Source organism: Pseudoduganella sp. R-43 (assembly GCF_049913255.1).
Classification (GTDB): Bacteria; Pseudomonadota; Gammaproteobacteria; order Burkholderiales; family Burkholderiaceae_D; genus Rugamonas.
In genome coordinates, this window is record NZ_CP183988.1 from 4,076,169 (window position 1) to 4,190,435 (window position 114,267).

Sequence of the window (114,267 nt, forward strand, 5' to 3'; positions counted from 1 at the left end):
GCACACCGCTACCTTCAGCGCAAATCTCGCGCTGTCGAATGATTATGTGGAGGACGGCCTGCTGTTCCATTTCAACGGTTCGGCCAACAACAACCAGTGCGGCTATGCCGGCATCAACTGCTATGACCAGCCATCGGACCTCAGTCCCTGGTTTTCGGGGAATTACATGTCGACATCGGGGAACAATGCCTACATCAGCATCAGGCGGGCAGACGGCAGCGATTTCCGCAGCATCGCCTTCGCCGCGGCGTCCGGCTACCTGACCGTGAACGGCTACTGGAGTACATGGAACGACAATGTGCGCACCGGCGCCGGCAATTTCACGCAGGCTGGCGGCACCCTGCTTGGGCTCTATGATGCGACGGGGTTCGACGAAGTGCGCTACTACGCCTTCTCCGGCGCCAACCGCAGCAGCGGCTGGAGCAGCCCGGCCATCGATGCAGTCCAGGCAGACATACCGGAACCCGGCGGCGCTTTGCTGCTGGGCGCCGGCCTGTTTGCCCTGGCCACGGTGCGCCGCAAGCGCGCCTAGAGCACGTCCAGCGGCGTGGCGCGCGTGGGCGGGGCGAACGCCTTGTCCAGCGAAGCCAGGTCCTCTTGGTCCAGGCGCAGCGTCATCGCGGCCGCGTTGGCGCGCACATGCGCTTCGCTTCTTGCTTTCGGAATCGGCATCACGCCGTCCTGCCGCAGCAGCCATGCCAGCGCAATCTGCGCGGGCGTAGCATGGTGACGCGACGCGATGGCCTGCAGCGCCGGTTCGGCCAGCAGGCGTTCCTGTTCCTTACGGTTGGATTCAAGCGGCGAGTAGGCCATCAGCAATATGCCGCGCTCCTGGCACCAGGGCAGCAGGTCCCACTCGATACCGCGACGACGCAGGTTATACAGCACCTGGTTCGCCTCAATGGCTTCGCCGCCGGCCAGCGCAGTCGCCTTTTTCATGTCCGACAGGTCGAAATTGCTGACGCCGAATTCATGGATCTTGCCGGCCTGCTTCAGGGCTATCAGCCCTTCCAGGGTCTCGGCGAAAGGCACGCTGCCTTGCCAGTGAAGCAAGTACAAGTCGATGTGGTCGACCTTCATGCGCTTCAGGCTCTTCTCGCACGCCGCCACCACGCCCTTGCGCGAAGCGTTCTGCGGCAGCACCTTGCTGACCAGGTAAGCCTCGCTGCGGCGGCCGGCAATCGCTTCGCCGACCGCTTTCTCGGCGCCGCCATCGGCATACATTTCCGCCGTGTCGATGACGGTCATGCCGAGGTCCAGTCCCAGTTGCAGGGCGCGCACCTCGGCAGCCTTGTCGGCTGCCCGCTCGCCCATATTCCAAGTGCCCTGCCCGATCCTCGACAGCGTCATGGCGACCTCCGGAAGTGTTGCGTCAAGCCTCGATGGCGCTGGCCGACTTCGCGGACCAGCGGTACAGCCCTACGACCACGGCGCCAGCAACGGCCAGCGCGATCAGCATGGTGGTTGCCTCGCTCATGCTGTTGGCAATTGCCAGCGGTTCGCCCTTGTTGGTCAGCACGATCAGGCCAGCCAGGGCAACGTTGAACAGCGATTCACCGACAATAAAGCCGGACATCACCAGCACGCCCAGGCGGGAAGCTGCTTCGCCATGCTTCTTGTTGCGCATTGCTTTCTCGAAGAAGTAACCGGCGATTGCGCCCACCACCACCGGCGAGGTAACCGCCGACGGCAAGTAGATGGCCAGGCCGACGCCGAGCGGCGCACAGCTGTATTTGCGGTTGCTGGACTTCTTCAGGATGAAGTCGAGTGCAACCAGTGCCAGGCCGATCAGGGCGCCATAGCCGATCAGGTCCCATTTCAGGTCGCCGCCGATCACGCCTTTGGCCAGCGTGGAAATCAGGGTCGCTTGCGGGGCCGCCAGCGGCTGGTCGGAAATGGCATTGGCATTCGGTGCGCCCGCGAAGCCGTTCGCGTGGTTCAGCAGCTCCAGCACCGGCGGCACCACGCAGGAACCGGCGAACACGCCGATGATCAGGGCGACCTGCTGCTTCCAGGGCGTCGCGCCGACCAGCTGGCCGGTCTTCAGGTCCTGCAGGTTGTCGTTGCCGATCACGGCTACTGCCAGCACCACGGTGGTGACGAACAGTGCGAAAGCGATCAGCGCCTGGGCGGTATCCGGCCCCATGATTTCGCGGCCCACCCAGCCTACCGAGGTGGCGGCACCCAGGATCGACAGGATGGCCAGGCCGGATACCGGCGAATTGGAAGAGCCGATCAGGCCGGCCATGTAGCCGCACACCGCGGCAGCCAGCATGCCGGCAATCAGGATGTAGCCGATGCCCACCACGATCAGAGGGGTCGAGATCGAGGACAGCGGGCCGCCCGACAGGAAGGACGACAGCAGCCAGCCTGCCGGCACCATAGACAGAAGGGTCACCAGGCCGACGATGAAGATCGGCAGGTCCTTGTCTTCGCGCGGCACGTCGCCGCCGCCGGCCTTGGCGCGGCGTGCAGACTCCATCGCGGACTTCAGGCCGCCCACGACCGGCTTGGCCAGTGTCGCCAGCGTCACGATCGCGGCAGCGCCAATGGTGCCGGCGCCCATCATGCGCACCTGGCTGCTCCAGATGCCCAGGGCGTGGTCGGCCACCGATACGCCGGGAGCCGCCGGATTGGCCATGGTCAGCAACGGGACCAGGATACCCCATGCAATCACCAGGCCGACCAGCATGGCCATGCCGACCGCGATACCCATCAGGTGGCCGGCGCCCACCAGGGCCAGCGAGCTCGATGCTCCCAGGCCGGTGGCGCCGTTGCCGAATTTGACGAAATGCGCCACTTCAGCGGCAACCAGCTTGGCAGCGCCGAGGAAAGCGAAAATGGCGGAAGCCACGGAACCCCAGATCACCGCCCACAGTCCAGCCTTGCCCTCCTGCGCGCCGGCACGCGATTGGGTGCCGACTTTCAGCACTTCCGCCGCGGCCACGCCTTCCGGATACGGGAGGTCGGACTGCGACACCAGTGCGCGACGCAGCGGCATGGTGTACATCACGCCCAGCACGCCGCCGATGGCGCAGGCGCCAAAGGTTGGCCAGAAAGGAATTTTTGCCCACCAGCCGATCATCAGCAGGCCAGGCAGCACGAAAATCACAGACGCCAGCGTGCCCGCGGCCGACGCGATGGTCTGCACGATATTGTTTTCCTGGATCGTCGCATCCTTGAATGCGCTGAGCAGGGCCATGGAAATCACGGCAGCGGGAATCGAGGTGGCGAAGGTCAAGCCGACTTTCAGGCCAAGATAGACCTGCGCCGCGGTAAAGACCAGTGTAATGAGAATGCCGAGGGCGATGCCGCGGACACTGAATTCGAGCGGGTTGTTCTGCGACTGGTTGCTCATCTGGGTAATCCGTTGTGTTGATAAGGATGCAAAGTGGCCGGGATATTACGCCAGATTCGCGGCGCCGCCAAACAAATCAGTCGTCGTCGCCGGGATCGAGGTCGGGGAACAACACCGAGGTAAAGCCGAACTTGGAGAAGTCGCGGATCCGTGCTGGATACAGGATCCCCAGCAAATGATCGACCTCATGCTGTACCACGCGGGCATGGAATCCCTCGGCATCGCGCACGATGCGTTCGCCGAACTGGTCGTAGCCCTCATAGTGCAGGCGCGTATAGCGCGGCACAGAGCCGCGCAGGCCCGGCACCGACAGGCAGCCTTCAAAGGCCTCTACCATCTCTTCGCCGAGCGGCGTCAGCACAGGGTTGATCAGCACCGTTTCCGGCACTTGCGGCGCATCGGGATAACGCGTGTTGGCCTTGAAGCCGTAGATCACCAGTTGCAGGTTGACGCCAATCTGCGGCGCCGCCAGGCCGGCGCCGTTCGCCGCATGCATGGTGTCGAACATGTCCACGATCAGCGCATGCAGCTCTTTCGTGTTGAACTCGCGCACCGGCTCGGCAACGCGCAACAGCCGCGGATCGCCCATTTTCAGGATTTCACGCACGGCCATGCTTAGCCTCCCAGCAGCGCGAGCAAGCCCGCTTCATCAAGAATCGTCACGCCCAGCTCTTCGGCCTTGGCCAGTTTGCTGCCCGCCTCCGCGCCGGCGACGACATACGAGGTTTTCTTCGACACCGAACCCGACACCTTGCCGCCGGCACCTTCGATCAGGGCTTGCGCCTGGTCGCGGCTCATGGTCGGCAGCGTCCCGGTGAGGACGAAGGTCCTGCCGCTCATGGCGCCTTCCGCCTCGGCCACCTCGGGCAGTTGTGCCAGCAGCGCTTCGCGCAGCTCGTGCAGGGCCACCAGGCATTCGCGGTTGGCCCGTTCGCGCAGCCAGGCTTCAAGGCCCTGTTCCACGGTCGCCGGCAGGCCGAACACGTTATACACCGTCAAGTGCGACAGTGCCTCCAGCGTCATGCCCTGCTCTACCAGCTGGCGCGCGCGCGGCTCGGTCAGTTTCGGAATGCCGACGGCAGCCAGCAGCGCAACCGTGTCCAGCTTTTCGCGCAGCGCGGCCTTTGGAGCATGCTCCCCTTTCGGCGCCACGCCAGCGGCCAGCAGCGCATCCAGCGCCTCCTGGTTGCGCTCTTCGGCGAAGAAATCGGCAATCGATTCGGCTACCGTACCGCCGATATCAGGCAGCACGCGCAGCAGCGCCACGGGCGCCTTGCGGATCAATTCCAGCTTGCCCAGCCAGTCGGCCAGCGTCTTGGCGGTCGACTCGCCGACGTGGCGGATGCCCAGTGCGAACAGCAGGCGCTCCAGGGGCGGGTTCTTGCTGGCGGAGATGGCGTCCAGCAGGTTTTCCGCCCACTTGGTCGGGACCTTGCCCTGGGCGACAGTTTCCGGCGTGGTGCCGTCTCGCTCGTCGGCCAGGCGCTTCATTTTCAGCAGGTCATCCAGGGTCAGGCGGTACAGGTCCGCCACGCCATGCACCAGGTTGCACTCGACCAGGTTGTCGATGTAGCGGTCGCCCAGGCCTTCGATATCCATCATGCGGCGGCCGCAGAAGTGGCGGATCGCCTCCTTGCGCTGGGCGGAGCAGAACAGGCCGCCGGAGCAGCGCGCGACCGCTTCGTCGGCCTCACGCACCACGTGCGAACCGCATACGGGACATTCGGCCGGCAGCGCCCACATCAGCGGTTCCGGCGCTGGGCGCTTCTCCAGCACCACGGACAGCACTTCCGGAATCACGTCGCCCGCGCGGCGCACGATGACCGTATCGCCAACACGTACGTCCTTGCGGCGCACTTCGTCCTCGTTATGCAGCGTTGCATTGGTGACAGTCACGCCGCCGACGAAGACCGGCGCCAGGCGCGCCACCGGCGTAATCGCGCCGGTACGGCCAACCTGTACCTCGATCGCCTGCACGGTCGTCAGCGCTTCTTCCGCCGGGAATTTATGCGCCAGCGCAAAACGCGGGGCGCGCGAAACGAAGCCCAGCGCACGCTGGTCTTCGAAGCGGTTGGTCTTGTACACCACGCCGTCGATCTCGTACGGCAGCGAGGGACGCGCTTTCCCGATGCGCTCGTAGTAGCCCAGCAAGCCATCCTTGCCGCGCACCACCTCGCGTTCGGCGCATACGGGCAGGCCAAGTTCGGCGTACCAGTCCAGCAGCGCGCTGTGCGTTGCCGGCAGTTCGGCGCCGGTCAGTTCGCCGATGCCATAGGCATAGAAGCTCAGCTTGCGCTGCGCGGTGATGCGCGAGTCGAGCTGGCGCAGCGCGCCGGCGGCAGCGTTGCGCGGGTTGACGAACTCTTTCTGGCCCAGTTCACGCTGGCGCGCGTTCAGGGCGGCAAAATCGGCCTTGAACATCAGCACTTCGCCGCGTACTTCCAGCACCGGCGGCGGCGCATCGGTATTCAGGCGCAGCGGGATGCCCTTGATGGTACGGATGTTGGCAGTGACGTCCTCGCCGGTGTAGCCGTCGCCGCGCGTTGCCGCCTGCACGAAGACGCCGTCTTCGTAGCGCAGGTTGATGGCCAGGCCGTCGAACTTGGCCTCGGTTGCGTATTCGACCAGTTGCACTGCGTCGAGTCCTTCGCGCACGCGGCGGTCGAAGTTCTCGATATCCTCGTCGTTGAAACCGTTATTCAGCGACAGCATCGGCACCGCATGCGTCACGGCGGCGAATTCCGCCAGGGGCGGCGCGCCCACGCGCAGGGTTGGCGAGTCGGGAGCCTGCAGCTCGGGGTGCGCCGCTTCAATCGACTGCAGTTCGACGAACAGCTTGTCGTATTCGGCATCGGGGATGGTCGGCGCATCCAGCACGTGGTAGGCGTGCAGGTGGCGGTTCAGCTCCGCGTTCAACCAGGCTGCGCGTTCGGCGGGTGTTGCGTGTTGGGTATTGCTCATGTTTCCGGTTAGCTGAACAGGCGCAGTGCGCGGGTGGAACCAGCAGGAATATCCGATGCAGCCATGTCGTCGTAGAACTCGCGCACCTGGCCGGCAATGCTGGCCAGGGTTTCGTCGGCCAGCGGCTGGTTGGCGTCATCGACAATGGTCGCATCCAGGCGCGCCATCAGGTTCTTGGCACAGCCGATCATCGAGCCAAAGCCGTCGCGTGCCGGAGCGACGCAAGGCACGTCCAGCAACAAGGTCAGGCGCGAAGTGGTTTCCTCGGCCAGCGTGACGTTGGTCGACAACGAGAACAAGTAGCCGCCCTCGCCGTCCGGCATGGCATAGCGGCCGTCCGGGCGCATGTCGAAGCCCAGCTTCTCCAATGCGCCGAGCAGGGTCGCTATGTTCCATGGAGCACCGTTGGAAGCGAGGTTCACGCCCAGCTGCGCATCGTGGTTGGCTACGAAGCGATGCAGGTTTTTCGCATCCTGCATGACTTCGATCATGTCCGGGATTTGCGGCTCGGCGCCGATTTCGTCGGACACGCTGCGCAGGCGCGTCACCAGTTCGGAGTATTCCAGTTCATTCAATGCGGTGCTGCGGCTGGCCAGCTGCACCCCGCCTTGCAATTTGGTGTACACCACGCCGTGGCGCACCGGTTCCCAGTCGCCGCTCACGGCCAGGCCAATGAAGTGGACAGGCTTGTTGCCGACAAAGCGCAGCTTCTGCAGGGCCGGCAGCAGTTTTTCGCCGCGGGCCGGCGCTTCCAGTTCCAGCGGCAGCAGGCAATCGATCAGCGGATCGACCAGGCAGGTGGCCAGTTCTTCGGCAGGCACGCCGGCATCGGCGGCGCGTACCGGCAGCACCGGCTCATTGCTGTCCGGTGCGATATTGGGCCCGGCGACGTTGCCGACATGGCCTCCGACATGTTCCGGCACGCCGTAGGCGCCCGAACCGGCGTCCGGCATCGGCACGTCGTCGAGGTGGAAGCGCGGTTCGGCGCGCACGCCGTCATCGCTGCGCATCAGGACATCGTCGTGCTGGCCGTCGAAGGCGCGCTCGACACGTTTCTTCAGCTTGTACTCCTGCCACTTGTTGTAGCTTATGACGCCAACGACGAACACGCCGCCGGCGGCAATCAAACTCATTTGGAAATCTGTAATCATGCGGCTTGAGCCTCTGTAGCAAATGATGCGGCGGATTCCATGTCCACCGCTACGATGCGCGACACACCTTGTTCCTGCATCGTCACACCGATCAGTTGATTGGCCATCTCCATCGCAATCTTGTTGTGCGAGATGAAGAGGAATTGGGTCTGTTCGGACATGCGCTTGACCATGCGGCAGAAGCGCTCGGTATTGGCATCGTCCAACGGCGCGTCCACCTCGTCCAGCAGGCAGAATGGCGCGGGATTCAAACGGAACATCGAGAACACCAGGGCCGTTGCGGTCAGCGCCTTTTCGCCGCCGGACAGCAGATGGATGGTGGCGTTCTTCTTGCCTGGCGGTTGCGCCATGACCTGCACGCCGGAGTCGAGGATTTCCTCGCCGGTCATGATCAGCTTGGCCTGGCCGCCGCCGAACAGGATCGGGAACAGTTCGGAGAAGCTCTGGTTAACGCGGTCGAAGGTGTCCTGCAGCAGGTCGCGCGTTTCCTTGTCGATCTTGGTGATCGCATCTTCCAGGGTCGCAATCGCTTCGGTCAGGTCGCGGTTTTGCGCGTCCAGGAAATTCTTGCGCTCCGACGCGGTAGCCAGTTCGTCCAGCGCGGCCAGGTTGACGGCGCCCAGCGCGGTAATGGCGTTGGTCAGGCGGGTTACCTCGCCCTGCAGGTAGGAGGCCTTCATGTCCGGGTGCAGTTTTTCGGCCAGCGCGGCTTCGTCGGCCTGCACTTCGGCCAGTTGCTGCGCGAACTGTTCCTGGTTCAGGCGCGCGGCCTGCTCCTTCAGCTGCATTTCGGTGATCTTGTCGCGCTGCGGCTGCAAGCTGCGCTCGGACTGCATGCGCGAGTCTTCGAACTGGCGCAGTTGCTGCGTGATCTGGTCCAGTTCATGGCGGGCGTCGGCCAGCGCGCGCTCCTGCTGCGTGCGCCGGTCCAGCAGGTCCTGCAGGCCTTCGTTGGCGGTGCCGGCCTCCAGCCCTTCCAGCTCCAGCTTGCCGGCCTGCAGGCTTTCCGTCACCTGCGCGACTTGCGAAGTAGCGGTCGCAATATTTCGACGCAGCTCGTCGATGCGGTTGCGCCCCGATTTCTCGGCAAATTCAGCTTCCTGCGCCTTGCGTTCCAGTTCGCGCAGAGCTTCGCGGGCGTCGGCCAGGCGCTGCTCTTTCTGCATGAAGGCAGTCTGGCCGTCTTCATGCTCGCCTTGCAGGTTGCCCAGCTCCATATCGAGCTGCTCGAACTTTTCTTCCGATTCCAGCTTTACCTGCATCTGCTCTTCTTCTTGCGCGGCGATTTCGGCGAGGTCGGTTTCGATCTGGTTGCTGCGCTGGTTGAAGCGGGCTTCGATCTCGGACAGCTTGACCACTTCCAGCTGCAGCGTATGCACGCTGGCGGTCAGGCTTTGCACCTTGGCGCGCAGTTCGGTGAGCAGGCGGCCATGGTTGCCAAGCGCCGCATCGGCACGCACGGCGCGGCTGCGGGCTTCTTCAGCCAGCATCGATTGCGCGCGCAACTGCTTGGTGATGTTGTCGATTTCGTGCTGGCGGCCCAGCATGCCGGCCTGTTCGTCGTCCGCCGCATAGAAGCGCACCGACGATTGCGTAATGATGTGGCCCTGCTTCGTCACGAAGCAGCCGCCCGCCGGCAGCGTGCCGCGCGCGGCAAAGGCGCTGGCGTTGTCGTCGGCCAGGAACACATTGTGCAGCCAGTCCTGCAGCACGCCACGCAAGCCAGGATCGTTCAGCTTCAGCAGGTCGAGGAATGGACGCAGCGTCGCATCGCCCGATGCCGCAGGCGCAGCGGCGGCAACCGCAGGCGCGAACAGCGCCAGCTTGGCCGGCGGCGCATCGTTGAAGAAGTGCTTGGCCCATTCGATATTCGATACCTGTAACGCCGAAGTCCGTTCGCGCAGCACAGCCTCCAGGGCAGTTTCCCAGCCTTGCTCGATGTCGAGCTTTTGCCACAGGCGCGGCAGCTCGTTCAGTTCGTGCTTTTGCAGCCATGGCGTGATCTTGCCCTCGGTCTGGACGCGCTCCTGCAACTGGCGCAGCGCATTCAGCCGCGCTTCCAGCTGGTGGGTCGCGGCGGACTCGGATTGCACGGCTGCCTGCGCAGCCTGCCGTTCTTCCTCGAGCTTTGGCTGCTGCTCCAGCGCTTCCTCGAGCATCATGTTCTGCTCTTCCAGCGACTGCTGCTTTTCTTCGAGCTGCATCTTCAGGTTCGACAGGTGCGATGAATCCGGCATCGCCAGCCCGCCCTTCTCCTGCTGCAGGCGCTCCTTGCGCGTCGCCAGGCCGGCCAGGATGTTGGAAGCATTGCGCTGGTGCGCAGATTCCAGTTCCAGTTGCTGCTGCGCCTGCATGATGCGCGCGCGCGACTCCGTGCTCCGGGTCTGCGCCTCGCGCCATTCCTGCTCCAGCACCGGCAGCAACTCGCCCTTCTGCTCGGCCAGCATGCGCGCCTCTTCCACGCGCGCCGACAATTCCTCCAGGTTGATTTCCGCTTCGGCGACCTGGCCGCCGTATTCCTCCGCCTGCTGCGACCACTGGTCGCGCTGCGCGGTCAGCGTAGCCAACTGCTGCTGCAGGCGGGTGCGCGACTCGATCACGAACTTGATCTGCGCCTCAAGGCTGCCGATTTCTGCATTGGTCTGGTACAGGTGGCCCTGCGCCTGGTGCAGGCGGTCGCCGACAGCGAAGTGCGCCTGGCGCATCTGCTCCAGCGTCAATTCCACGTTGCGCAGCTTCGCGGTCTGTTCTTCCAGGTCGTTTTGCGCCTGCTCCATTTCGCGGAAATACTTCGCCTGCTCGGCCTGCGCCTCGTTCTTGCGCAGCAGCCAAAGCAGCTTCTGTTTTTCCTCCTGGTCGGATTGCAGCTGGTGGAACTTGGTCGCCACCGCAGCCTGGCCTTCCAGCTTTTCCAGGTTGTTAGTCAGCTCGCGCAGGATATCTTCCACGCGCAGCAGGTTTTCCCGCGTATCGTGCAGGCGGTTTTCTGTTTCGCGGCGGCGTTCCTTGTACTTCGAGACCCCGGCCGCCTCTTCCAGGAACACGCGCAGTTCTTCCGGGCGCGACTCGATGATGCGCGAGATCATGCCCTGGCCGATGATCGCGTAGGCGCGCGGCCCCAGGCCGGTGCCGAGGAAGATATCGGTGATATCGCGCCGGCGCACCGGCTGGCCGTTGATGTAATAGGTGGACGTGCCATCGCGCGTCAGCGTGCGCTTGACCGCGATTTCGGCGTACTGCCCCCATTGGCCCGACGCCTTGCCCTCGTTGTTGTCGAACACCAGCTCGACGGAAGCGCGGCCGGCCGGCTTGCGATGGGTGGAACCGTTGAAAATCACGTCCTGCATCGATTCGCCGCGCAGCTCGGAAGCCTTCGACTCACCCAGGACCCAGCGCACCGCGTCGATAATATTGGACTTGCCGCAACCGTTAGGACCAACCACGCCGACCAACTGCCCGGGTACCTGGAAATTGGTGGGATCGACGAACGACTTAAATCCCGACAATTTAATGGAAGATAGACGCACGTTTTATCTGTACTTCGCCCGCTGGGACGTGTTAAAAAAGTGGCTAATCATACCATTTTCCCTGTATAGCAAGAACAAAATGAAGACCAGAACCGCCATCCTGTTTGTATGCATGGGTAACATTTGTCGCTCCCCGACCGCAGAGGGTGTATTCCGGACCCGCGCCCAGGCTGCCGGGCTCGATTTGCACATCGATTCAGCAGGCACCCACGCATACCATATTGGCAACCCGCCAGACCCGCGCTCGACCCGGCATGCCGCTGCCCGCGGCTATGACCTGAGCGCACAACGCGCCCGCAAGGTGGCCGCGGAGGACTTCGAGCGCTTCGATTACGTGCTGGCCATGGACCACGACAACCTGGAGATGCTGCAGCGGGCCTGCCCCGCGCAACATCGCCACAAGGTCAGGCTGTTCATGGAGTTCGCCTCACGCTCCGGCTCGGACGTGGTGCCCGATCCCTATTACGGCGGCGCGAATGGCTTCGATACGGTGCTGGATTACATCGAGGACGCATCGGACGGCCTGCTGGCCGCCCTGCGCAAAACCTAGGCAGAAGTGCCGTTGGCCGGCAAATCGTGGTGATCGTCGTTGACGGCGGCGACACCGCCCATTGCCACCGACAGCGCTGCAGCCACCACGCCTTCGGTACGGATCAGGCGCACAGTGCCCTTGCGGAACTGCTCCGCCATCGCCTCGCCCGTGATCGAGAACGCCTCCTGGCGGCCCGTGGTGGAGAAGATGTAAAGCGTCTTGAGTGGACTGATCCAGGCCAGCTTGACCTTGCGCTGGCTGCCATCTTCCTGGTCGAATTCAAGCCACATGCCGCGCGTCAGGCTATCCACCTCGATCGCCGCATCGTCGTCCGGAGGCGGCGCCTCTTCCGCTTTTACTTCGGCTACAGCCTGCAGCTGCATGCGGCGCTCGGCATCCTTCTTCGCCACTTCCATTGCAAGTTCAACCTGGCGCTCGGGCGACATTTCAATCGGCGCACGAACGATCGAGGCATGGCACTCAGCCAGTTCGGCGAAGAATTGCAGGCGATCCGCATCCTGCCACTTGATCACGTCCAGCCATTTGTTCAGGGTGGACAGCAAGGTAGGCAGCTTGGCAATCAGGGTCTTGCGCTCGTCCTGGGTGATCTTCGGACGCACGCTCCAGATCAGGTCATCCATGGTCTGGGTAGCGTTGTTGACCGCGCCCGGCTTTTCGCCTTCGACGCTATAGGCAATGGTCAACACGGACACCCACTTGTTCTCCAGGAAGGCCTCGACGATCGCCACCACTTCGCCAGTGCCGATGCGCAGTGCCACGGCATCCTTGGCCGACTTGGCGGCCACCGACATCTTTTCCTGCTTCAGCGCCTTGGCGATCGGCTCCGCCATGGCGGCTGCAGCTGCCGCCTCCTCAGCCTTGATGGAGGCTTCCAGTTCATTGACCGCCTCGGTGAAGACGGTCATTTCCTCCTCGTGGTCCTCGCTTACCTTCTCCACGCTGCGCTGCATGGCCTTGTAGAGAGGATCGTCCGGGTCCTTGCGATTCTCCCAGCCCATGCGCGACAGCAGGTCGATCATGCGGCGTGCAGGATGCGCTTCCTGGAAGAAGAAATTCTTGTCAACCAGCGCGGCCTTCAGCACCGGGATCTGCAGGAAGCGGATCAGGTTGCGAATCTCGGGCGAAATGCTTTCGTCGCGGAACACCGTCTCGAACACTGCCGACAGCAGGTCGATCGTGCCTTCGTCGGCGCGAGTCAGGCTGCCGGCAGGCGCCTGCTCTTTAATCTGCGGCAGCAAGAACACATTGCTCATCGAGCCGCCACCAGTAACAAAGCCGGGGGCCGGCATCGCGCCGCCGCCGGCCTGCACGGGCCCCATAGCGAATCCTGGAGCCAGGCCCGCCGGCATGCCCGGCGCCGGCATCGCACTGCTATCGGCGCTGGCAAACACGGCGCCCTGCGGCACGCCGCGCTGCAACTGCGCCAGGAAATTCATCAGCGGCTCTTTGGCGCTGACCAGCGATGCGCGCTGGGCCGCTTCGTTATTGGCCCCGCCGTGGAAGCCCTGGGCCGGCCCCTGAACCCAGCCTCCCGCAGGCACTGCCACGCCACCCGGCACGCCCGGCACGGCGACGCCGCCCAGCATTCCGCCCGGGACGGCCGCTCCCGCACCTGCAACTGCTGGGCCGCTCGCCAGCGGCATGCCCGGCAGGCCACCACCGGGTACAACACCGCCGGCAGGAATCATCATGCCGCCCACGGCCGGCACGCCAGGGACGCCGGCCATCATTGGCGCGGCACCAGTTGCAACGCCCGGCGCCATGCCAACGCCACCAGGCATTGCCATGCCAGGCGCCGCGCCGGCCACATAGCCTGGCGCAGGCATTGGCTGCCCCGGCGCTGCCATTGGCGCTGCTGTCCCGGCACTTGCCGGCGCGGCAGCTGCCAGCGCCTCCGCTGTATGCGCAGGCGTACCATACAGCCCCGGCGTCACGCTCAGAGTAGGCAGTGACAGGTCGAGGTCGCCCAGTTGGTCAAATCCGGTCGGCGCTGCCTTGCCGCCCGGCGCATCGCCCGCACCAGAGAAGAATTGGCGCAATTGCTCCGCCAGCGCGGCCTGCTGGTTTTTCTTGCGAGATGACGCTTGCGACGCATCGTGCGAATCAGCGCGGCGTGACTTGTGTTTTTCGACCGAGCCCGGCCCCACGCCCTTGCGCTCGAGCGCTGAACTCAGCTCCTGCAGCATGGCGCCAAAATCGAAGAACTCTTCCGGACGCAGGAATGGCTTCATCAGCTCATTCGCCTCCTCATCCTTGATGAAATCGATCCACGCCTGCTGGAAGGCGCCGAGGAAGACTTCCGGCCGGAAGGGGTTCTGGTTAATGCGCAGGATATCGCGGTCCAACAGGAAGGCCAGGCGCACATTCAGGGTGGCGAGGCCATCGGAATACTTGGCTTCAAACGGCTTGCTGAAGCTGCCCAAGGTCACCTTGGTATCCATTTCCTCCATGGACACCAGGGACAGGGACTCAGCCACCTTGCGCACCGGCGCCTTCTGCCCTGGCGCCAGTTGCGCGATTTCCAGCCGCAGGTCGTTTTCCAGTTGCCTGGCGAAGATGCCGAGGAAGGCGTAGTGATCGGTGCGCAGCCGGTTGCCGGCGCGCAAGCGCGCTTGCAGTGTCTTGACGTCGACTGCCTCGCCCGCGTCCACCAAGCTGCCCGCCCATTGGGTGGACAACTCATTGAACTGATCACTGATGTGCTTATTGACCAGGCTAATCAGGTTTTCCAACAAGGCATGCCGCGGCGTGACCGCTTTTTGGGGCGCCGAAGATGTGTGGTTTTCTGGAAGCATGGTCTGGCCTGACTTTGGTGGTTATTCACATTGTCGCAGATTCTTTCCACATGGCAATAGGCAAATCAAAAGAATCTGCAAATATTTTCGGCGATGTGGTCAAACGGTTGGGTTTGCACCACAATGGTGCAAGGTCATGTCCTACACGCCGGTCAGTTGTATTCCGATTCACCTTTACTATTGCAGAAAGCATGATGAAGTTCCGATCCTTCAGAAAGGAACTGTCATGAAATCCAGGCAAAAATCCAGCAAGCAGAGTTCGAGCTCGGGCACACGCCAAAGCGCCGACCAGGGTTCCCGTTCGGGAGCCCAGCCGGCCAGCCAGCAGTCCGATACCGGCCGTCAGAGCAAGACGGACAAGAAGACACCTGCCAGCCGTAGCGGCAATCGCTAGATGACGGGCGCGGCATAGGGGGCCTGGGAGTTCGCTTCCAGGCCCTGTCGTTTCAGATATTGCGCTTCAGATGTTCGTTACGCGCTTGCCCTTGGGCGGCTTGAAGTCGGCCACGTCGTTGACGAGACCGACCTTGGCAGCTTCCTGGGCAGTCAGGTGCAGGTCTGAATAGGCGTGGATATTCCAATGTTCGTCGGTCAGACGGACATGTTTGCGCAAGATCGATTCGGTGCGGGCGTCGTCCGCCTGCAAGCCTTCCACAATGATGCGCAGCGCATCTGGCCGCGCTCCGTGCGGCGCACTTGCATGCGACTTGTGCACCATGAAACGCGCGGTTTCGCTGGCAAAGCGTTCGTCGCCGGACAGGAACAGGATGACGGCAATGGAAGCCACCGCTCCGCCGTTATACGTGACGATCTTGATCGGCAAGTTGCGCAGGTAATTGTGCAGGCACAAGCCGTCGCTCACGTAGCCGCCGTTGGACTGGATCAGGATGTGGGCGGTTTCGATCCCATCCTCTGTCATGTCCGCCACCGCATCGAACATGCGGTGCACCATATCGCTGTTCACGTCGCCGGACAGGGTGAACCAGGCCTCGGTATCGCGTTTTTGCTTTTCTTCGCTCATGGTCGCTCCACTCTGTAAATGGATGTCCGGTCATTCTAGCGCAGACCGCCATCCAGGCGTGCCCTCCTCAGTCATTAGCCAGCACATCCTCCAGGCATCGCGCCACCAGCAGCTTCGCCGAGCAGCGTGACAACTCGGGCTCAACTACCGCCTTGATCCGCTCCCGCAAAGGGCTCGACAGTAGCCCGAAGCGCTGCTCCAGCAACTCCAGCAACATTTGCCGTCGCCCCATCAATTGCCCTTGCTCCAAACCTTGCTCCAAACCTTGCTCCAGTCCTCGCACCCGTCCTTGCGCCTCACCACGCTCGACAGCGTCCCTCACCATGGAATTAACGTACGGCATATTCAACCGCCTTTCCAGCTCACCTAACGCCGCCTCATAGCGAGCTTTCTGCGGCTCAGGCAAGTACATTCTTTCGGCGGCGGATCGAAGTCGAGCAATTTGATTGTTGTAAATTCAATCGACTGACGCGTTCCCCAAGCCTCACAAACGAAGGAATTCGGGCGCCAGCCCTGGCCTTGCGTCACGGCTTACTTTGCCCAATTCCTGGTCGTGAAACTGCGGGTTCACGGCCCAATCGATTGCCGCCTCCAGCCAGGGGCAGAAGATGGCAAGAAATTCCCTGTAATAGCGTTCAACCGCGGCTTTCCAGGGATTGTCATAGTCGTCGTTTGGCGTTTTCATGACCATTGGACCAACGGCCCAGCGGCAAGTTCCCCGGGGCCGCAAGATTGACTTTATTGCCCTCCTGTCATATAGTCGCAAGTCTTGATCGGGAGAGACCAGCTGCCGCTGGCGCCGAAGGGGCATTACCCAGAAACTCTCAGGCAAAAGGACCGAACAAGGGCCCCATGGGCTAAAACTCTGGAGAGCGGTCCGCCATGGCGCAGGGCCCACCGAAGGGGCGTGCGGGATTACCTTCCCGTTATCTCTCAGGTACCAAGGACAGAGGGGTAGGCGTATTCATGTTTACGTTTATTAACCCCTATTCTCTGCCCCGAGGTATCAATGACGCTCAAAGCAACCCCACTCAACAACGCTCATCGTGCCCTCGGCGCCCGCATGGTCGACTTCGGCGGCTGGGACATGCCGGTCAACTACGGCTCCCAGATCGAAGAGCACCATGCCGTGCGCACCGACGTCGGCATGTTCGACGTGGCCCATATGTGCGTGGTTGACATCAAGGGCGCCAACGTGCGTTCCTTCCTGCGCGGCCTGGTCGCCAACAACGTCGACAAGCTGCAGGTATCGGGCAAGGCCCTGTACTCCTGCATGCTGACCCCGGAAGGCACCGTCATCGACGACCTGATCATCTACTTCATCAACGAAGAGTGGTTCCGCCTGGTGGTCAACGCCGGTACCGCGGAAAAAGACATCGCGTGGATGAACAAGCAGAACGAAGCCACCAATGCCGGCCTGACCATCACCCAACGCCGCGACGGCGCCAACGCCATGGCCCTGATCGCCGTGCAAGGCCCGAACGCCCGCGCAAAAGTGTGGGAAGTGATCCCGCAAGCCAAGGAAGCCACCGCTGAAATGAAGCCATTCAACGTGGCGCTGGTGCCAGGCACCGCCTTTGGCGAAGCCATGGTGGCCCGCACCGGCTACACCGGTGAAGATGGCTTCGAAATCGGTGTCGCCGCGGAACAAGCTGAAAACCTGTGGAATGCACTGAACGCGGCAGGCGTCAAGCCGGCCGGCCTGGGCGCGCGCGACACCCTGCGCCTGGAAGCCGGCATGAACCTGTACGGCCAGGACATGGACGAAACCGTGAACCCGCTGGACGCCGGCCTGGCATGGACCATCGACCTGGTCTCCGAGCGCGACTTCATCGGCAAGGCGGCCCTGCAAGCGAAAGGCCAGAACGCCCAGTTCGTCGGCCTGATCCTGCGCGAAAAAGGCGGCGTGCTGCGCGCCCACCAGAAAGTCATCGCCCCCAACGGCGACACTGGCGAAATCACCTCCGGCACCTTCTCCCCTACCATGCAGCAGGCCATCGCGCTGGCGCGCGTGCCGATGGGCGTGAACGTGGGCGACACCGTGCACGTGGAAATCCGCGACAAGAAGCTGGCCGCCACCGTCGTGAAGCTGCCTTTCGTCCGTAACGGTAAAATCCTGGTTGCTTAAGCCAGACCCGCAAAACCAAACAATAACCTTAGCCTTGGAGCCAACATGAGCAACATTCCAGCAGACCTGAAGTACACCGAGTCCCACGAGTGGGTACGCGCTGAAACGGACGGCACCGTGACCGTCGGCATCACCGAATTCGCGCAAGACGCCCTGGGCGACATCGTGTTCGTCGAGCTGCCAAAAGTCGGCGCATCGTTCACCGCCGGCGACGACGCTGCCGTGGTGGAATCGGTGAAAGCCGCTTCCGACATCTACGCGCCGGTCTCGGGCGAAGTGGTTGCCGTGAACGACGCCGTAGTCGGCGCGCCTGAATCGATCAACGCCGACGCCTATGCGAACTGGCTGTTCAAGATCAAGCCAAGCGACGCCAACGCCATCAACGGCCTGCTGGACGCCGCTGCTTACGGCAACGTAGCGCACTAATTACCGCATTACCGGGCCCGCTGCGTGCGGGCCTTTTCACATTCTGGCCAAGAGATTTCCCACCATGACCCGCACCAGCCTGACCCAACTTGAAGCCCGCGATGCCTTCATCGCCCGCCACATCGGCCCGGAAGCCGCAGAACAGCAGCAAATGCTGGACGTGCTCGGCTACGCAACCCGCGCCGCCCTGATCGATGCCATCGTCCCGCCGGGCATCCGCAACAAGAATGACCTGCCGCTGGGCCAGTTCTTCCAGCCGCTGCCGGAGAACGAAGCACTGGCCAAGCTGAAAGGCATCGCTTCCAAGAACAAGGTGCTGAAATCCCTGATCGGCCAAGGTTACTACAACGCCCACACCCCGGGCGTTATCCTGCGTAACATCTTCGAAAACCCAGCCTGGTACACCGCTTACACCCCGTACCAGCCGGAGATCTCCCAGGGCCGCCTGGAAGCGATCCTGAACTTCCAGCAGGTGCTGATCGACCTGACCGGCATGGCCATCGCCAACTCGTCCATGCTGGACGAAGGCACCGCCGCTGCCGAAGCCATGACCCTGATCCAGCGCGTCGGCAAGTCCAAGTCGAACACCTTCTACGTCGCCAACGACGTGCTGCCGCAGACCCTGGAAGTAGTGCAGACCCGCGCCGAGCCGCTGGGCATCACCGTCAAGACCTTCGACCCGTCCGAGCTGGCCGGCGTGACCGATGCTTTCGGCGTGCTGCTGCAATACCCGGGCGTGAACGGCGTTGTGCGCGACTACCGCGCTGCCGTCGAAACGGTCAAAGCTTCCGGTGCCATGGTGATCGTTGCCGCCGACCTGCTGGCCCTGACCATGCTGACCCCTCCGGGCGAATGGGGCGCCGACGTTGTGGTCGGCAACTCGCAGCGCTTCGGCGTGCCGCTGGGCTTCGGCGGCCCGCACGCCGGCTATATGGCCACCCGCGACGAATACAAGCGCTCCATGCCAGGCCGCCTGGTTGGCGTGACCATCGACCAGAACGGCAACAAGGCTTACCGCCTGGCCCTGCAGACCCGCGAACAGCACATCCGCCGCGAAAAAGCGACCTCTAATATCTGTACCGCACAGGTGCTGCTGGCCGTGATGGCTTCGATGTACGCCGTCTACCACGGCCCGAAAGGCCTGAAGCAGATCGCCGAGCGCACCCACCGCTACACCGGCATCCTGGCCGCCAACCTGAAGTCCCTGGGCTACTCGGTCAACGACACCTTCTTCGACACCCTGACCGTCGCCACCGACAAGGCCAACGAACTGCACGCAGCCGCTGTTGCCGCCGGCATCAACCTGCGCAAGATCGACGCCAAGCACGTTGGCGTGTCGCTCGACGAAACCTGCGACCGCGACACCCTGGCAGCGCTGTGGAACGTGTTCAGCGGCGGCAAGGCTGCGCCGGACTTCGACGCAGTTGAAGCATCGGTCGGCGCCAGCTTCCCTGAAGCGCTGGCACGTACCTCCGCTTACCTGGAGCACCCAACCTTCAACCGCTACCACAGCGAAACCGAAATGCTGCGCTACCTGCGCTCCCTGGCCGACAAGGACCTGGCGCTGGACCGCACCATGATCCCGCTGGGCTCCTGCACCATGAAGCTGAACGCCACCAGCGAAATGATCCCGGTGACCTGGCCTGAGTTCTCGTCGATCCACCCGTTCGCACCGAACGACCAGACCGTCGGCTACCGCGAAATGATCGCCCAGCTGGAAGAAATGCTGTGCGCCGTGACCGGCTACGCCGCTGTCTCGCTGCAGCCTAACGCCGGCTCGCAGGGCGAATACGCCGGCCTGCTGGTGATCAAGAAGTACCACGAATCGCGCGGCGAAGGCCACCGCAACATCTGCCTGATTCCGTCGTCGGCACACGGTACCAACCCTGCTTCCGCCGCCATGGTGGGCATGCAGGTTGTGGTGACCGCCTGCGACGACAAGGGCAACGTTGACCTGGTGGACCTGAAAGCCAAGGCCGAACAGCACTCGAAGAACCTGGCCTGCGTGATGGTGACCTACCCATCGACCCACGGCGTGTTCGAAGACGGCATCACCGAACTGTGCGAAATCATCCACTCCCACGGCGGCCAGGTTTACGTGGACGGCGCCAATATGAACGCACTGGTTGGCGTGGCCGGCCCGGGCGCGTTCGGCGGCGACGTATCGCACCTGAACCTGCACAAGACCTTCTGCATCCCGCACGGCGGTGGCGGCCCAGGCGTCGGCCCGATCGGCGTTGGCGCACACCTGGCCAAGTTCCTGCCGAACCAGCGCTCCAACGGCTACGTGCGCAGCGAGGACGGCATCGGTTCGATCTCGGCCGCACCGTTCGGCTCCGCATCGATCCTGCCGATCTCCTGGATGTATATCGCCATGATGGGCGGCGAAGGCCTGACCGCGGCCACCGAAACCGCGATCCTGAACGCCAACTACGTCGCGCGCCGCCTGGCGCCGCACTTCCCTGTGCTGTACTCGGGCCACGACGGCCTGGTGGCACACGAGTGCATCCTGGACCTGCGTCCGCTGACCGATGCCACCGGCATCAGCAACGAAGACGTGGCCAAGCGCCTGATGGACTTCGGCTTCCACGCACCGACCATGAGCTTCCCGGTTCCAGGCACGCTGATGATCGAGCCGACCGAATCCGAGTCCAAGGTTGAACTGGACCGCTTCATTGACGCCATGATCGCCATCCGCGCCGAAATCGCCAAAGTGGAATCGGGCGAATTCGACAAGCTGGACAACCCGCTGAAGTTTGCCCCGCACACCGCTGAAGTGCTGCTGGCAGACAAGTGGGACCGCAAGTACAGCCGCGAAGTGGCCGCCTACCCTGTGCCGTCGCTGCGCAAGCAGAAGTACTGGCCGCCGGTTGGCCGCGCCGACAACGTATACGGCGACCGCAACCTGTTCTGCGCCTGCATTCCAGTCAGCGATTACGCATAAGCGCGCTTGCCGGAAACCGGTGAATCCGGGTCAGACCCAAGGGTCTGACCCGGATTCACCGGTCTTGAAGGAAACTGAATGAAGCAATCTACCAAAGCAGCCCTGATTTCCGGCCTCGGCTTCCCCGGCCTTGGCCAAATGCTGGTACTGAAGCGCACAGTGCGCGGCCTGGCTTTCATGCTGCCGGCGCTGGCGGTCTTCGGCTGGCTGATGTACGGCGTCTGGAAAGCCACCGCGGTCCTGATGGACCAAGCGCTGAGCGGCGCCCTGCCGCCCGACCCGATCCTCATCGCCCAGCGGCTAACCAAGGCCAGCATCATGCCCGGCACCTCCACGGCAGGCTGGATCCTGCTGGCCTGCTGGGTCGCCAGCATCGTCGACGCGCTCCTGACGCGCGACAAGCCTTAAGCCACGCTGCGCGCCACCCGGGCTGCGCGCTGCACATCCTGTGCTTCGTCATCCCACACCGCGGCCTGGGTAATTTCCTCCGCCCCCACCTGCGCGCCATCGGCGTTAAAACGCAGCCATGCCAACGCCCCGCCTGGCGTCACGCCGATCGCATGCACGCCGCCGTGATTCGGCGCCGCCATCAGCGCCGCCATCACCAGCGTCGTTGCGATGGGCACAGGCATGCCCCAATGCCCGCCCTGCTTCCGGCACACCAGCCACAGGCCGCCCGCACCGTCGCCATAAGCGAGGTACTCGCCCACCGGGCTCGACTCGCTCCACACCACGCATGCTCCGCCGATATTGGCGACCGGTTGCGGCACGGACTGCCCGCCGCGATAGACGACGATGCTCTCGCCTGCCACAAACACGTCAGGCACGTTCGGAACGTTGGACGGCGCCAGGTGCAGGCTGGACGCTCGGCGCGGCAGGCCCTGGTAGTCGATCGCGATCCCCCAGGAGGCCGCGCGGGAAAAGCTGTTGAAACGCAGGGTGCGGCCGCAAGGCGTATCACTCAGGCGCCAGGCACCCGGCACCCTGTAGCTGCCGATTGCCGACGCTAGCGAGTCAACGCCCTCCTGTTCTTCCCAGGCACTCAACGGACCTTCCATCGCTGCGTTGAAGTACCATGTCTTCGCCGCAGTCACCAGCACCATCGGCACGGCGCCCGACTGCAGCAGGCCAAAGGAGATACGCGTGACATCATCCTGCATTTCCGGCACATGGCGCGGCGCCAGGCCGCGCATGGCCTCCACCCATGCTGCCTCGTCGAGGTGATTGGGAATGCCGACTGCCACATGCAAGGTCGGCCCGCCGCCGCTGGCCCATGGAGCAACCGCAAGCGCCAGCGCAATGGTGCCATCCGGCGCCTGCTGGACGTCGAGTGCCTGCACCTTGCCGGGCTGGTTCAAAGGCAGCATGCCGCTCAGGTCCGTCTGCGACCAACGGCCGAACGGCGTGCGGCGGAACATATATAGCGAACGATTGGCGCCGACCGTAAACACCAGCGGCAAGCCTGATGCGTCACGCACCACGAACAGGGGCGAACGGGCCAGGGCCGGTGCTGCGCAAGGGCTGGAACGGTAGCCCGTTTCATACAGCGGCACCAGTTCCTGCCGCACCAGCGCAGGCAGTTCGCGGCCAGCCGTCACCTGGCTGCGCCAATAAGGCATGTCGGCCGGCTGCGACGTGTCGTAGCGGTCGAACACCGCGTTGTAGGCGCGCAGCAGGCGCTCTTTCACGTCCAGTTCCGCCAGTTCAGGGCGCGCCAGCAAATGCAGCGCCAGCTCCGCGCGGCCGCGCACAGCCTCGCCCTGGCAGCTATACAGGGTAGTCCACGACAGCGCCTCGCTCGCCATCGGTTCACGTTGCAGCACAATGCGCGCCACGCGCGCTGCGGCATAACTCAAGGCGCCCGACGCACTGGCGCCGCCCCACTTCCGTACCTGTGCCACCGGCACAGATGTCATCAGCACAGACATGCTTCACTCCCCCAGTTCAATTTCTATGTCACCAGACTCATTGATGCGCAAGTCACGGCACCCCAGCTTGCGCCCTGGGGCCAGCCCCTCGGCAACGGCGGCGAACATGTCGCCGGTAGCCGTTGCCAGGAAACCGGCAATATCCTGTTGAACCGAGGCCAGGCTGGCAGCATTGCCTTCCCACCACAGGTTGATGCGCTGCACATTCAGCAGGTGCGGCAGCGGGTCGGACACCACGTAAATTCCGGTAGTCCCAGCGTCGGTGGCCGGCACACTCTTGCGTGCGAGCGACGCCACGCCCACCCGGCCGTTTTCGACCTGCCACTGCAGTCGCAGCGACCATTGCAGCGTCGCGCGCGCCCAGGCCTTGCCCATATAGCTGCGCTGGCGCGACAGCGGCAGTTCCTGCTTCACGCTGTCCCACTCATAACGGCCCAGCACACTGCTGATGTCGATGGTCGGACGCGGCACGCCATCCGGCCCGGCCTGGCGGCCCATGGTTACCATGCATTGCAGGTCCTGCTCCGACTCGCGGTCATGCAAGGTACGGTTGGCTTCCTGCCAGTTCAGCAGAACGTGGTCGCGATAGGTCCAGCCATTGCTGTTGCGGATGAAGCGCGCGCGCTCGCCGTTGCAGAGCGTCGCCTCGACGCCCGACTTCTCGTTCTGGCATTCCTGCGGATTGACCTGCGCCACGCCATCGCGCGACGCCACATAGTCGGGCAGCGAATCCAGGCGGCGTTGCAGCTTCTCCACCACCATTGGGTAGATGTACTGGCGCAGGAAGCTCTCGCGCCCGATCACGGCGCGGCGCATTGCTGTCTTATTGAGCACCGCCGGAGCCAGGCTGCGCAGCCAGTTTCCAACCGCAGTGATAAAGAATTCCTTCAACGGGCCGTTGTCACACGGCAAATGAGATTTATCCACGTCACATAAAGCCGCCTGGAGCACCAGGCCGCCATATTCGTTGACCGCGGCCGTGAACTCAAGGCGCCAGCCGGCCACCGGCTGACGCAGGATGTCGCGCCGGCCGTAAGCGTTGTAAAAGCGCAAATTCCCTGATGCAAGCGTCAATGTCAGTTGGGCAGTAGTTGGTGCCGCGGAGTCATATCGGATCTCGACAGGACGCAACTCGGCACGGTCCTCGCCTTCGCCGCCGAGGGCCAGGCTGCCCACTTCCATGCTCCCGTAACGGATGTCATTAGGAAACTCTCCGGCGGCCCGCATGGCGTCAATCGTACTCTCTAGCAACTTTCCGGAAGTAAACCAGCTGGCGGACAGCTGTTGCACCGAAGTCGTGGTGTCGGAACCGATTTCGAAAAATACCGCTTTAGTTGTGACCATTTTTGCTTTTAAGAATGTTAAGATTTGGCCGTTTGGCAATGACTGCACTGTAAGAAAAAAAGTCTTCCCTCGCCTTCCGGCAACCTTCCGGAGGCCGGAAGAAAACCTTCCGGACCGGAAGAAATGCTCCGGAAGGTTTCTAAGTCATTGATTTATAAGAGACAGATAAAAAGAAGGTTGAACAGGCCATGGAGTTTCAATTCGGCGACTGGTTGGTCAGTCCAGAAGCCAATATCGTCACCAACGGGGACGCGAAGACGCCGCTCGAGCCGCGCGTAATGGCGGTTCTGCGCTATCTTTGCCGCCACCCCGGGGCGGTAATTCCAGCGGAAGAGATCCTGCAGGCTTGTTGGGGAAGCAACGAGTTGGGCGACAATCCGGTCCACAAAGCCATCACCCAGCTGCGCCGCGCCTTCGGTGATTCGAGCAGCGAACCGCGGTATATCGAGACCATCCGCAAGCGCGGCTATCGCGCAATTGCCCCGGTCTTGCCCCTGGCCGCGCCACCCGCGACCACGTGGGAGGGTGGATCGCCGTTCAGGGGTCTGGAAGCATTCCAGGAAAATCACGCCGCCATCTTCTTCGGTCGCGTGCAAGCGACTGCCCAGCTGCGCGAACTGGTCTTGACCCAAGCTGCCCATGGCTGCCCAATGGGGTTGGTGCTCGGCCCTTCCGGGTCCGGCAAGACTTCCCTGGTCCGTGCTGGCCTGCTGCCACAATTAATGGCAGGCGCCATTCGATCAGATGAACCGATCGGCCTATCCAGCACGGTCTACCTCGACTGCGCCGACCTCGGCAGCGGCACCTTGTTCCAGGCCTTGGCCTGCGTCCTGATCGATGCCGAGATCAACGGTGAGCCACTATTCCCCGGTGCCAGCGCTGACGGCCTCGGCAGTCGCTTGGCTTCCGAGCCTGAGGCCGTCGCAGCAGAACTGCGCGAACGCGCCTGTCAGCGCACGGCCGTTGGCGTGTTTGTCGACCGCCTCGAGGCCATTTTCCGTGCGCAACCAGGCGAAGCTGACCGCTTTATGGAAGTGATTGAATCGTTAGCGAAATCAAATTGTCTGCTGTTGCTAATGGCTTGCCGCAATGACTTCTATCCGGAAGTGATGGCCCAGCCAGTACTGCTTGCGTTGAAATCGCGCGGAGGCCACTTTGACGTTTTGCCGCCTGAAGGTGCCGACATCGCGCAGATCGTCCGCCAACCCGCCCTGGCGGCGAATCTGACCTTTGAAAAAGACCTGTCGACAGGGGCGAGCCTTGATGACGTGCTTTGTGATGCCGCGCGCGGCAACCCCGATACGCTCCCTTTGCTCCAATACTGTTTGAATGAGCTATATCGTCAAAGAAGCGAAGAAGCACAACTAAGGTTTGCAGTCTACCAAGAATTAGGAGGGATCGATGGGGCCGTTGGCGTACGTGCGGAGCAAGTTGTTGGCCGCCTTTCAGAAGCGCAACTCGATGCACTGCCACGCGTTTTATCGTTGTTGGTAAGTATCGGCGAAGATCAAACTACTGTCACCTCACGCCGTAGCCCACTTTCCATGCTTCGGACTGAGGATGAGCGCGAATTGGTACGGGTTATGGTTGAGGCCCGACTTTTTGTCAGCGAATTGGCTGGCCAAGTTCCGAGCTTTGGCGTTGCCCATGAAGCGCTTCTGCGGCGCTGGCCACGTGTATCTATGTGGATCGATGGACATCGCCAGGCATTGCAGTTGCGCACTCGCTTGCGCGGCCAGGCGGAGCGCTGGCTGCAAGGGGGCCACCGGACCGATCTGCTAATTCCACAAGGGATTCAAACACACCAGGCGGCAGAATTGCTGCGCTTGCCGGACTTCGCCCTCGCACCACTTGAGCTTGAATTTATCCGGCAATCGATCTCGCGCGCGAAGATCCGCGAGCGCATCAACGTCACAGTGCTTACTGTCATTGCATTACTGGCTATCCTCTCCGCAGTCCTGGGTGTTAGTGCTCGAAATTCACAACGCGAGTCGGAAGAGCATCGAATTGAAGCCGAAGGGCTAATGGGCTACATGCTGGGTGAATTTGTCGAAAAAGTTCGGCCGCTAGGGCGACTTGAACTCTTAGATGACGTTAGCGGTCGGGCACTTCAGTATTTGACCACAACCAAACATTCAGCGGCAACATCTGAATCTGTAGTTCAAAGAGTCAAGGCCTTGCAAGTTATCGCTGAAGTTAATCTAGCTCGGGCCAATCCGGCAAAAGCGAAAGAAGCTTTGCTGACAGCACGGGAGCTCTTGCATTCGCGGGGAATGGCTGGGAGCGACGACAAATTGCACCTTAAGAATATCGGTGCCAATGCCTACTGGCTCGGCTTGGTGCACCTCAGGCAGCGGGAATTTGAGGCTGCAGAACGTTATTTCCATGAATACAAAGCTGCCAGCGAAAAATGGCAGGCAATCGCGCCGGAAGACTTGGATGCTATCACTGAACTAGCCTATAGCCATAGCAACCTAGGTACTGTCGCGCTGCGACAAGGCAATCTCGAGCGTGCCTCCTTATTTTTCACCACGTCGGTCCGACTTAAAGAGAAGGCGCTAGTCAACCACAGAACCGCGGAGCTTTCGGCAGGCCTCGCCAACAGTATCGTTGGGCTTGCTGCGGTGAAGGTTCGCCTTGGCCACCTTTCGGAAGCTTATGACTTGTACAAACAATCAGAACAATTGCTTCAGGAGCTCCTCCTCCAAACCCCTAATAACGCCACGTGGCAATTTAGGTTGAGCAATACACTGCGCTATCAGGGCGAACTAAATATTGCTATGGGGCAATCAGCTATTGGCACAGACAAGTACCGTCAAGCAAATGTCATTCTTACTCGACTCGTTGAACAAGACTCGAGTAACCAAGATTGGTTCTACACGTTAGCGGAAAACCAATTCCGCATAATTCGTGAAGAGTCGGCATCGAAAGATTTGGCTTCAACAATAACTAGACTCGACATCCTGCTTAAGGGTATCGCCAGCACCCGTACTGCTGCACCACAGTTGTCGGTCGCAGGCGCGCTTAAGGGTCGCATCGACAATATGAAGGGCGAGGTATTTTTGGCTGCTAAACAACCACATGCAGCGAAAGAGCGCTTTGACGCAGCGGCCCTTGAATTAGGAGGTTTGCTCGACAAGAACAAGTCCGATCCTTTGCTGCTTGAAAACTATACCCTCGCGTTGCTCGGACGTGCACGGGCTCGGGGCTGGAACTCTCCAGACTCGCAGGAGGATTGTGCTCGAGCCCTGAATGTTCTAAAGACGTCGAACGGCGACCTCCGCGATTTCCATTTCATTATTCCAACTGCACTGGCAAATCGTTGCCTCGGAAATAGCGCCAAACTCGCAGAGGAAAAAGGAAAATTAAGCCAAATAGCGTATCGTGACGAGCGCTACCTTCGTATGATTTCGTCACAATAATGATAGAAAAGAGGACTCCCATGTCAAAACTTCAAAACGCGCCTGAAACTTCACCAGTAATTCAAGTTCAAGTAACTGCAATTCCATCCATTGATCCAGCTACAAAGAAGGTGAAGTACGACACCACCTTTACACCAGAATCGATCAAGGTGACTAAACCTGACACTATCCTTAGCTACGAGTTGGTAGCACCAACGCCTGCTGGAGTGCAATTCAAATCAGTGAAGGTAAAAGGCAAAAAGCCTGAACAGATCAGCGCGCCTACCATCAGCCAAAGCGGAAAAGTGATGGTAATGACTGACGCTAACTCATTTAAGGAAGTATTAAATCTCACAATCCGCTTCAAGGATTCAGACGCCCTTGAATTTGATGTCGATCCTGAGGTAGAAAACGATCCAGGACATGACATGTCGGATGCGCCAATCGCCATGGTGATGTTAGAGCCGGAAGAAGGCAACGACCCCGGGCACTGAGACTGCCCGAGCGCAAACATTTCAGCGGGACTATGATCTAGAAAGTCCCGCCGCATCTGCGCATTTTTCCCGACCACGATGGCCCCATTGAGGAGATCACTCGCCAGCATCGCCGGCAAGATGATCCACCTACCGCAACAACAACTGTGTAGAAACAAATTGGGGATAACTCGCCATGATTCCACCTGTCACTTTTTTGCCAACTATCAGCGATCTTGCCGATGGTGTCCTTCCAGGTAACCAATCCAACATCTAAGCCAGCGTGCATGGATCGGCCATCGACAACAATTCGGAAGGCAAAGGGTCAGCGCATATTGTCCAAAGCACCACGAACACTGCCAGTCCGGGGCGCCGCATCGCTTGCGTTTTTGGCTGCACAGCGTCGAATTACAGCCCAATAGGATGGGGCCAAGCAGTCATTGTCTTCAAAGTAGCCGCGCTCACGTAACAGTTTGTGCAACGCTGGCAGTTTATAGCCAGGCACAGTTGCAGCCATGTGGTGTTCAACGTGGTAATTGACGAAGTTGGGGGCGACCAGCAAACGCGCGAGCGGACCGGCCAACGTGGTCGCTGTGTTGCGGCGCGGGTCTCGGTCCATATGATCGGGCACGCCGCCATGCTCGCCCATCACGCGCAAGCGCAGCAACAGCGGAAAGACGAAGAGCTGGCCAAGCCACCAGCATGCGTAAACCTCTGGCACACCCAATGCCCACAGCACGGCGATGATCAGCCCATGCATAACGAATACCGGATACAGCGCACCGCGATCGCTCGGCTGGAATTGGTAGACGATCCCCTTCACGCCGTTCACGCCGGAGATGTCGCGCAATAGTTTTCGGAGCAGGCTGGCGCGCGTAGCGGGGTAACCGGCGACAAAAGCAAGGTCCGGATCAGCGCCCGTGCCTGCAGCACGATGGTGTTCCAAATGCCCGCGACGATATGCCGCATAAGGCACGTTTGGCAGGGCGCCGAAAACCCACTTTCCCATCCATTGGTTCACTTTGCGAGAAGTGAAGAAATTCAGATGCGCGGCATCGTGCGTAAGAATCGCGAAGCCGAGCGCTCGGCCGGCGAGCAGCACACTAGCGATTATCCAGGCGATCGGGTGATGCCAAGCGGCGGGTAGCGCGAATCCGGCTGCGACCAGCGCCACGTTGACAAGCATGACGTAGGAAGCTCGCCAGTTGTCGGCAGTAGTGAAGGCCCGAAGCTCTTGCTTATCGATGTAGGAGAGGATGTTCATGTGGCCATCCTAGCGCTGCACGCAGCAGATCATGGTACATTATTCGTCATGCAACGCACTTTTTCCGCCACACCGACAAGCATCTACATCGACCACAACTGCTGGGCTGGCGGCGTCATGCTAATTCGCGAGTTGCTCGCGGTCGCAGGGACGTTGAACGCGCGTCAGGTCGATTTGCATGCCGCCGCGATGTTCGATGTGGCTCTCGTCGGTCCTACCTTGCAGCCAGTCCGTTCCTTCACGGGGCCGCCACTGCTACCGGAGCGCAGCTTGCGCAATGCCAAAATAGCCGGCGTTCTGGTGCTGCCCTCCTTCTACGGCGACGTGCCAACCAGCCCTTCCCTACTGCGCTGGATCGTCAGGCACTACGAAGCAGGCGGCTGCGTCCTCGCTTCGGCCAGTGGCGTGCGATTGCTGGCGGCAACTGGCTTGCTCGATGGGCGTGATGCCACGTGCAACCTGGCGGACCGGCGCCTGATCGCTGCCTCGCGGCCGGCGGTGCGCCTGACGCCGCAATCGCCGCTCGTGGTCGACGGCAGACTGATTACAGCGGCCAGCATCACGCCAACCATCGACGCTTGCGCCCACTTGGTAAAGCGTTTCCATGGCGAGAAAGCTGCGCTGAAGTTTGCCCGCTATGCCAACTCGGCGCGCCAGTTGGCAGATGTCGGCCTGGCTAGCGGGCACCATGAACACGGCGATGTCCGCATCCAGGCCGCGCAACGGTATATTGAACAACATAGCTGCGCTGGCATCACACCCGACGACGTGGCGCGCCATATCGCCATGAGCCAGCGCAACCTGGCGCGGCGTTTCGGCGCGGCGCTCGGCGTCACGCCGGTGCAGTACATTCTTCGATGCCGAATCGAGCAGGCCAAGCGCCTGTTGGCAAAACCAAGCGCTGGTTTGCGACGCGTTGCGATTGAAACCGGTTTCAGCGACGAGGCCGTTTTCCGCCGCGCGTTCAAGCAGGTGACGGGCCAGGCGCCCAGTGCCTGGCGAACGTTGCTCGGCAATTAACGGATGTTGTTTATCAGTGCTGATGGTGCCCGTTGCACTGTACATTCCCGCAGGGCAATGCCACCATGTGAACACACCTAGAAAACAAACCATCGGGATGAGAATCACAGCACTGCAAGGCCTGCGCACCAGGCCGCTGGCAGTCTTGCTGCTCGCGGCGGCAAACGCATGCGCGCAAGATGCCGACTTGACCACCTTGCCGCTTGAGCAATTGATGTCGATGGAGGTCTTTAGCGCCTCCCGCTTTAACCAAAAAGCGACGCAAGCTCCTTCGAATGTAACCGTCCTTACTTCGGCCGACATCCGTGCCTACGGCTGGCGCACGCTCGCCGATGCGTTGCGCAGTATTCGCGGGCTGTACACCAGCAACGACCGCAGCTACAGCTATCTCGGGGCGCGTGGCTTCTTGCGGCCGGGCGACCTGAATACGCGCTTCCTTCTGCAAATTGATGGCACGCGCATCAACGATCCGGTTTTCGACCAGGCGCAGCTTGGCGCTGAATTCCCGCTTGATCTTGAACTGGTCGATCGCATCGAATTTGTGCCGGGGCCGGGATCGTCGATCTACGGCACCAACGCATTCTTCGGCGTGATCAATGTGATCACCCGCCGCGCGCCCGACATCGAGGGGACGCGCGCCACGCTGGAAGCTGGCCAGGCCGGCACTCGCTCCGGCAGCGCAAGCTACGGCTGGCGCAACGGCGATGCCGAATTGCTGCTGGCAGCAAACCGTGGCCTCAGTGATGGCCGTGACCTCTACTTCCCCGAATTCGGCGGTACCGCGCACGGGCTGGATTGGGAACGTTACTCGCGCTTCTTTGCGCGCGGCCAGGTTGGTGCATGGTCCCTGACCCTGATCGACGGCAAGCGGACCAAGGGCATGCCTACGGCTTCTTACGGCCAGCCATTCGACGTCGCGGGCGGACTGACGGTCGACGAATTGCGGATGGCGGAAGTCGGCTATCGCACTACGATGCTGCCGATGCACGGTGAGCTTTCGGCCCGCCTTTACCATTCCGAGTATCTTTATGACGGGCACTTCGTCAACCAAGAACCCTTCGGCACCATCAACATGGACCGGACCCGCGCCAAGTGGTGGGGAGCGGACGTCAACCTTTTCCTGCAGCTGCTCGAATCCCACAAGCTGGTCGTCGGTGCGGATTACCAGTACAACCACGATGTGCTGCAGCAGAACTTCGACACCGAGCCTTTCGTCAGCTACCTGAATGACCGCTCACAAAGCAAGCGTTTCGGCATCTATATGCAGGATGAAATCACGCTGGCCAAAGGCATCCTGCTCAACGCCGGCCTGCGCTACGACCGTGAAACCAGCACTGGCGGCGTATTCAATCCGCGCCTGGCCCTGATTGCCGAACTGTCGCCGGAAACAACGGTCAAAGCCATCTATGGCAGCGCATTCCGCACGCCTAACAGCTATGAACTGTTCTACGGTATCGACACCGAAGGCGGTCAATTGGCAAACCCCGATCTTGGCCGCGAGCGCATTCGCAGCCATGAACTCTCCTTGGTCCGGCAATTGGGCGCCAACGCGCGCTTCACGCTGAGCGCTTATGCCAATGAGGCTTCCGGCCTGGTAACCGAAGTCGAGGACGAGGAATTCGGCTTGCCGATCTTCCGCAACCTGGGCCGGGCGCGTGCGCGCGGTATCGAACTTGAATATGAACGCTCCTTCAGGAACGGTGCGAGGCTGCGAAGCAGTATTTCGCGCCAGACCGTCACGGGCGGCATCAGCGAGGTCAATTCACCGCGCTGGCTGGCCAAGTTCAATGCCACTGGGCGGCTGGCCGGCGTCTGGCATGTCGGTGTCGAGGGCCAGTACATGGGCGCGCGCAGGCTGCTCGATGGCGGCGAGACGGCAGGCTTCGTGCTTGCCAACATCAACTTCTTCACCATCGGGCTGACCCGCCACTTCGACGCCTCGCTTGGCGTACAAAACCTGTTCGACCGGCGCTATGCGGATCCGTCTTCGCTGGGACTGCTGCAGCACTCCATCGAGCAAGACGGCCGCCGCGTCTATCTCAGGCTGAAGGCGGCCTACTGATGATGCGCCAACTCTTCGCCCTGCTGCTTCTGCTGGTCACCGCGAGCGAATACGCGCGCGCCCAGCTTCCTGCGGGCGCAGACGAGGCGGAACTGAAGGCGGCCATCCTGTACAATTTCGCCCTGTTTACCGAATGGCCTGCGGACACCCTGCCCGCCAGCGCGCCGTTGCGCCTGTGCGTCTTCCAGGGCAACGCCTTGCTGGCCGCGTTGACCGGGCTGCAGGAAAAGCAGGTCAACGGGCACCGTGTTTCAGTGCGCACGCTGCCTGCATCGCCGGGCGGCGCGCAGCTGGCGGCCTGCCACCTTCTGGTGCTGGATGCACGGGACCGCGAACGGTGGTCCCTGCTCAAGAATGACCTGGCGACCAGCAGCGTGCTGACGGTTGCGGATGACAGGATCATTGGCGCCAACGGCGCCATGATTTCTTTTGGTATCGACAATCGCCGCGTGGGCTTCGACGTGGACCTGGTGCCTGTGCGCCAGGCGCGCCTGACCCTCAGTTCCAAGCTATTGCGGCTGGCAAGGAGTGTGCAATGAAGTCGCGCGCCAAAACCGCGCTGCTGCCGATTGGCAGCAAGGTAGTGCGTTCCACCATGCTGGCGGCGGGTGCCGCCCTGTGCCTGGCCGGCATGCTGATGGTGGTATTCCAGTTCATGGCCTTGCGCAGTACCCTCCTGCGCGATATGCAGGTGCAGGCCCGCATCGTTGGCAACAACAGCACGGCCGCCCTCCTCTTCAGCGATGCCCGTGCGGCGGAAGAGATCCTCAGCGGCCTGTCGGCATCACCCGACGTACAAAGCGCGAATATCATCGTCGGCAGCACGCCGCTGGCCCAGTTCCGCCGTAATAACGCACCGGTGCCCGAACTTGCGATCAGCGAGACCGGCCAGTCGCTGCACGAATACGGCATGGACTATATTGAGGTGCAGGAACCGATCAGCGTCGACCATAAGCTGATTGGCAGCGTCTCCATCCGGGCCACCCTGCTGCCGCTTTACCGGCGTTCGCTGGCTTTTGCCACCTTTACAGCGTTCGCGACCCTGGGTTCGTTTGCACTGGCGTGGTTGCTGGTGCGGCGTATGCGCGCGGCGGTGGCACTGGCCGAGCAGAACCTGCACTTGCTGGCGCACGTCGATCCGGTCACTTGCCTGCCCAACCGAAATGCCTTCAACGACCGGCTGGCACACGCGCTGAAGCGAGCGGACCGCCAGGAGACCAGCGTCAGCATGCTGCTGCTCGATCTCGACAACTTCAAGATCGTCAACGATACGCTGGGACACGACATCGGCGACATGCTGTTGCGCCAGGTGGCGGAGCGCCTGGGGCAAACCCTGCGCAGCACGGATGTCATCTGCCGTATCGGCGGCGATGAGTTCGTGGTGATCGTCGAGCCGGCAGAGGATGACGCGGAGCCGGACCAGGTGGCGCGCAAGATCCTGCGTGCACTGGCCGACCCGTTCATGGTCGAAACCCACCAGCTCTTCGTCAGCGCGAGTATTGGCGTCAGCGTCTATCCGCAGGATGCTCCCGACGCGGCAGCCGTGGTGCGCTGCGCCGACATTGCCATGTACCACGCCAAGAACAAGGGCAAGAATGCCTATGAAGTCTTCCATGCGGAGATGGCGCAGCGGGCCAGCAAGCGCCTGGCGCTGGAGGCCAACCTGCGCAAGGCTTTGCAGAATCATGAGCTGTCCTTGCACTACCAGCCGCAGATAGACACGCGCACCGGGCGCATGCGCGGCATGGAGGTTCTGGTACGCTGGCACTGCGAAGCATTGGGCGGCATGGTGAGCCCGGCGGAGTTCATTCCGGTGGCGGAGGAAAGCGGCGTGATCGTGCCGTTGGGCCGCTGGGTGCTGCAGACCGCGATCCGCCAGGCGGCAACCTGGCGCAAGGCGGGACTGATGGAGGACATCGAGCACGTGGCGGTGAATGTTTCGGCGTGCCAGACCAAGGATGCGCAGCTGATGTACGAGGTGCAGGGATTGCTGATGGAGACGGGCTTGCCGCCCCGCCTGCTGGAACTGGAGATTACCGAGGGCGTGCTGATGGAGAATGTGAATGCCAATATCGCCTTGCTGCACAAGATACAGGCGGCAGGCATCCATCTTTCCATCGACGACTTCGGGACCGGGTATTCCTCGATGGCCTATTTGAAGCGCTTCCCGATCGACCAGCTCAAGATCGACCGCAGCTTTATCCATGCGGTGCCTGGTGATGGCGCGGCGATCGCGAAGGCGATCATTGCGATGGCGCATTCGCTGAACATGACCGTGGTGGCGGAAGGCGTGGAAACCGAGGAGCAGGTGGCGTTCCTCTCGGATGCCGGGTGCGATGTGATGCAGGGGTATTACTTTGCGCGGCCAATGCCGGCGGAGCAGTTGGAGGCTTTGCTGCGGGAGCGGCGGCTGTGGGCTGCCTGAAAAACCGGTAAACCTGGGTCCGACCCATAGGGTCAGACCCTTGGGTCTGACCCTGGTTTGCCGGTTTAATCCAGCTTGGTCGCGTGCTCGCGCGTCGCGTGGAAGGTCAGCTTCGGCCAGCGCTCCTGGGTCAGGCGCAGGTTGACGCCGGAAGTAGCCAGGTAAGCCAGGTTGCCCGCCGCGTCATACGCCACGTTATGACCGAGCGCCGCTTCGAAATCGGCCAGCGCCTTCTTGTCATCGCTGGAAACCCAGCGCGCAGTCGAAATCGAGGTGCTCTCGAACACCGCATCCACGCCGTACTCATTCATCAGGCGCGAAGCCACCACTTCGAACTGCAGCACGCCGACCGCGCCCAGTACCACCTCACCGCCCTGCACCGGCTTGAACACCTGCACAGCGCCCTCTTCACCCAGCTGCTGCAAGCCTTTCTGCAGCTGCTTGATCTTCAGCGGGTTACGGATGCGCACCTGGCGGAAGAAGTCCGGCGCAAAGTACGGAATGCCGGTGAACTGCAGCATCTCGCCTTCAGAGAAGGAATCCCCGATCTGCATATTGCCGTGGTTCGGCAAGCCGATGATGTCGCCGGCGTAAGCCTCTTCCACCTGCTCGCGCGACGAGGCCATGAACGTGACCACGGACGACACCTTCACCTCGCGGTTCAGGCGCAGGTGCTTGACCTTCATGCCGCGCTCGAATCGGCCGGAGCAAACGCGCAGGAAGGCGATACGGTCGCGGTGCGCCGGGTCCATATTGGCCTGGATCTTGAACACGAAGCCGGAAAACTTCTCCTCGGTCGGCTGCACGGTACGCACCGACGCATCGCGCGATTCCGGCGCAGGCGCCCAGTCGACCAGCGCGGACAGGATCTCGCGCACGCCGAAGTTGTTGATCGCGGAGCCGAAGAAGACCGGGGTCTGCTTGCCAGCCAGGAAATCTTGCAGGCTGAACGGGTGCGAGGCGCCGTGCACCAGCTCCACTTCCATGCGCAGCTGGTCCATCTCCAGGGGGAACATCTCCTGCAGGCGCGGATTGTCGATACCCTTGATCACCTCGAAGCTTTGCACGCTCTCTTCGCCGGCGCGGAACAGCAGGATCTCGTCGTTGATCAGGTGGTAGACACCGCGGAAGTTCTTGCCCATGCCGATCGGCCAGGTCACCGGCGCGCACTGGATCTTCAGCACCGATTCCACTTCATCGAGCAACTCGAGCGGATCGCGGCATTCGCGATCCAGCTTGTTCATGAAGGTGACGATCGGCGTATTGCGCATGCGGCAAACGTCAAGCAGCTTGATGGTCTGCGCTTCCACGCCCTTGGCCGCGTCGATCACCATCAGGCCCGAGTCGACCGCGGTCAGCACGCGATAGGTATCTTCGGAAAAGTCCTGGTGGCCCGGCGTGTCGAGCAAGTTGATGATGTGGTCGCGGAACTCGAACTGCATCACCGAGGACGCCACGGAAATGCCGCGCTGCTTCTCGATTTCCATCCAGTCGGAGGTGGCATGGCGGCCGCTCTTGCGGGCCTTGACGGTACCGGCCATCTGGATCGCGCCCGAGAACAGCAGCAGCTTCTCGGTCAAGGTGGTTTTACCCGCGTCGGGGTGGGAAATAATGCCGAAAGTACGGCGGCGGGCAACCTCGCGTGCAATCAGCGCAGGGGTCTTGCTCGAGCTTTGAATTTGGATATCGTCAGACATGATGGCAGCCAGGGGTTGGCGCAGACGGAAAACCCGCTATTTTACCACCACTCCCCTCACAGCCGGACGGCATAATCGAGCATGACTTCCAGCGCCAGGTGGCTACGTACGGCGATGCGGCCGATCCGGCCCGGCTGGAACCTGACGCTGGCGAAAGCCGCCAGCAGCAGTTGCTCTTCTTTCTCCGACATCGGCGAATCGAGGGCGACGCGTTCGACCGCGCCGTCATCGCTGATCCAGACCTGCAAGGCCACGGACTGGGGGGTAATCCCCGGCACCACCAGCAACCTGCCCGCCACCAGCCCCTCGGCTACTTCCGGTTGGCGGGTCATCGCGTCGGCGCCGAAGTAGTGCCGTTCGGCCGCCCCGGCGACGCCGTCCGTGCCCGCCGCAGCCTGCGCCTGCACCGGCTGCATGGGAAGCATCGGCACCGCGGCCGGTGGCTGCGCAACGGGCAGCGGAGCCTTGTCCGGCGCCGGCAGTGCCGCACCGACCAGGCGCACCATCATGGCTGGCCCAGGCGAAGCCGAACTGCCGCCTTCGCCGGCGACGCGGCTGGCCTGGCCGACCAGGAACAGGGCGAGGGCCACATGCGCCAGCGCCGATATTGCCAGCGCCAGCCAGGGCCGCAGACGGGCTTCCATTACAGTTCCGTCAGTCCGAAATCTCGCGCCACAGGACGCGGATCTTCGCGTCGCTCGGATCGCCAGGACCGACACGCAATACCTGCGGCACGCCCATGCCGTTCGACGCACCAACCGGATAGATCATCGGGGTGCCGTTCGGCAGCTTGACCACGCTGTTACCGACAATCGGCGAGGCATACTTCAAGCCGCCCGCCACGTTCACCTGGACGTTGCCGCCGGTCTTGTAATCGAGCTGGTACAGCCAGCTGTAGCCGCCTGGCTGGCAGGCCGACACCGATGGCACCGTGGACGCGAAAATCAGCGTGCCAAGGAACAATTGCGGCGAGAGCGTGATGCGCTCACCGGTATCCGGCAAGTCCACATACCAGCCCATCTTGCTGGACCATTCAACCGCATCGCGGCTGATGTTGCGCGCTGTGCCGCTGGTCGTGACCGTTTGCGCCACCAGCGGGCTGCCGGCATTTACCGTGGTAACGCCATCGTCCTTGATGCCGTAGATGGTCTGGGTGTCAACATCGTCCAGGTCGCTCTGCCCCAGGTAGCGGCCGGTACCATAGAAGATCGCCAGCTTGTCCTGGATCTGGCCGATAACCGGTGCAACCATGATCGGCTTGCCCGGGAAATCGGCCAGCTTGCTGGCCGTGCCCTTTTCCAGGTCGAAGCGCCACATGGCGCCAGTCAGGTCGCCGCCGTAGGCGCCGACTGCCGTGTTATTGGTCGTGAAGTCAGGCGAGCGCACGTTGATGCGACCCAGGCCGCTTGGGTTTACGTTGCTGCCAACGCCGGTCGCAATGGTTTTCAACAGCGAGCCACTGGCGAGGTCGAGCACGAATACGTAGCCGCCGCCGTCGCCGCCGGCATACTTGGTACCTTCCGGCACGTTGTTGTAGCCCGATGGCAGCACGGCCACCCAGCGGCCATCGGCCATCTTGGTGATGAAGGCCGTGCCGAAGCTGTAACCCATTTTCGGATTATCGTCTGCCGTGTAGTTCCACAGCGGGCGCGGATCGGTAGGGTCAGTCACATCCAGCGCGAAGTAGCCGCGGCCACCCTTGCCCATGGCGCCTATCAGCACCGTTTTCCAGCTGCCGTTGATCTTCGCATCGCTCATGGCCAGCGGGCCGTCCAGGTAGTAGCGGTGCTGGCTGCCATAATTGGCATCGGCCAGGCGCCACATATTCGGCAAGACCATCGGCGGCACGTAGGCCCAGCGTTCCTGGCCGGATTCGCCGTCGAAGGCATGCAGCATGCCATCGTTGGCCGAGGTGTATAGCGTCGGCAGGCGGTCTGCCTTGGCAGCCTTGAATTCCTGATAGCCATCGTCATCGAAATTGAACGGCGGCGCTTTCACATAGATCGGCTGCGCATGGACGATATCGCCCAGCGCTTTCTCGCGGTCGCGGTACAGGCGCTCGTAAGCGCCGTACGTCAGCACGCGCTCCTGGTCTTCATTGCGGTCTTGCCCGCGCAGGTAGTTCACCAGCGAGGCTGCGGTGGCAGCGGTCTTCTGCGTGCTGGACCAGGTGCTGGCCTGGCTCAGCCTGTTGGTGTCGAACAGCGCCAGCTGGGCTGCCGTCAGGCCGCCCTTGCCCGTGCTAAACAAGGTACGGGTGGTGCCGTCGGCGGTGTAGATCACGCGCGTATCGCTATCGCCGGTCGCGGCGATCTTGTTGCGCAGCAGCGGCTCCGCTTGCCAGAAGGGATCCTTCGACACTGCACCGGTCGACAGGTCAAGGGAATAGCCGCTCACGTCGCCGTCCCACTTCACGGTGCGGTACGTCGCCACATAGATGAAATTGTCGCCGGCAGTTGGCTGCAGCGCGCTGGTCGCCGCCGCCGCACCGTTGCCGGTCACGCTGTCAATGCTGCGCAGCGCCTTGCGCAAGCCGCCTTCCAGCGCCGCCGGGTCCTTGGTGCTGAAATAGGTGCCGCGGCCATTGACGGCAGCGTGCCACAGATCGTCAATGGTTTCGGGTGCGTTGCCGCTCGGGGCTGGCCATTTGGTCACGCCCTGCTTGATATTGAAGTAATCCCCGCTGTTGCTGGTCTTGTAGTTGGGATCGTAAGTCAGGGTGCCGTCGACCCCGAGGCCGATGGTGAACGTGGTCATGTGCTGGTGTTGCGCCACGTCGTCCACGTCCGCATTTGCGCCCGATGGCGCAACGTTATTGGTGCAGACATCGCTCGAGCTGCAGGATGTGCGCAGGTCGTTATGGTAGTAGTAATAGGCCACGTCCGCCAGCGTATTGGGTGTTTGCAGGGCGTCGCGCGATGGCAGCGTCACCCCCGCAGCGCCGTCGGTGTCGGCCACGCCGTTATAGCTGTCGTTCCAGTAACCGTCCGTCGCCAGGATAGTAAAGTTCTTCTGGCAGGAATACTGCACCGGGTCCTTGTAACGCGTGCTGGTGCCCTTGTACATCTTGCCCAGCGAATCAAGCGAATTGCGCAATGGCGTGCCGCCAAGCGGATCGAAGCTGTACAGATCGGTATAGAACTTCTCCTTCTGTGCAGCGTCGAAGTTGGCGATATCCAGTGCGATCGGATTGTTAATGGTGGTCAAGCCAATGCGTGCGTGCAGGTAGGCCGAATCGTCGGGGTCGGTGGCAACCGGGGTGCCGCGCACATCCTTGAATGCCTGGCCGATCGCACTCTTGGTCATCTGGGTACGCGTGCGGTACCAGGCGTACCAGGTCGCGAAGTTCGCCATCTCTTCCTGATACGTGCAGACGTTTCCTGCGCAATCGGTGCGCCCTGCGGCCTTGGCCGGGAATTTCGTGGACGGGGTAATGTCGACGCGCGACCAGTTCGAGTAGCGCACATACTTGAAGGTGTCCGTCTTCTTGGCCTGGCAGCTGCCGGCCTTGCCGAAATTCTGGTTGGGCGCGCTATCCGCTGTCTTGCACCACTCAACGCTCACGTTGTAGTAGAACGGCGCGCCGTCCTTCGCATACAGGTACTTGTAGGTGTTATCCGGATACGAATAACTGCCGTTCTCCACTGCCGGCTTGCAATTCGCGCTCGGCGGCACATCATAGGTGTGACTGCACCACATGCGCTCCGGGTAGCCGGTCACCAGGTTGGTCACGGCAGTATTCGACAGGCGCGGACAGTTACCACCGGACACCACCCCCTTGCAAGGCGTGGCGTTCGGCTGTTCGGCGCTGGTATCGTCGATCAACTGCACGCCATAGCCGTCGCTCGGCACGGCAGTCCACGACGCCGCATAGGAGGTATTCCCCTTGTGGTCGGCCAGGCGTGTGCCGTCGGCCTTGGTCGGCCACATGTAGCGGATCGCCGGGTTGTAGTACAGCCCGTTAAAGGCGCTGGCAAAGTATGGCGGGTCGCCGGGCTCGCACACCACCAGGGTGTTGTTCTTGTTAGGCCCGCGGCACATGGTGCCGAAGTTGCCCAGCGAAGTGTAGCGCACGTAGTCGGGCATATAGCTCCACGCCATGCTGCCGGAATTGTCGAGGTCCAACATAATGTTGGGCAAGATCGGGGCGGTCGACGCGTTGGCCAGCGGGATATCGGCCAGCTCGGTCGGGGCGGCGGACACTGGCTGGGCAGCCAGCGCCAGGCTCAGGCCGAGCGATGCGAGCAAGGCACGCAGGCCCGGCGGTGGGACATTGGTCCAGTCCATCTGAATTCTCCTGCGTTAGATTGAGACCACAGCCTGAACGTAGCTGGTGGTGTTCCTCGGCCCGGATACCCGTGCCGTAATACGGTAGAAAGCCCGGGTGGCCGAGCTGTCGAATTTGGGTGGGCGGTAGCCCTCCATCGCGCCCTGCGCACCTTCGTCATAGCCCTTACTGAAGGTCTGCTGCGTGGAGCAGGTGCGCGCGTCCAGCGGGCCGGCGCTATCGCACATGCGATGGATGACATAAGCCACCTGGTTGCCGGCCGCATCGGCGCCCAGCTTGACGACGGCTGCGGCATTGTCCCAATTCAGGTCGTCATCCGCTGTGCCAGCACCTTCGGAATCACGCTTGTTGCCGGTCAGGTCGAGAGCATCCTGGCGGGTGGCGTAATAGCCGCTGCCCGGCATGTCCTGGTCGAGGGAGCCGCTTGGTGCGGTCTGGATCAGCCAGGCGATGCCCGCTTCCACGCCGGCATCGCCGCTGGCGGTGGCGCTTTGCTTGAAGGCCAGGTTGCCCGCGATCACGGCCGAGGTATCAACCGAACGCAGCAGCGCGATGCCGGCCAGCGTCATGGCCACCAGCACGATCAGGGTGATGGGCAGGATGACGCCCTGCTGCCAGGCTTGCCGGACTGCGCCGGCTCGTTTGCTGTGTTTCATCGTCTTATCCCCAAATGACATTGCGCAATGGCACAATCGTCTCGAACACTTTGTAGCGGTAGCACTTCCAGTCGGCCGGATAGCCGCTGGTATTGAACGTTGCCCAGCTCGACCACTTGCTGACCATGTCGCTGGTCGTGGTTGCGCATTGCTGGTTGGGTTCCGGTTTCTCGTACTGCACGCTGCGCGCGACCAGGGCGATGCGCACCGCCTTGACCAGCTTGATATCAGCGGCCGAGGGGTTGGCCCAGGTGCCGGTAGCAGGGGTCCAGGCGCTGACCCACGACTCGGTGGCCGTCGAGATCCCGTACTCCAGCTGCATGTCGACGATCTCGGGCGCCACGACGTCGTTGACGATCGCCGGGCTGGCCGAATTGTCCGAACGCAGCAGCTGGTGCAGGTTGTTCACGCTATAGGAACGCTGGAACAGGGCGCCGCCCGGTGGGGCCGTGAAACAGGACAGCTTCGCAGGCTTGGTATAAGCGGGCCAGTTGTTGGCGTTCTGGTAATTGGCCGGCGGGTTGTAATGACCGCTGGCGCCAGGGTTATGCTGGATCTTCAAGGCCTGGTCCTGGATCTGGGTCGCCTGCATCAGCGTGCACTTGCCCGCCTGCTGCACCAGGATCAGGTCGCCTTCCCGGCAGCCGGCCGTGTTGCCGACATTCAGCTCCGACGATGGCTGCGGCATATTGCTGCGCAGTTCCGTATTGGATGGATAGCGGAACGAACCTTCCCGCGGGTTGGCGAAATACTGCACCAGGAAGCTGTCGGGCCCGTTGCCGCCGTCGGTGATGGCCACCGGCGCCATCGACAGCCCGGTGATCGGCCCAGCCGAGCCACCACAGCTCAGGTCGCCGTCGCAATAGGAGTAGGTGGTATTGCAGTCGGAGAACATCGAATTGGCCATGCCCCAGCCTGCCATCTTGCCATCGCGTTCGATCATGGACAGGGCGATCGCGCCGTTGCTCTGCGCATCGGCGCCGCCGGTGGTGGTGCGCTTCTGTCCTTCCGCCTGGCTGAACACCTGCATCACGACCACCATGGCCAGCATGCCGACGCCCAGGCCCACCATGATCTCGACCAGGCCGAAACCGTTTTGCTTGTCGTGCATTGGATTATTCCTTTTCTAACCAGCGATGAATTGCACGCTGGTCTGTGTATGAACGGCGCTCTCGCCCGGCACTTGCCAAGTCACGGTCACCGTGACCGTGACACCGACTTCCGCAGTCCACGGGCCGGGCACCACGACCGTCAGTTTCCCGTTCGGCAAAGAGCTGACGGCCTGGTCCCTGACGGCATGCAGCTGGATGCGCTCGCGGTCGGCCCACATCGCACCCAGCGACTGGCTGATCACATTGGCAGCGTCGATGCGGTACTTGGCGTCGCTCACCTGGCGCACCGAAGCGGCCTGCAAGCCGACGATGGCCAGCACGCCGAACGCAAAAATCACGATGGCGACCAAGGCCTCCACCAGCGCTATGCCCCCCTGTTTCCGCAATGTGCGTTGAGACTTCATGGGATTCTCCTTAGCTGCAGCCACGCGGATCGGTGGCATAGGACATTTTCGGATCGCACATGCGGATCTGGCCGCCGCTCGATACCACCACCACATAGCGGCGCGCGCTGGCACTGGCCGTGCTGGTCACGTCGGCGCGGTTGAACAAGGTGCCGGCCGGTGGCGTATACACGCGGCCCAAGCCGTCGAAATTGATCTCGGCCGGCAGTGCCCCCGCATCGCTGATCTGCGCCGTGAAATAGCCGGCCGGAGCCGGCACCGGGATCGGATCGGCGCTGACCGTCACCTTGACCAGCTTGCTGCTTTCACCCGCCGAACGGGTCTGGATATCTGCCGGGCAGGTGGTGGTCACGGTCGGGCAGCCGACAGTCCAGCCCACCTGGCCTTCCGCGCCGGTCAGGGTGAAACGCACGACCGAATTGCGCCGCACCGCCTCGGCACGCGCGGTCTGCAAGCCGTTCACGATCGATTCGGCGGCGGCGCGGTTCTGGGCATCCTGCATCCAGGCTGAAAACGCCGGCACGCCCATGGCCAACAGCACCGCCAGGACGGTCACGCCGACCATCAGCTCGATCAGGGTCGCGCCCTGTTGGCGGCGCGCTAGCATGTGCCACCCTTTTTGCGCACCCAGCAGGTAATCGGCGCAGATTCCGACGCCGAGCCCCAGCCGCTTGGCAGCGCCGTCGTCTTCTTGTTGTTCGACTGGTCGATCGTGAAGGTGAAGCCGGCCATCTTGCCCTGGCCTTCGGCCTTGACCACGTAGGTCGTCGCCGTCAGCGTCGGACAGGTGTAGACAAAGTCGTCGGCAGGAGGCAGCGCGGCGATGGTGCCGGCGACGCAGGCGCCGTCATAGCTGCGATTGTCCTGGAAATATTGCTCCAGCTTGGCGCGCATGCTGGCCAGGTTATTGGACGCCTGCGGCAGGCGGCCGGTCTTGATGTAATCGCCGTAGGCTGGGATCGCCACTGCGGCGAGGATGGCGATAATTGCCACGGTTACCATCATTTCAATCAGCGTGAAGCCCGCCTGGCGGGATGCACCGGACTGCTGCTGTTCCATGTATTTCTCCAAAGCTGGTATTTGATAGTGCAAGTCTAGACAAGCAAGCTTGCATTTCCCTGAGGAAAACCTGACAAATACCTGACAGCAGCAGTTTTAGGAGGGAAAATACACGGAAAACAATGCGCCCCGCCCGCTGGCGGGGGTGTCGATGGCAACACTGGCGCCATGGGCAGTGGCGATATCGCGGACGATGGCCAGGCCGATACCGCTGCCATTGGTCTTTTCATCCAGGCGCTGGAAGCGCTGGAAGACTGCGGCGCGCTTGGCCTGCGGAATGCCCGGACCGGAGTCTTCCACCGTCAGCATGCCGCCGCCCAGGTGCGGGAAGCAGCTCACCGTGACGGCCCCCTTGGGCGGCGTGTAGCGGATGGCATTGTCGACCAGGTTGTCGACCAGGTCCCGCAACATGAAGCGGTCGCCGTTCACCCTGGTTGGCTGCAAGTCGAAGCCGAGGTCGATCTCCTTGCGCAGCGCCTGCTCGACGAAATGCTGGATCGATTCTTCCAGCAACTGGTCGAGCGACAGGCGCTCCATGCGCGTCTTGCGCAAGGGGCCAGGTTCCGCGCGCGCCAGCGCCAGCAACTGGTTGACCTGGCGAATCATGCGCTCGGTCGAGGCCTGCATCATCGCCAGCGACGACGCCGCGGCCGGCGTGCGCTCCTGCGCCGCCAGCAGTTCGATCTGGGTGCGCAAGCCGGCCAGCGGGGTCCGCAGCTGGTGCGCCACATTGGCCAGGAAGTCTTGCTGCGCCTGGGCGCCTTCGCGCACGCGCTCCAGCAAGCCATTGAAAGAGTGCACCATCGGCATCACTTCCAGCGGCACGCTGCCGGCCGGGATAGGCGACAAGTCTTCGGCGCTGCGCGCCTGGATGCCGGCCTTGACCTTGTGCAAGGGCGCCAGGCCATTGGTGACCGAAAACCAGACCAGGCCGACCGAAGCCAGCGTAAACACGGCCGCCAGCGGCAGCAAGGCGCGCACGATGGCGGTGCGTGCCTGGCCGCGCTTGCGCAGCGTCTTGGCCACCACCACGATGCCCTGCTGCTGCCCGGTCAGCACCGGCAGCGCCACCAGGCGCACCGGGTTGTTCTCGACCACGCCGTCAACCGCAGGGGCACCGGCACGCGCCGGGAGGACAGGCAGCACGGCATCGCCGGCCACCAGGCGGCCCTGGCCATCGCGCAAGGCAAAATAGACCTTGTCGAGCTCATCCTCGCGCAAGACGCGCTCGGCGGCCTCCGGCAAGTCGAGCACCAGCCGCCCTTCACGTTCGCTGATGCGGGCGCCCAACATGGCGGCGGCGTCGCCGAGCGACTGGTCGAAGGCGATCTGGGCCGGGATCCAGGCCAGCGCATAGCTCAGTGCAACGCCGGCCAGGTTCAGCAGGAGAACCGGGCCGATCAGCCATTTGAGCAGGCGCAGGCGGATGCTATCCAAGAGTCTTATCCATTGGCCGGTTCCAGCATGTAGCCGAAGCCGCGGATGGTGCGGATGCTGATGCCGGCATCGGCCGTCTTCTGGCGGATGCGCGAGATATAGACTTCCACCGCGTTCGGCGTCACGTCTTCCCCCCAGGGCAGGATGGCGTCGATGATCTGCTGCTTGCTGACCACGCGCGCGCTGTGCTGCAACAGATACTCCAGCACCGCCCATTCGCGCACCGACAGGTCGATCACTGTATCGCGCACGCGGGCACGCTTGGCGCCCAGGTCCAGCACTAGCGAGCCCATTTGCAGCACGCTGGGCTTCGGCGCATGGCGCCGCGCCAGCGCGCGCAGGCGCGCCACCAGTTCCGGCGTGGCGAAAGGCTTGACCAGGTAATCGTCGGCGCCCAGCTCCAGGCCGCGCACGCGGTCTTCCACCGCATCGCGCGCCGTCAGCAACAGCACCGGCAGCTGGCTGCCGCGCGCGCGCAGGCGGCGCACCACTTCAAAGCCGTCCAGGCCCGGCAGGCCGATATCAAGGACCAGCACGTCGGCCTGGCCGGGACGCTGCAGCATGGCATCGGCTTCGCTGCCGTTTTGCAGCAGTTCCACTTTCATGCCATGGCCGGACAACACCCGGACTACGCCGTCGGCCAATACTGCGTCGTCTTCTACCAGGATTACATGCATGGGGAGTGGAATAAGTTGATTACCGCGCATTATGCCCCGATTCATCACGAGGTAACAATTGCCTTGCATCATTATCGCGCCGCAAAAATCCTCGCCCAAAGCCCGCTCATGATCTTGGTCCGCCCCGCCATCGCCCTCATGCAGAGGCTGCGACTATTGCCCAAGTTCGCCCCTCGACTCCCTGGTTTTCCTGCTGCCGCTGCTGCTTGCCTCGGGCCTGCTGGTGGCCGAATTGCACAAATCGGTGTCCTTCACCATCCAGGAGCGCCAGGGCCTGGCCTATGTCCGCCAATTGCACGAGCTGCGCCGCCGCCTGCAGGAAAAGCGCAACCTGGAACACCTGCGCCTGGCCGCCAGGCAGCAAGACGGCGCGCGCGATAGCCGCCGCAGGACAGGCTGCCACGTCCGCGCTGCAGGGCCTGCGCCCGCTTGCCATCGGCACGCTGTCCGGCCTGCCCGCGCAGCCTGAGCTGGAACAGGGCTGGCAGCAACTGCAGCAGCGCCAGGCCGGCCTGGATGCACGCGCCAGCTTTGCCGCGCACAGCAGGCTGATCGCGCTGGCCGATGCCCTTGCCGCCCAGGCTGCCGACCGTTCACGCCTGTCGCTCGCCCCGGAAGTACGCAGCGCCTACCTGATTGCCTCCTTCCTCAAGAGCCTGCCGGACCTGGAGGAAAACCTGTCCGTGATGACCGGCCGCGGCGCCGCCTACATCGACAGCGGCCTGTTCGAAGCCAATGAAGACCAGATGCTGAATGCCACCGCCATGCTGGCGCGCCATGAACTGGAGCGCCTGCCGGGCCAATACAAGGGCATCCTGGCCAACCACCCTGGGCTGGCGCCGGCCCTGCAGCCGCGCCTGGCCGCCGTGCCGGTCGCCCTTGCCTTCCTCGAACGCGCCCGCAACGAGGTGCTGAACTCCTACAACCAGAGCAGCGGCAAGGACTTCAATGCCGCCGGCCAACAAGCGGCCGCGGCTTTGCACGCGCTGTCCGGCAGCAGCGCCGATGCGCTGCAACATTTGCTGGCCGAACGCGCTGCGCAAGACCGCCTGCGCCGCAACGCCGTCGGCGCCGTGGTCCTGCTCTCCATCGCACTCGCTGCCTGGCTGGGCGCCGGCTTCTATGCCTCCTTCACGCGCGACATTCGCCAACTCAACCATGCCGTGCGCGCCGCCGCGGCGGGCGACCTGAGCGTTCGCATCAGCTCCCCGGCGCATGATGAAATCGGCGCGCTGGCAAACGCCTTCAGCGGCATGACGGCAGCACTGGAAAGCCTGGTCGCCGATATCCGCAGCGGCGCCGCGCGCATTGCCAGCGCCGCCGACGAACTGGCCAGCGGCAGCACGGCACTGCACGGATCTACCAGCACCCAGGCAGAAGCCCTGCACGTCACCGTCATTCGCCGTGCGCCGCAACAGCGCCCGCCGACGACGGCCGCCAACTGGTGCGGCAGGCGGCCGTCGTGGCCCTGCGCGGCGGCGCCAGCGTCGGAGCCGTAGTCGACACAATAGCAGCAATTCGCAGCAGTTCGGATCGCATTGCCGACATTATCGGGGTTATCGACGGCATAGCGTTCCAGACCAATATCCTGGCGCTGAACGCCGCCATGGAAGCGGCCCGGGCCGGAAACCATGGGCGCGGCTTCGCCGTGGTGGCCACCGAAGTGCGCAGCCTGGCCCAACATTCGGCGGCCGCTGCGCTGGAGATCAAGCAACTGATCGGCGATTCGGTCAGCAAGGTCGAAAGCGGCAACGTCCAGGTCGATGCCGCCGGTGCCACCATGAGCCAGGTTGTGGCTTCCGTGCGCAGCATGGAGCACGTTATTACCCGGATTACAGAAGCCGAAGCGGGTCAGCGCAGCGAGATCGCGCGCATCAATGGCGCGCTCCACCGTATTGACGACATGACCCGGCAGAATGCCGCCCTGGTGGTCCAGGCCTCGGAAAGCGCCAGCCGTGTCCACGCGGAAACTGCCATCCTGCACGAAGCCCTTGGACAGTTCCGCCTCGGCCCTGCAAGCAGGATTTTCAACAGTGCGCCAGCCAAAATTACAATGTTGTAGGACTAGCCTGACAAACTGCCATGTTGCCAGCCTACATGACGGAGGTAACAGGTCTTATGTTCATCTCTCACATAGAAAATTAAAGTATTACCAACGCGATCGGCAAGCAGCACCCCTAAGAATGCCGACTGCAATACCGTGTACTTTAGTTCTGTGAGGATAAAATGAACAACACTCAACTTAGCGTCTCTGCCAAGAACTCGCTGTCGCAAGCAATGCCTATTGGTTCGTCGGAGTTCAAAGTTGCGTCCCGGCCGGTTGTCAGCTACAGCGGCGCCCAGCAAAATGAATTGCTGGCAGCCCTCCCTCGTGAAGCACTGGAGTCCCTGTTCGAGCACCTGGAGCTGGTGCAGCTGCCCTTCGGCAAAGAATTGTTTGAATTCGGCAGCAAGCTGGAATACGTCTACTTCCCGACGACTGCCATCCTGTCCCTGCTGTACGTGATGGAAGACGGCGCGACCACCGAGATCGCCGTGGTCGGCCACGAAGGCGTGGTGGGCGTGTCGATGTTTGCCGGTGAGCGCGCCATGAGCACCGCCGTGGTGCAAAGCGCCGGCTACGGCTACCGCCTGAAAGCGCAAGCCCTGCGCGACGCCTTCAACCAGGGCGGCGCCCTGCCCCAGCTGCTGATGCGCTACAACGCAGCACTGTTCGCACAGATGGCGCAGAACGCCGTCGGCGGCCGCCACAGCTCGATCGAGCAGAAGCTGTGCCGCTGGCTGCTGGACCGCCTGGACCGCTCCCCAAGCAACGAATTGAAGGTGACCCAGGAAATGATTTCGATCATGCTGGGTGTGCGCCGCGAATCGATCACCGCCGCCGCCGGCAAGCTGCAGGAGGACGGCATGATCACCTACCGCCGCGGCAACATCACCGTCATTGATCGTGAAGGTCTGGAACGTTATGCGGGCGAGTGCTATAAGGTGGCGAAGATTGAATATGATCGCCTGCTCGCTGATGTAGCGTGCTGCTAGGATGCAGCATTGCCGGGGGCACGGCGCCAACAGGACGCCTGCCCCGGCCCTTCAGGGGAATATAGACCTCGATGCAGGTTCCCCGGTCACCCCGCCCACGGCGGATATTCAAGATCCCGCCCAGCAACAAAGCCCGCTCCCGCATCCCAAGCAAGCCGTGCGACATTGGCTTGGCCAGCGTTGGAGCGGCAATCCCGATACCGTCGTCGATGATGCGCAGCACCAGCATGTCGTCGCGCTGCAGCTTGAGCGAGACGCTGACATGGCCGGCCTTGGCGTATTTGCGGATATTGGTCAGCGACTCCTGCACGATACGGAACAAGGCAATCGACAGGCTGCTGTCGCCGGCCTTGGCAACGGCGTCAATATCGGGGCCGATCTCGGTCTCACACGGGATATTGGTCATGCGCGTGAAGTCTTCGCAGTAGCTGTCGATCGCCGCGCACAGGCCAAGGTTGTCGAGCAGGCTCGGGCGCAGGTCTTCGATGATGCGACGCTTCAGTTCCACCGTATCGACCAGGGTGCCGCGCGCACGGCGCAGCTGGGCCGCCAGCTCAGGATTAGTCTTTTGCAGCTGGTGCGCGACCGCCGCGATATCCATGCTGATCGAGGTCAGGTTGGCGCCCATCTCATCATGCAGCTCGCGCGACAGCCGCATCTTCTCTTCTTCGCTGATCGAGATCAGGTGACGCGACAGCACCGATAGCTGCTCGGTACGCTGCTGCACCATCGATTCCAGGCTTTCGTTCGACAATTGCAGCGCGTGCTCCACCGCTGCCCGGTGCACGAAACTGCGCCGCACCAGCTGGTAGAACATGACCAGCACCACGATGGCAATGGCATTGATGCCGGCGCCCATCACAACGGCCTTCTGGTATTCCTGGTAGAAGCTGGCGGCGCGGGCCGACATGGCTTCGCCCTGCTCGCGCACCATGATCACCACTTGCAGGCGGATTTCATCCATGCCGCTGCGCTCGTCGCTGACCTTGGCAATATTGACGATATCGTCGAGCCCGCCGTGCTTGTAGACCTCAATGGCCTGGGTCAGGATGGCGATGCGCTTGCGCACCAATACCTGCAACTGCTGCAGGTTTTTCAACTGGATCGGATTATTCGCGAGCAGTTTCTCCAGCTCGCGGAACTGCTGCTCCGATTCGGTGACTACCGAGCGCGTCGGCCCCAGGTAGGTTTCCTTGCCGGAGATGAAATAGCCGCGCGCGCTGCTGTCGGCATCGAGCACCAGCACGTTCAGGTACTGCAGCCGTTCGGCAACGCGCGAGCTGAGCGCCAACTGCTCATTGGCGCCCTTCAGCGATTGCAGATTGTGGAAAAGGCTGAAACCGTTGACGATGAGGATCAGCGCGCAGGTCACGCACAAGAGCGTTTTATACAGCGGCAGCCGGTGCCTGGGCGCTGGTTCGATGGTGAAGTACATTTTCCCCATTATAGACCCGCAGCAAGATGCTGCCGCACGGAAAGCTAATTGTGCGGCACCGCAAAAGTGTAACCAGACGTATCAATCCAGCAAATTGTTCTTCATTGCGTAGTACGTCAAGTCACTATTCGACTGCAAGCCCATCTTCTCCATAATGCGCGTGCGATACGTACTCACGGTCTTGATGCTCAGCGAAAGCGCCGTGCCGATGTCGGACACGGTGGCGCCGCGCGCCAGGCGCAGGAACACCTGGAATTCGCGGTCCGACAGCTCCGTATGCAGGGCCGTATTCGGATCGCGGTCGAAGCTTTGCGCCAGCAGTTCGCCCACTTGCGAGCTGACATAGCGGCGCCCCTGGTACACGGTGCGCACGGCGTTGATCAACTCCTCCGCCTCGCATTCCTTGTTCAGGTACCCGTTGGCGCCCATCTTGAACAGGTTGAGCGCATATTGCTGGGCTGGATAGCCGGACAGGATCAGCACCGGCAAGTCCGGCTGGCCCTGGCGGATGGTACGCAGAGTATCGATACCGCTCTGGTCCGGCATGGCGATGTCAAGCAACAGCACGTCGCACACTTCCTTGCGTGCGATGTCGAGCGCTTCCCGCCCGGTGCTGCCTTCAGCGACTACGCTGAATTCGTCCGACGACGAAAAGATTTGCTTGAAACCCGCCCGTACAATCTGGTGGTCGTCACAGATGGCTACGCGAATCATTGTCTTCCCTCTTGAATTCCTAGCTTGGGAACGGAGCCAGCGTCTGCAATATCACTAGCAAAATCATAACGTTAATATTGTAGCACCAATGGTTTAACAGTTTAGCCGAGTCTAACCGAAAAAAAGGACGCCTAAGCGCCCTTGCTACAGCTGCTTACAACTTTAGTAGCTCGAGGATGCCTTGCAGCTCGCGGCGCAGCATCTCGCGGTCCAGCGGCGGCGCTTCGTGTGCCATGCCAGGAGTTTCATCATACTCGCCTTGCGCCGAATCGGCAGCGCGGCTATCGAGCTTGTTGCGGGCGCCGCTGATCGTAAAGCCCTGCTCGTACAGCAGCTCGCGGATGCGGCGGATCAGCAGCACTTCATGATGCTGGTAATAGCGGCGGTTGCCGCGCCGTTTGACCGGTTTCAGCTGGGTAAATTCCTGTTCCCAATAGCGCAGCACATGCGGCTTCACACCGCACAGTTCGCTGACCTCGCCAATGGTGAAGTAGCGTTTCGCCGGGATCGGCGGCAACACTACCAGGTCTGCCTTGCCAGGTCGGTCGTTCATTCACGCACCTATGCAGCTCAGGATGCGCGCGCCGTACCGGCGCTGTCTTCGACCATGCCTTTCAGCTTCTGGCTGGCGTGGAAGGTCACTACACGGCGTGCCGTGATCGGGATCTCCTCGCCGGTTTTCGGGTTACGGCCCGGACGCTGCGGCTTGTCGCGCAGCTGGAAGTTGCCGAAACCGGACAGCTTCACCGCTTCGCCGCGTTCCAGCGCATTGCGGATCTCGTCAAAGAAGGTTTCGACCATGTCCTTGGCCTCGCGCTTGTTCAGGCCCACCTGTTCGAACAAAAGTTCGGCCAGTTCTGCCTTGGTCAGCGTCGGCAAATCTTTTTCAGCTTCCTGGCGTACCTTGGCGTTCTGCATCGCGCTGTGCAACTCGGCGTCCAATGCGGATTCAAGTACGGCGGAATCGACGTCGTTGTTGTTAATTTTGCTGCCCTGCCTTTTAAAGTACATGAGTCCGGCAGTGCCGGACTCGCTGGTCATCCTGAATTGTTAAATCAAGCCCGCAGTTTTGCACCGTGTGCCAGGACGACATGGGCGGTCAGCGTCTTCATCAGCTCGTCCACGACATCATCCTGCAGGGTGTTTTGAGTATCTTGCAAGCTAAAGCGGAAAGCAAGCGATTTTTCGTCGCTTTCCAGGCCTTGGCCGCGATATTCATCAAACAAAACAATGGCTTGCACAATGCGCCCTTGAGCATGGGCCGTCACGGCACCATGGAAGGCGTCGAGCAGGTCCTGCACGGGAACGGCCTGTTTCACCACCAGGGCGACGTCGCGCGTGGTGCCAGGGAATTTCGAAATCTCTTCATATTCTGGCACGCGGCGTTGCTGCAACGCAACGGCATCGACTTCGAACAACACTGGCGCCTTCGGCAGGTCGTACTTTTGCAGCCAGCGCGGATGCAGTTCGCCGATAAAGCCGATCACCTTGCCATCCAGTTCCACCGAAGCGGCGCGGCCCGGGTGCAGGGCCGGGTGAGCCAGCTTCGCAAAGCGCAGCTGGCGCGGGGCGAACAGGGCTTCCAGGTCAGCCTTGACGTCGAAGAAGTCAACGTCGCGGGCTTTCTGTCCCCACTGCTCGTCGGCTACCGGGCCGTAAGCCATGGCAGCGACGCGCTGCGGCTGGTCATAGCCGGCCACGGTCAAAGGGCCGTCCTGCACGGAAGCGTCGCGCTTGAAAATGGCGCCAACCTCGAACAGGCGCACGCGCGGCTGCTTGCGGTTGACGTTGTAGCGCACGTTCGCCACCAGGCTGCCGATCAGCGACGAACGCATGACGGACATCTGGGAGGCGATCGGATTCTGCAGCTTGATCGGGCTGTCGTTGCCGTTGAAGTCCAGCTCCCACTGCGCTTCCACGAAGCTCATGTTGACCACTTCCTGGAAGCCCAGGTCAGCCAGCTGGTGGCGCACAGCGAAGATCGAACGGGTGTCTTCCGGTGCGATGCGCATCTCGTTTGCGGCGATTGGCGGCAGGGTCGGGATGTTCTCGAAGCCGTACACGCGGGCCACTTCTTCGATCAGGTCCTCTTCGATTTCGATGTCGAAACGGTAGGACGGCGAAGTGACGCTGAATACACCGTCTGCCAGCGTGAACGCGAGGCCCAGGCGCGTGAAAATATCGGCAACCATCTCATCGTTCAACGCTACGCCAATTACCTTCGCGGCGCGGGCGGTGCGCATTTGCACCGGAGCGCGCTGCGGCAGGTTGACGACCTGGTCGTCGATGGCGCCGACCTTGGTGTCAGGCGTGCCGCAGATTTCCACCAGCAGCGCGGTAATGCGCTCCAGGTGCTCGGGGATCGATGCGAAGTCCACGCCGCGCTCGAAGCGGTGTGCCGCATCGGTCGAGAAGTTGTATTTGCGGGCGCGGCCCTGGATGGCGTTCGGCCACCAGAAAGCCGCTTCCAGGTAGATGTTGCTTGTATCGTCCGACACGGCGGTAGCGTCGCCGCCCATGATGCCGGCCAGCGATTCCAGTTCCTTGTCGTCGGCGATCACGCCCACCCACTCATCGACTTCAATGGTGTTGCCGTTCAGGAGCTTGATCTGTTCGCCCTTCTTGCCCCAGCGGACGTCCAGCGAACCATGGATCTTGTCCAGGTCGAACACGTGCGAAGGACGGCCCATTTCCAGCATCACGTAGTTGGAAATGTCGACCAGTGCCGACACCGGACGCTGGCCGCTGCGCTCCAGGCGCTGCTTCATCCAGGCCGGGGTTTCGGCTTTGGCGTTCAGGCCGCGGATCACGCGGCCGGCAAAGCGCCCGCACAGGTCTGGAGCGCTCACCTTCACCGCCAGCTTTTCGTCCAGCGTGACCGGCACGATGCGGTTCTGCGGCAGGTTCAGTTGCGAGCCGGTCAGCGCCGCCACTTCACGCGCCACGCCCAGCACGGACAGGCAGTCTGCCTTGTTCGGGGTCAGCTTGATGGTGAATTTCAGATCGTTCAGCGCGAAGTAGTCACGGATGTTCTGGCCGATCGGCGCGTCGTCCGGCAGTTCGATCAGGCCACCGTGGTCTTCCGACAGCTTCAGTTCGCGCGCGGAACACAGCATGCCTTGCGACTCGACGCCGCGCAGCTGGCCAACCTTGATTTCGAACGGCTTGCCGTCGGCGCCAGGCGGCAGCACGGCGCCGGCCATGGCGCACGCGACCTTCAGGCCTGGACGCACGTTCGGCGCGCCGCAGACGATGTTCAGCAGCGTGCCGGTGCCCACATCGACCTGGCAGACGTTCAGGCGGTCGGCGTTCGGGTGCTTGGCGGTTTCGCGCACATGGCCCACCACAACGTTGGTGAACGGCGGCGCTACTGGATCGATGTCTTCCACTTCGAGGCCGGACATGGTCAGCATGTGTGCCAGCTCATCCGAAGTCATCTTCGGATCGACCATGGTGCGCAGCCAGTTTTCAGAGAATTGCATAGTCAGCTTTCGTATCTTTTAGAACCGGTAAACCAGTGTCTGACCCACAGGGTCAGACACTTGGCCCGTAGCTTCGGCAGACTGGTGTCTGACCCTGCGAGTCAGACACCGCTTTACCGGTTTTAGTTGAACTGCTTCAGGAAGCGCAGATCGCCTTCATAGAACAGGCGCAGGTCATTGACCCCATAGCGCAGCATGGTCAAGCGCTCAAGGCCGGAGCCGAACGCAAAGCCGATGTACTTTTCCGGATCAAGGCCGAAGTTGCGCACCACATTCGGATGCACCTGCCCCGAGCCCGAAACCTCCAGCCAGCGCCCTTTCAGTGGGCCGCTACCGAAAGCGATATCGATCTCCGCCGACGGCTCCGTGAACGGGAAATACGAAGGACGGAAGCGCACTTGCAGGTCATCCGTCTCAAAGAAAGCCTTAACGAAATTCAGGTACACGCCCTTCAGGTCAGCGAAGGAAATGTCTTCCGCAATCCACAGGCCCTCGACCTGGTGGAACATCGGCGAGTGGGTCGCATCCGAGTCCACGCGATAGGTGCGGCCAGGCGCGATCACCTTGATCGGCGGCTTGTTGTTGCGGGCATAGCGCACCTGCATCGGCGAGGTGTGGGTACGCAGCAGCAGCGGCTTGCCGGTGCTGTCGTTGCCTTCAACGTAGAAGGTATCCTGCATCGAACGCGCCGGATGGTTCTCAGGTGAATTCAGGGCGGTGAAGTTGGTCCAGTCGGTTTCGATTTCAGGGCCCGCAGCGACGTCGAAGCCGATCGAGCGGAAGATCTCTTCCACGCGTTCCCAGGTGCGCATCACAGGATGGATGCCGCCTTTGGAACGGCCGCGGCCTGGCAGCGATACGTCGATCGCTTCGGCATTCAGGCGCAGTTGCAGCTGCGCTTCCGCCAGCGCATCACGGCGCGCGGTCAGCGCGGCCTCGATCTGCACTTTCGCAGCGTTGATCAGGGCGCCCTGCGCCTTTTTCTCTTCAGGGTCCAGCTTGCCCAGGCCCTTCATCATTTCGGTGATCTGGCCAGTCTTGCCAAGGTACTTGGCTTTGGCGTTTTCAAGTGCGGCAGCGTCTACGGCGGCGAGGAAATCAGCCTGCGCGGAGACGACGAGTTGTTCGAGCGAGTTCATCCGACGATTTTCCTGTTTTGGAAATTAAAAACGGGACATAGCTAAGCCATGTCCCGCTTCTTATGAGCGCTGCCCGAAGACAGCGCGCATCACTGGCAATTAAGCAGCGATCTTGGCTTTGACGACGTTGACAATCGCTGCAAATGCAGGCTTGTCCATCACAGCCATATCAGCCAGGACCTTACGGTCCAGTTCAATAGCGGCCTTCTTCAGACCGTTCATGAACACGCTGTAGGTAACGCCGTGTTCGCGGGCAGCCGCGTTGATACGGGTGATCCACAGGGCGCGGAAGACGCGCTTCTTGTTACGACGGTCGCGGTATGCGTACTGGCCAGCGCGCATCACTGCTTGCTTGGCAATACGGAATACTTTGCTGCGACGACCGCGGTAACCCTTGGCCAGGTTCAGTACTTTCTTATGACGGGCACGCGCGGTAACCCCACGTTTTACTCGAGGCATAGTAGCTCCTTAAATAACGAGTGAGATTAAGCGGACGGCATCATACGCAGAACGCTAGTCACGTCCGACGCATTGATGTTACGGGTGCCACGCAGTTGACGCTTGTTTTTGGTGGTCTTCTTGGTCAGGATGTGGCGTTTGAAAGCCATGCCCGACTTAACGGTGCCACCTGGGCGCACGCGAAAACGTTTTTTCGCGGAGCTCTTGGTTTTCATTTTTGGCATGTGAATGCTCCAATAATGACCGGATTGTAGGTGGCAGCCCTTCGCTGCACTTTTGGTGCCTACTCTCACGGGAACCCGGGAGTATAGCACAACATTCTTCAAAACCGGTAAACCTGGGTCTGACCCGCAGGGTCAGACCCTGTATAAGCAACGGCCGCGGGTCAAAGACACGCGGCCGTTGCTCAGACAGTGCCCGACCCTGTGGGTCAGGCACTGGTTTACCGGTTTTACTTCTTCTTCTTCGGCGCCAGCACCATGATCATCTGGCGGCCTTCCATCTTGGGGAACTGCTCGACCTGGCCATGCGGCTCCAGGTCAGCCTTCAGACGCTCGAGCATGCGCATGCCGATATCCTGGTGGGCCATTTCACGGCCGCGGAAACGCAGGGTGATCTTGGTCTTGTCACCGTCTTCCAGGAACTTGATCAGGTTGCGCAGCTTGATGTTGTAGTCGCCATCATCGGTGCCGGGGCGGAATTTGACTTCCTTCACCGAGATCACCTTCTGCTTCAACTTGGCTTCGTGCGCCTTCTTCTGTTCCGAATACTTGAACTTACCGTAATCCATCAGCCGGCAGACTGGAGGATTCGCGTTCGGCGCGATCTCGACCAGGTCGACATCGGCCTCTTCCGCCAGGCGGAAGGCTTCGGCCAGGCTTACGATGCCCAGCGGTTCATTATCCACACCCGACAGACGCATTTCAGGGTGGGTGATCTCGCCATTGATGCGATGGGAAGACTTGTCAGTAGCTATGGTGTTTCCTTCAATTTTGGTTAGTAGGCCGGTTGCGGGGCTCCCCCGCATTTAGGCTTTGGTCTCGACGTCGTTCTGAAGTCGCTCCACCAGGGCTTCGATCGACATAACGCCCAGATCGACATTGCCCCGCGCACGCACGGCCACGGTGTTGGCATCCCGTTCTTTGTCGCCCACCACGAGAATGAAAGGCACTTTTTGGACGGAATGTTCGCGGATTTTATACGTAATCTTCTCGTTGCGCAAATCAGCAGCAACGCGGAAGCCCAGCTTGCGCAGCCTGGATTCAAGCGCCTTGCAGTAATCCGCCTGGGCGTCGCTGATGTTCAGAATCGATACTTGCTGAGGAGCAAGCCACATCGGCAGCGCGCCGGCGTAGTTCTCGATCAGGATACCGATGAAGCGCTCCAGCGAACCCACGATCGCACGGTGCAGCATGACCGGAGTCTTGCGGGTGTTGTCATCCGCGACATATTCGGCACCCAGGCGGCCCGGCATGAAGAAGTCGACCTGCATGGTGCCGACCTGCCATGGGCGGCCCAGCGAATCCTTCAGGTGATACTCGATTTTCGGACCGTAGAATGCACCCTCGCCCGGCAGTTCGGTCCAGGTCACGCCGCAAGCGCGCAGGCCCGAGCGCAGCGCTTCTTCCGCTTTATCCCACACCTCGTCGTCGCCGATGCGGTTGTCCGGACGCAGCGCCAGCTTCACGTCGATGTTCTCGAAATGGAAATCTTTATAGACTTCCATCGCCTGCTGGTGGAAGGCCACCACTTCCGGCTCGATCTGCTCGTTGGTACAGAAGATGTGGCCATCGTCCTGGGTAAAGCCGCGCACGCGCATGATGCCGTGCAGCGCGCCGGACGGCTCGTTGCGGTGGCACTGGCCGAATTCACCGTAGCGCAGCGGCAGGTCGCGGTAGGAACGCAGGTCGCTGTTGAAGATCTGCACGTGACCCGGGCAGTTCATCGGCTTCAGCGCGTAGGAACGGTTTTCGGACTCGGTCACGAACATGTTTTCGCGGTAGTTTTCCCAGTGGCCGGTCTTGCCCCACAGCGAAGCGTCCAGGATCTGCGGCGCCTTCACTTCCTGGTAGCCGTTTTCCTGGTACTTGCGACGCATGTATTGTTCCACTTGCTGCCAGATGGTCCAACCTTTCGGGTGCCAGAAAACCAGGCCTGGGGCCTCATCCTGGAAGTGGAAGAAGTCCAGCTGCTTGCCCAGCTTGCGATGGTCGCGCTTTTCCGCTTCTTCCAGCTGGAACAGGTACTGTTCCTGGTCTTCCTTCTTGGTCCAGGCGGTGCCATACACACGCTGCAGCATTTCGTTCTTGCTGTCGCCGCGCCAGTAGGCGCCGGCCAGCTTCATCAGCTTGAAGACCTTCAGCTTGCCGGTCGATGGCACGTGCGGGCCGCGGCACAGGTCGGTGAAATTGCCTTCGGTGTACAGCGACACGTCTTCATTGGACGGGATCGAAGCGATGATCTCGGCCTTGTAGTGCTCGTTGATGGACTTGAAATAAGCCACGGCCTCGTCGCGCGGCAGGACCTTGCGGGTCACCTGCTCGTCCTTCTTCGCCAATTCCGCCATTTTCTTCTCGATTGCCACCAGGTCGTCCGGGGTGAACGGACGCTTGTAGGAGAAGTCGTAATAGAAGCCGTTTTCAATGACCGGCCCGATGGTCACTTGCGCATCAGGGAACAGTTCCTTGACGGCGTACGCCAGCAAGTGGGCGGTCGAGTGGCGAATCACGTCCAGGCCTTCCGGATCCTTGTCGGTCACTATGGCGACATCGGAGTCCTTCTCGATCAGGAAGGAAGTATCAACGACCTTGCCATCAACTTTGCCGGCCAGGGCTGCTTTGCCCAGGCTGGTGCTGATGTTGGACGCAACCTGCGCCACGGTCAGGGGTGCATCGAATTGGCGGACGGAACCGTCGGGCAGTCGGATTGAAACCATCATGGATCTCCGGAAGAAAAAGGTAATGCTGGAAAAAATGGACGAAAAAAAACGCGGGCTAGCCGCGTTTTTCTTCAATTGAACAAGCAAAAGAAAGCCGATCGACTAGCGTCACTCACCAACCTTGATGGTAGTTCGCGGTGTCATAACCGGTGTGCCTTTCTCGCTCTTACAAAATGTCTGGTGGGCGGTGAGGAATTCGAATCCCCGACCCCTTGGATGTCGACCAAGTATTCTAACCAGCTGAACTAACCGCCCGTGTCTTTTGCAATGGTACTACATAAAAATGTTCTGGTGGGCGGTGAGGAATTCGAATCCCCGACCCCTTGGATGTCGACCAAGTATTCTAACCAGCTGAACTAACCGCCCGAGAGCCAGCATTATAGAGAGCACTGCCCTCTGTGACAAGTGTTTTCCGAAGAAAACATTGCTGATATATTCAGGGGACCATGCAAAACCACGATTCAACCCATCTTCACGCCCATCTGGACGGCGACGCGCAACACGCTCACTTCAACGAACACCGCAGCCAGGCTGCCCTGGCAGCCGCACTGGCACTCACTTTGGGCTTCGCTGTAGTTGAGGTAGTAGCTGGTTTCATGGCCAATTCGCTGGCCCTGATTTCCGACGCCGGCCATATGGTGACCGATGCCGCAGCACTCGGCCTGGCACTGCTGGCGCAACTGATTGCCAAGCGGCGCCCTTCTGCGCGCTACTCCTTTGGCTTTGGCCGTGCCGAAGCGCTGGCAGCTTTCGTCAACGGGCTGGCAATGCTGGTCGTCGTCGGCTGGATCGTATTTGAGGCGATGCAACGCTTCGCTTCACCCGAGCCGGTGCAAGGTGGCACGGTACTGGTCGTAGCCGGCATCGGCCTGGCTGTGAACTTGCTGGTCGCCTGGACCCTGTCGCGCGACAAGGAAAGCATGAATACCCGCGCCGCCCTGGTGCACGTGCTGGGCGACCTGCTTGGATCCGTCGCGGCGTTGATTGCCGGCGGCGTGATCATGGCAACCGGCTGGATGCAAATCGACCCCATTCTCTCGCTGCTGGTATCGCTGCTGATCCTCAAATCGACCATCGGCGTCTTGCGCGAATCCTTCCACCATCTGATGGAGGGCGTGCCCGACAACACGGACTACGCCCAGATCGGCGCCGACCTGGCTGAAGTGCAAGGTGTCCTGTCGGTGCACGATCTGCACGTATGGGAAATGTCGCCAGGCCAGCCGGCTTTGATCGGCCATCTTGAAGTCGCGGACTTGCACCAATGGCCGGCCATTCTGGCCCGGGTAAAAACAATGCTGCGCACCCGACACGGAATCGATCACATCACATTGCAAGCCGAGCCCGCAACCCATTCCCGCCCATCCTGAAATCATGAAGACCAGCTATTCTTCAATGTTGGACTCACATGCGGTCCCAACAAGCAAGCTGCGATAGATCCCTTCAACAAAACCATGTCCGAAAGGCTTCGTGTGAAATTGCCGTAAGCCCAGCAGCTATCGAAGCCGGCGCCAAACCGAAATCGGCACGTCCCCATCGGGCCGAGGCGGGACACGCCATTCGAGAACATCTCCCTCCATCGAATATGCGCGGCGCTGCACGGCCCCGTCCCATTGCGGATTCGATGCGGCGGCGATATGGAATACCAGGCGTCCATCCTCCACCGTAATCTTGCCAAAATGCGCGCTCATGGCGAGCAACAGCCGCTTGTATTCATGCAATTCGGCCGAGCGAAAATCACCTGCAAATGGCGGCCTGTCGGCATGATAGATCTGAAGCGCGTAGTGGCCGTCGCTTGCCACGTTCAGGGTGCCGCGCGGCTTGGCCCCATAGTCGTCGCTTCGACTGCCGTCGCGATGTTCACGGTAGGCGCCGATCAATTCCCAGGCCCCGGCCAGGCTGGCCCCGCTGGCTGACACCTCGGCGGCAGTTGCTGCGCCACTCAGCACTAGTGCTGTCAAAACAAGCTTCCGCATTTCAAACCTCCATCAGTCGAACACGCAACAGAGGATAGCCAGCTTGACGTCAACGCAAAATTGCAAAAACTTCGCGTGACCTGTGCATAATTGCACCGATGGACACCCCTGACTGGAACGATCTTCGCTATTTCCTCGCCGTCGCCGCAGCTGGCTCCCTGTCGGCTGCTGCACGCTCGCTTGGCGTCGAGCACACCACCGTGTCGCGCCGCATCGAGGCACTGGAGGGAATATTGGGCCTGAGGCTCTTTGACCGCTTTGCGCGTGGCTGGTCCCTGACGGATGCCGGTCGCGCCTTGCTGCCCCAGGCACAACGGATCGAGGAAGAGATTCATACCCTGCTGCGCCAGGCAAGTGGCGCGGGATCCGATTTCGGCACAGTACGCATCTCGGCGCCGCCCGCCATCGCCGCCCACTGGATCACGCCGCGCCTGCCCGCTTTGCGCGCGCAACTGACGGGAATTCAGATCGAATTGGGCGCCGAACCGGCCCGCGTCGATTTATCGCGGCGCGAGGCGGATATCGCGATCCGTTTTCGCCGGCCGCAAGCGCCCGACCTGGCAGTGCGCATAGTCGCGACAGTCCAATATTATCTGTGCGCTGCGCCCCAATATCTCGCCTCGCGCAAATCTGAAGAATGGGAATTTATCGGCTACGACGAAAGCCTGGCCACGACCCCGCAGCAGGAGTGGTTGAACGCATTTGCGGCGGGCCGCCCGTTTGCTTTTAGCAGCAACGATTTGAATTCAATTGCGGCAGCGGTGCGATTTGGCGCTGGGATTGCGGTCCTGCCCGATTACCTCGCCGCTGGGCTGATAATCCCCGGCATTAACTGCCCGGTACAGCGCGACCTCTGGATGGTCATTCATGACGACGTCCGCAAATCGCCAAGAGTTCGCCGTACCGCAGACCTCCTCGCAGAACTGTTCAGTACTGCGGCGCGCTAGCTCCTGGCAGCAACACGCCAAGACCTGGCACGCTTCGGGCGAAGCTCTAGAGGGAGATGAGCCGCCCTCCCTCAAGCACGGCGAGCTTCGAGGATGCCGGTGACTTCGCAAATCGCGGCGAGCGCTTTTTGCAGCTGGCTGGTGGCGCCGATTTCGACCGTAAAGGTCATGCGGGCCTGCCCTTTGGCTGATTGGGTGTTCACGCCGGTAACATTGATTTTCTCGCGCGAGAAAATCTCGGAAATATCGCGCAGCAATCCCTGGCGGTCGGTCGCCAATACAAATAGATCGACGGGAAATACCGTGTCGGAACGCGCGGCGCCCCAGGCAGTGACAATTACCCGCTCCGGCGCTTTAGCGCGCATTTCAGCGAAGTTTTTGCACGAGGCGCGATGAATTGAAACGCCTTTTCCGCGCGTAACAAAACCCACAATTGGATCGGGTGGCGCCGGTTTGCAGCATTTCGCCAATTGCGTCATCAAGCCATCGGTTCCCACCACCAGCACGCCCGATTTGGCGCCGGATTCAACGCTGGAATTGCGGCTCTTATTAACTGCGACCTGGTCGCTCGCATCTTCTTCAGCCTCGGCAGGATCGCGCAACGCTGCCTCGACATGGCGCAGTGAAAACTCATCCTTGCCCACGGCGAGGAACAGATCGTCCACTTTGCCAAAGCCCAGCTTTTGTGCCAGGGTCTCCAGGTTGACGGCGGTCTTGCCTTCGCGTTGCAGCGATTTCTCAACCAGGGAGCGGCCGTTGGCGACCGTTTCCTGGATGTCGATCGCGTGGAACCATGCCCGCACCTTGGTGCGGGTGCGGTTCGAGACCGTATAGCCTGGGCTCAGCCAGTCGCGCGACGGTCCAGCCGTACCGGGTGCGCCCTTGGCGGTAATGACTTCGCAAGTTTGCCCGCTTTTCAACGGCGTATTCAGCGGCACCATCTGGCCGTCGACGCGGGCGCCGCGGCAGCGGTGGCCCACGTCGCTGTGCAAGTGGTAGGCGAAGTCGATTGGGGTGGCGCCCACTGGCAACTCGATCACGCGCGCCTGCGGGGTCAACACGAAGATGCGGTCGTCCAGCGTGGTGGACTTCAGTTTTTCCACCCACTCGCGCTGCTGGTCCTCATTGTTGACCACAGCATCGGCAACTTCGGTTTTCCAGGCCAGCAGTTGGCGCAGCCAGGCGATCTTTTCGTCGTACTGCTGCCCTTTGAAGTTGGAACCACCCTCCTCCTTGTAGCGCCAGTGCGCTGCCACGCCGTATTCGGCGAAGCTGTGCATCTCCTGCGTGCGGATCTGCACTTCGAGGGGGCGGCCGTCGTCCGCCGTCACCACGGTGTGCAGCGACTGGTAGCCGTTCGGCTTGGGACGGGAAATGTAATCGTCGAATTCTTTCGGGATCGGGGTCCAGATATTGTGGACTACGCCGAGCACTGTATAGCAGGTCTTCACGTCGTCGACGATTACGCGGAAGGCACGCACATCGTACAGCTCGGAGAAGTCCAGGTCCTTGCCCTTCATCTTGTTCCAGATGGAGTAGATGTGCTTGGGCCGGCCGAATACCTCGGCCTTGATGCCGGCAGATGCCAGCTCGGACTGCAGGCGCGCAATGGAAGACGTGACGAAGCTCTCGCGCGCCATGCGCTTCTCTTCCAGCATCTTCGCAATGCGCTTGTAGGTCTCCGGCTCGATGAAGCGGAACGACAGGTCCTCCAGCTCCCACTTGATCTGCCAGATGCCGAGGCGGTTTGCCAGCGGCGCGTAAAGGTCCAGGGTCTCGCGGCCGTAAGCGCGCGTTACTTCGTCGAAGCGCTTGATGTCGGAGAAATAGCGCAAGGTGGTGCAGCAGGAAGCCAGCCGCACCAACACCACGCGCATATCGGTGGCCATGGCCAGCAGCATCTTGCGCAGCGACTCGACCTGGGCGACAGCCTGCTGCGCCGCGGTCTTGGTGCGCGCGGCACTGCCGGAAGACGCCAGCGTCAGCTCGCGCAGGCGGATCAGCTGGCGTACGCCGGCCACCAGGTCATTGACTTCCTTGCCGTAGCGCGGCTCGATGGAGGGGGCGGTATCGGCGTCGAGCAGGGTCAGCTCGAACATCAGTGCCGCGATGCGGGTTTCCGCATCGGTGCGCAGGATGGCCAGTGTGCTGGCCACCCCGATGGCGAATTCCAGGGCATCTTGCCCATGGCCTGTGATACGGCCGCTGTACGCCTGGCTGGCGTGGTCGAGCGCAGCCAGCACGCGCGCTCCATCGTCGGCGGACAAGCCTTGTACCAACTGATCCGTCGTTGCGCTGTTGAGAGCCGCGATTGAAACCATTACGAAAACCTTTGCAACTTTACTTTTGGGCGGCGGTCACCACGATTTCGACCAGCCAGTCGGGATTTGCCAGTTGCGCCTGGACAGTCGCACGCGGCGGGGTATTGCCTTCCACCACCCAGGCTTCCCACACTTCGTTCATGGCGGCGAAGTTGGCCAGGTCGGTGATGTAGATCTGCGCGCGCAGGATGTGCGCCTTGTCGCTGCCGGCTTCGCCCAGCAGGCGGTCGATATGGCCCAGCACTTCGGCGGTCTGCGCCTTGATGTCGCCGCCCTTCTCGGCAATCTGGCCGGCCAGGTAGACAGTGCCGTTGTGGACGGCGATTTCGGACATGCGCTTACCTACGTGAAAACGTTTGATTTCCATGCTTCTCTCTTAGTGGTTCAACAAAAAATCTTTCGCAATCGCGATCTGGTCGTCGTGCAGGAAGGTCGGCGCATGGCCAACGTTCGGGATCTCCACCAGTTTGGCCTTCGGGCCGCGCTGCGTCATCGCTTGCGCCGTTTCGCGCGACAGCAAGTCGGAGTTGGCGCCGCGCACCAGCAAGGTCGGGCAGCGGATCGCATCGTAGGCAGCCCACAGCATCGCTTCGTCAGCCTTGGCCGACTCCGGCGTCACCGACTGGAAAGGCAAGGCCAGGCCCATATCGTAGTGGCGTACCCACGAGCCGTCCTTGTCCTGGCGCAGCACGTCGGCGGCCAGCTTGTGCCATTCCGCATCGGTGTGCTCGCCGAAGGTAGCCGACACCATCTTCACGAATTCGGCGCCGGCCTTGAAAGTCGGGAAGCGCACTTCCTGGGCAATGTAATCGCCGATGCGCTGGATCGCCACCGCATCCAATGTGGGGCCGATATCGTTCAATACCAGCTTGCTGACCGGGCTGTCCGGCAGCGAAGCCAGGCCCATGCCGATCAGGCCGCCCATCGAGGTGCCGAACCAGTCCACGCTCTGCCGCTCGCCATTGGCCAGCACGCGCGCCAGCAAGGTCACCATATCGCTGACATATTGGGGAAGGCGGTAAAGCTGGGGGTTCACCAGGCTGCCGGAACGGCCGCGGCCCACCACGTCGGGGCAAACCACACGGTATTCCTTGCACAGTGACTGTGCAAGATTGTCGAAATCGTCCGAAACCCGGGTCACGCCGTGCACGCAAACCAGCACATTCGGGTTATCTTCCTCGCCCCATTCCTTGTATGCCATCTGGTGCAGGCCAGACATGGAGAAACACTGAACGGACTTGATTTTCGCTTCTGGCATTCGGTTCCTCGCTCCCCGCGCTGTTGTTTCGCTATTGGTTTTTGCGCTACATTCTACATTGGCTAACTAATTATAGGGGACCAAATGGTCAGCACGACTTTGCGCGGCAAAACTGCGCTCGTAACCGGCTCCACCTCCGGCATCGGCCTGGGCATCGCACGCAGCCTGGCAGCCGAAGGCGCCAACATCGTATTGAACGGCTTTGGCGATGCAGGCGAGATCGCGAAGCTGCAGGAATCGCTGGCCGCCGAATTCGGCGTGCAGGCAGGCTACCATGGCGCGGACATGAGCAAGCCGGCCGATATCGAGGCCATGATGGCCTATGCCGCCCAGAAGTTCGGCGGCGTCGACGTCCTGGTGAACAACGCCGGCATCCAGCACGTGGCCAATGTCGAGGACTTTCCGGCCGAGCGCTGGGACGCCATCATTGCCATCAACCTGACTTCGGCCTTCCACACCACCCGCCTGGCGCTGCCGCATATGAAGGCGCGCAACTGGGGACGCATCATCAACCTCGCTTCGGTGCACGGGCTGGTTGCTTCGGCCGGCAAGTCGGCCTATGTCGCGGCCAAGCACGGCCTGGTGGGCTTTACCAAAGCCACCGCTCTGGAAACTGCCAAGACCGGCATCACCTGCAACGCGATCTGTCCGGGCTGGGTCCTGACTCCGCTGGTGCAGAAACAGGTCGATGCGCGCGCCGAGAAGGAAGGCCTGTCCAACGACGCAGCCAAAGCGGCACTGCTGGCGGAGAAGCAGCCGTCCGGCGAATTCGTCACGCCTGAGGAGCTCGGGGCCATGGCCGTCTTCCTGTGCTCCGATGCGGCCCGGCAGATGCGCGGCGTGGCGTGGAATATGGACGGCGGCTGGGTCGCCCAGTAATCAGGCTTTTTGCGCCAGGTAGTTGTTCTTCAGGCGCATAGAGTGCTCGGCCGAGTATTTGAAGTGCGCAATCTCCTGTTCGGTCAGCTCGCGGATGCGCATCGCGGGCCGGCCGACATACAGCCCGCCGCTCTTCAGCACCTTGCCGGGAGCCACCAGGCTGCCCGCCCCCACCATCACATGCTTTTCGATCACCACGTCGTCCATGATGATCGAGCCCATGCCAACCAGGCATTCGTCGCCGATGGTGCAGCCGTGCAACAGCACCGAATGGGCAATGGTGACGTACTTCCCGATCGTCAGGGCGGCGCCTTCCGGCTTGGCGGCCGAGCGGTGCGACACATGGCACATGGCGAAATCCTGCACATTGCTGCCTTCGCCGATCGTAATGCGGTTCACATCGCCGCGCACAACCGCATTGCACCAGATCGAGGCATCTCGGCCGACATTGACGTCGCCGATAATTTGCGCGGACTGGTGGACGAACACGCCGTCTGCCAATTGGGGAAAGGTATCGAGGTAGGGTTGCAGTGTCATGCCAGGATTATATGGCCTGCGGCGCTGCAGCATCCGGCCGATTGTGGTTTTCCACAATGGGGATAGACACAATAGCGGCAAGACAACCCGTTTGCCATGATGGGAATATTCGGAGACAAACGAGGCCCCCTCATCATGGAAAAGAAACCCTTCTATAAAGTACTGTACGTCCAGGTACTGTTCGCCATCTTCTGCGGCATCCTGCTCGGCATCTACCTGCCGACCGACGCAGTCGCCATGAAACCGCTTGGCGACGGTTTTATCAAACTGATCAAAATGATCATTGCCCCGGTCATTTTCTGCACCGTGGTGAGCGGCATCGCCGGCATGCAGGACGTGAAAAAGATCGGCCGCGTCGGCGGCAAGGCACTGATCTACTTCGAGATCGTGTCCACCTTCGCCCTGGTCATCGGCCTCGCCGTAGCCAACTTCATGCAGCCAGGCGCCGGCTTCAACGCCGATCCGCACACGCTGGACACCAAGTCCATCGCCCAGTACACGGAAAAGACCAAGGCGCTGACCACCACCGACTTCCTGCTGAACATCATCCCTAACACCGTGTTCGATGCCTTCGCCAAGGGCGACATCCTGCAGGTGCTGCTGGTTGCCGTGCTGTTCGGCTTTGCCCTGTCGCTGCTCGGCGAGCGCGGCCGTCCGGTCACCAAGCTGGTCGACGAGGTATCGCACGCCTTCTTCGGCATGGTCAACATCATCATGAAGGCCGCCCCTATCGGCGCCTTCGGCGCCATGGCCTTCACCATCGGGAAATACGGCATCGCTTCCCTGCTGCCGCTGGCCAAGCTGATGGGTTCGTTCTATCTGACCTGCTTCCTGTTCGTGTTCATCGTGCTGGGAATGATCGCCAAGTACACCGGCTTCTCGATCGGCCGCTTCATTTCCTACATCAAGGAAGAACTGCTGATCGTGCTGGGCACCTCCTCCTCGGAAAGCGCCCTGCCTTCGCTGATGCGCAAGCTGGAAAAACTGGGCGCCTCCAAGCCTGTGGTTGGCCTGGTGGTGCCGACCGGCTACTCCTTCAACCTGGACGGCACCAATATCTACATGACCATGGCCGCCCTGTTCGTAGCCCAGGCCACCAACACCGACCTGACGCTGTGGCAGCAACTGACCATCCTCGGCGTCGCCATGCTGACCTCGAAAGGCGCCTCCGGCATCACCGGCGCCGGCTTCATCACCCTGGCAGCCACCCTGGCCGTGGTGCCAACCATCCCGGTGGCAGGCATGGCCCTGATCCTCGGCATCGACCGCTTCATGAGCGAATGCCGCGCCCTGACCAACTTCGTCGGCAACGGCGTGGCTACCCTGGTGGTCGCCAAGTGGGAAGGCGAGCTGGACATGGACACCCTGAAGCGTGAACTGGCCAATCCTACCCCGCTGCATGCAGCGGCCCAGCCGGCCGCCGCGGAAGCCCTGGCCGCTACCGCCGAGTAAGCCCGTAGCTTCTTTACCACTAAGACAGGCCCCATGCAATTGTGCATGGGGCCTGTCTTTTTTTGTGGTTAGAATGTAACGAAGAGTCACGAGGCAAATGTTGACACACGGAAACATGCAACCTAGAATGAACTCACTAATCATGCCCCCAGAAACGGACGCCAGGATGAAATTCCCCAGCCACCGTGGCTTTACCTTGATTGAATTGATGATTACCGTCGCCATCGTCGGGATCCTCGCTTCCATCGCCCTTCCCAGCTACACCCGCTATATCGTAAAGGGTAACCGCGCCGCTGCGCAGCAGCACCTGATCGACCTGGCCCAGCGCGAGCAGCAATTCCTGGCCGATGCACGTGTCTACAAGGATTCGGTCAGCGGCCTGAACATGCAAACGCCTGCTGCCGTGTCCAAGTGGTACACGATTACCATCCAGACTGATGCCGGCCCGCCGCCAAAGTTCACCATCACGGCGACCCCTATCGCCGGCAGTCGCCAGGAATCCGACGGCGCCCTCACCATCGACCAGGCCGGCAGCAAGCTGCCGGCTGACAAGTGGTGAAGCCATGAAGCGCCAATCCGGCTTCGGCCTTCCTGAAATGCTGATGGTGGTGGTCGTGATCGGTATCCTGGCGGCGCTCGGCGCGCCTGCAATGCAGGACTTCATCGCCAACCAGCGCCTGAAGAGTACATCAAGCGACCTGTTCACCAGTATCCTGCGCGCGCGCAGCGAGGCCATCAAGCGCAACAAGGACGTGTCGATTTCCCCCTCGGCCAGCTGGAATACTGGCTGGAGCATCCCTAGCCCGAACGCCGGCGAACCGGCCCTGGCCATGTTTGTGACGCGCCCGTCGATCACCGTGTCCGGCCCCGCCGCTGGCGTGACGTTTACCGCTGCCGGCCGCGTCAAGGGCGATGCCAACCCGCAGTTCTCCCTGACGGCCTCCACCGGCAAAGCCAGCTGCATCAGGATTGACCTTGGCGGCCGCCCGAACGTGCAACCTACATCATGCTAAGACCCACCATGCCTCGCCAACACGGCGTCACTATGATTGAAGTCCTGGTCACCATTGTGATCCTGGCTTTCGGCCTGCTCGGCATTGCGGTCTTCCAGTCCAAGGCCAGCGTCGGATCGATCGAATCCTACCAGCGCGCCCAGGCGGTCATCCTGCTGGACGACATGACTGCCCGCGTGCAAGGCAACCCTCAGAACAGCGCGGCCTACGAGTCAGCCAATATCGGCACCGGCGATGCGCAGCCAGCCGATTGCAGCGGCCTCGGCGCCGGCGCCGCGCGTGATGTCTGCGAGTGGAGCAACCTGCTGAAAGGCGCGGCTGAAACCGACAGCAGTACCAAGGTCGGCGCCATGATTGGCGCACGCGGCTGCATTACCCTGCTGCAGGCAGCCGATCCCAGCGCCGGCGTTTGCAAGCCGGGCATCGTCCAGGTCGCTGTTGCCTGGCAGGGCTTGCACGCCACCCAGGCTCCATCGCTGGACTGCGGCCGCAATCAATTCGGCGACGAAAGCTATCGCCGCCTGATTGCCGCCCAGGTCCTGATTCCTCAACTTGACTGCAAATGAGGAGCCCATTCATGCAGATACATCGCCGACGCGCGCAAGGTTTTACGTTGGTTGAAATGATGGTGGCGGTCGCCGTCGGCCTCCTCCTGCTTGCCGGCTTGTCGACCCTGTTCAACAACAATAGCGCCGCGCAAATGGAAATCGAGCGCGCCAACCGCCAGGTGGAAAACGGGCGCTACGCCATGCAACTGATGACCGGCGACTTGCGCAACGCCGGCTATTACGCCGAGTACGACCCGGTGGAACTGGCGGCGCCAACCGTCCTGCCGGATCCCTGCACGCTCGACCTGACAGCCATCCGCGGTGACATCGCCTTTGCGGTGCAAGGCTACGACAACAGCAATTCGCTCGGTTGCCTGTCCGACGTCAAGGCCAATACCGACGTGGTGGTGGTGCGCCATACCCAGACCTGCGTGGTCGGCGCCGCCGATTGCGAGGACGAGGCTGCCGGTGGCCCCTTCTTCCAGGCTTCGCAATGCTCCAACGACTATGAACTCGGTTCCAGCGACAAGAACAAACACTACCAGATCTCCGAGATCAACAACGGCTTCACGCTGCACCAGTACAACTGCACGGCGGCCATCAACAGCGGTACGCCGGCCGACGTGCGGCGCCTGCTGACCCATATCTACTTCGTCGCCAACAACAGCATGGCGCGCGATGGCGTCCCCACTCTCAAGCGCGCCGAGGTGGTGAGCAAGGGCGGCGTCATGTCGGTCCAGATCGTGCCGCTGGCCGAAGGCATCGAAAACATGCAGCTCGAATATGGCCTGGACACTAGTGGCGACGGCGTCGCCGACAGCTTCACCCCGCATGTCAACGATACCGAGTGGGGCAATGTGGTTTCTGTCAAGCTGCACTTGCTGGCGCGCACCCTGAGCCCGTCCGTGGGTCACACCGACCGCAAGTCCTACGTCCTCGGCGCGAACGAGAATGGCCAGCAGAACGTCATCAGCGCCGCCAACGACAAATACAAACGCCACGTTTTCACCTCACTGATTGGCCTGCCTAACGTGGCCGGAAGGAAATCCTGATGAAACACCCTGCACTCCGCCAGCAAAGCGGCATGACGATGGTCGTGGCGCTGGTCATGCTGGTGCTGCTCACCTTGCTGGCCATGACCACCTTCAACCTTGGCAAGTCCAGCATCCAGGTGGTCAACAATATGCAGAACCGCGACGAAGGCATTGCGGCCAGCCGCAGCGTGCTCGACGAGGCCATGTCCAGCACCCGCTTCTTCGACACGCCATCCGATGCACTGGACCAGCCTTGCCTGAACAGTAACCATCGCTGTTTCGACGTCAATGGCGACGGCGTGGTCGATATCGTTACCTCCCTGAGCGCGGCGCGCTGCGTCAAAGTCCGCAAAATCAAGACGTCTGAACTCGATTTGCAGAACGAAGAAGACCGGGGCTGCAGCGTCGGCTCCAGCAACGATGGCCTGATCGTCGGGGCACAAAGGGGCGATTCAATGTGTGCCGACTCGACCTGGGAAATGACGGCCACCAGCCAGGACCAGCAGGTTCAATCGGAAGTCCAGATGGTGCAAGGCGTCGCCATGCGCGTCTCTACCGACAATGTCGAAACCTCCTGTAAATAGATAACTAGCCCGCTTTTATTTGAGAGCCAGCCATGCAAAAAAAGCTAATGATCACCGCGGCCGCCAGCCTCGGTGCATGCGCCACCCTCCTGTCGTTCCCGGCTGGCGCTGACGACATCGATATTTTCACCGGGGCCTCTGCCGGCACCTCGATCAATCCACGCATCCTGATCGTGCTGGACAATACGTCCAACTGGTCGCGCCAGTCGCAGAAGTGGCCCGGCGGCCTGTCCCAGGGCCAGTCCGAGGTACGCGCCATCAAGGACGCGATTGCCACCCTGAACGACAAGGTCAACGTCGGCCTGTTTGAGTTCGTCACCGACGGCAACGCCAACGACAATGGCGGCTTCGTGCGCTTCCAAGTGCAGCCGATGACCGCGTCGGCAAAGAACCAGTTCAACAACCGGCTCAACACCATCGACGGCGCCATTACCAGCCCGATCGAAAAGCGCAACTCGGGCACGATGTACGGCAACCTGATGTACGACGTGTACAACTACCTCGGCGGCCGTCCCGGCTACTCCGCCGCGCAGGGCGTCACGCCGAGCTCGATCGCCGATCCCGCCGGCTACGTTAGCCGCTGGGTGCCGTTCAAGTCGCCGCTGACCGACGACGCCAGCTGCGCCAAGACGATCGTGATCTTCGTCACCAACCCGGACCAGAGCGGCCCGACCAAGGACGATTCCGCCAACACGACCCAGTTGCAGAGCCTGGGCGGTAGCACCAAGCAGCTCGGCCTGCCGAACTTCTCGACCCAGACCGTCGAGAGCGTCACCAATATCGGCCAGACCTCGGTCTGCTACTCGAGCCAGAGCGCCGCCGGCAATGAGCTGAACATGGCGCCGTGGCCCACCACCTGCGGCAACTACACTGACGGCTGCAGGATAGGCTCGCCCCTGAACGACGGCAGCAAGATCTGCCCGGTCGGCACCTCATCGTATGCAATCAACGGCGTCAACAGCACCGTGACCAACGTGCCGACCGGCGGCGAAACCACCGATTCCAATCCCTGGAATGCCGACGAGTGGGCGCGCTTCATGCACGACAAGGGCGTGCCGATTCCGGCCAGCACGATGAAGTCCAAGGTCACGTTCTACACGATCGACGTGTACAACGCCCAGCAAAACATCGAGCACACCAAGCTGATGCTGAGCATGGCGCGCGCCGGCGGCGGCAAATACTTCGCCGCCAAGAGCCAGCAAGCCATCCTCGATGCTTTGAACCAGATCATTGGCGAGGTGCTGGCTGTGAACTCGACGTTCGCGTCAACTTCGCTGCCAGTGAACGCCACCAACCGTTCGCAAAACCAGAACCAGGTCTTCATTGGCATGTTCCGCCCCGACCCGGATGCCAAGCCCCGCTGGTTTGGCAATCTGAAACGCTACCAGCTGGTCCTGGATGGCGCCGAGGTCAAGCTGGGCGACGCCAACGCCAACCTGGCAGTCAACGACAATACCGGCTTCATCACCGATTGCGCGCAAAGCTTCTGGACCGTCCAGAAGGGGCCGTATTGGGAGAACCTCGGGCTGAACCCGGACCCAGCGAGCGGCTGCAAGGCCTTGCCGCGCGGCGTCTCGCCCTATTCCGACGCGCCGGACGGACCATCGGTTGAAAAAGGCGCGGCGGCGCAGATGCTGCGCAACGGTAACGACCCGAGCTTCACCGGCGACCCGACCTATGCCGTCAACCGCACCTTGTACACCCGCGTCCCGGGTGGCACCTCGCTGGTGGCCTTCAACACCACCAACAGCGGCTTGCCAGCCGACGTGGTCAACTTCATCAAGGGCGCGGACGTCACGCAGGAGCGCGGCGACAACATGCCAACCACCACCACCCGCCCGTCGATCCACGGCGACGTGATCCACTCGCGCCCGCTGCCGCTGGCCTATGACGAGAACAACGTGTTCGTCTTCTACGGCGCCAACGATGGCTTCTTCCGCGCAGTCGATGCCAGCAACGGCAAGGAACGCTGGGCCTTTGTCGCCCCTGAATTCTTCAGCCGCCTGTCGCGCCTGAAAGACCAGACCCCGCTGGTGAACTACCCGAACGTGTCCGGTCCCGGCGACGTGGCTGCCGTCGGCAGCCCGAAAGACTACTTCTTCGACGGTTCCACCGGCGTGTTCCAGAACCTGCCGGTCGATGCCAACGATCCCAAGAAGATCTGGATCTACCCGACCATGCGCCGCGGTGGCCGCATGGTATACGGCCTGGACGTGACCGATATCGACAGCCCACGCCTGATGTGGTCGGTAGGTTGCCCGAACCTGACCAATGACAGCGGCTGCACCCCGGGCTTCGATGGCATCGGCCAGACCTGGTCCATCCCGGCGCTGGCCTTCGTCAAAGGCTACTCGCCCAGCAAGCCAGTGATCGTGATGGGTGGCGGCTACGACAACTGCGAAGACGCCAACACCGGCGCCCCCACCTGCGTGGCAGGCAAAGGCGGATACGTCTACATCATGGACGCGGAAACCGGCTCCCAGTTGGCCAGCTTCAGGACCAAGCGCAGCGTCGTCGGCGACGTGTCGATGGTCGACATCGACAACGACGGCATGGTTGACTACGCCTACGCGGCCGACCTTGGCGGCAATATCTACCGCATCGACTTCATCGATAGCCCCACCACCAAAGCACAGCTCACGGCCGGCAACTGGCGCATGTACCGCGTGGCCTACACCAACCAGGCCAGCAGCCCGCGCAAATTCATGTTCGGCCCGGCCCTACTGTACAACAAGGGCTTCGTCTACCTGGCCCTGGGCAGCGGCGACCGTGAGCACCCGCTGTCGTGGCAGTATCCTTACGAGTCGACCGCCAACCGCTTCTACGTGGCGCTCGACGACCTGTCCCTGCGGCCCACAACTGACGAGGCTGGGCTGAACCTTGACGCCAGCCTGACCAACAGCACGGCGTCGACCAGCTGCAATTCGCCGAACGTCCTGCCGAACGGCAGCACCCGCGGCTGGTTCATGGAATTGCAGAAGGGCGAACAGGTCGTGACCTCGTCCCTGATCGCCGGCGGCACTGTCATGTTCAGTACCAACCGTCCGATTGTCGGCAACGCGGCAAGCTGCTCCACCGCCCTGGGTGAAGCACGCGGTTACGTGGTTAACCTGTTCAACGCCTCTGGCGCCATTGGTGCCGACGGCATCTGCGGCGGCAACCGCTCCTCCGTGTTTGCCGGTGGCGGCCTGCCACCTTCGCCGGTGCTGGCCCGTGGTGTGAAAGTCCGCAGGGTGGGCGAGACAGGCGACCCGGGCAGGCCTGGCACTGGCACTGAGCCTCCCCGCGTAACTGTTGGGATCGGCATCGGCGGTACAGCGGCGCCGATCCAGTCGACGCGTATCAATCCGAACATCAAATCGGTCCGCAAACGTAAATACACTTACGTCAAAGGCCAGTAGGAAACGGGGGCGCATCGGCTCCCCTCTTTCCTGACAGCCGTATCGATACAAAAAAGGGACGCCAGCAGGCGCCCCTTTTTTTCTTTGGCTGCGTGCTCAGGCGAACGACAGCTCCACGCCGGAAGCAGCGGCGATTTCTTCGCGCGTTACGCCTGGGGCCAGTTCGGTCACATTGATGCCGGTCGGCGTCACTTCCATCACGCCGAGGTCGGTGATGATCATGTCCACCACGCCCACGCCGGTCAGCGGCAGGTCGCATTTCTTCAACAGCTTGTGCGAGGTCGAGCCATCCTTGGCGGTGGCGACGTGCTCCATCAGCACGACCACCTTCTTGACGCCCGCCACCAGGTCCATCGCGCCGCCCATGCCCTTTACCATTTTGCCGGGGATCATCCAGTTGGCCAGGTCACCCTTTTCCGACACCTGCATCGCGCCCAGGATTGCCAGGTTGATCTTGCCGCCCCGGATCATGGCGAACGAGTCGGCGGAGCTGAAGTAAGCAGCGCCAGGCAACGCGGTCACGGTCTGCTTGCCGGCGTTGATCAGGTCCGCATCCACTTCGCTTTCGGTCGGGAAGGGGCCGATGCCCAGCAAGCCGTTTTCCGACTGCAGGAACACTTCGATATTTTGCGGCACGTAGTTGGCCACCAGCGTCGGCAAGCCGATGCCCAGGTTCACATAAAAGCCATCCTGCAGCTCTTTTGCCGCGCGCGCGGCCATTTCATCACGAGTCCATGCCATGTTGTCTTCTCCTTAGTTGGCACGCACGGTGCGCTGTTCAATGCGTTTTTCCGGGGTGGCGTTGAGCACGATGCGGTGCACGTAGATGCCCGGCAGGTGCACGGCATCCGGGTCGATGGCCCCGACTTCGACGATCTCTTCCACTTCCACCACGCAGACCTTGCCTGCGGCGGCGACGTTCGGGTTGAAGTTGCGCGAGGTCTTGCGGAATACCAGGTTGCCGCTCTTGTCGGCCTTCCAGGCCTTGACCAGCGAAACGTCGGCCACCAGCGAACGTTCCATCACATACTGTTCGCCGTCGAATTCACGGATCTCCTTGCCGTCGGCGACAATGGTGCCGACGCCGGTCTTGGTGAAGAAGGCCGGAATGCCGGCGCCGCCGGCGCGCAGCTTTTCAGCCAGCGTGCCTTGCGGTGTGAATTCCAGTTCCAGTTCGCCGGCCAGGAACTGGCGCGCGAATTCCTTGTTCTCGCCCACGTAGGAGGAGATCATTTTCCTGATCTGGCGGGTTTCCAGCAATTGGCCCAGGCCGAAGCCGTCCACGCCGGCATTGTTGGAAATCGCGGTCAGGCCCGTTGCCCCGCTATCGCGCAGGGCGGCGATCAACGCCTCGGGAATGCCGCACAGGCCGAAACCGCCGACCGCGATGGTTTGGCCGTCGGCCACGATGCCGGCCAGGGCGGCCTTGGCATCCGGGTAAATCTTGTTCATTATGTCTCCTTGTTCAAATGGCCAGAAGGCGATTGAGGATAGAATACGCCCGCCCAAACTTCAATACCGTAGAAATACCGCAATGCCGATCAATTATGAGTCCATCTTCAAGTTCGCCCCGGTAGGCATGTGCGTGTCGGACCAGCGCGTGATCAAGGCCGGCAATGACGCGCTGGCCGCCATGTTCGGCTACGGAGCGGGCGAACTGGATGGGCAATCGTTCCAGGTGCTGTACCCGACGCAGGACGAATACTTGCGCACCGGTGACCGCATTATCCCGATCATGAATGCCAAAGGGCGTTATTCGGATGAGCGCATCATGCGGCGCGCCAATGGAGAACTGTTCTGGTGCCACGTGACCGGGCGCGCACTGGAGACGGCGCAGCCGCTTGGGGCCGGGATCTGGACGTTCGAGGACGTGTCGGAGCAGCGGCCGGTGTCGGCGGCCCTCACGCCGCGTGAACGCGAAATCGCGGCGCTGCTCGTCGAAGGCAAGACCAGCAAGATGATTGCGCGCGATGCCGGCTTGTCGCCGCGGACGGTGGAGATGCATCGGGCTTCCTTGATGCGCAAGTTCGGTGCTGCTACCGCCACGGAACTGGTCCATAAACTGGCTGGGGCACGCTAGAACCGGTAAATCTGGGTCAGACCCAAGGGTCTGACCCTGTCAGCGGCACCGCCTGGAGTTACGGTTGTGCGTTGTTGATCTTTTCAAAGAGTCGAAGTCCAGGAACCAGCCTCGGGACCCTGAAACCGTCGGGGGTCTGACCCTTCGGGTCAGACCCCGGTTTACCGGTTTTCAGCCCGCCATCATGCCATCATCGGCCGAGATAATGGCACCATTGATAAAGTGCGCCTCATCGCCCGCCAACAACAGCAGCAAGCCATCCAGGTCCTCCGGCTTGCCCGCCCGCTTGCGCGGCAGCATGTCGATCAGGCGCTTGCCCTGGTCGCTGGCGAAGTAATCCTCGTTGATTTCGGTCTCGATATAGCCCGGGCAAATCGCGTTGGTGTTGATGCCATATTTGCCCCACTCCACCGCCATGGCCTTGGTCATCTGCACCACGCCCGCCTTGCTCATGCAGTAGACGCCAATCTGCGGCAACACGCGCAGCCCGGCCACCGAGGCGATATTGATGATGCGGTGCTGCTTGCGCGGATCGCCCTTGGCGCGCGCAATCATGCGCTTGGCCGTTTCCTGCGCCACGAAAAAGGCGCCGCGCAGGTTGCAATCCATGACAAAGTCATAATCTTCCGGCGACACATCGAGCAAGCGTTGCGTCATTGATACACCAGAATTGTTCACCAGGATGTCGATCGGCCCCGCTTCGGTTTCAGCGTGGGCGATGGCGGATTTGATGCTCGCATAATCGGTCACATCCAGCGTCACCACATGGGCGGCGCCGCCATCGGCTTCGATTTCTGCACGCAGTTCCTTCAGGCGTTCGATGCGGCGCGAGGCCAGTACCACCTGGCAACCTGCTTTCGCCAGCACCTTGGCAAAACGGGCGCCGAGACCGCTGGAGGCGCCTGTGATCAGGGCGATCTTGCCCTCAAAATTAACTTCGATCCCCACCGGCCACTCCTTATAATTCCGTTCCGCCATGATGACACAAAAAACCTCCTTATTAGATTGCCACGTCTAATATTAGCCCTCACAATGGCGCCACCGTTGCAATACCCGGGAAAAAAGAGCACACTCGTTCTATTTCCAGCACCGAATTTTCCATCATTCTTATAAAAACACTATGAGCAACCTTGTAGAACAGTACGGCCCGCGCGAGGCAATGGAGTACGACGTTGTGATCGTTGGCGGCGGCCCTGCTGGCCTGTCGGCAGCGATCAAGATCAAGCAGCTGAACCCGGATACCTCCGTGGTCGTGCTGGAAAAAGGCGGCGAACTCGGCGCCCATATCCTGTCCGGCGCTGTGATGGACCCAAAGGCGATCACCGAACTGATCCCCAACTGGAAAGAGCTGGGCGCTCCGCTGAACACCGCAGTCACCGAAGACCGCGTGCTGTTCCTGACCGAGACCAAGGCATACAAGACCCCGAACTTCATGCTGCCGAAGTGTTTCGAGAACCACGGCAATTACGTGATTTCGCTGGGCAATGTGGTGCGCTGGCTGGGCCAGCAAGCCGAAGCGCTGGGCGTGGAAATCTTCCCTGGCTTCACCGGCGCTGAAATCCTGTACAACGACGACGGTTCCGTCAAAGGGGTTGCGACCGGCAATATGGGTGTGAAGCGCGATGGCGAACCAGGCCCTGACTTCCAGCTCGGCATGGAGCTGCACGGCAAGTACACCCTGTTCGCCGAAGGTGCGCGTGGCCACCTGGGCAAGCAGTTGATGGCCAAGTACGACCTGAACAAGGGCAAGGACCCCCAGTCCTACGGCATCGGCATCAAGGAACTGTGGGAAATCGATCCTGCCAAGCACAAGCCGGGCCTGGTGATCCACACCACCGGCTGGCCGCTGGACACCAAGACTTACGGCGGTTCTTTCCTCTACCATCTGGAAAACAACCAGGTCGTCGTCGGCTACGTGGTCGGCCTCGATTACGAGAACCCTTACCTGTCGCCCTACGAAGAATTCCAGCGCTACAAGACCCATCCGGAAATCCGCACCTTCTTTGAAGGCGCCAAGCGCATTTCCTACGGTGCCCGCGCCATTACCGCCGGCGGCCTGCAATCGCTGCCTAAGCTGGTGTTCCCGGGCGGCGCCCTGATCGGTTGCGACGCCGGCTTCCTGAACATGAGCCGTATCAAGGGCTCGCACGCTGCAATCAAGTCGGGCATGCTGGCCGCGGAAGCAGTGGTGGCTGCGCTGGGCGCCGGCCGTTCCGCCGACGAGCTGGTAGCCTACCCGACCGCCTTCGAGCAGTCCTGGCTGCATGAAGAACTGCACGTGGCGCGTAACGTCAAGCCTTGGCTGAAGAAGGGACTGTACCTGGGCTCCCTGATGACTGGGATCGACCAGATCGTGTTCCGCGGCAAGGCGCCTTGGACCCTGCACCATTCGACGCCCGACCACGCCTGCCTGCGCCCTGCTTCGGAATTCACCCCGATCACCTATCCCAAGCCGGATGGCAAGCTGACCTTCGACCGCCTATCGTCGGTATTCATCTCGAATACCAACCACGCGGAAGACCAGCCTATCCACCTGACGCTGAAGGACAACTCGGTGCCGGTGAATGTGAACCTTGCCAAGTTTGCAGGACCCGAATCACGCTACTGCCCTGCCGGCGTATACGAATTCGTCAAGACCGACGAAGGCCAGGACCGCCTGCAGATCAATGCGCAAAATTGCGTGCATTGCAAGACTTGCGATATCAAGGACCCGACCCAGAACATCGTCTGGATCACGCCGGAAGGTGGCGGCGGACCGAACTATCCGAATATGTAAGGACAAAGGGGGCTTCGGCCCCCTTTTCCATGGTCACCCTGGCAACGGCCAAAAAAAATCAAAAAAATTTCCACTCGGCACTTAATGCTCCCGGCCCCACGGTCGTCTTGTACTTCTGAGAGCGCAGAAAAAGACCCGCTGCTCGATTTGAACCAACCACCCAGGAGTTATCATGCTGAGCCTTCACACCAACGCAGCGGCCCTGTCCGCACAAAACTCGATCACCCGCACTCAGAACACCCTGTCGACCTCGATGACCCGCCTGAGCACCGGCTTCCGCATCAACTCGGCAATGGACGACGCTGCAGGCCTGCAGATTGCAACCCGCCTGAAAGTGCAGACCAGCGGCATGAACGTCGCAATGCGCAACACCCAGAACTCCATCTCCCTGCTGCAGACCGCTGAAGGCGCGCTGGACGAAGTGACCTCGATCCTGAACCGCATGAAAGACCTGGCAACCCAGGCAGCTGACGGTTCCTCGACCGCCAACGACAAGACCGCAATGCAGAGCGAGTTCAACTCCCTGACCAGCGAACTGTCGAACATCATGACCAACACCAAGTTCGGCGGTACCGCACTGCTGACCAAGACCACCGGCAAGCTGTCGGCTGCCGCTGGTGTTGACTTCCAGATCGGTGCTGACTCCGCTGAAAAGCTGAACGCCAAGTTCGACACCAGCCTGACCGCCATCGACACCGCCCTGGAAGCCGTGTCCGCAGACTACGACGGCGCAACCGGTGCCGCAGCCGGCGGTGCCACCACCGAACTGACCGCATCCGCGAACGCCACCATCAACATCGTTGCTACCGCGATCGACAAAGTGTCGGCCCTGCGTTCCGACCTGGGTGCTGTGTCGAACCGTCTGGACCACGTCTACAACAACTTGGCCAACATCTCGACCAACACCAAGAACGCAACCGGCCGCATCATGGACGTTGACTTCGCTTCCGAATCCGCGAAGATGACCTCCTCGCAGATGCTGCTGCAAGCTGGCACCGCCATGCTGAAACAGTCGAACAGCCAGTCCTCCCTGGTCCTGTCCCTGCTGCAGTAATTCCGCAGGTGGCCTGAAAAAGCCAACCGTACGCGGTTGGCTTTTTTTATATCGCCGTATTACTATCAGTTTGTATGGCAATCGATCGCGTCACTCCTTCCAATCCAAGCCTGAGCATCCACGACCGCCAGGTCCGGGAAAATCCCGGCCAGGTCAATGCCCAGCCGATTCCGCCGGTTGCCCAGCCACCGGGCGACACGCCCGAGTTCGCGCTGCAGGGCGGCTTGCCCGCTTCCGTCGGTGCGCTGATCGAGGCGATGGAAGGTGCGCAGCATGGCCAGCTGGTCCGCAGCACCGCTGCCGCCGGCGCCACCATCGGCGCCCTGCTCTCGCAGGAAGCGTTGTCGATGCAGCCCAACCAGTTGTTCCCCTTGCGCCAGATGGTCTGGCACACCCCCGATACCTCCTTGCTGGCCGCGTCGTGGCAAGTCATGGTGCGCACCTATAGCGAACAGCGCGCCGCGTTGCAGCAGCAAAACGAAGGCCGCCATGTGCCCTCCAGCCTGTTCATGGCCGACCCGCCGCCGCCTGTGCTGCGCGACGGGCGCCCGCACCCTGGCCTGGTGTCCGAACTGGATGCCTGGCGTTTCGCGGTCTACGCCTGGGGCGCCGAGAAACTGACGCTGCGCGTCGTGGCGCGCGATCCGGGCCAGGACGAAGGGCCGCCGGAACAGCGCCGCCGCCGGCCGCGCGTGGCGCTGCGGCTGGAAATGAACTTGCCCGACATCGGCAAGGTTGTCGTGCAGATGGAGCCGTCCGAGCTTGGCGTCGTGCTGGAGATCGGCGCCGCCAGCAATGAAGCCATGCAGCAGATGCGCGAGCTGTTGCCGCGCATCGCCACCATCATTGGCCAATGCGGCCTGCAGATCGTGCGCGCGCGCCTGATGCGTGAACTGACGCCGGTCAACCACCTCGAAAACGATCCTTCGCGCACGCAGGTGGCGCTGCTGACCGCCTCGCTGTTCAAGGCGATGGCGGAAGTCGCCGTGTTCCTGTCGCAACCGCGTTTGCCGGAACAAGCGCTGTCGGCCTAGTCCAGTAGCCCGGCTGGGAATAGACTTCCTTCAACTCGTCGATGAAGAAGCGTATCTTCGCCGGTAAATGCCTTTGCTGCAGGTAGACGGCCATGATGTCGTAATCGGGCAGCGCAAAATCGTCCAGCACCGTAATCAGGCTGCCCTCCGCCAGTTGCGCCTGGATTTCCCACGTTGATCGCCACGCCAGCCCCAGGCTTTCGCACGCCCAGCGATGCAGCAGCTCACCGTCGTTGCAATCCAGGTTCCCCTGTACCCTGACCGTGACGGGCTTGCCGCCCTGCTGGAAATACCAGCCGCGCTGCTGGCCGCCCTGCAGGTTGAATGCCAGGCAGTTGTGCTGCGCCAGGTCGTCCAAGGTGCGCGGAATGCCATTGCGGGCGAAGTAGTCCGGTGTGCCGCATACAACACGGCGGTTCTTCGCCAGCCGCACTGCCACGAAACTGGGGTCGATGACGCCACCGATGCGGATGCCCAGGTCATAGCCCTCGCGCACCAGGTCGATCACCTGGTCGGTCAGGTTGAACGAGATCTGCACGTCGGGATTGGCAGCTAAAAATGCCGGCGCGTGCGGTGCAACATGCTGGCGCCCAAACGAGGCTGGCGCGGACACGATCAGGTGGCCCGTCGCCTTGTGCCGGCCTTCCGAAATATTGCGCTCGGCGATATCCAGGCCCGAGAGAAGCTTGCGGCAATCCTCAAGGAAGACATTGCCCTGCTCCGTCAGGGTCAGGTGGCGCGTGGTGCGGTGCATCAGTTTGACGCCCAAACGCTTTTCCAGAGCGTCGATCCGGCGCCCCAGCATGACAGGCGTGATGTTCTGTTCCAGCGCCGCGCGCGCCAGGCTGCCTTTCTCGACCACGGCCACGAAGGCCTCGATTTGCTTCAGTTTGTCCATGGATTTGATTATTCCATACTCAGAGTATCGAATGAAACGACTTTTTGTCGTCTTATCAGGGGAACTCATCGCCTATAGCATACAAAACATCAACAACAGACTTTGCATGCATATCAGGAGATCACCATGGCAAAAATGACGGCGGCCGAAGCGGCTGTCCACGTACTGCAGAAGGAAGGCATCTCGGTCGCATTCGGCGTACCGGGCGCCGCCATCAATCCGCTGTACGCTGCACTGAAAAAGAACGGCACGATCAAGCACATCCTGGGGCGCCACGTCGAAGGCGCTTCCCACATGGCAGAAGGCTATACCCGCGCCGCCCCAGGCAATATCGGCGTCTGCATCGGCACCTCCGGTCCTGCGGGCACCGACATGATCACCGGCCTGTATTCGGCGCAAGCGGACTCGATCCCTATCCTGTGCATTACCGGCCAGGCGCCGCGCGCCCGCCTGCACAAGGAAGACTTCCAGGCCGTCGACATCTCGTCCATCGCCAAGCCGGTCACCAAGATGGCGACCACGGTGCTGGAGCCGGCCCAGGTGCCGCGCGTGTTCCAGCAAGCCTTCCACCTGATGCGCTCCGGCCGTCCGGGCCCGGTGCTGATCGACCTGCCGTTCGACGTGATGATGGCGCAGATCGAGTTCGATCCCGGGACCTACACCCCGCTGGACGCCTTCAAGCCGCGCGCCTCGCGCGCCCAGGTCGAGAAAGCGCTGCAAATGATGAACGAGGCCGAGCACCCGCTGATCACCGCCGGCGGCGGCATCATCAACGCCAATGCGTCCGCCCTGTTGCAGGAGTTCGCGGAAATCGTCAACGTGCCGGTGATCCCCACCCTGATGGGCTGGGGCACCATCCCCGACGACCACCCGCTGATGGCGGGCATGGCCGGCCTGCAGACCAGCCACCGCTACGGCAACGCCACCGTGCTGGCATCCGACTTCATCATCGGTATCGGCAACCGCTGGGCGAACCGCCACACCGGCTCGGTCGACGTGTTCACCGAAGGCCGCACCTTCGTGCACGTGGATATCGAGCCAACCCAGATCGGCCGCGTCTTTGGCCCTGACCTGGGCATTGTGTCCGACGCCGGCTACGCGCTGGAACTGTTCGTCGAAGTAGCCAAGGAATGGAAGGCCGCCGGCAAGCTACGCGACCGCACCGGCTGGGTGGCCCAGTGCCAGCACCGCAAGCGCACCATGCTGCGCCGTACCGACTACGACAACGTGCCGGTCAAGCCGCTGCGCGTGTACGAGGAGATGAACAAGTACTTCGGCCGCAATACGCGCTATGTCTCGGCCATCGGCCTGTCGCAGATCGCTGCAGCGCAATTCCTACACGTCTACCAGCCGCGCAACTGGATCAACTGCGGCCAGGCTGGCCCGCTCGGCTGGACCATTCCTGCCGCGCTGGGCGTGCGCGCCGCCGATCCGAGCACCGACATCGTGGCGATTTCGGGCGACTACGACTTCCAGTTCCTGATCGAAGAGCTGGCAGTGGGCGCGCAGTTCAAGCTGCCTTACATCCACGTGCTGGTGAATAACTCGTACCTGGGCCTGATCCGCCAGTCGCAGCGCGGCTTCGACATGGACTTCTGCGTGCAGCTGTCCTTCGAGAACGTGAACGCACCGGAACTGAACGGCTACGGCGTCGACCACGTGGCCGTGGTGGAAGGCCTGGGCTGCAAGGCGATCCGCGTGCACAAGCCGGACGACATCATCCCTGCCTTCGAACAAGCCCGCGAGCTGATGGCCAAGTACAGCGTGCCGGTGGTGGTGGAAGTGATCCTTGAGCGCGTGACCAATATCGCGATGGGCACCGAGATCAACGCCATCAATGAATTCAACGACATCATCGACGCTGCATAAGAGGAAAGCAAATGCCTAAATTCGCTGCCAACCTGACCATGCTGTTCAACGAGCAGCCTTTCCTGGAACGCTTCGGCGCCGCCGCGCGCAACGGCTTCACGGGCGTGGAATTCCTGTTTCCGTATGAATTCGAACCGCAGCAAGTGCACGAGCAACTGGAAGAGCACAAGCTGGAAATGGTGCTGCACAATCTCCCGGCCGGCAACTGGGCCGGCGGTGAGCGCGGCATCGCCTGCCACCCGAACCGCATCGGCGAATTCGAGCAGGGCGTGGAAACCGCCCTCGCCTACGCCAGCGTGCTGGGCACCCAGCGCATCAATTGCCTGGTCGGCATCAAGCCGCAAGGCGTGGCCGATGCCGATGCCCGTGCCGTCCTGGTGAGCAACCTGAAGTTCGCGGCTGCCGCGTTGAAGAAGGCCGGCATTCCGCTGCTGATCGAACCGATCAACACCTTCGATATTCCTGGCTTCTTCCTGTCGGGAACGCGCCAGGGCCTGGACCTGATTGAATCGGTCGGCTCGGACAACCTGTTCCTGCAGTACGACATCTACCACATGCAGCGCATGGAAGGCGAACTGGCCAACACGATCAAGAACCACCTGTCGGTGATCAGGCATGTCCAGCTGGCCGACAATCCGGGCCGCTTCGAACCGGGCACCGGCGAAATCAATTACCGCTACCTGCTCAACTTCCTGGACGAAATCGGCTACGACGGCTGGGTGGGCTGCGAATACAAACCAAAAGCGGGCACGGAAGCGGGCCTCGGCTGGCGCGCTGAACTGGCCGCGTAAACCAAAGGAGAAAGCAAAATGCAAAAACTCGGATTCATCGGTCTCGGCATCATGGGCGGCCCAATGGCCGGTCACCTGCAAGCGGCAGGCCACAAACTGTACCTGCACGATGTGAAGAACCCGCCGGCCAACCTGGTCGAAGGCGGCGCCACCGTCTGCACCTCCGCGATGGAAGTTGCCAAGCGCGCCGACATCATCTTCCTGATGGTGCCCGACACCCCGCAGGTGGAAGAAGTCCTGTTCTCGGAAGACGGCATCGCAGCCGGCCTTTCCGCCGGCAAGATCGTGGTCGACATGAGTTCCATCTCGCCGATCGCCACCAAGGAATTCGCCAAGAAGATCAACAAAAAGAGCTGCGCCTACCTGGACGCTCCGGTGTCCGGCGGCGAAGTGGGCGCCAAGGCGGCTTCGCTGACCATCATGGTCGGCGGACCGCAGGAAGCCTTCGACACCGTCAAGCCGCTGTTCGAACTGATGGGCAAGAACATCACCTTAATCGGCGGCAACGGCGACGGCCAGACCACCAAGGTGGCCAACCAGATCATCGTGGCGCTGAACATCCAGGCCGTGGCCGAAGCGCTTCTGTTCGCATCCAAGGCCGGTGCCGATCCAGCGAAGGTGCGTGAAGCGCTGATGGGCGGCTTCGCATCCTCGCGCATCCTGGAGGTGCATGGCGAGCGCATGGTGAAGCGCACCTTCAACCCGGGCTTCCGCATTGCCCTGCACCAGAAGGACCTGAACCTGGCCCTGCAGGGCGCCAAGGCGCTGGGCGTGTCGTTGCCAAACACCTCGGCCACGCAGGAACTGATGAACGCCTGCGCCGCCAACGGCTTGTCCGGCCTCGACCACTCCGCGCTGTGCCAGGCAATTGAACTGATGTCCAACCACCGCATCGCGCAGGCTTGATATGACGTCCATCCCAGCCCCACGCGAGCTCCTGCTCGACCTGTATAACGCCGCCATTGGCGCGGTCCATCCGCGCAACCTGGTGCGGGATTACCTGCCGCAGCCCCCTGCGAACGGCCGGACACTGGTGATCGGCGCAGGCAAAGGTGCCGCTGCCATGGCGCAAGCCGTGGAGCAGCATTGGCAAGGTCCCTTGTCGGGGCTGGTGGTGACCCGTTACGGCCACGGCGCCGAGACGCGGCAGATCGAAGTGGTCGAAGCTTCGCATCCCGTGCCCGACGATGCGGGCCAGAAGGCCGCGGCGCGCATGCTGGAGATGGTGCAGGGCCTGTCCGAAAACGACCTGGTACTGTGCCTGATCTCCGGCGGCGGATCGGCCCTTCTTGCATTGCCGGCGGAAGGTATTTCGCTGGCCGAAAAGCAGGCCCTGAACAAGGCGCTGCTGAAGAGCGGCGCCACCATCGGTGAGATGAATTGCGTGCGCAAGCACCTTTCCGCCATCAAGGGCGGCCGCCTGGCGCTGGCCTGCGGCAAGGCCCGCGTTGTCACGCTGCTGATCTCAGACGTGCCGGGCGATGATCCGCGCGTGATCGCCAGTGGGCCAACCCTGCCGGATGCCACCAGCAGTTCCGAAGCACTGGCCATCCTGTGCAAGTACCGGATCGAGATCCCGAAAAGCGTGCTGGTACACCTGCAATCGGATGCCAGCGAAACACCAAAGCCCGGCGACGCTCGCTTCGAAGGCCACAGCCACCACGTCATCGCAACCGCCCAGCATGCGCTGGAAGCCGCTGCCGCGAAGGCGCGCGAAGCCGGCCTCACGCCGTACATCCTGTCAGACGGGATCGAAGGCGAAGCACGCGACATAGGCCTGATGCACGCGGCGATGGCTCGCCAGGTGGTGGCGCGCAGCCAACCATTTCAGCGCCCATGCGTCATCCTGTCCGGTGGCGAGACCACCGTCACAGTGCGCGGCAACGGACGCGGCGGCCGCAACGTGGAATTCCTGCTCAGCTTCGCGCTGGCCATGGAAGGCGCCAAAGGCGTGCATGCGATTGCCTGCGACACCGACGGCATCGACGGCTCGGAAGACAATGCCGGCGCTGTCTACGCCCCGGATTCGCTGGCCCGCGCCGAGGCGAAAGGCGTGAGCGGCAAGCACCTTCTGGCCAACAACGACGCCTACAGCTTCTTCAGCGCGCTGGACGACCTGGTGGTCAGCGGACCGACACGCACCAACGTGAACGACTTCCGCGCCATCCTGATTCTTTGATTTACTGAGAATAGAGAGAGACACCAATATGCGTCGCGAACGCAAAGCAAAAATCGTAGCAACCCTCGGCCCCGCAAGCAGCGAATACGTCACCATCAAGGCGCTGTTCGAAGCGGGTGCCGATGTCTTCCGCTTCAACTTCAGCCACGGCAGCCATGCCGACCATGAGGCCCGATACGGCATCGTGCGCTCCATCGAAAAGGAGCTGGGCCGTCCGATCGCCATCCTGGCCGACCTGCAAGGACCCAAGCTTCGCATCGGCCAGTTCGAGGGCGGCAAGGCGACGCTGAATGCCGGCGCCGAATTCCAGCTGGACCAGGCGCCCGCTCCGGGCAGTGCCTCGCGCGTTCGCCTGCCGCACCCCGAGCTTTTCGCCGCGGTCAGCGCCGGCCAATCGCTGTTGCTGGACGATGGACGCATCCGCCTGGAAGTGCTGGCCAGCGACTCCGCCACCATCCGCACCCGCGTGGTGACCGGCGGCGTGCTATCGGACCGCAAGGGCGTGAACGTGCCGGATGCCGTGCTGCCTATCCCTGCGCTGACCACCAAGGATAAAGCCGACCTCGAATTCGCATTGGGGCTGGGCGTGGACTGGATCGCCCTGTCCTTCGTCCAGCTGCCGGAAGATGTGGTGCAGACCAAGGAACTGGTTCAGGGGCGCGCCGGCGTGCTGTCCAAGCTGGAAAAGCCTGCCGCCCTGGACCGGCTGGAAGAAATTGTCAGTGTGTCGGATGCGATCATGGTGGCGCGCGGCGACCTCGGTGTCGAGCTGCCCCCTGAGCGCGTGCCGGGTGTACAGAAACGCATCGTGCGCCTGTGCCGCAAGCACGGCAAGCCGGTGGTCGTCGCCACCCAGATGCTGGAATCCATGGTCAGCGCACCGGTGCCAACCCGCGCCGAAGCCTCCGATGTCGCCAACGCCGTGTATGAAGGCGCCGATGCCGTGATGCTATCCGCCGAATCGGCCAGCGGCGCATACCCTGTGCAGGCAGTATCGATCATGGACCGCATCATCTCCGAGGTCGAGCGCGACCCGCTGTATCCCGCCGTGATCGAGGCCCAGCACCAGGCGCCACTACCAAACAAAGGTGACGCCATCAGCGCCGCAATGCGCGACGCCGCGCGAATCATGGGCGCGAAAGCCATGGTGGCCTACACCACTTCGGGTCACAGCAGCCTGCGCACCGCGCGCGAACGCCCGATGGCGCCGATAGTCAGCATCACACCCAAGCCGGAAACCGCGCGCCGCCTGGCACTCGCCTGGGGCGTGCACAGCACCGTAAGCCAGGACGTGAACAGCGTCGATGAAATGGTTGCAGCCGCATGCCGCACCGCACTGCGGGAAGGATTCGTAAAGGCAGGCGACCAGATCGCCATCGCTGCCGGCACCCCATTCGGCCAACCCGGTAGCACCAACCTCCTGCGTCTGGCGGAGATTTGGCCGCAATAGACAGCAACGTACAGACTTTCTCTTTTAACGCCGGTCCTCCAACCGGCGTCTTTTTATTTGTGGCGTATGAAAAACGGGTCAAACCCTTGGATCTGACCCTGCCCTACCGGTTTTACTCGCCGCGCTGATGGACTTGCGCACCAGCTGCGTAAGTTGCCGCAATCGCCCGATCATCCCCGAGCAACGCCAGCGCAAACAGCAATTCCTCCAGGCTGTCGCAGCGCGTGGAGCGGCGCTCCAGCAACGGCGTGGCCTTCGGATCGACCACGATGAAGTCGGCCTCGGCGCCGGCAACGAAATTGCCCACCGTACCTTCCAGCTGCATGCTGCGCGCACCGCCCAGCGTCGCCATGTAGAACATGCGCAGCGCCGGCAGATAGGTCCCGCCCATGCGCGCGACCTTATAGGTTTCGTTCATGGTTTGCAGCATCGAGAACGAAGTCCCGCCGCCAACGTCGGTTGCCAGCGACAATGCCACGTTCTGCTTGTCGGCCGCAGCAAAATCGAACAAGCCGCTGCCTAGGAACAGGTTGGACGTGGCACACATCGACACGGCCGCACCAGTGGCGGCCATGCGCGCTCGATCTTCGTTATCGAGCCAGATGCAATGCGCGTATATCGAACGCGGGCGCAGCAGGCCGTATTTGTCGTACACGTCCAGGTAGCTGCGCGCTTCCGGGAACAGTGACTTGACCCACGCCACCTCGTCCGTGTTTTCCGCCACGTGCGTCTGGACGTAAGTATCCGGATAGGCGCGCGCCAGCTCGCCGCACATATGCATCTGTGCTTCGGTGGAAGTCGGCGCAAAGCGTGGCGTGAGGGCGTACATATTGCGGCCCTTGTTATGCCAGCGATGAATCAGTTCCTCGCTTTCGCGCGCACCGGTTTCTGCCGTATCCTTCAGGAAGTCCGGACAATGGCGGTCCATCATCACCTTGCCGGCAGCCATGCGCAGGTTGCGAGCTTCAGCCGCGCCAAAGAACGCGTCGACCGATTCCGGATGCACCGTGCAATACACCATGGCTGTAGTGGTGCCGCAACGAAGCAATTCCTTGACGAAGAAGTCGGCCACTTCGCCCGCGTGCGCCGGATCTTTGAACTGGCGCTCCGTGGGAAAGGTGTAGGTATCCAGCCAAGGCAAGAGCCCCGGCGCCGGCGACGCGATCATGTCCGTCTGCGGGTAGTGGATATGGGTGTCGATAAAACCCGGCATGATGATCTTGCCGCGGTAGTCGCGCACCTGGGTATCGGGCGGCAGCGTGTCTTTCAGCCGCGCGTAGTCGCCGGCCGCCTGCACGCGGCCGTCGCTAGTCACCAGCAGTCCGTCCTCGTGCCAAGCGTGCGCATCGGCATGGAAGGCAGGATCGGCCGTGAAATGCAGGACGCTGGCGCGGAAAGCTTTCAAAGTAGTCATCGCGCTTTCCTAGCTGCCGCGGTACGTCGAATATGCCCAAGGCGACACCACGATAGGCACGTGGTAGTTCGCATCGGCGTCCGCAATGCCGAATGCGATGACCACCTCGTCGACGAAGCGCGGCTCCGGCAATGCCACGCCTTGCGCCGCAAAATAGTCGCCGGCAGCAAAAACCAGTTCGTATTTGCCCGCAACGACCTCGCCGCCAGTCAGCAAAGGCGTTTCGCAACGACCGTCCTGGTTGGTGGTGTCGGTCTTCAACAACACTTTTGTGTTCTCCTCAACGCGGAAAAGCTTCACTTTTACGCCCGCGCCAGGCTTGCCCTGCGTGATATCCAGGACGTGTGTACTCAGTTTGCCCATATGGTCTCCTCTTGTGAATGAAGAAAATCATATACGTCGGGCCATTGCGATATATACACGGTGGTGAATATCAACCATGACGTGCACGGACATAATCGGGTCTCCATATCAAAAAATAAAGGAGACACCATGCAGCAAGCATTACGCGTAGCGGCAGCGGGCACCATCGCTGTCCTGGCCTTGGCGATGGGCGCGCAGCAAGCCAGCGCCGCCGACTGGAGCGACACCTCGATTGGCTACCGCTACGGCAGCAAATTCGCAGAACCGTACAACCCGAACGACATCAACAAGCAGATCCTGAGCTGGACGTATGTCGACGGCTACAAATACGGCGGCAACTACATGAACCTGGACTTCCTGCGTTCCGACGGCAAGGATAACAACGCCCACGAAGCCTACCTGTTGTACCGCCACACCCTGGACCTGGGCAAAGTAAGCGGCAAGGACCTCAAATTCGGTCCGGTACGTGGCGTAGGCATCACCGCGGGCTTCGATTGGAACACCAAGAACGACGACAGCTACAACTCGCGCAAGCGCATGATCGTGGCCGGCCCAACCCTGATGCTGGACGTGCCGGGCTTCCTGAATGTTAGCCTGCTCGGCATGTGGGAGAGCAACCAGCCGCTGGGCGTCGCCAAGCGCTACAAATACGACACGCACGCCATGCTGAACGCCGCCTGGGGCATTCCTCTCGGATCGGGCTTCAGCTTTGAAGGCTATGGCAACTGGATCGGCAACAAGGGCAAGGACGAATTCGGCGGCCAGACTTCTCCAGAGGTGAACATCGACGCGCAGGTGATGTATGACCTGAGCGGCCATGTGGGCGCAAAGCCAAACAGCTTCAAAGTCGGCCTGGAATACCAATACTGGCGCAACAAGTTCGGGAATCCGCATAATATCCCCGGCAGCACGGCAAAAACCCCGATGATCCGCGCGGAGTACCATTTCTGATTGATTCAAGGGCACGGCTTGGCCTTCCAGCCGTCCCCTAAGCTGACCCGCAGCGGCATGCCGGATAGCACCGGAAAAAGTAGTTCAGACAAAAATCCTATAACGGAGACACCATGAACAACCTGCTATACCAGGTGGACGACCGTCCACCGCCAATCACAACTGCCCTCCTCGCCGCCCAGCACATGCTGGCAGCCCTGGGCGGCATCATCGCCGTCCCGCTGGTGGTCGGCGCAGTCCTGAAACTTCCCGCCGACCAGATAGTTGCCCTGGTCAACGCCGCCCTCCTCGGCTCCGGCATCGTCACCACCATCCAGTGCATCGGTGTAGGCCGGGTCGGCATCCGCCTGCCCTGCGTGATGGGCACGAGCTTCGCCTTCGTCGGCGCCGCCATCAGCGTGGGCCTGGAGCACGGCGTGCCTGGCATACTCGGCTCCTCGCTCGCAGGCTCCGCGATCATGATCCTCGGCAGCTTCTTCATGCCGCAGATCCGCAAGCTGTTCCCGCACCAGGTGACAGCAGTCGTCGTCACCATGATCGGCCTGTCGCTCGTTCCTGTCGCAGTGGACTGGGCCGCCGGCGGCAAGAACGCGGGGGCGAACTACGGCGATCCGACCAACCTCGGCATTGCCCTGTTCGTGCTGGCGACCGTGATCGCCCTTGTGCAATTCGGCAAAGGCATCGTTTCCGCAGCCGCGGTGGTGATTGGCATCGTGATCGGCTATTGCGTTTGCCTGGGCCTCGGGCTGGTGGATTTTTCGGCCGTCCAGAAAGCCGCGGTGTTCGCGGTTCCCCAGCCGCTGTACTTCGGCATGAGCTTTCCGCTGAGCGGCATCCTGGCAATGGCACTGGCTTACGTCGTGACCATCGTCGAAACCACGGGCACCTTCATGGCGCTAGGCTCAGCGACCAATACCAAGATGAAGGGCAAGCTGCTGTGCCGCGGCGTGCTGTGCGACGGTCTGGGTTCGGCCTTCGTGTCCGTGCTGGGCGCTCCACCGGTTTCGACCTTCGCACAGAACGTCGGGGTCATCTCGCTGACCGGCGTTGCCAGCCGCTATGTGGTGGCGTTGACCGGCGTGTTCCTGGCGGCGGCCGGCTTGTTCCCTGTGCTCGGCGCAGTCGTCGTGACCATCCCGCAGCCGGTGTTGGGCGGCGCCGGCCTGATGATGTTTGCAATGATTATTGCGGCCGGCGTCCAGATGCTGTCCAACGTGGAACATGACAAGCGCACCGGCCTGCTCATCGCAGTTTCGGTTGGCTGCGGCCTGGCGGTATCGGTCCGGCCCGAACTGTTGTCCAAGCTGCCTGCCTTCGTGCACGAAATTTTCGGCTCTGGCATCTCGACCGCCGCCATCGTGGCCGTCGTGCTGAACCTGGTGCTGCCGGACCGCCCGGTAGCCGAACATGACGAGGATGAAGAAGATGACGTACCGCAGCCGATGCTGATTCCCAAAGTCGGCTAAACTCCCGCGGTCCTGCACAGGCACGTGACGGGACCGGACCGTTCCCTGACATTGTTTCCGCATTGCCCCGCGCATTGTTTCCGCAGTGTTTAATCATTTCGAGAAGAACTGAATGAGCAAAACTCTCCTGATCAAGAATGCGCGCGTAGTTGTCACCATGGACGAACAACGCCGCGAAATCGACAACGGCGCAATCTACGTGCGCGGCAACGTGATCGAACAGGTAGGCCCAACTTCCGAACTACCGCAAGCGGCAGACGACGTCATTGACGCCTCCGGCCATGTAGTGATTCCAGGCCTGGTCAACACCCACCACCACATGTACCAAAGCCTGACGCGCGCCATCCCTGCGGCGCAGAACGGCGAGCTGTTTGACTGGCTGACCAACCTGTACCCGATCTGGGCCAACCTGGATAGCGAAATGGTGCATGTGTCGACGCTGACCGCCATGTCGGAGTTGATCCTGTCCGGCTGCACCACCAGCAGCGACCACCTGTATATCTACCCGAACGACTGCAGGCTGGACGACAGCATCGAAGCCGCCGCAAAAATCGGCATGCGCTTCCACGCCGCGCGCGGCTCAATGAGCGTGGGCCAGTCAAAAGGCGGCCTGCCGCCCGACAGTGTAGTCGAGGATGAAAGAGCGATCCTGCGCGACACGCAACGCCTGATCGAGACCTACCATGACGCCGCGCGCCACGCCATGCAGCGCATCGTCGTGGCGCCCTGCTCACCGTTCTCAGTCTCGCGCGACCTGATGAAGGAGGCCGCTGCACTTGCACGCAGCCACGGCGTATCAATGCACACCCACCTGGCAGAAAACGTCAATGACATTGCGTACAGCCGCGAGAAGTTCAACATGACTCCGGCCGAATACGCCGAAGACTGCGGCTGGGTAGGCCATGACGTCTGGCACGCGCACTGCGTCCAGCTTGATGACGAAGGCGTCTACATGTTCGCAAAGACTGGCACTGGTGTCGCGCACTGCCCATGCTCCAACATGCGCCTGGCCTCAGGCATCGCCCCGATCCGCAAAATGGTCGATGCCGGTGTGCCGGTTGGCCTGGGCGTCGATGGCTCCGCATCAAACGACGGCGCCCATATGCTGGGGGAAGTGCGCCAGGCCATGCTGCTGCAACGGGTCGGCTTTGGCCCGGACGCGATGACTGCCCGCCAGGCGCTGGAGCTGGCGACTCTGGGCGGCGCCAAAGTCCTGAACCGCGACGATATCGGCGCCCTCAAGCCCGGCATGTCCGCAGATATCGTCATGTTCAAGCTGAACCAGCCAAGCTTTGCCGGCGCCCTGCACGACCCGGTAGCGGCACTCGTTTTCTGCACCCCGGCAAATGTTAATTACAGCATCATCAACGGAAAGCTCGTAGTGAAAAACGGGATCTTGCAGACGATCGACCTGCCATTGGTGATCGAACGTCATAACCATTTGGCAGCCAACCTGGCCTTGGCGGCAGGAACGCGAAGGATCGCATGAACGGCGGCCGGGCGGCAGGGAATCCCGGCTATTTGACGCGGCTGATCCGGTGCCCGGTCCCGGTGACGCTTTGCGCAATCTTGCCTTCGGATTTCCAACGGACCGTGTGATCTGTACCAGTGATGCTGAGACGCCCTTTGGGCTTCACCTCGGTATTGACAACGTTGCCGACGCCCAGGATCTCAACTTCGCTGCACACCCCAGTGGTGGTCACGACATGCCCCGTACCGACGACCTCGAGTTTCCGTCCATCGCAAGCAAACGTACGCTGATGGCCACTGCCGCTGATGCTGATCAGCGTATCGGTCACCTCAACCTCGCCGACTGCATCTTCCTGTGCGCAAGCATTGGACATTGAGATCAACACAACGGTGGAAGCTGTGATTCTAAGCATTTTCCGAATCATACAAACTCCCACTAAATTATGAAAAATGTAATTCTATGGAAATGCTGGATACCGGCGCGTACAATAGAAAACGATACCGAAAGTGGCAATGTCCTGCGCCACCAGATCAGGGCGAAACTCAAGTTACCAGGTAAATTTCTCGGAGGCTTTCAACTCCTCGGGAAGCTCCGCGATATTGCCGCTGCTCGCTTCAATTACGAGGAATTCATTGAAACCGTGCCTGATAACGAGATGGTCTTCATCAAGCCAGCCAGAGATGAGCATCCGTCCACAGCTGGCACCCAGTATGCTGGCGACTGTCTTGATCCTGCCATTGCGGTTCCGAAGTTTGAGCACATGCGGTTCTGAATCAGCTTTGTTTTCGACAAACGCGTGCCATGTCCCACCTCGAGAACTTTCCGCTTTGGGTGCATAAGATGAGCGCGGGACCAGATCCTCGAAAGCGGGAATCTCCCGACCGTTTCGTATGAACGAATGTCCGCTGTTCGATTCGTACTTGGCGGCGAGTTTCTCGAACGAGTTCGACGCCGGCCGATAAGAGAGGAACTCAAACGGGACTTCATGTCCATTATGAAGGTTGCTGCGCACCAGAATCAGCAACTCGGTGCTGTCTTTTGACCATCTGGTCAATGTCATTATTTCTTTTACCGGAATGGAAACCGGCAGCGTCAATTTCGTCCGCTTCAGTGTCGCTGTATCGAAAAGGAAGAGGCCAGCAGATACCCCGATGACGAGGTACTTGCTGTCCGGTGAGAATGAGGGGGAAGACGCTCCCAGCGAGGGCTGTTCGTAGACGAGGCGGTTGGAATTGGCATGCCGGTCAAGCAGCCAATACTGCATTCTCGTTCCCCCAGCACGCACGCCCAGATAGCTTATCCAGCGGCCATCCGAAGATTGCGTCATGTTCACGCCGTTCGCAAATTCATGTTCAGCCAGGCGCTTGCTGCCCTGGTTTGCCAGGTCTGTTTTGAAGAGCGACCCCTCGCGGTGCGTAAAATAGACCTGCGTTTTGATATCCATGGAAGCGAGAGATACCTTTTTCGCATCAGTCGAAATGCTTCCGCACAGGGGAAGCGCCGCAGAACAATGAGTCGTCGCGGACGCACATATGGTCACTGCGGTGATTGCCGATGCCAACGAAAAGGACCTGTTCATTTCTTGACTCGCTCCGGAATTTTTCGCAGCTTACCATCTTGCAATTTTGAAAACAAGCCAGGACGGCTCCAATGAAAATGGCCCTCGCGGGCCATCTTCATTTTATAAGTCAGCGAGGTTTAAATGAATTCACCGACCTTTGCACTCACTGCCTCACGTACCGAGCCACTGGTCACAAAGCTGTGCGCCACCTGGATGTCGTTATGGAACCAGCGGTCGCCGTCCAGGCAAGCCGGGATCTGCTTGCGGATCTCGTCATAAGCCGCTTGCGTGCCCTCGCCCAGCTTGAAGCCCGGCAGCAGGTGCTCGGTCATGGTCAGCGCCTGCGCGGCCAGCAGCATTTCCACGCCGACGATGTACTGCGTGTTCTGCACCACGGTGTGGGCCTTGCGTGCGCACCAAGTGGAGTTGGAGATGTGGTCTTCGCTGTTGGCTTTGGATGGGATGGAATCCACGCTGCCCGGCATCGATAGCGTGCGGTTTTCCATCACCAGGGAGCTGAGCGAGCATTGCACCACTGGATAGCCGGTGTTCACGCCGCGCAGGCCCGACATCAGGTTGCGCGGCAGGCCCCACGACAGAGTTGGATCAATCAGGCGCGCCACGCGGCGCTCACAGATACTGCCCAGGTCCGTGACCGCCATGGCCAGCAAATCCATTGCCTGCGCCAGATACTGGCCGTGGAAATTACCGCCCGAGATGATCTCGAAGCCGCCGCCATCCTTGCCGAAAATCAGAGGATTATCGGTGGCCGAATTGATCTCGTTCTTTACAATGGTGTCAATGTAGTCCAGCGCATCGAACACGGGACCGTAGACTTGCGGCGTGCAGCGCAATGAGTACACGTCCTGGATACGCGGGGTGTAGGGAATGTCGGTGCGTCGCAGTTCGTCGGGAAACTGGACGGCACGTGCCTCATGCGTGGTGCGGGTGGAACCCTTCAGCAGCTTGCGCACGACCGATGCAGTCTTGATCTGGCCAGGATGAGGGCGCGCCTGCTGGATGCGCGGGTCGAAGGCCGACATTTCCGCACGCATGGCTTCCAGCGTCAGGCCCAGCGACAGGCAGGCATCAGTCAGCAGGTCGCGCGCGTCCTTGGCCGCCAGCACGGCTAAGGCCAGCGAGGCGGTGCAGCCGTTGATCAGTGCCGAAGCATCCTTGGCCTTGAGATCGAACTTTACCGGGCCGACTTCGGCGCGCGTAATCGCTTCGGCAGCAGGCATGCGCTGGCCCTTGTACATCACTTCCGCCTCATCGAAGCCGGCGATGGCTGCTGCCAGGTAGGCCAGCGGCGCCAGGTCGCCGGATGCGCCTACGGAGCCTTTCTGCGGCATGATTGGATGGATGCCGGCGTTGATGAAGGCCACCAGGCGGTCCACTACTTCCACGCGCGGCGCCGAGTAGTTGCTGGCGAAGGCGTTTGCGCGCAGCAGCATGGTGGCGCGGCTCACTTCTTCCGAAAACGGTTCGCCGATGCCGCCGCTATGGGCCTTGATCAATTGCGTCTGGAACAGTTCAATGTGTTCGACCTTGATACGCGTATCCTTCAGCAGGCCAACGCCGGTATTGAAGCTGTACATCATCGGCGCTTCGTCGTGCATCCAGGTGGATTCGATGTAGTCGCGGCTTTCCTTCAGCGCCGCGCGCGAAGTGGCGGACAGCTCGACTTTGGCGCCGTTGCGCGCCACGGCCAGGACTTCTTCGGCAGTCAGGTTGAAGCCGTCGATAGTTACGTTGCTCATTTCTCTTCCTTTAATTTGCGCTGGTTTCGAACCAGGTACCGATCAACTGGCGTTCGGCGTCGGTCATATGGGTCATGTTCGCCAGCGGCATATCCTTGTTCTGCACGGCGCGCTGGTAAATCTTGGCGGCGTGCTGTTTGACCTGGGCCTCGGTATCGAGCATCACGCCGCCCGGGGCTGATGCGAAACCCGCCTGGGTCGGGGTCGCGGAGTGGCACGAGGTGCAGCGCTGCGTCACCACTTGCTGAACGCTGGACAGGCTGGCCTGGGCGGCCGGTGCGGCAGCGGCGGCTGGCGCGGCGTGGTCATCGGCATCCACCGCAGCGGCCACGGTCGCCGGCGCGGCAACTGCCTTGCGCGGCGCCGGCGCGATCGCCACAGCCACGCCCGCCAGCAGGATCACGCCCGCGATCGGGAACGCAGGCGAAACCTTGCCCGCATGGCGCAGGTTGAAGAAGTGGCGAATCAGCACACCGGCAGCCATGATGGCGGCCAGCACCAGCCAGCTGTATGCGTGGCTGTAGGTCATGGCGTAGTGGTTGCTGATCATGATCAGCAGCACAGGCAAGGTGAAGTAGTTGTTGTGGACCGAACGTACCTTGGCGCGCTTGCCGTAGATCGGGTCAGGCGACTCGCCCTTGGCCATCGCATCCACCAGCTTGCGCTGGCCAGGAATGATCACGAACAGCACGTTACCGACCATCATGGTGCCGATCATCGCGCCAACGTGGATGTAGGCTGCGCGGCCGCTCAGGGTATGGGTTAGCACATATGCCGCACTGACAATCAGCACGAACATCACGGTGCCCAGCACGGCAGGCTTTTCAGCCAGCGCGGTCTTGCACAGGGTGTCGTACACCAGCCAGCCCCCCGCCAGCGTGCCAACGCCAACGGCCACTGCCTGCAGGGAGGTCAGGTCCGCCACATTCTTATCGATCATCATCGCCGAAGCGTTGAAGTAATAGACGATGAACAGCATGGCGAAGCCGCTCAGCCAGGTGGCATAGGCTTCCCATTTGAACCAGTGCAGGTCTTCCGGCAGTTCATCCGGCGCTACCAGGTATTTTTGGGGGTTATAGAAGCCGCCGCCGTGCACGGCCCACAGCTCGCCCATCACGCCCTTCTTGGCAAGCGGACTGCCAGGCTTGGGGGGACGGATCGAGTTGTCAAGCCATACGAAGTAAAACGAGGCGCCGATCCAGGCGATACCTGTGATCAGGTGCAGCCAGCGAACCAGCAAGTTAAGCCATTCCACCCCGTAAGGGCCGAATAAAGTCTCCATGATTTTTATCCATTCAGTCCGTTCACCTGCCTCTGGCGGGCACTTCAGGTGAACCAAACGGTCGTTATACCGCCGCCGCTACGACCTGCGTGGATGAAACGATATCGGTTGCGGGCGCGGGAGACCTTCCATTTCCTATATAACTCGCATAGTCCTGGAGATATAGTTTCGCGCCCCGGAAGGTGCGAACCTCTCATCGATAAATTCTAATAAACAATATTCGGAGACCATGATGTCCAGATTGCCAGAACACTTAGACATCCACCTGATCCGTATTCTGTACCTGCTGCTGGTGGAGAAAAACGTATCGCGGGTGGCGCTTAAACTGAACCAGCCGCAGCCCTCCATTTCCGGCTCGCTGCGCAAATTGCGCGACCTGACCGGCGACCCGCTGCTGGTGCGCGGCGGGCGCGGCATGGTGCCGACGCAACACGGCGAGAGCCTGTTGAAGACCGCCAAGCGCATCCTCGACGAAACCGAAAGCCTGTTCAGCCCCAAGGCTGCGTTTGTGCCGCAGGACGAGGCGCGCACCTTCCATATCGCCGCGCCGGACTACATGAACACCCAGTTCTTCACCGAGGTGATCGCCCGCCTGCGCCGCGAATCGCCGCGCAGCCGCCTGGTGATCCACTCGCTGGGACCGGACATCGATTACGTGCGCCTGCTGTCGGATGGCGACCTGGACCTGGTGGTCGGCAACTGGGACGAGCCGCCCCAGCACCTGCACATCTCCAAGCTGTTCGACGACCCGATCGTGTGCCTGATGCGCGCCAACAGCGCCTACGCCCGCCGCACGCCGAAAGACGGCATGACGCCCGAGGAGTACCTCACCCTGCCCCACGTTGCCCCAGCGCAAATACTGCCCGGCTACCACGGCAACATCGATTCCTTCCTCGAAGAGCGCGATATGGAGCGCAATATTGTTGTGGAATCGGCACACTTCCGCATGCTGCCCTACATCGTGCAGCAAACAGATTTGGTTTTGACGAGTGGCAAACAATTCGCCAATTTCTACGAAAACCTGCTCGGCCTGAAGTCATACAAGGTACCGCTGGATTTCCCGCCGCTGAGCTTCTACCAGCTATGGCACGAGCGTGCCCACCACGCCACCGAGCACAAGTGGCTGCGCGCACAGGTCAGCGCAGCCGCCCGCCTGCTGGTGAAATAAAACCGCCCCAGATAGCTGATATCGGCCCAGCGTTATAACTCCCGCCCGCCGGGCCTCTATTATCAATTCGCCATTCCCCAGAACACCTTACTTGGAGCGGGCCGTCGCCAGGCGGCGGCCCGAAGCACGATGACGAGCCTGAAGCGACTGAATACCTGCGACGCAGAGACTTTTACCGAGATCCTGCACGGCCTGTATGAGCATTCCCCATGGATTCCACAGCGCGCCGCCGCGCAGCGCCCGTTCCGCACCGTCGACGAGCTGAAACTGGGCCTGCAAACGGTCGTCACGGATGCCAGCGACGACGAGCAATTGGGCCTGATCCGCGCCCACCCGGAGCTTGCCGGCAAAGCCGCCGTGGCCGGCGAATTGACGCCTGAATCCACCGGTGAGCAGGCCAAGGCGGGCCTCAACCTCTGCACCAAGGAAGAATTCGCCGCGCTGCAGGAGCTGAACGCCGCCTACAACAGCAAATTCGGCTTCCCCTTCATCCTGGCGGTCAAGGGCGGCGACGGCAAAGGCCTGTCGCGCCAGGCCATCATTGCCGCCTTTCGCCGCCGGCTGCGCAACCAGGCCGACGACGAACAGCGCGAGGCGCTGCGCCAGATCCACCGCATTGCAGAGATGCGCCTGAACGCCCTGCTGTCCTATGTGCCGCACATGGGCCGCGACATCATGGAATGGGCCGAAGAGATCGGCGCGATCAGCGAGGACGAGCAAGGCCTCACCTGCACCTACATGACGCCTGTGCACCGCCGCACCGCCAACCAGCTGGCCAAGTGGATGCGCGAGGCCGGCATGCACGCCCACATTGACGCGGTCGGCAACGTAGTGGGCCGCTACCTGTCCACCGATCCGCAGGCACGCACCCTTCTCACTGGCTCGCACTACGACACGGTGCGCAACGGCGGCAAGTACGACGGCCGCCAGGGCATCCTGACCGCCATCGCCGTCGTCAAGCACCTGCATGAAACCGGCGAAACCCTGCCCTTCCACCTCGAGGTGATCGGCTTCGCCGAAGAAGAAGGGGTGCGCTTCAAGAGCACCTTCCTCGGCAGCAGCGCCGTCATCGGCCAGTTCGATCCGAAACTGCTGGACTTGCGCGACCGCGATGGGCAGTTGCTGCGCGACGTGCTGACCGACGCCGATCATGACGTCAACGCGATTGCCGACATCGCCCGCGATCCATCCGACCTGCTTGGCTTCGTCGAAGTCCATATCGAACAAGGCCCGGTATTGCTGGAGCGCGGCCTGCCGGTCGGCGTGGTGACCTCCATCGCCGGCAGCAAGCGCTACCTGGTGGAGCTGAAAGGCGTCGCCAGCCACGCCGGCACCACCCCCATGCCGATGCGCAAGGATGCCGCCGCCGCCGCCGCCGAAATCATCCTGTACGTGGAACAGCGCTGCGCACAGGACCAGGATTCTGCCCTGGTGGGCACCGTCGGCCAGCTGCAGGTGCCGAACGGTTCCACCAACGTCATCCCGGGTGCCTGTACCCTGTCGCTCGACATCCGCGCAGCCAACAATGCAGCGCGTGATGCTGCCGTGGACGACATCCTCGCCCACATCGAAAAAGTGTGCGAAAGGCGCCACATCACCTGGCAAATTGAACAAACCGTTGCCGCCGATTGCGCCCCCTGCGCGCCGCGCCTGATGGAGCAGTTGGCAGCCGCAGTGGAGCGCCACGGCATCCCTGCCTTCCACCTCGCCTCCGGCGCCGGCCACGACGCCATGCTGATGTCGCGCGTCACCGACGTCGCCATGCTGTTCACGCGCTGCGGCAACGGCGGCATCAGCCACAACCCGCTGGAGACCATGACGGACGATGACGCAGACCTGTCGGCCCGCATCCTGCTGAGCTTTTTGCGCAACTATAGCTAATTCGAGATAGCCAATATGCCCCGGCATAGAAGCCGAAAAGGAGACCTTCAACGATATTGTTAAAACAAGCAGCGCAGGGCCGCCATATTTGCCCGCCCGGAGAGGCGGGATTTCGGGCGCTAAAAACTAAACGGAGACAACCCAAATGCAATTCCTGGACAACTATTTCAAGCTCGGCGGGCACGGCACCAACGTGCGCACCGAGGTGCTGGCTGGCATTACAACCTTCCTGACGATGGCGTACATCATCTTCGTCAACCCATCGATCCTCGGCGATGCCGGCATGCCCAAGGACTCGGTCTTCGTGGCCACCTGTGTCGCGGCCGCCGTCGGCACCCTGATCATGGGCCTGTATGCCAACTTCCCTATCGGCCTGGCGCCTGGCATGGGCCTGAACGCCTATTTCGCTTACGGCGTAGTGCAAGGCATGGGCTTCCCGTGGCAAGCCGCACTGGGCGCCGTGTTCATTTCCGGCTGCTGCTTCATGATCGTCAGCCTGCTGCGCATTCGCGAGAAGATCATGAACGCCATTCCGCCGTCGCTGCGCATCGCCATCCCGGCCGGCGTGGGCCTGTTCCTGGCGCTGATCTCGCTGAAGAACGCCGGCATCGTGGTTTCCAGCCCCGCTACCTTCGTCACCATGGGTGACCTGCACAAACCTGCACCGGTACTGGCAATTATCGGCTTCCTGGTGATCGTTGCCCTGGACCGCCTGCGCGTCACCGGCGCCCTGCTGATCGGCATCATGACCGTGACGGCCCTGAGCTTCTTCTTCGGCGGCAACCACTTCAACGGCATCGTCTCGCTGCCGCCATCGATCGAGCCGACGGCCATGAAGCTGGACATCGTCGGCGCGGTGTCGCACGGCCTGTTCACCGTCGTGATGGTGTTCTTCCTGGTTGAACTGTTCGACGCCACCGGCACCCTGATGGGCGTCGCCCAGCGCGCCGGCCTGATGAAAGACGGCAAGCTGCCAAAGAACATGAACAAGGCGCTGCTGGCCGACTCCGGCGCCATCATCGCCGGTTCCGTGATGGGCACTTCCAGCACCACCGCCTTCATCGAAAGCGCCGCTGGCGTGCAGGCGGGCGGCCGCACCGGCCTCACCGCCGTCACCATCGCCTGCCTGTTCCTGGCGGCGCTGTTCATCGCGCCATTGGCCGGCGTGGTCCCCGCCTACGCCACCGCACCCGCCCTGTTCTTCGTCGCCTGCCTGATGCTGCGCGAACTGGCGGAAGTGAATTGGGCCGAAACCACCGAAAGCGTTCCGGCAGTGGTCACCGCACTGGTCATGCCCTTCACCTATTCGATCGCCAATGGCCTGGCGCTGGGCTTCATCAGCTACGCCGGCCTGAAACTGCTGACCGGTAAATACAAGGAAGTCAGCGCAATGATCTGGTGTGTTGCAGGCGTGTTCCTGTTCAAAATGATTTACATCCCCGGCTGAAGCAAGGAGTAGCAAAGATGTCCCAACCGATTCGTTTCTTCTACCAGGGGCGCGTGCAGGAAGTCGATTCCGCCGCCCCCACCCGCACGGTGCTGCAACACCTGCGGGAAGACCTGCATTGCATCGGCACCAAGGAGGGCTGCGCCGAAGGCGACTGCGGCGCCTGCACCGTGGTGATCGGCTCGCTGGTGGATGGCGAACTGGAAATGCGCAACGTGAATTCGTGCATCCAGTTCCTGCCAACCCTGGACGGCAAGGCAGTGTTCACGGTGGAAGACCTGAAACAGCCAGATGGCGGCCTGCACCCGGTGCAGGAAGCCCTGGTGGAATGCCATGGCTCCCAATGCGGTTTCTGTACTCCCGGCTTCGCCATGTCGCTCTGGAGCCTGTACTTGAAACAGGAAGGCCAAACCACCCCACCATGCCGCAAAACGATCGATGAGACATTGTCCGGTAACCTGTGCCGCTGTACGGGCTACCGCCCGATTATTGATGCAGCCGCCCGCATGGGCGAGTTGCCGGCGGTCGGCTTCGACCGCGACGCATTGAAGGCAGTCCTGCAAGGCCTGCAACGAGATACCATGTTCAGCTACACCCACGACGGCCAGACGTTCCACGCGCCGCGCACCCTGGCCGAAATGACGGCCCTGCGCGCGGCCAAGCCGACCGCCACCATCCTTGCCGGCTCGACCGACGTCGGCCTGTGGGTCACCAAGCAGATGCGCAACCTGGGCGACGTGATCTACACGCGCCAGGTGCAGGAACTGCACCGTATCGCCAGCGTCGACGGCAAGCTGGAGATCGGCGCTGCCGTTTCGCTGGACGACGCCTACAAAGCCGTGCTGGAGCTCTATCCGAACGACTCGCTGCACGAACTGTGGCAGCGCTTCGCCTCGCAGCCGATCCGCAGCACCGGCACCCTGGGCGGCAGCGTAGCCAACGGTTCGCCGATCGGCGATTCCGCGCCATGGATGATCGTGCTCGGCGCCGAGATCGTGCTGCGTTCCGACAAAGGCCAGCGCGTCCTGCTGCTGCAGGACTTCTACCTCGATTACATGAAGAAGGACTGGCAGCCCGGCGAATTCGTGGAAGCCGTGCGCATCCCCCAGCCGCGCACCGGCCAGCAGTTCCGCACCTACAAGCTGGCCAAGCGCTACGACCAGGATATCTCCGCCGTGTGCGCCGCCTTCTCGCTCGAACTTCAAGACGGCGTCGTTCGCAATGCCCGCATCGCCTACGGCGGCATGGCGGCGACTTCGCGCCGGGCACCACAGGCCGAAGCAGCCATCAATGGCCAGCCGTGGAACGAGGCCACTCTGCGCGCCTGCATGGACGCCCTGGCACGCGACTACACGCCGCTGACGGACATGCGCGCCTCCGCCAATTACCGCATGCGCACTGCACAAAACCTGCTGCGCCGCTTCTGGATGGAGACCCGCCCGGAAGACGCCATACCAAGCACTTACGTTAACGCTTACGCATTCAAGGAAGGAGCCGCCGCATGAACAGCAAGTCCGAACAGTTCATGACGCTCGGCGCCGCCAAGGGCTGGTCCGAAGTTGGCCAGAGCCATCCGCATGAATCGGCCATCCTGCACGTGCTCGGCGAAGCCGTCTACACCGACGACATCCCCGAAGCGCAAGGCACGCTGCACGCTGCGCTGGGCCTCTCCGCCAAGGCACACGCACGCATCCTGTCGCTCAACCTGGAGCCTGTGAAAGCCATGCCAGGCGTGGCCGCCGTGTACACCTGGAAGGACATCCCCGGTACCAATGATTGCGGCCCGATCATCCACGACGACCCGATCCTCGCCGAAGAAAAGGTGGAATACGTCGGCCAGCCGATCTTCATCGTGGTAGCCGACACCCACGACAATGCGCGCCGCGCCGCCCGCAAGGCCGATATCCAGTACGAAGAACTGCCAGCCATCCTGACGCCGGAAGCCGCGCGCGACGCAGAATCGTTCGTGGTGCCGCCAATGCGCCTGACACGGGGCGAAGCGCAGGCAGCATTCGAGCGCTCCCCGAACATCCTCAAAGGCAAACTGCACGTCGGCGGCCAGGAGCAGTTTTACCTGGAAGGCCAGATCTCCTATGCCATTCCCAGGGAAGGCAACGGCATGCACGTCTACTGCTCCACCCAGCACCCGACCGAAATGCAGCACGTGGTCTCGCACGCCCTGCACTATCCGTCACACGCCGTGGTGGTGGAATGCCGGCGCATGGGGGGTGGTTTTGGAGGCAAGGAATCCCAGTCCGCGCTGTGGGCCGCCTGCGCCGCAGTCAGCGCCGCGCGATTGAAACGCCCGGTAAAGCTGCGCGCCGACCGCGACGACGACATGATGGTTACCGGCAAGCGCCACTGCTTCTACTACGAGTACGAAATCGGCTACGACAGCCAGGGCCTGATCACCGCAGCCAAAGTGCAGATGGTGACGCGCGCCGGCTTCTCGGCAGACCTGTCCGCACCAGTGGCAACGCGCGCCATCTGCCACTTCGACAACACCTACTACCTGTCGGACGTGGACATCCGCGCCATGGCAGGCAAGACCAACACACAGTCGAATACCGCCTTTCGCGGCTTCGGCGGCCCGCAAGGGGCCATCGCCATCGAATACATCATCGATGAAATCGCCCGCAATCTCGGCAAGGATGCGCTGGACGTGCGCAAGCTGAACTTCTACGGCCGCAACGACGAGGAAGGCCGCAATATCACGCAATACGGCCAGAAGGTAAAGGACAACGTCATCCACGAACTGGTGGCGCAACTGGAAAGCGAGACCGCCTACCGCGCCCGCCGCGAAGCCATCCATGCGTTCAATGCCACCAGCCCCGTGCTGAAGAAAGGCCTGGCGCTGACTCCGGTGAAGTTCGGCATCGCCTTCAACGTCACCCACTTCAACCAGGCCGGGGCACTGGTACACATCTACGTCGACGGCTCGGTCCTGGTGAACCACGGCGGCACCGAAATGGGCCAGGGCATCAACACCAAGGTATGCCAGGTAGTGGCGCATGAGCTGGGGATTCCGCTGTCCAGCGTGCGCGCTTCCGCCACCGATACCAGCAAGGTCGCCAATACCTCCGCCACCGCCGCCTCGACCGGCGCAGACCTGAACGGCAAGGCCGCGCAGGATGCCGCGCACACGCTGCGCAGGCGCCTGGTGGATTTCGCCGCAAAGTCGTTCGGCGTGGCCGCCGAGGAAATCATCCTCGCCAACGGCACCGTGTTCGCGGGCGAAACCGTGATCCCGTTCGCCGACCTGGTGCAGAAAGCCTACCTGGCCCGCGTGCAACTGTGGTCCGATGGCTTTTACGCCACGCCTGGGCTGAGCTGGGACCGCGAGACCATGAGCGGCAACCCCTTCGGCTACTACGCCTACGGCGCCTCGGTGTCCGAGGTGATCGTCGACACCCTGACCGGCGAATGGAAGCTGCTGAAGGCCGACTGCCTGTACGATGCCGGCAATTCGCTGAACCCCGCCATCGATACAGGTCAGGTGGAAGGCGCCTTCATCCAGGGCATGGGTTGGCTGACAACCGAAGAACTGTGGTGGAACCAGCACGGCAAGCTGATGACGCACGCACCGTCTACTTACAAGATCCCGGGCGTGTCCGATTGCCCGGATCACTTCAACGTGCGCCTGTTCAAGAACCGCAACCCGTTCGACAGCATCCACCGTTCCAAGGCGGTCGGCGAACCGCCGCTGCTGCTGCCGTTTTCCGTCTTCCTGGCCATTCGCGATGCCGTGGCCTCGGTCGGCAACTACCGCATCAATCCGCCGCTGCGCGCCCCTGCCACAGGTGAAGCGATCCTCGACGCGGTCGATGCCGTTCGCGCCCAGGCATGACGCTCGCGCGACGCCTTGCCGCAGAAGGCCTTGGCACGGCACTGTTGCTGGCCGTGGTGGTGGGCTCCGCCATCATGGCCGACCGCCTGGCTGGCGGCAATGCCGCAATCGCCTTGTTCGCCAATTCAGTCGCCAGCGCGACCGGCCTGTTGGCGCTGATCATGGCGTTCGGCGCGATCTCCGGCGCCCATTTCAATCCGGTCGTCACGCTGTCGGAAGCCTGGCAAGGCGGCATGGAGTGGAGCGACACCCTCCCCTACGCGGCGGCGCAGGTTTTCGGCGCGTTCGCCGGCATTGCCGCTGCGCACGCGATGTTCGGCGAACCGTTGTTTGCCATGGCGACCCTCTCCAGGACCGGTGCAGCGCTGTGGTGGAGCGAGTTCATGGCAAGCTTCGGCCTGATTTTCGTGACCAGCGGCTGCGCACGTAGCCGACCGTCATTGACGCCGTTTGCCGTCGCTGCCTACATCGCTTCCGCTTACTGGTTCACCGCATCGAGCTCGTTCGTCAACCCTGCGCTTACCCTGGCCCGGGCCGCGACGGATACGGTGGCAGGCATACGCTTTGCAGATGTACCCGGCTATGTCGCTGCCCAATTGCTCGGCGCAATGGCAGCGACTGTCCTTGTCACCTGGCTGCATAGTCCAGCGAAACTTCGAGAGCCTGGACCGGACGTTCGCCGCGTCGACCTATTGACCGCTCCGTGACCGGAAATCAGCTGCGCTTTCGCCACTCAATCAATTCGGCGATGGTGAGGATCGGCATCCCATGCAACTGTGCGAACCGCTCGATGGCGTCGCCACGCATCATGGTGCCGTCCGGATTCATCAGCTCGCACAGCACGGCCGATGGCGACAGGCCAGCCATGCTGGCCAGGTCGACCGAGCCTTCGGTGTGGCCGGCGCGCATCAGGACACCACCTGGCGTGGCGCGCAGCGGGAAGACGTGGCCGGGCCGCACCACGTCTTCCGGGCGTGCGCCAGGCGCCACGGCGGCACGGATGGTCGTGACACGGTCAGCGGCCGACACACCGGTTGTCACGCCGTGGCGTGCCTCGATCGAGACCGTGAACGGGGTGCCGTACTTGCTGCCGTTTTCAGCAGCCATCGGTGGCAGTTCGAGCTCACGCACTTTTTCGGCGGTGAGGCACAGGCAGACGATGCCGCTGCATTCGCGGATCGTCAGGGCCATGGTCTCGACCGTCAGGCGATCGGTGGCGACAATCAGGTCGGCCTCGTTCTCGCGGTCGAAGTCGTCCAGCAGGATGACAGGGATACCGGCCCGCATGGCTTCCAGCGCCGCGTGGATACGGGCTTCGAGGTCGGTGCTTTGAAGGGACAATTCAGGGGACAACATAGGAAACGCTCCTCGCTAAAAGTTAACGAAAAACGCTCCAGGGCAAGCGAATAGGCGCAGCTACCCAGCCCGCAAGGCGGACAGGCATCCACGCGCAACAGCGCACATCTTCTTTCATCCGGACTATACCGTCGGCCCTGGAGTCGCACCAGGTCTGCTGACCCTGCCCTATGCAGCCAGGCAGGCGCTCGCGGGCTTGGACATTGCTGTCCTTACCGCCGGTGGGGAATTGCACCCCGCCCCGAAGACGTAATTATTTGCCTGCACGTTGCAGGCGCTGGGATTCTACCAGCAAAACCGGTGAACCGGGGTCAGACCCAAGGGTCTGACCCCGTACGGTCTTCGGGCAGCGGGTTCGGGTTGAGCGGTATTGATCTTCGCCGAAAGTCAGAGGCGCACAACCAAACCCGGGACCTGGAGACCGTACAGGGTCTGACCCTCCGGGTCTGACCCTGGTTTGCCGGTTTCAGCCCACCGTACCGATAATCGAAACTTCGCGATTCTCCGGCACTTCGTTATACGACAGAACGTGCAGCCCAGGCGCAAACAAGCGGGCGTAACGCGCCAGCAGCGGCCGGATCTGCGGCAGCACGAGTAGCAGCGGCGGGGTTGCCTGCTGCTTCATCTGCTCGCGCGCCACCGGCATGTTCACCTGCAATTGCGCCAGCAGGTGCGGGTCGATCGGATAGTTATCCAGCACCACCTTGCCGGTCTGGCGCGCCTGGTTCAGGGAGCCAAGCAGCATGTTTTCCAGTTCGCCGCCCAGGTTAAAGGCCAGCATCTCGGTCTTCTGGCCGAACAGACCGGACACGATCTGGCGCCGCAGCGCGCAACGCACTTCGGCTGCCAGCAGGATCGGGTCCTTGGTAGTTTCAGACGAGTCGAGCAGCGTCGTGGCAATCGGCACGATATCCTTCAGCGACACCGACTCCTGCAACAGCACGCGGAACACGCGCAGCAACTGGGTGTGCGTCAGCGCCTTGTCCAGCGAGCCAGCCAGCTTCGGCGACAAGGCAGTCAGGCGATCCATCAATGCCGCCACGTCTTCATGACGGAACAGCTCCGGCAGGTACTCGCGAATCAGCTTCGACACATGGGTCGCGATGGCGCTTGGCGCTTCCACCACCTGGTAGCCCAGCCCCAGTGCATGCGCCTTGTCCTTTGCCTCGATCCAGGTCACCGGCATGCCATAAGCCGGTTCCACGCCAGGGATGCCGTCGATCTGGCCATAAACGTTGGGCGACGCGATTGCCATCAGGCGCTCGGCAAACACTTCGGCCACCGCAATCGTGGAGCCGCCCAGCACTACCGCATACTGCGTCGGCTTCAGCCCCAGGTCGTCGCGCACGTTAATCTGCGGCAGCACCATGCCCATCGCTTCCGACAGGCTTTGGCGCACGCCGCGCAAGCGCTTGGTCAGCACTTCGCCATGCGCTTTGTCGATCATCCCCACCAGCTTGTAGCCCAGCGAAACCTGCAACGGCTGTACCACGGGCAGCGATTGCCATTCAAGCTCCGGCACTTTCTCTTCGCGCAGCGCTGCCTCGATGGCGGCGATGTTGTCGACCACCGGCGCGCCCTGCCGCTGGTACAGGCGCCAGCCCACATAACCCAGCACCGCGGCAAAGGTGAGGAAGCTCAACTTCGGCATGCCCGGCACCAGGCCGAGGATCACCATCACGGCCGCAGCGCTGAACAGCACATTCGGCGATGCCAGCAACTGCTGGCCCACCTGGGATTCGAAGTCGGCGCCTTCCGTCTCGGACACGCGGGTCACGATGATCGCCGCCGCAGCCGACAGCAGCAGCGCCGGAATCTGCGCCACCAGGCCGTCACCAATGGTCAGCAGGGCGTACTGCTTGAACGCATCGCCGAAACTCATGTCCTGCATCACGGTACCGATGGCGACACCGCCGACGATATTGATGATCAGGATCAGGATCGATGCAATCGCATCGCCGCGCACGAATTTGGCGGCGCCGTCCATGGCGCCGTAGAAGTCCGCTTCCGTCGCCACTTCCTTGCGGCGCTGCACTGCCTTTTCCTGGTTGATCAGGCCCGCATTCAGGTCGGCGTCGATCGCCATCTGCTTGCCCGGCAAGGCATCCAGGGTGAAGCGCGCCGACACTTCGGAAATTCGCTCGGCGCCTTTGGTCACCACGGCGAAGTTGATGATCATCAGGATCACGAACACCACCATGCCGACCACGTAGTTGCCGCCAATGACCACCTGGCCGAAGGCCTCGATCACCTTACCGGCAGCATCCGTGCCCTGGTGGCCGTGCAGCAGCACCACGCGGGTCGAGGCCACGTTCAGCGTCAGCCGCATCAGCGTGGTAGCCAGGATCACCGTCGGGAAGACCGAGAAGTCCAGCGGCCGCTTGGCGTTCACGCTGACCAGGATCACGATCAGGGCCAGCACGATATTGAAAGTGAACAGGACGTCCAGCAGGATAGGCGGCAATGGCAGGATGATCATCGCCAGGATCGCCAGCAGGAATACCGGCGTGGCGAGTTTGTGGCGTCCCGCTTCTGCGAACAAGCCCTTCAGGAAATTCATATGGTTGCTGCCTCACTCATGGAAGTTGGAACCGGTACCTGCGCCGCTTCCAGCGGATTGGGCTGCGATGGACGGCGCCCTTCACGGAACGCCTTCAGCTGCAGCACATAATGCAGGACCATGGAAACAGCCTGGTACAACTGCACGGGAATCTGCTGGTTGACCTGGCTGGTATTGTAAATTGCGCGCGCCAAGGGCGGCAGGGAGAGCACATCGATGCCGTTCTCCTGCGCCAGCCGCTTGATGTACAGCGCCATTTCGTCGACGCCCTTGGCCAGCACGAACGGCGCCTCGGCGCGCTTCTCGTCGTATTTCAGCGCCACCGCATAGTGCTCCGGATTGACGATCACCACGTCGGCGCCCGGCACGATCTTGCGCGCAGCCCGTTCGGCCATCGCTCGCTGCAGTTGCCGGATGCGCTGGCGCACTTCGGGACGGCCTTCCTGCGACTTGTATTCTTCCTTCAGCTCCTGCTTGGACATCTTTTGCTGTTCGGCGAAGAAGTAAGCCTGCGCCGGCACGTCGATGATGGCGAAGATGATGAACACGGCCACCATGGCCATCACGCCATTCAGCATCTGGTTGGCGCCCGAAATCATGGCTTCATTCAGTCCCAGCCCTTGCAGGCGCGTGTACTCGTTGACCGTACTGGTGCCGATGTGCACCAGCACCCAGCCCAGCACCGCTGCCTTGCCGATCGATACCAGCAGTTCAAAGCCATGCTTCTTCGAGAACAGCCGCCCCAGGTTGGTCACCGGGTTGAAGCGCTCGAACTTCGGCTGCAGGTTCTTGGCGCTCATCACCCAGCCGCCCGGCACCATGGCGCCCAGCACGACAAACAACGGCACCACGAACAAGGGCAACACCATCTTCACCAGCAGCAGCGCGGAACTGAGCCAGACCGTGCTCATGACGTTCTCCAGGGCGCCCTCGCCTTCCAGCGGCGCAAACGCCTGGTGGAAGATCTCGCGGAAATCCAGCAGGTAGTCCGGCAGCATGTACACGAACAGCTTGAGCGACACCAGGATGCCGATGGCCGTCGCCAGGTCGCGCGAACGCACCACCTGGCCTTCCTGGCGGGATTTCTTCAGCTTCTGCGCTGAAGCCTTCTCTGACTTGTCGCCGCCGCTATCGTCAGCCATGAGGCACCATCTGTTGCTGGATCATGTCGAGCACACGGCTCGACATGCGGATGTAATGCTGCGGAATGAAGCGCACCACCTGGCCCAGCATCAGCAGGCCGAAAACGGTGATCACCGAAAAGCCCAGCGCAAAGAGGTTCAGCGTCGGCGCCACGCGGTTCAGGAAACCGAAACCAAGCTGCACCACCAGCGCGGAAAACACCACCGGTATCGCCAGCAGCATGGCGGCCGAGAAGATCCATGCCACATTCCACGCCACCGCCTGCAACAGCAGCGCCGAATAACCGCCGCCCAGCGGCCAGGCCTTGAAGCTTTGCCCGATCACGCCGGCCAGCACCAGGTGGCCGTCTATCGAAAAGAAAACGACGATGGCCAGCATGGACAGCAGCGCCGACACCACGTCCGACGAAGTGCCATTCAGCGGGTCATTCATCACCGCCATCGAAAAGCCGACCTGGCTCGATACCAGGTAACCCAGCACGCCGATCACCGACATCGAAAAATGAAATGCCAGCCCGATCGCGCCGCCGATCACCGCCTGCTCCAGCGTCACCGCAATGCCCTGCACCGAAATCGGGTCGATGCCCTGCACCGCCTGCCCCTGGGTCACCGGCAGCAGGATGATCGCCAGCACCAGCGACACCAGCAGCCGCACAGTGACCGGCACCATCATCTCGCCCAGCACCGGCGCCGCGCTCAGCATGGCCATGCAGCGCACGAAAGGCCACCAGATTGCCGTCAGCCACACCAGGAGGTTTGCCAGGACCTGTTCCATGGCCCGCTACCCCACCAGAGTTGCCGCGCGCTGGAAGATCGACACGCAATAATCCATCAGGTAGCTGGACATCCAGCGCCCCGTCAGGACAATGGCCAGCAGGGTGACCAGCAGGCGCGGCAGGAAGCTCAGCGTCTGCTCATTGATTTGCGTCGCGGCCTGCACCAGCGCCACCAGCAGGCCCGCGACCAGCCCTGGCACCACCAGCACCATGACCATGATCATTACGATATGCAGGGCCTCGACGATCAGGTCGACGGCCACGTCGGGCGTCAGCATCGCTTTGTCACCTAATAGGCCTGTATGCTCGTCACGAGCGTATTGACAGTCAATGTCCAGCCATCGACCAGCACGAACAGCAGCAGCTTGAACGGCAGCGAAATCACCAGCGGCGACAGCATCATCATACCCATTGCCATCAGCACCGACGA

98 protein-coding genes, 2 tRNA genes and 3 riboswitches (2 of these 103 running past the window's edge) are annotated in these 114,267 nt (G+C 61.8%); of the genes, 44 read left to right on the top strand and 56 right to left on the bottom strand.

Annotated features, from left to right (window positions below):
* On the top strand, positions 1–532 hold the 3' portion of the coding sequence (locus ACN9M3_RS18410; RefSeq protein ID WP_426161941.1) for a PEP-CTERM sorting domain-containing protein. 113 nt of this gene lie to the left of the window's left edge; 532 of the gene's 645 nt are visible here — the last part of the coding sequence; its start codon lies beyond the left edge, outside the window; the stop codon is at positions 530–532.
* On the opposite strand, the gene ACN9M3_RS18415 is transcribed toward ACN9M3_RS18410, so the two are convergent.
* From ACN9M3_RS18415 to smc, 6 genes are all read right to left on the bottom strand, one after another.
* Positions 529–1,350: an aldo/keto reductase gene (locus tag ACN9M3_RS18415; protein ID WP_426318244.1), complete on the bottom strand. Its 822-nt coding sequence runs from the start codon at positions 1,348–1,350 to the stop codon at positions 529–531. The two genes, ACN9M3_RS18410 and ACN9M3_RS18415, sit on opposite strands and share 4 nt — an antisense overlap.
* 22 nt (positions 1,351–1,372) lie before the next feature.
* Positions 1,373–3,358: an OPT family oligopeptide transporter gene (locus ACN9M3_RS18420; RefSeq protein ID WP_426161943.1), complete on the bottom strand. Its 1,986-nt coding sequence runs from the start codon at positions 3,356–3,358 to the stop codon at positions 1,373–1,375.
* A 76-nt stretch (positions 3,359–3,434) separates the two neighbouring features.
* On the bottom strand, positions 3,435–3,971 hold the full coding sequence (gene def / locus ACN9M3_RS18425; protein WP_426161944.1) for a peptide deformylase: 537 nt from the start codon (positions 3,969–3,971) through the stop codon (positions 3,435–3,437).
* 2 nt (positions 3,972–3,973) lie between these two features.
* The gene (gene ligA, locus ACN9M3_RS18430; protein WP_426318245.1) at positions 3,974–6,319 is read right to left on the bottom strand and encodes an NAD-dependent DNA ligase LigA; all 2,346 of its coding nucleotides are present in this window, start codon (positions 6,317–6,319) and stop codon (positions 3,974–3,976) included.
* Positions 6,320–6,327: 8 nt separating this feature from the next.
* Entirely contained in the window at positions 6,328–7,452 is a 1,125-nt protein-coding gene (locus ACN9M3_RS18435; protein ID WP_426318246.1) for a cell division protein ZipA C-terminal FtsZ-binding domain-containing protein, read from the bottom strand.
* A gap of 14 nt (positions 7,453–7,466) precedes the next feature.
* A complete protein-coding gene (gene smc / locus ACN9M3_RS18440) occupies positions 7,467–10,997 on the bottom strand; it encodes a chromosome segregation protein SMC (RefSeq protein ID WP_426318247.1) in 3,531 nt (1,176 codons plus the stop codon).
* A gap of 79 nt (positions 10,998–11,076) precedes the next feature.
* Here smc and ACN9M3_RS18445 point away from each other — a divergent pair, with 79 nt between their 5' ends.
* On the top strand, positions 11,077–11,547 hold the full coding sequence (locus tag ACN9M3_RS18445; RefSeq protein WP_426161950.1) for a low molecular weight protein-tyrosine-phosphatase: 471 nt from the start codon (positions 11,077–11,079) through the stop codon (positions 11,545–11,547).
* On the opposite strand, the gene ACN9M3_RS18450 is transcribed toward ACN9M3_RS18445, so the two are convergent.
* Positions 11,544–14,282, bottom strand: a complete 2,739-nt coding sequence (locus ACN9M3_RS18450) for a DUF1631 family protein (protein WP_426161952.1) — start codon at positions 14,280–14,282, stop codon at positions 11,544–11,546. The two genes, ACN9M3_RS18445 and ACN9M3_RS18450, sit on opposite strands and share 4 nt — an antisense overlap.
* Before the next feature lie 289 nt (positions 14,283–14,571).
* On the opposite strand from ACN9M3_RS18450, the gene ACN9M3_RS18455 reads away from it, so the two are divergent.
* Positions 14,572–14,739 carry a hypothetical protein gene (locus tag ACN9M3_RS18455; RefSeq protein ID WP_165402207.1) on the top strand — a complete coding sequence of 56 codons (168 nt, stop codon included), beginning with the start codon at positions 14,572–14,574 and terminating at the stop codon, positions 14,737–14,739.
* Between the two features lie 66 nt (positions 14,740–14,805).
* Here the strand turns inward: ACN9M3_RS18455 and ACN9M3_RS18460 are convergent, their stop codons facing one another.
* The 3 genes from ACN9M3_RS18460 to ACN9M3_RS18470 form a co-directional block, all read right to left on the bottom strand.
* The gene (locus ACN9M3_RS18460; protein WP_426161953.1) at positions 14,806–15,366 is read right to left on the bottom strand and encodes an ATP-dependent Clp protease proteolytic subunit; all 561 of its coding nucleotides are present in this window, start codon (positions 15,364–15,366) and stop codon (positions 14,806–14,808) included.
* A 67-nt stretch (positions 15,367–15,433) separates the two neighbouring features.
* Positions 15,434–15,778 carry a hypothetical protein gene (locus ACN9M3_RS18465; RefSeq protein ID WP_426161955.1) on the bottom strand — a complete coding sequence of 115 codons (345 nt, stop codon included), beginning with the start codon at positions 15,776–15,778 and terminating at the stop codon, positions 15,434–15,436.
* A gap of 72 nt (positions 15,779–15,850) precedes the next feature.
* Positions 15,851–16,051: a hypothetical protein gene (locus ACN9M3_RS18470; protein WP_426161957.1), complete on the bottom strand. Its 201-nt coding sequence runs from the start codon at positions 16,049–16,051 to the stop codon at positions 15,851–15,853.
* Between the two features lie 79 nt (positions 16,052–16,130).
* Positions 16,131–16,216, top strand: a riboswitch (glycine riboswitch).
* A gap of 5 nt (positions 16,217–16,221) precedes the next feature.
* Positions 16,222–16,326: riboswitch (glycine riboswitch) on the top strand.
* Between the two features lie 49 nt (positions 16,327–16,375).
* Between ACN9M3_RS18470 and gcvT the strand changes: the two genes are divergently transcribed.
* The 4 genes from gcvT (at position 16,376) to ACN9M3_RS18490 (ending at position 21,272) form a co-directional block, all read left to right on the top strand.
* Positions 16,376–17,494, top strand: coding sequence for a glycine cleavage system aminomethyltransferase GcvT (gene gcvT, locus ACN9M3_RS18475; protein WP_426161959.1), 1,119 nt, complete (start codon positions 16,376–16,378; stop codon positions 17,492–17,494).
* A gap of 45 nt (positions 17,495–17,539) precedes the next feature.
* Positions 17,540–17,920: a glycine cleavage system protein GcvH gene (gene gcvH / locus ACN9M3_RS18480; protein ID WP_426161960.1), complete on the top strand. Its 381-nt coding sequence runs from the start codon at positions 17,540–17,542 to the stop codon at positions 17,918–17,920.
* 64 nt (positions 17,921–17,984) lie between these two features.
* Positions 17,985–20,864 (top strand): aminomethyl-transferring glycine dehydrogenase, encoded by a 2,880-nt coding sequence (gcvP, locus tag ACN9M3_RS18485; RefSeq protein ID WP_426161961.1) that lies wholly within the window; start codon positions 17,985–17,987, stop codon positions 20,862–20,864.
* Positions 20,865–20,942: 78 nt separating this feature from the next.
* The gene (locus ACN9M3_RS18490; RefSeq protein WP_426318248.1) at positions 20,943–21,272 is read left to right on the top strand and encodes a hypothetical protein; all 330 of its coding nucleotides are present in this window, start codon (positions 20,943–20,945) and stop codon (positions 21,270–21,272) included.
* Here the strand turns inward: ACN9M3_RS18490 and ACN9M3_RS18495 are convergent.
* The gene (locus tag ACN9M3_RS18495) at positions 21,269–22,792 is read right to left on the bottom strand and encodes a hypothetical protein (RefSeq protein WP_426318249.1); all 1,524 of its coding nucleotides are present in this window, start codon (positions 22,790–22,792) and stop codon (positions 21,269–21,271) included. The genes ACN9M3_RS18490 and ACN9M3_RS18495 overlap by 4 nt on opposite strands.
* 3 nt (positions 22,793–22,795) lie before the next feature.
* Positions 22,796–24,136 carry a hypothetical protein gene (locus ACN9M3_RS18500; RefSeq protein WP_426161964.1) on the bottom strand — a complete coding sequence of 447 codons (1,341 nt, stop codon included), beginning with the start codon at positions 24,134–24,136 and terminating at the stop codon, positions 22,796–22,798.
* Between the two features lie 188 nt (positions 24,137–24,324).
* Between ACN9M3_RS18500 and ACN9M3_RS18505 the strand changes: the two genes are divergently transcribed.
* Positions 24,325–27,558: a winged helix-turn-helix domain-containing protein gene (locus ACN9M3_RS18505; RefSeq protein WP_426318250.1), complete on the top strand. Its 3,234-nt coding sequence runs from the start codon at positions 24,325–24,327 to the stop codon at positions 27,556–27,558.
* Positions 27,559–27,578: 20 nt separating this feature from the next.
* The gene (locus ACN9M3_RS18510; protein WP_426318251.1) at positions 27,579–28,031 is read left to right on the top strand and encodes a hypothetical protein; all 453 of its coding nucleotides are present in this window, start codon (positions 27,579–27,581) and stop codon (positions 28,029–28,031) included.
* A 304-nt stretch (positions 28,032–28,335) separates the two neighbouring features.
* On the opposite strand, the gene ACN9M3_RS18515 is transcribed toward ACN9M3_RS18510, so the two are convergent.
* Entirely contained in the window at positions 28,336–29,274 is a 939-nt protein-coding gene (locus ACN9M3_RS18515; RefSeq protein ID WP_426318252.1) for a fatty acid desaturase family protein, read from the bottom strand.
* Between the two features lie 48 nt (positions 29,275–29,322).
* Between ACN9M3_RS18515 and ACN9M3_RS18520 the strand changes: the two genes are divergently transcribed.
* The 4 genes from ACN9M3_RS18520 to ACN9M3_RS18535 all read left to right on the top strand — a co-directional run bounded on the left by ACN9M3_RS18520 (position 29,323) and on the right by ACN9M3_RS18535 (position 34,781).
* Entirely contained in the window at positions 29,323–30,294 is a 972-nt protein-coding gene (locus ACN9M3_RS18520; RefSeq protein WP_426318253.1) for a GlxA family transcriptional regulator, read from the top strand.
* A gap of 97 nt (positions 30,295–30,391) precedes the next feature.
* Entirely contained in the window at positions 30,392–32,356 is a 1,965-nt protein-coding gene (locus ACN9M3_RS18525) for a TonB-dependent receptor plug domain-containing protein (RefSeq protein ID WP_426318254.1), read from the top strand.
* Complete coding sequence (locus ACN9M3_RS18530; protein ID WP_426318255.1) at positions 32,356–32,895, top strand: YfiR family protein; 540 nt, start codon at positions 32,356–32,358, stop codon at positions 32,893–32,895. Before ACN9M3_RS18525 ends, ACN9M3_RS18530 begins: the two co-directional genes overlap by 1 nt.
* Entirely contained in the window at positions 32,892–34,781 is a 1,890-nt protein-coding gene (locus ACN9M3_RS18535; RefSeq protein WP_426161971.1) for a putative bifunctional diguanylate cyclase/phosphodiesterase, read from the top strand. The genes ACN9M3_RS18530 and ACN9M3_RS18535 overlap by 4 nt, the downstream gene beginning before the upstream one ends.
* A gap of 65 nt (positions 34,782–34,846) precedes the next feature.
* On the opposite strand, the gene ACN9M3_RS18540 is transcribed toward ACN9M3_RS18535, so the two are convergent.
* From ACN9M3_RS18540 to ACN9M3_RS18585, 10 genes are all read right to left on the bottom strand, one after another.
* Positions 34,847–36,478, bottom strand: coding sequence for a peptide chain release factor 3 (locus ACN9M3_RS18540; protein WP_426318256.1), 1,632 nt, complete (start codon positions 36,476–36,478; stop codon positions 34,847–34,849).
* Between the two features lie 56 nt (positions 36,479–36,534).
* A complete protein-coding gene (locus ACN9M3_RS18545) occupies positions 36,535–37,122 on the bottom strand; it encodes a hypothetical protein (protein WP_426318257.1) in 588 nt (195 codons plus the stop codon).
* A gap of 10 nt (positions 37,123–37,132) precedes the next feature.
* Positions 37,133–40,765 (bottom strand): pilus assembly protein, encoded by a 3,633-nt coding sequence (locus tag ACN9M3_RS18550; protein WP_426318258.1) that lies wholly within the window; start codon positions 40,763–40,765, stop codon positions 37,133–37,135.
* Between the two features lie 15 nt (positions 40,766–40,780).
* Entirely contained in the window at positions 40,781–41,422 is a 642-nt protein-coding gene (locus tag ACN9M3_RS18555; RefSeq protein WP_426318259.1) for a pilus assembly PilX family protein, read from the bottom strand.
* Positions 41,423–41,426: 4 nt separating this feature from the next.
* Positions 41,427–42,533: a PilW family protein gene (locus ACN9M3_RS18560; protein WP_426161977.1), complete on the bottom strand. Its 1,107-nt coding sequence runs from the start codon at positions 42,531–42,533 to the stop codon at positions 41,427–41,429.
* Positions 42,534–42,548: 15 nt separating this feature from the next.
* On the bottom strand, positions 42,549–42,938 hold the full coding sequence (locus ACN9M3_RS18565; RefSeq protein ID WP_426318260.1) for a type IV pilus modification PilV family protein: 390 nt from the start codon (positions 42,936–42,938) through the stop codon (positions 42,549–42,551).
* A 10-nt stretch (positions 42,939–42,948) separates the two neighbouring features.
* Positions 42,949–43,545 (bottom strand): GspH/FimT family pseudopilin, encoded by a 597-nt coding sequence (locus tag ACN9M3_RS18570; RefSeq protein WP_426161979.1) that lies wholly within the window; start codon positions 43,543–43,545, stop codon positions 42,949–42,951.
* Positions 43,539–43,997, bottom strand: a complete 459-nt coding sequence (locus tag ACN9M3_RS18575; protein WP_426161980.1) for a type IV pilin protein — start codon at positions 43,995–43,997, stop codon at positions 43,539–43,541. Before ACN9M3_RS18575 ends, ACN9M3_RS18570 begins: the two co-directional genes overlap by 7 nt.
* A 96-nt stretch (positions 43,998–44,093) precedes the next feature.
* The gene (locus ACN9M3_RS18580; protein ID WP_426318261.1) at positions 44,094–45,434 is read right to left on the bottom strand and encodes a sensor histidine kinase; all 1,341 of its coding nucleotides are present in this window, start codon (positions 45,432–45,434) and stop codon (positions 44,094–44,096) included.
* 5 nt (positions 45,435–45,439) lie between these two features.
* Positions 45,440–46,111, bottom strand: coding sequence for a response regulator transcription factor (locus tag ACN9M3_RS18585; protein WP_426161982.1), 672 nt, complete (start codon positions 46,109–46,111; stop codon positions 45,440–45,442).
* A 281-nt stretch (positions 46,112–46,392) separates the two neighbouring features.
* Between ACN9M3_RS18585 and ACN9M3_RS18590 the strand changes: the two genes are divergently transcribed.
* The 3 genes from ACN9M3_RS18590 to ACN9M3_RS18600 all read left to right on the top strand — a co-directional run bounded on the left by ACN9M3_RS18590 (position 46,393) and on the right by ACN9M3_RS18600 (position 49,147).
* Positions 46,393–47,610, top strand: coding sequence for a HAMP domain-containing protein (locus ACN9M3_RS18590; protein ID WP_426318262.1), 1,218 nt, complete (start codon positions 46,393–46,395; stop codon positions 47,608–47,610).
* On the top strand, positions 47,574–48,173 hold the full coding sequence (locus ACN9M3_RS18595; protein ID WP_426318263.1) for a methyl-accepting chemotaxis protein: 600 nt from the start codon (positions 47,574–47,576) through the stop codon (positions 48,171–48,173). The genes ACN9M3_RS18590 and ACN9M3_RS18595 overlap by 37 nt, the downstream gene beginning before the upstream one ends.
* Positions 48,174–48,337: 164 nt before the next feature.
* Entirely contained in the window at positions 48,338–49,147 is an 810-nt protein-coding gene (locus tag ACN9M3_RS18600; protein WP_426318264.1) for a Crp/Fnr family transcriptional regulator, read from the top strand.
* Here the strand turns inward: ACN9M3_RS18600 and ACN9M3_RS18605 are convergent.
* The 12 genes from ACN9M3_RS18605 to ACN9M3_RS18660 all read right to left on the bottom strand — a co-directional run bounded on the left by ACN9M3_RS18605 (position 49,050) and on the right by ACN9M3_RS18660 (position 59,680).
* Positions 49,050–50,582 carry a CHASE3 domain-containing protein gene (locus tag ACN9M3_RS18605; protein ID WP_426318265.1) on the bottom strand — a complete coding sequence of 511 codons (1,533 nt, stop codon included), beginning with the start codon at positions 50,580–50,582 and terminating at the stop codon, positions 49,050–49,052. The two genes, ACN9M3_RS18600 and ACN9M3_RS18605, sit on opposite strands and share 98 nt — an antisense overlap.
* Before the next feature lie 81 nt (positions 50,583–50,663).
* Complete coding sequence (locus ACN9M3_RS18610; protein ID WP_426318266.1) at positions 50,664–51,296, bottom strand: response regulator; 633 nt, start codon at positions 51,294–51,296, stop codon at positions 50,664–50,666.
* A gap of 154 nt (positions 51,297–51,450) precedes the next feature.
* Positions 51,451–51,849: a MerR family transcriptional regulator gene (locus tag ACN9M3_RS18615; protein ID WP_426318267.1), complete on the bottom strand. Its 399-nt coding sequence runs from the start codon at positions 51,847–51,849 to the stop codon at positions 51,451–51,453.
* 17 nt (positions 51,850–51,866) lie between these two features.
* On the bottom strand, positions 51,867–52,214 hold the full coding sequence (locus ACN9M3_RS18620; protein WP_055925271.1) for an integration host factor subunit alpha: 348 nt from the start codon (positions 52,212–52,214) through the stop codon (positions 51,867–51,869).
* A gap of 137 nt (positions 52,215–52,351) precedes the next feature.
* Positions 52,352–54,778: a phenylalanine--tRNA ligase subunit beta gene (gene pheT, locus ACN9M3_RS18625; RefSeq protein WP_426318268.1), complete on the bottom strand. Its 2,427-nt coding sequence runs from the start codon at positions 54,776–54,778 to the stop codon at positions 52,352–52,354.
* 122 nt (positions 54,779–54,900) lie between these two features.
* Positions 54,901–55,917: a phenylalanine--tRNA ligase subunit alpha gene (gene pheS, locus ACN9M3_RS18630; RefSeq protein WP_426161988.1), complete on the bottom strand. Its 1,017-nt coding sequence runs from the start codon at positions 55,915–55,917 to the stop codon at positions 54,901–54,903.
* Positions 55,918–56,016: 99 nt separating this feature from the next.
* On the bottom strand, positions 56,017–56,376 hold the full coding sequence (gene rplT / locus ACN9M3_RS18635; protein WP_028101213.1) for a 50S ribosomal protein L20: 360 nt from the start codon (positions 56,374–56,376) through the stop codon (positions 56,017–56,019).
* A 26-nt stretch (positions 56,377–56,402) separates the two neighbouring features.
* A complete protein-coding gene (rpmI, locus tag ACN9M3_RS18640) occupies positions 56,403–56,600 on the bottom strand; it encodes a 50S ribosomal protein L35 (protein WP_057262756.1) in 198 nt (65 codons plus the stop codon).
* 227 nt (positions 56,601–56,827) lie between these two features.
* A complete protein-coding gene (gene infC / locus ACN9M3_RS18645) occupies positions 56,828–57,403 on the bottom strand; it encodes a translation initiation factor IF-3 (RefSeq protein WP_426161989.1) in 576 nt (191 codons plus the stop codon).
* Positions 57,404–59,311 carry a threonine--tRNA ligase gene (gene thrS / locus ACN9M3_RS18650; protein ID WP_426323787.1) on the bottom strand — a complete coding sequence of 636 codons (1,908 nt, stop codon included), beginning with the start codon at positions 59,309–59,311 and terminating at the stop codon, positions 57,404–57,406.
* A 181-nt stretch (positions 59,312–59,492) separates the two neighbouring features.
* Positions 59,493–59,569: transfer RNA gene (locus tag ACN9M3_RS18655), tRNA-Val, on the bottom strand.
* Between the two features lie 34 nt (positions 59,570–59,603).
* Positions 59,604–59,680, bottom strand: a tRNA-Val gene (locus tag ACN9M3_RS18660).
* An 80-nt stretch (positions 59,681–59,760) separates the two neighbouring features.
* Between ACN9M3_RS18660 and ACN9M3_RS18665 the strand changes: the two genes are divergently transcribed.
* Positions 59,761–60,681 (top strand): cation diffusion facilitator family transporter, encoded by a 921-nt coding sequence (locus tag ACN9M3_RS18665; RefSeq protein ID WP_426318269.1) that lies wholly within the window; start codon positions 59,761–59,763, stop codon positions 60,679–60,681.
* A gap of 126 nt (positions 60,682–60,807) precedes the next feature.
* On the opposite strand, the gene ACN9M3_RS18670 is transcribed toward ACN9M3_RS18665, so the two are convergent.
* Positions 60,808–61,287 (bottom strand): lipocalin-like domain-containing protein, encoded by a 480-nt coding sequence (locus tag ACN9M3_RS18670; protein WP_426318270.1) that lies wholly within the window; start codon positions 61,285–61,287, stop codon positions 60,808–60,810.
* Positions 61,288–61,385: 98 nt separating this feature from the next.
* Between ACN9M3_RS18670 and ACN9M3_RS18675 the strand changes: the two genes are divergently transcribed.
* Positions 61,386–62,234, top strand: a complete 849-nt coding sequence (locus ACN9M3_RS18675; protein WP_426318271.1) for a LysR family transcriptional regulator — start codon at positions 61,386–61,388, stop codon at positions 62,232–62,234.
* A 71-nt stretch (positions 62,235–62,305) separates the two neighbouring features.
* On the opposite strand, the gene ACN9M3_RS18680 is transcribed toward ACN9M3_RS18675, so the two are convergent.
* Genes ACN9M3_RS18680 through ACN9M3_RS18690 form a run of 3 tightly spaced genes read right to left on the bottom strand, consistent with a single transcriptional unit; the run spans position 62,306 to position 65,813 of the window.
* Positions 62,306–64,555, bottom strand: a complete 2,250-nt coding sequence (locus ACN9M3_RS18680) for a RelA/SpoT family protein (protein WP_426161993.1) — start codon at positions 64,553–64,555, stop codon at positions 62,306–62,308.
* Between the two features lie 19 nt (positions 64,556–64,574).
* Positions 64,575–64,922 carry a RidA family protein gene (locus tag ACN9M3_RS18685; RefSeq protein ID WP_426161994.1) on the bottom strand — a complete coding sequence of 116 codons (348 nt, stop codon included), beginning with the start codon at positions 64,920–64,922 and terminating at the stop codon, positions 64,575–64,577.
* Positions 64,923–64,931: 9 nt separating this feature from the next.
* The gene (locus ACN9M3_RS18690; protein ID WP_426161995.1) at positions 64,932–65,813 is read right to left on the bottom strand and encodes an alpha/beta fold hydrolase; all 882 of its coding nucleotides are present in this window, start codon (positions 65,811–65,813) and stop codon (positions 64,932–64,934) included.
* Positions 65,814–65,897: 84 nt separating this feature from the next.
* On the opposite strand from ACN9M3_RS18690, the gene ACN9M3_RS18695 reads away from it, so the two are divergent.
* Complete coding sequence (locus tag ACN9M3_RS18695; RefSeq protein WP_426318272.1) at positions 65,898–66,692, top strand: 3-hydroxybutyrate dehydrogenase; 795 nt, start codon at positions 65,898–65,900, stop codon at positions 66,690–66,692.
* On the opposite strand, the gene ACN9M3_RS18700 is transcribed toward ACN9M3_RS18695, so the two are convergent.
* Positions 66,693–67,229, bottom strand: coding sequence for a gamma carbonic anhydrase family protein (locus ACN9M3_RS18700; RefSeq protein WP_426318273.1), 537 nt, complete (start codon positions 67,227–67,229; stop codon positions 66,693–66,695).
* Between the two features lie 135 nt (positions 67,230–67,364).
* Between ACN9M3_RS18700 and ACN9M3_RS18705 the strand changes: the two genes are divergently transcribed.
* The 7 genes from ACN9M3_RS18705 (at position 67,365) to ACN9M3_RS18735 (ending at position 75,261) form a co-directional block, all read left to right on the top strand.
* On the top strand, positions 67,365–68,681 hold the full coding sequence (locus ACN9M3_RS18705) for a dicarboxylate/amino acid:cation symporter (protein ID WP_426318274.1): 1,317 nt from the start codon (positions 67,365–67,367) through the stop codon (positions 68,679–68,681).
* A 166-nt stretch (positions 68,682–68,847) separates the two neighbouring features.
* Positions 68,848–69,240 carry a type IV pilin protein gene (locus ACN9M3_RS18710; RefSeq protein ID WP_426318275.1) on the top strand — a complete coding sequence of 131 codons (393 nt, stop codon included), beginning with the start codon at positions 68,848–68,850 and terminating at the stop codon, positions 69,238–69,240.
* A gap of 4 nt (positions 69,241–69,244) precedes the next feature.
* Entirely contained in the window at positions 69,245–69,694 is a 450-nt protein-coding gene (locus ACN9M3_RS18715) for a GspH/FimT family pseudopilin (protein ID WP_426318276.1), read from the top strand.
* An 8-nt stretch (positions 69,695–69,702) separates the two neighbouring features.
* Positions 69,703–70,260 carry a type IV pilus modification PilV family protein gene (locus tag ACN9M3_RS18720; RefSeq protein ID WP_426318277.1) on the top strand — a complete coding sequence of 186 codons (558 nt, stop codon included), beginning with the start codon at positions 69,703–69,705 and terminating at the stop codon, positions 70,258–70,260.
* A gap of 11 nt (positions 70,261–70,271) precedes the next feature.
* Complete coding sequence (locus ACN9M3_RS18725) at positions 70,272–71,294, top strand: PilW family protein (RefSeq protein WP_426162004.1); 1,023 nt, start codon at positions 70,272–70,274, stop codon at positions 71,292–71,294.
* The gene (locus tag ACN9M3_RS18730; protein ID WP_426318278.1) at positions 71,294–71,860 is read left to right on the top strand and encodes a hypothetical protein; all 567 of its coding nucleotides are present in this window, start codon (positions 71,294–71,296) and stop codon (positions 71,858–71,860) included. The genes ACN9M3_RS18725 and ACN9M3_RS18730 overlap by 1 nt, the downstream gene beginning before the upstream one ends.
* A gap of 32 nt (positions 71,861–71,892) precedes the next feature.
* Positions 71,893–75,261 (top strand): pilus assembly protein, encoded by a 3,369-nt coding sequence (locus ACN9M3_RS18735; RefSeq protein WP_426318279.1) that lies wholly within the window; start codon positions 71,893–71,895, stop codon positions 75,259–75,261.
* A gap of 96 nt (positions 75,262–75,357) precedes the next feature.
* Here ACN9M3_RS18735 and ACN9M3_RS18740 read toward each other — a convergent pair whose 3' ends face one another.
* Both ACN9M3_RS18740 and ACN9M3_RS18745 read right to left on the bottom strand, forming a co-directional pair.
* Positions 75,358–76,002: a CoA transferase subunit B gene (locus tag ACN9M3_RS18740; protein WP_426318280.1), complete on the bottom strand. Its 645-nt coding sequence runs from the start codon at positions 76,000–76,002 to the stop codon at positions 75,358–75,360.
* A gap of 12 nt (positions 76,003–76,014) precedes the next feature.
* Positions 76,015–76,713 carry a CoA transferase subunit A gene (locus ACN9M3_RS18745; RefSeq protein ID WP_426318281.1) on the bottom strand — a complete coding sequence of 233 codons (699 nt, stop codon included), beginning with the start codon at positions 76,711–76,713 and terminating at the stop codon, positions 76,015–76,017.
* A gap of 82 nt (positions 76,714–76,795) precedes the next feature.
* Here ACN9M3_RS18745 and ACN9M3_RS18750 point away from each other — a divergent pair, with 82 nt between their 5' ends.
* Positions 76,796–77,341: a LuxR C-terminal-related transcriptional regulator gene (locus tag ACN9M3_RS18750; RefSeq protein ID WP_426162009.1), complete on the top strand. Its 546-nt coding sequence runs from the start codon at positions 76,796–76,798 to the stop codon at positions 77,339–77,341.
* A gap of 171 nt (positions 77,342–77,512) precedes the next feature.
* Here the strand turns inward: ACN9M3_RS18750 and ACN9M3_RS18755 are convergent, their stop codons facing one another.
* Complete coding sequence (locus ACN9M3_RS18755; RefSeq protein ID WP_090436401.1) at positions 77,513–78,289, bottom strand: SDR family oxidoreductase; 777 nt, start codon at positions 78,287–78,289, stop codon at positions 77,513–77,515.
* A 211-nt stretch (positions 78,290–78,500) separates the two neighbouring features.
* Here ACN9M3_RS18755 and ACN9M3_RS18760 point away from each other — a divergent pair, with 211 nt between their 5' ends.
* The 3 genes from ACN9M3_RS18760 to ACN9M3_RS18770 all read left to right on the top strand — a co-directional run bounded on the left by ACN9M3_RS18760 (position 78,501) and on the right by ACN9M3_RS18770 (position 82,205).
* Positions 78,501–80,117 (top strand): electron transfer flavoprotein-ubiquinone oxidoreductase, encoded by a 1,617-nt coding sequence (locus ACN9M3_RS18760; protein WP_426323789.1) that lies wholly within the window; start codon positions 78,501–78,503, stop codon positions 80,115–80,117.
* Between the two features lie 172 nt (positions 80,118–80,289).
* Complete coding sequence (locus ACN9M3_RS18765) at positions 80,290–81,171, top strand: flagellin (RefSeq protein WP_426162010.1); 882 nt, start codon at positions 80,290–80,292, stop codon at positions 81,169–81,171.
* 74 nt (positions 81,172–81,245) lie between these two features.
* A complete protein-coding gene (locus ACN9M3_RS18770; RefSeq protein ID WP_426318282.1) occupies positions 81,246–82,205 on the top strand; it encodes a hypothetical protein in 960 nt (319 codons plus the stop codon).
* On the opposite strand, the gene ACN9M3_RS18775 is transcribed toward ACN9M3_RS18770, so the two are convergent.
* Positions 82,135–83,103: a LysR family transcriptional regulator gene (locus ACN9M3_RS18775; RefSeq protein ID WP_426318283.1), complete on the bottom strand. Its 969-nt coding sequence runs from the start codon at positions 83,101–83,103 to the stop codon at positions 82,135–82,137. The two genes, ACN9M3_RS18770 and ACN9M3_RS18775, sit on opposite strands and share 71 nt — an antisense overlap.
* A 126-nt stretch (positions 83,104–83,229) precedes the next feature.
* On the opposite strand from ACN9M3_RS18775, the gene gcl reads away from it, so the two are divergent.
* Genes gcl through pyk form a run of 5 tightly spaced genes read left to right on the top strand, consistent with a single transcriptional unit; the run spans position 83,230 to position 89,392 of the window.
* Positions 83,230–84,972: a glyoxylate carboligase gene (gene gcl, locus ACN9M3_RS18780; RefSeq protein ID WP_426162014.1), complete on the top strand. Its 1,743-nt coding sequence runs from the start codon at positions 83,230–83,232 to the stop codon at positions 84,970–84,972.
* A gap of 11 nt (positions 84,973–84,983) precedes the next feature.
* The gene (gene hyi / locus ACN9M3_RS18785) at positions 84,984–85,763 is read left to right on the top strand and encodes a hydroxypyruvate isomerase (protein WP_426162015.1); all 780 of its coding nucleotides are present in this window, start codon (positions 84,984–84,986) and stop codon (positions 85,761–85,763) included.
* Positions 85,764–85,781: 18 nt separating this feature from the next.
* A complete protein-coding gene (gene glxR / locus ACN9M3_RS18790; RefSeq protein ID WP_426318284.1) occupies positions 85,782–86,669 on the top strand; it encodes a 2-hydroxy-3-oxopropionate reductase in 888 nt (295 codons plus the stop codon).
* 1 nt (position 86,670) lies between these two features.
* Positions 86,671–87,942 carry a glycerate kinase type-2 family protein gene (locus ACN9M3_RS18795; RefSeq protein WP_426318285.1) on the top strand — a complete coding sequence of 424 codons (1,272 nt, stop codon included), beginning with the start codon at positions 86,671–86,673 and terminating at the stop codon, positions 87,940–87,942.
* 28 nt (positions 87,943–87,970) lie between these two features.
* Positions 87,971–89,392: a pyruvate kinase gene (pyk, locus tag ACN9M3_RS18800; protein ID WP_426318286.1), complete on the top strand. Its 1,422-nt coding sequence runs from the start codon at positions 87,971–87,973 to the stop codon at positions 89,390–89,392.
* 112 nt (positions 89,393–89,504) lie between these two features.
* Here pyk and guaD read toward each other — a convergent pair whose 3' ends face one another.
* Both guaD and uraH read right to left on the bottom strand, forming a co-directional pair.
* The gene (gene guaD, locus ACN9M3_RS18805) at positions 89,505–90,806 is read right to left on the bottom strand and encodes a guanine deaminase (protein WP_426318287.1); all 1,302 of its coding nucleotides are present in this window, start codon (positions 90,804–90,806) and stop codon (positions 89,505–89,507) included.
* 9 nt (positions 90,807–90,815) lie between these two features.
* Positions 90,816–91,169, bottom strand: coding sequence for a hydroxyisourate hydrolase (gene uraH, locus ACN9M3_RS18810; protein WP_426318288.1), 354 nt, complete (start codon positions 91,167–91,169; stop codon positions 90,816–90,818).
* A gap of 129 nt (positions 91,170–91,298) precedes the next feature.
* Here uraH and ACN9M3_RS18815 point away from each other — a divergent pair, with 129 nt between their 5' ends.
* The 3 genes from ACN9M3_RS18815 to ACN9M3_RS18825 all read left to right on the top strand — a co-directional run bounded on the left by ACN9M3_RS18815 (position 91,299) and on the right by ACN9M3_RS18825 (position 95,075).
* Entirely contained in the window at positions 91,299–92,120 is an 822-nt protein-coding gene (locus ACN9M3_RS18815) for an outer envelope protein (RefSeq protein ID WP_426318289.1), read from the top strand.
* A 113-nt stretch (positions 92,121–92,233) separates the two neighbouring features.
* Entirely contained in the window at positions 92,234–93,586 is a 1,353-nt protein-coding gene (locus ACN9M3_RS18820) for a uracil-xanthine permease family protein (RefSeq protein WP_426318290.1), read from the top strand.
* A gap of 112 nt (positions 93,587–93,698) precedes the next feature.
* Positions 93,699–95,075 carry an 8-oxoguanine deaminase gene (locus ACN9M3_RS18825; RefSeq protein WP_426318291.1) on the top strand — a complete coding sequence of 459 codons (1,377 nt, stop codon included), beginning with the start codon at positions 93,699–93,701 and terminating at the stop codon, positions 95,073–95,075.
* A gap of 28 nt (positions 95,076–95,103) precedes the next feature.
* Here ACN9M3_RS18825 and ACN9M3_RS18830 read toward each other — a convergent pair whose 3' ends face one another.
* The 4 genes from ACN9M3_RS18830 to ACN9M3_RS18845 all read right to left on the bottom strand — a co-directional run bounded on the left by ACN9M3_RS18830 (position 95,104) and on the right by ACN9M3_RS18845 (position 99,660).
* The gene (locus ACN9M3_RS18830) at positions 95,104–95,481 is read right to left on the bottom strand and encodes a DUF3060 domain-containing protein (protein WP_426318292.1); all 378 of its coding nucleotides are present in this window, start codon (positions 95,479–95,481) and stop codon (positions 95,104–95,106) included.
* Positions 95,482–95,604: 123 nt separating this feature from the next.
* Entirely contained in the window at positions 95,605–96,501 is an 897-nt protein-coding gene (locus ACN9M3_RS18835) for a hypothetical protein (protein ID WP_426318293.1), read from the bottom strand.
* A gap of 254 nt (positions 96,502–96,755) precedes the next feature.
* Positions 96,756–98,378: an HAL/PAL/TAL family ammonia-lyase gene (locus ACN9M3_RS18840; RefSeq protein WP_426318294.1), complete on the bottom strand. Its 1,623-nt coding sequence runs from the start codon at positions 98,376–98,378 to the stop codon at positions 96,756–96,758.
* Positions 98,379–98,388: 10 nt separating this feature from the next.
* Entirely contained in the window at positions 98,389–99,660 is a 1,272-nt protein-coding gene (locus ACN9M3_RS18845) for a urate hydroxylase PuuD (RefSeq protein ID WP_426318295.1), read from the bottom strand.
* Positions 99,661–99,892: 232 nt separating this feature from the next.
* On the opposite strand from ACN9M3_RS18845, the gene ACN9M3_RS18850 reads away from it, so the two are divergent.
* The 6 genes from ACN9M3_RS18850 (at position 99,893) to ACN9M3_RS18875 (ending at position 108,710) form a co-directional block, all read left to right on the top strand.
* The gene (locus ACN9M3_RS18850; protein WP_426323791.1) at positions 99,893–100,828 is read left to right on the top strand and encodes a LysR family transcriptional regulator; all 936 of its coding nucleotides are present in this window, start codon (positions 99,893–99,895) and stop codon (positions 100,826–100,828) included.
* A 129-nt stretch (positions 100,829–100,957) separates the two neighbouring features.
* A complete protein-coding gene (locus ACN9M3_RS18855; protein WP_426318296.1) occupies positions 100,958–102,709 on the top strand; it encodes an allantoate amidohydrolase in 1,752 nt (583 codons plus the stop codon).
* Positions 102,710–102,854: 145 nt separating this feature from the next.
* Positions 102,855–104,156: an NCS2 family permease gene (locus ACN9M3_RS18860; protein ID WP_426318297.1), complete on the top strand. Its 1,302-nt coding sequence runs from the start codon at positions 102,855–102,857 to the stop codon at positions 104,154–104,156.
* A 17-nt stretch (positions 104,157–104,173) separates the two neighbouring features.
* A complete protein-coding gene (xdhA, locus tag ACN9M3_RS18865) occupies positions 104,174–105,661 on the top strand; it encodes a xanthine dehydrogenase small subunit (protein WP_426162032.1) in 1,488 nt (495 codons plus the stop codon).
* On the top strand, positions 105,658–108,003 hold the full coding sequence (gene xdhB / locus ACN9M3_RS18870; RefSeq protein WP_426318298.1) for a xanthine dehydrogenase molybdopterin binding subunit: 2,346 nt from the start codon (positions 105,658–105,660) through the stop codon (positions 108,001–108,003). Before xdhA ends, xdhB begins: the two co-directional genes overlap by 4 nt.
* Positions 108,000–108,710 carry an aquaporin gene (locus tag ACN9M3_RS18875; RefSeq protein WP_426318299.1) on the top strand — a complete coding sequence of 237 codons (711 nt, stop codon included), beginning with the start codon at positions 108,000–108,002 and terminating at the stop codon, positions 108,708–108,710. The genes xdhB and ACN9M3_RS18875 overlap by 4 nt, the downstream gene beginning before the upstream one ends.
* A 7-nt stretch (positions 108,711–108,717) precedes the next feature.
* Here the strand turns inward: ACN9M3_RS18875 and ribB are convergent, their stop codons facing one another.
* From ribB to fliP, 6 genes are all read right to left on the bottom strand, one after another.
* Positions 108,718–109,359, bottom strand: coding sequence for a 3,4-dihydroxy-2-butanone-4-phosphate synthase (gene ribB / locus ACN9M3_RS18880; protein WP_426318300.1), 642 nt, complete (start codon positions 109,357–109,359; stop codon positions 108,718–108,720).
* 102 nt (positions 109,360–109,461) lie between these two features.
* Positions 109,462–109,612: riboswitch (FMN riboswitch) on the bottom strand.
* Positions 109,613–109,825: 213 nt separating this feature from the next.
* Entirely contained in the window at positions 109,826–111,919 is a 2,094-nt protein-coding gene (locus tag ACN9M3_RS18885; RefSeq protein WP_426162038.1) for a flagellar biosynthesis protein FlhA, read from the bottom strand.
* A complete protein-coding gene (gene flhB / locus ACN9M3_RS18890; protein ID WP_426162039.1) occupies positions 111,916–113,061 on the bottom strand; it encodes a flagellar type III secretion system protein FlhB in 1,146 nt (381 codons plus the stop codon). The genes ACN9M3_RS18885 and flhB overlap by 4 nt, the downstream gene beginning before the upstream one ends.
* Positions 113,054–113,836: a flagellar biosynthetic protein FliR gene (locus tag ACN9M3_RS18895; protein ID WP_426162041.1), complete on the bottom strand. Its 783-nt coding sequence runs from the start codon at positions 113,834–113,836 to the stop codon at positions 113,054–113,056. The genes flhB and ACN9M3_RS18895 overlap by 8 nt, the downstream gene beginning before the upstream one ends.
* 6 nt (positions 113,837–113,842) lie before the next feature.
* Positions 113,843–114,115, bottom strand: coding sequence for a flagellar biosynthesis protein FliQ (gene fliQ, locus ACN9M3_RS18900; protein ID WP_055924555.1), 273 nt, complete (start codon positions 114,113–114,115; stop codon positions 113,843–113,845).
* An 11-nt stretch (positions 114,116–114,126) separates the two neighbouring features.
* Positions 114,127–114,267 carry the 3' portion of a flagellar type III secretion system pore protein FliP gene (fliP, locus tag ACN9M3_RS18905; RefSeq protein ID WP_426162042.1) on the bottom strand. Its footprint extends 606 nt past the window's final position, so 141 of the gene's 747 nt are visible here — the last part of the coding sequence; its start codon lies beyond the right edge, outside the window — the gene reads right to left on this strand; it ends in the stop codon at positions 114,127–114,129.

Excerpts from the sequence above, each read along its gene's own strand:
- ACN9M3_RS18415 (WP_426318244.1), bottom strand. The coding sequence starts at position 1,350 with ATGACGCTGTCGAGGATCGGGCAGGGCACTTGGAATATGGGCGAGCGG.
- ACN9M3_RS18420 (WP_426161943.1), bottom strand. The coding sequence starts at position 3,358 with ATGAGCAACCAGTCGCAGAACAACCCGCTCGAATTCAGTGTCCGCGGC.
- def (WP_426161944.1), bottom strand. The coding sequence starts at position 3,971 with ATGGCCGTGCGTGAAATCCTGAAAATGGGCGATCCGCGGCTGTTGCGC.
- ligA (WP_426318245.1), bottom strand. The coding sequence starts at position 6,319 with ATGAGCAATACCCAACACGCAACACCCGCCGAACGCGCAGCCTGGTTG.
- ACN9M3_RS18435 (WP_426318246.1), bottom strand. The coding sequence starts at position 7,452 with ATGAGTTTGATTGCCGCCGGCGGCGTGTTCGTCGTTGGCGTCATAAGC.
- ACN9M3_RS18445 (WP_426161950.1), top strand. The coding sequence starts at position 11,077 with ATGAAGACCAGAACCGCCATCCTGTTTGTATGCATGGGTAACATTTGT.
- ACN9M3_RS18455 (WP_165402207.1), top strand. The coding sequence starts at position 14,572 with ATGAAATCCAGGCAAAAATCCAGCAAGCAGAGTTCGAGCTCGGGCACA.
- ACN9M3_RS18460 (WP_426161953.1), bottom strand. The coding sequence starts at position 15,366 with ATGAGCGAAGAAAAGCAAAAACGCGATACCGAGGCCTGGTTCACCCTG.
- ACN9M3_RS18465 (WP_426161955.1), bottom strand. The coding sequence starts at position 15,778 with ATGTACTTGCCTGAGCCGCAGAAAGCTCGCTATGAGGCGGCGTTAGGT.
- ACN9M3_RS18470 (WP_426161957.1), bottom strand. The coding sequence starts at position 16,051 with ATGAAAACGCCAAACGACGACTATGACAATCCCTGGAAAGCCGCGGTT.
- gcvT (WP_426161959.1), top strand. The coding sequence starts at position 16,376 with ATGACGCTCAAAGCAACCCCACTCAACAACGCTCATCGTGCCCTCGGC.
- gcvH (WP_426161960.1), top strand. The coding sequence starts at position 17,540 with ATGAGCAACATTCCAGCAGACCTGAAGTACACCGAGTCCCACGAGTGG.
- gcvP (WP_426161961.1), top strand. The coding sequence starts at position 17,985 with ATGACCCGCACCAGCCTGACCCAACTTGAAGCCCGCGATGCCTTCATC.
- ACN9M3_RS18490 (WP_426318248.1), top strand. The coding sequence starts at position 20,943 with ATGAAGCAATCTACCAAAGCAGCCCTGATTTCCGGCCTCGGCTTCCCC.
- ACN9M3_RS18495 (WP_426318249.1), bottom strand. The coding sequence starts at position 22,792 with ATGTCTGTGCTGATGACATCTGTGCCGGTGGCACAGGTACGGAAGTGG.
- ACN9M3_RS18500 (WP_426161964.1), bottom strand. The coding sequence starts at position 24,136 with ATGGTCACAACTAAAGCGGTATTTTTCGAAATCGGTTCCGACACCACG.
- ACN9M3_RS18505 (WP_426318250.1), top strand. The coding sequence starts at position 24,325 with ATGGAGTTTCAATTCGGCGACTGGTTGGTCAGTCCAGAAGCCAATATC.
- ACN9M3_RS18510 (WP_426318251.1), top strand. The coding sequence starts at position 27,579 with ATGTCAAAACTTCAAAACGCGCCTGAAACTTCACCAGTAATTCAAGTT.
- ACN9M3_RS18515 (WP_426318252.1), bottom strand. The coding sequence starts at position 29,274 with ATGAACATCCTCTCCTACATCGATAAGCAAGAGCTTCGGGCCTTCACT.
- ACN9M3_RS18520 (WP_426318253.1), top strand. The coding sequence starts at position 29,323 with ATGCAACGCACTTTTTCCGCCACACCGACAAGCATCTACATCGACCAC.
- ACN9M3_RS18525 (WP_426318254.1), top strand. The coding sequence starts at position 30,392 with ATGAGAATCACAGCACTGCAAGGCCTGCGCACCAGGCCGCTGGCAGTC.
- ACN9M3_RS18530 (WP_426318255.1), top strand. The coding sequence starts at position 32,356 with ATGATGCGCCAACTCTTCGCCCTGCTGCTTCTGCTGGTCACCGCGAGC.
- ACN9M3_RS18535 (WP_426161971.1), top strand. The coding sequence starts at position 32,892 with ATGAAGTCGCGCGCCAAAACCGCGCTGCTGCCGATTGGCAGCAAGGTA.
- ACN9M3_RS18540 (WP_426318256.1), bottom strand. The coding sequence starts at position 36,478 with ATGTCTGACGATATCCAAATTCAAAGCTCGAGCAAGACCCCTGCGCTG.
- ACN9M3_RS18545 (WP_426318257.1), bottom strand. The coding sequence starts at position 37,122 with ATGGAAGCCCGTCTGCGGCCCTGGCTGGCGCTGGCAATATCGGCGCTG.
- ACN9M3_RS18550 (WP_426318258.1), bottom strand. The coding sequence starts at position 40,765 with ATGGACTGGACCAATGTCCCACCGCCGGGCCTGCGTGCCTTGCTCGCA.
- ACN9M3_RS18555 (WP_426318259.1), bottom strand. The coding sequence starts at position 41,422 with ATGAAACACAGCAAACGAGCCGGCGCAGTCCGGCAAGCCTGGCAGCAG.
- ACN9M3_RS18560 (WP_426161977.1), bottom strand. The coding sequence starts at position 42,533 with ATGCACGACAAGCAAAACGGTTTCGGCCTGGTCGAGATCATGGTGGGC.
- ACN9M3_RS18565 (WP_426318260.1), bottom strand. The coding sequence starts at position 42,938 with ATGAAGTCTCAACGCACATTGCGGAAACAGGGGGGCATAGCGCTGGTG.
- ACN9M3_RS18570 (WP_426161979.1), bottom strand. The coding sequence starts at position 43,545 with ATGCTAGCGCGCCGCCAACAGGGCGCGACCCTGATCGAGCTGATGGTC.
- ACN9M3_RS18575 (WP_426161980.1), bottom strand. The coding sequence starts at position 43,997 with ATGGAACAGCAGCAGTCCGGTGCATCCCGCCAGGCGGGCTTCACGCTG.
- ACN9M3_RS18585 (WP_426161982.1), bottom strand. The coding sequence starts at position 46,111 with ATGCATGTAATCCTGGTAGAAGACGACGCAGTATTGGCCGACGGCGTA.
- ACN9M3_RS18590 (WP_426318262.1), top strand. The coding sequence starts at position 46,393 with ATGTCCGCCAATTGCACGAGCTGCGCCGCCGCCTGCAGGAAAAGCGCA.
- ACN9M3_RS18600 (WP_426318264.1), top strand. The coding sequence starts at position 48,338 with ATGAACAACACTCAACTTAGCGTCTCTGCCAAGAACTCGCTGTCGCAA.
- ACN9M3_RS18605 (WP_426318265.1), bottom strand. The coding sequence starts at position 50,582 with ATGTACTTCACCATCGAACCAGCGCCCAGGCACCGGCTGCCGCTGTAT.
- ACN9M3_RS18610 (WP_426318266.1), bottom strand. The coding sequence starts at position 51,296 with ATGATTCGCGTAGCCATCTGTGACGACCACCAGATTGTACGGGCGGGT.
- ACN9M3_RS18615 (WP_426318267.1), bottom strand. The coding sequence starts at position 51,849 with ATGAACGACCGACCTGGCAAGGCAGACCTGGTAGTGTTGCCGCCGATC.
- ACN9M3_RS18620 (WP_055925271.1), bottom strand. The coding sequence starts at position 52,214 with ATGCAGAACGCCAAGGTACGCCAGGAAGCTGAAAAAGATTTGCCGACG.
- pheT (WP_426318268.1), bottom strand. The coding sequence starts at position 54,778 with ATGCAATTCTCTGAAAACTGGCTGCGCACCATGGTCGATCCGAAGATG.
- pheS (WP_426161988.1), bottom strand. The coding sequence starts at position 55,917 with ATGAACTCGCTCGAACAACTCGTCGTCTCCGCGCAGGCTGATTTCCTC.
- rplT (WP_028101213.1), bottom strand. The coding sequence starts at position 56,376 with ATGCCTCGAGTAAAACGTGGGGTTACCGCGCGTGCCCGTCATAAGAAA.
- rpmI (WP_057262756.1), bottom strand. The coding sequence starts at position 56,600 with ATGCCAAAAATGAAAACCAAGAGCTCCGCGAAAAAACGTTTTCGCGTG.
- infC (WP_426161989.1), bottom strand. The coding sequence starts at position 57,403 with ATGCGGGGGAGCCCCGCAACCGGCCTACTAACCAAAATTGAAGGAAAC.
- thrS (WP_426323787.1), bottom strand. The coding sequence starts at position 59,311 with ATGGTTTCAATCCGACTGCCCGACGGTTCCGTCCGCCAATTCGATGCA.
- ACN9M3_RS18665 (WP_426318269.1), top strand. The coding sequence starts at position 59,761 with ATGCAAAACCACGATTCAACCCATCTTCACGCCCATCTGGACGGCGAC.
- ACN9M3_RS18670 (WP_426318270.1), bottom strand. The coding sequence starts at position 61,287 with ATGCGGAAGCTTGTTTTGACAGCACTAGTGCTGAGTGGCGCAGCAACT.
- ACN9M3_RS18675 (WP_426318271.1), top strand. The coding sequence starts at position 61,386 with ATGGACACCCCTGACTGGAACGATCTTCGCTATTTCCTCGCCGTCGCC.
- ACN9M3_RS18680 (WP_426161993.1), bottom strand. The coding sequence starts at position 64,555 with ATGGTTTCAATCGCGGCTCTCAACAGCGCAACGACGGATCAGTTGGTA.
- ACN9M3_RS18685 (WP_426161994.1), bottom strand. The coding sequence starts at position 64,922 with ATGGAAATCAAACGTTTTCACGTAGGTAAGCGCATGTCCGAAATCGCC.
- ACN9M3_RS18690 (WP_426161995.1), bottom strand. The coding sequence starts at position 65,813 with ATGCCAGAAGCGAAAATCAAGTCCGTTCAGTGTTTCTCCATGTCTGGC.
- ACN9M3_RS18695 (WP_426318272.1), top strand. The coding sequence starts at position 65,898 with ATGGTCAGCACGACTTTGCGCGGCAAAACTGCGCTCGTAACCGGCTCC.
- ACN9M3_RS18700 (WP_426318273.1), bottom strand. The coding sequence starts at position 67,229 with ATGACACTGCAACCCTACCTCGATACCTTTCCCCAATTGGCAGACGGC.
- ACN9M3_RS18705 (WP_426318274.1), top strand. The coding sequence starts at position 67,365 with ATGGAAAAGAAACCCTTCTATAAAGTACTGTACGTCCAGGTACTGTTC.
- ACN9M3_RS18710 (WP_426318275.1), top strand. The coding sequence starts at position 68,848 with ATGAAATTCCCCAGCCACCGTGGCTTTACCTTGATTGAATTGATGATT.
- ACN9M3_RS18715 (WP_426318276.1), top strand. The coding sequence starts at position 69,245 with ATGAAGCGCCAATCCGGCTTCGGCCTTCCTGAAATGCTGATGGTGGTG.
- ACN9M3_RS18720 (WP_426318277.1), top strand. The coding sequence starts at position 69,703 with ATGCCTCGCCAACACGGCGTCACTATGATTGAAGTCCTGGTCACCATT.
- ACN9M3_RS18725 (WP_426162004.1), top strand. The coding sequence starts at position 70,272 with ATGCAGATACATCGCCGACGCGCGCAAGGTTTTACGTTGGTTGAAATG.
- ACN9M3_RS18730 (WP_426318278.1), top strand. The coding sequence starts at position 71,294 with ATGAAACACCCTGCACTCCGCCAGCAAAGCGGCATGACGATGGTCGTG.
- ACN9M3_RS18735 (WP_426318279.1), top strand. The coding sequence starts at position 71,893 with ATGCAAAAAAAGCTAATGATCACCGCGGCCGCCAGCCTCGGTGCATGC.
- ACN9M3_RS18740 (WP_426318280.1), bottom strand. The coding sequence starts at position 76,002 with ATGGCATGGACTCGTGATGAAATGGCCGCGCGCGCGGCAAAAGAGCTG.
- ACN9M3_RS18745 (WP_426318281.1), bottom strand. The coding sequence starts at position 76,713 with ATGAACAAGATTTACCCGGATGCCAAGGCCGCCCTGGCCGGCATCGTG.
- ACN9M3_RS18750 (WP_426162009.1), top strand. The coding sequence starts at position 76,796 with ATGCCGATCAATTATGAGTCCATCTTCAAGTTCGCCCCGGTAGGCATG.
- ACN9M3_RS18760 (WP_426323789.1), top strand. The coding sequence starts at position 78,501 with ATGGAGTACGACGTTGTGATCGTTGGCGGCGGCCCTGCTGGCCTGTCG.
- ACN9M3_RS18765 (WP_426162010.1), top strand. The coding sequence starts at position 80,290 with ATGCTGAGCCTTCACACCAACGCAGCGGCCCTGTCCGCACAAAACTCG.
- ACN9M3_RS18770 (WP_426318282.1), top strand. The coding sequence starts at position 81,246 with ATGGCAATCGATCGCGTCACTCCTTCCAATCCAAGCCTGAGCATCCAC.
- ACN9M3_RS18775 (WP_426318283.1), bottom strand. The coding sequence starts at position 83,103 with ATGGACAAACTGAAGCAAATCGAGGCCTTCGTGGCCGTGGTCGAGAAA.
- gcl (WP_426162014.1), top strand. The coding sequence starts at position 83,230 with ATGGCAAAAATGACGGCGGCCGAAGCGGCTGTCCACGTACTGCAGAAG.
- hyi (WP_426162015.1), top strand. The coding sequence starts at position 84,984 with ATGCCTAAATTCGCTGCCAACCTGACCATGCTGTTCAACGAGCAGCCT.
- glxR (WP_426318284.1), top strand. The coding sequence starts at position 85,782 with ATGCAAAAACTCGGATTCATCGGTCTCGGCATCATGGGCGGCCCAATG.
- ACN9M3_RS18795 (WP_426318285.1), top strand. The coding sequence starts at position 86,671 with ATGACGTCCATCCCAGCCCCACGCGAGCTCCTGCTCGACCTGTATAAC.
- pyk (WP_426318286.1), top strand. The coding sequence starts at position 87,971 with ATGCGTCGCGAACGCAAAGCAAAAATCGTAGCAACCCTCGGCCCCGCA.
- guaD (WP_426318287.1), bottom strand. The coding sequence starts at position 90,806 with ATGACTACTTTGAAAGCTTTCCGCGCCAGCGTCCTGCATTTCACGGCC.
- uraH (WP_426318288.1), bottom strand. The coding sequence starts at position 91,169 with ATGGGCAAACTGAGTACACACGTCCTGGATATCACGCAGGGCAAGCCT.
- ACN9M3_RS18815 (WP_426318289.1), top strand. The coding sequence starts at position 91,299 with ATGCAGCAAGCATTACGCGTAGCGGCAGCGGGCACCATCGCTGTCCTG.
- ACN9M3_RS18820 (WP_426318290.1), top strand. The coding sequence starts at position 92,234 with ATGAACAACCTGCTATACCAGGTGGACGACCGTCCACCGCCAATCACA.
- ACN9M3_RS18825 (WP_426318291.1), top strand. The coding sequence starts at position 93,699 with ATGAGCAAAACTCTCCTGATCAAGAATGCGCGCGTAGTTGTCACCATG.
- ACN9M3_RS18830 (WP_426318292.1), bottom strand. The coding sequence starts at position 95,481 with ATGATTCGGAAAATGCTTAGAATCACAGCTTCCACCGTTGTGTTGATC.
- ACN9M3_RS18835 (WP_426318293.1), bottom strand. The coding sequence starts at position 96,501 with ATGGATATCAAAACGCAGGTCTATTTTACGCACCGCGAGGGGTCGCTC.
- ACN9M3_RS18840 (WP_426318294.1), bottom strand. The coding sequence starts at position 98,378 with ATGAGCAACGTAACTATCGACGGCTTCAACCTGACTGCCGAAGAAGTC.
- ACN9M3_RS18845 (WP_426318295.1), bottom strand. The coding sequence starts at position 99,660 with ATGGAGACTTTATTCGGCCCTTACGGGGTGGAATGGCTTAACTTGCTG.
- ACN9M3_RS18850 (WP_426323791.1), top strand. The coding sequence starts at position 99,893 with ATGTCCAGATTGCCAGAACACTTAGACATCCACCTGATCCGTATTCTG.
- ACN9M3_RS18855 (WP_426318296.1), top strand. The coding sequence starts at position 100,958 with ATGACGAGCCTGAAGCGACTGAATACCTGCGACGCAGAGACTTTTACC.
- ACN9M3_RS18860 (WP_426318297.1), top strand. The coding sequence starts at position 102,855 with ATGCAATTCCTGGACAACTATTTCAAGCTCGGCGGGCACGGCACCAAC.
- xdhA (WP_426162032.1), top strand. The coding sequence starts at position 104,174 with ATGTCCCAACCGATTCGTTTCTTCTACCAGGGGCGCGTGCAGGAAGTC.
- xdhB (WP_426318298.1), top strand. The coding sequence starts at position 105,658 with ATGAACAGCAAGTCCGAACAGTTCATGACGCTCGGCGCCGCCAAGGGC.
- ACN9M3_RS18875 (WP_426318299.1), top strand. The coding sequence starts at position 108,000 with ATGACGCTCGCGCGACGCCTTGCCGCAGAAGGCCTTGGCACGGCACTG.
- ribB (WP_426318300.1), bottom strand. The coding sequence starts at position 109,359 with ATGTTGTCCCCTGAATTGTCCCTTCAAAGCACCGACCTCGAAGCCCGT.
- ACN9M3_RS18885 (WP_426162038.1), bottom strand. The coding sequence starts at position 111,919 with ATGAATTTCCTGAAGGGCTTGTTCGCAGAAGCGGGACGCCACAAACTC.
- flhB (WP_426162039.1), bottom strand. The coding sequence starts at position 113,061 with ATGGCTGACGATAGCGGCGGCGACAAGTCAGAGAAGGCTTCAGCGCAG.
- ACN9M3_RS18895 (WP_426162041.1), bottom strand. The coding sequence starts at position 113,836 with ATGGAACAGGTCCTGGCAAACCTCCTGGTGTGGCTGACGGCAATCTGG.
- fliQ (WP_055924555.1), bottom strand. The coding sequence starts at position 114,115 with ATGCTGACGCCCGACGTGGCCGTCGACCTGATCGTCGAGGCCCTGCAT.